We start from the raw sequence: 115,343 nt of genomic DNA, 5'->3' as shown, positions 1-115,343 counted from the left end.
ATCTGGACCCGAACAACATCGAAAACATCAGCGTGTTGAAAGGGCTGGCAGCCACCGTTACCTACGGCGATCAGGGGCGAAACGGGGTGATTCTGGTAACGACCAAAAACGGCAGCAGAAAAGCGCGGGCAACCGAAGTGAGCCTGACGCAGTCGTTCTTTACCAATACCGCTCACCTTCCCGATTATCAGAATAGTTACGTCGGCGGTTTTCAGCAGAACCTGGGCTACTTCTTCAGCAACTGGGGACCCACCCTGGCCGAAGCCGCCATTTATCCATCGCAGAACACCAACACGGCCCTGACCCAGCACCCCTACGCTTTTCTGAGTGTGGCGGCCACGCGGGCGGCTCTGGCTCCGTATGTTGCGTCGGTGAGCCCGTATGCCATGCAGGTCTATCCGAACAACGTGAAGGACTTTTTCCGCACCGGCAAAATATCCAACACGTCCCTGAATGTGTCGGGCGGGGGCGAAAAAGTGAGCTTCAACCTCTCGGCCGGTTACAACAAGGAAGAAGGTTACATCCCGGAAAACGGGCTGACCAAACTCAACCTGGGGTTAGGCCTGAATGCGCAGTTGAGCAAAAAAGTGAACATCATTTCGTCGTTCAACTTTGCCCGCACCGATCAGTATTCGCCCCCCCTGAACGCCGGAACCGGAAACAACTCGCTGGGTGGATATCCGTCGGTACTGGCCAACGTGATGTATACACCGCGTCAGGTGGACTTGATGGGCTGGCCTTATGAGAATCCGGTCGATGCCAGTTCCGTTTATTTTCGGAGTGGCAATGACATTCCCAACCCCCGTTGGATTTTAAAAAACTACAAGACAACCGGCGTTGTGAACCGGCTTTTTGCTACCACCTCTATTAACTATGATATTGCGAAAGACCTGATCCTTGTCTACAAAGTCGGGTTGGATACCTACACTGAAAAGCAGGAATACAAGTTCAACAAGGGGGGCGTTGATTTTGTAAACGGTTTTTATAATACGTATGATATCCAGAATACGATCTGGGATAACAGCATGATCTTGTCCTACAACAAATCGATCAACGACGGGGTCGTTTTGTCGGGACGGATTGGCGGTAACATGCGGAATGACGTCACGAACGGCCTTTTCGTGACGAGCCAGAATCAGTTGGCCCGGAATCTGTTCCGACACAACAACTTCATCGACAACGTTGCCGCGGATGGCATGACCGAACAAACCCGGATTGGGATCTTTGGTGAGATAACCGCCGACATCAACGACTTTTTGTTTCTGAACCTGGCCGGCCGGAACGACTGGACCTCGACCGTGGAAACACCGAACCGCCGGATTTTTTATCCCTCCGCCAGTGTCTCGTTCGTGCCGACATCGGCTTTTAAAGGCTTGCAGTCCAGCAACCTGATCAACTTCCTGAAGGTTCGGGCGGGTGTTGGAACTTCCGCCGGTTTCCCCAATCCCTACAGCACCCGCAACGTGCTGAATCAGAACGCCAGAGCGTGGCTGACCTCGTCCGGGGCAACGGTACAAACCCACTCGGTCGACAACGGACTCGGCAACGCCAACCTGAAACCCGAGTTGCACACCGAAGTGGAGCTGGGCATCGAAGGGCGGCTTTTCAACAACGCCCTCAACTTTGACGTCACGGCGTATCAGCGCAACACCCGGAATTTGATCACCAGTACACCCCTGGATGCATCGACGGGCTATACCGCCACGACGATCAACATCGGGAAAATCCGGAACGAAGGCATCGAAATCAGCCTGTCGGCAACGCCCGTCAAAGTGGGCGATTTCTCCTGGGGCGTAACGGGCGTCTTCTCACGCAACCGGCCTAAAGTACTCGACCTGGGTGGTACGTTACAGGAAGTTCAGGTGGCCGGTTTTGGCGGAACGCTGGGTAATTATGCCGTTGTGGGTCAGCCCTTTAACGTTATCAAAGGCACCGGTTTCCGTCGGAACGGGCAGGGGCAGTATCTGATCGATGCCGGTGGGTATTTGCTGGCGACCACCTCGCCGATTGTCCTGGGCGATCCCAACCCGGCGTTTACGAGCAGCCTCATCAACGAATTTAGTTTCAAAGGCTTATCGCTCAACGTGATGATGTCGTACCGGCACGGCGGAGCCATGTATGCCTCCACGGCGGGTGCCTTGCTGGGTCGGGGCATGACCACCGACATTGGTCTGGAAACCGGGTTCGACCGGGCGCAAACGCTCGTGATTCCCGGCGTCAAACTGGCCGATGGAACCCCGAACGACATTCAGATCACGGCTTCGGATTTCTATTTTAACAACTACTATTTCTTCGGGGATGAAGGCCGGATTTACGACGGTTCTACCATCCGTTTGCAGGAAGTATCGCTGTCGTACCAGTTACCCAAGAAACTGCTGGGCAAGACCTTTTTCAAAGGCATTTCCGTTTCGTTGACGGGTAATAACCTCTGGTACAGAGCGATCCACATTCCGAAGGGGCTCAACTTCGATACCGATAACCTGGGTCTGGGGGTCGGCAATGGCATGGGCTTCGAGTTTCTGACGGGGCCGAGTTCCAAACGGCTTGGCGGAACGTTGCGGCTGACTTTCTAATCCAAAAACCGGCTAAAGACGCTGAATGACGCACGTTAAGTGCTTCATCATTCATTCAAAAAATAAATCAATCAACCGATGATCAAGAAAATAAGCACAACCTTGTTGGTTTTGTGTCTGGTCGTACTGAATTCCTGCAAGCTGGATTTATTGGATAATCCGAATGCGGTAACGACCAGTAATACCGACATCAACTACCTGCTCAATCAAATCGAGCTGAGCTACGCCGGTCACTTTAACTCGCTGAGTGATCCGGGTATGCGACTGACCCGGATGCTCAACCAGGGTTCGGCCATTTATGACAATGCGGTTTCGCCGGGCAACTTCGACGGTGCCTGGACTACGGCCTACGCGGCCATTCTGACGGACGTGAAAACCCTCATTCCCCTGGCCGAAAAGGCGGAATTGTTCGTTCATGCCGGTATTGCCCGGACGTTGCGGGCCTCCGTTCTGATCAATCTGGTGGATGCGTTTGGGGATGTCCCGTACACGGAAGCGATCGACCCGACCAACTTTAACCCGGGTGTCGATGCGGGCGCTACGATCTACAAATCGGCGCTGACGGAACTGGACGAAGCCATCAAGAACTTTGCCGCTACCTCCAAAGCCGGAGCTACCAACGACTTGTTGTATGCCGGGAATGCCGATAGCTGGACGCGGTTTGCCAACACGCTGAAATTGAAAGTCTACCTCAATATGCGGTTGACCGACGCTGCGGGTTCAACCACCGCCATCAATTCGCTGATTGCCGGGGGGAAACTGATTTCGACGGCGACGCAGAACTTTGCCTTCAAATTCGGTACCAACCTGACCAATCCGGATACCCGCCATCCCCGCTACGGAGGGCAGTATTCGTCGACCGGGGGCGGTGATTACCAGTCGAATTCGTACATGGGAACGCTGTATTCATCCAAAGGTTTTCCGGACCCGCGCATTCGGTATTACTTCTACCGCCAGACGATCAAAAATCCGACGGATGTCAATGCCTTGCGGTGTGTGAACAACTCAAAACCCGCGCATTATTCAGACTCGGATGTGTTCTGCCTGCCGTCGACGGTGGGCTACTGGGGCCGCGATCACCTGAGCAACGAAGGGATTCCACCCGATGGGTTGTTGCGGACGGCCTGGGGTGTTTATCCGGCGGGTGGTTCCTTCGACAACGATGCGGGTGTCCCGGTTTCGCTGGGTGCCGGTGGGGGCGGAGCGGGCATTCATCCCATCATGATGCGGTCTTTTGTGGACTTCATGCTGGCCGAGTCAGCCCTGACTTTAGGCACAACCGGCGTGGCGAAAGACCTGCTGAAATCGGCAATTGAAAAATCGATGGCGGATGTGCGAACCCTGGCGCTGGGCACCAACGAAGCCGGCAAAATCGCCACCTTCGAAGCCGCAAGTGGCACGGTCTGGGCTACCGAAGTGACGAAGTACGTCACCAAAGTCCTGGCCGACTACGATGCCGCCACGACTAATTCCCAGAAACTGAACATCATCGGAACGGAATACTGGCTGGCCTTGCACGGAAACGGCATCGAAAGCTACAACCTGTATCGCCGAACGGGCAAGCCATCCAACCAGCAACCGGCGCTCGACCCCAGTCCGGGCGGTTTTCCCCGCTCATACTATTACCCGGCTTCCTACATCACCCGGAATGCCAAAGCGGTGCAGAAAGCCAATGTAACGACCTCGGTTTTCTGGGACAACAACCCGGCCGGGATGCTGAAATAACCCGGTTTCGAGGTTATGAAAGAACTTTGATCATTTATTAAAAACATAATTAGATGAAAAACCAGATGATCTTTCTGTTTTTAGGATTGTTCGCAATGGCCTGTAAAACAGACATAATTGATCGGATTGATGAATCCAGCATGGAGCAGGGCGGGTATGTCCGGACGGTGACGCCCTATCCTGTGACCAATGCAACGTTTAGTGCCAGCAAAGCCAATATGAGCGGTACGAAAATGGAGATTGTGGCGGAAGCGGTCACCCCGAACCAGGGCGCTTTGTTTGCTTCCTACGATTTGTCCATTGCCTTTGTAGACGCGACTCCGGCCAACGGAACCAAAACCACAACGGCAGTCGCCCTGAAGTCCATTGCCGCTTCGGCCTTTGCGAAAGATGCCAAAACGGGGTATCCGCGAGCCACCATTTCCGTAACGGGAGCCGAAGCATTGGCCGCAACAAAACTGGCCTTAACGGACATCTCAGCCGGTGATCGGTTTGACATAACCGCCGTGATGAAATTAACGAATGGGAAATCGTATACGGCCAGCAATACCGGTGTCAATATTACCGGCGGAGCCTTTTATAGTTCACCCTTTGCGTATCGATTGAATGTGGTAAATTAACGGTTTTGTATTTTTAAAAAGGGCGGATCACCTCAGGGAGATTCGCCCTTTTTTCTTTTTAATAGACATTTGTACAAAACAGGATTCTATGAATACATATATATGTAAAAAATAAAGCTTAAACCCAGAAAGTTTAAGCTTTAAACATATCATTAACCTAAAAAAATATAGGGAATATAATGAAATATTTCCACTAAAAATTGAAGCATAAAATATATAATAAAAAGTGGTTGGAATTTTATAAAATATGATTTAAATTTTTATAAAATAGGAACGTAAGCGGTTTAATTATTTTCATCATTCCAGGCGGTACCTCTTCGTCAATCGGCCTTGCGTTAGTCTTTTCTCGAAAGCTTGGATCAGGATTAGGCGAAAGGGCGGTGAAAAAATCGGCCATTGAAGTAGTAAATTCTGAGAGCCAGCGGCTTTGGTCAGGAGTGAATACCCGTATGGATGGCCCATGAAGTGCTCTTTTTCCAATGGATTTTCCTTGCCGATGCTGAGTATCCTGCTTTTTGTTATGGCCTCCTGTGGCCGAAATCAGGACGCGGAGCAGAAGCGGGAAAAGAGAATCTCGGAATCAATCGCCGTTTTGGGGGCTTTGCCGAAATCGGTGATCGATCCACCGGACAACCCCACGAATGCAAAAAAAGTTGAGTTGGGGCGGTTTCTGTTTTATGACCCGATTTTGTCCGGCAACCGGGATGTCGCCTGCGCTACCTGCCACCAGCCGGAATTTAACTACGCTGAATTTCTGGAAACCTCCATTGGCGTCAACGGAACCGGCAGCGACAGCAAACGGCAGTTCCGGCTTCCGAACACCATTCCATTCGTCAAACGAAACTCTCAGTCCGTTCTGAATACGGCTTTTAACGGCATCCAAAACCACGGGGAGTATGATCCCCGGCTGGCTCCTATGTTCTGGGATATGCGCGCCAAAAGTCTGGAAGAACAGGCCTTACTGCCCATCACAACGCTGGAAGAAATGCGCGGCCATTCGTTCGCGGAAGAAGCGGTTCTCGACGAAATTATCGACCGAATTCGAAAAATTCCCGAATACCAGACACTGTTTTCCGAAGCATTTTCGGGTGAAACAAACCCGGTTCACGCCAAAAACATGGCGAAAGCAATTGCTGCCTACGAACGAACGCTGGTGGCCAACAACGCCCGCTTCGATCAGTATATGCGGGGCGACAGCAACGCACTGTCACTGAGTGAAAAAGAGGGGCTGAATCTGTTTCTGAGAACCGGCTGTGCCAAATGCCACAACGGCCCCATGCTGTCCGACTTTAAACTGCACACCCTGGGCGTTCCCGACACGCAAAACCGGAAAGAATCGGATGCCGGTATTAACAATGACTACGCTTTTCGGACGCCGACCCTGCGCAATCTTCGCTACACGGCTCCCTATATGCACAGCGGGAAATTCGTCACGCTGGAACACGTCCTGCAGTTTTACGAAGACATTTCGGGCGGCAAACTCCCCAATCCGCACGTTTCGGCCCGCCAGATGGACCCGTTGGCCACGCAGATGAACGTGAATTTCCGCGACATTTCCGGCATCGTTGAATTCCTGAACACGCTCAATGACGACACCTTCGACAAAACCGTGCCGACCCGCGTCCCCAGCGGTCTGAAAGTCAAAGGCAATGTGGACTGAACGGGTTTACTTCAACGTCTCCTGCAGCCACGAAAAAAACTCCCGCTGCCACACCAGTGCGTTCTGCGCACTTAGCACCCAGTGGTTTTCGTCGGGCAGATAGAGCAATTTGCTCTTGATGCCCCGCAATTGGGCGGCCTGGAAGGCCTGCAAACCCTGCTCGATCGGAACACGGTAGTCGCGGCCCCCCTGAATGATGAAAATCGGCGTGTCCCAGCGGTCTACGAAGTTGCTTGGCGACTGGCTGTAAGTCCGCTGGGCTGCTGCGTTCTTTTTGTCCCAATACGATCCGCCAAAGTCCCAGTTGACAAAAAACAGCTCTTCGGTGGTGCCGTACATGCTCTTGAAATCAAAGACGCCGTCGTGCGAAATGAAGGATTTAAACCGCTTGTTGTGAACCCCCGCCAGTGCAAAAACTGAATAACCGCCAAAACTCGGACCGACGCAGCCCAGACGGTTTTTGTCCACATACGGTTCTTTGGAAACGGCATCGATGGCGCTCAGATAATCCCGGATCACCTGCCCGCCCCAGTCTTTGCTCACCTGCTCGTTCCACTGGGTGCCGTGGCCCGGCATCCCCCGGCGGTTCGGTGCCACCACGATGTAACCCTGCGACGCCATCAACTGGAAATTCCAGCGGTACGAATACATCTGGGTTAGCGCCGACTGCGGACCACCCTGGCAGTACAACAAGGTGGGGTATTTTTTGGACGCGTCGAAACCGGGCGGATAAATGACCCACACCAGCATCTTTTTGTTGTCGGTTGTCGTCACAAAACGGCGTTCGGTTTTGCAGATTCCGGTGGTTTTCAGCACGGCATCGTTCACGTGGGTGAGCTGCGTCATGGCGCCGTTGGCCAGATCGACCGTGAACAGTTCGGTGGGGTGGTTCATGTCGGTGCGGGAAACGACGAGTGTATTCGCCGATTGCCCGACGATGCCGGTGACATCGAAATCGCCTTTGGTAAGCTGCGTAATGATCGGCATCATTTTCGTGAGGCCCGGATACGTCACCCTGAACAACTGAATCGTGCCGTCGATGGGCGCCGTGAAGAAAAGCGACGAACCGTCCTGGCTCCACTTAAACCCCTGAACGTGAAGGTCGTCCCGTTGTCCGGTCAGGTTCATTTTGGTGACGCCGTTCCAGACGATCAAATCCTGTTTGTCGGCTTCGTACCCGTCGCGTTTCATTTGCAGCCAGGCCAGTTGCCCTTTGGCATTGTAGTCGGGATTGACGTCGTAGCCTTTGTTTTCTTCGGTCAGATTCCGGGTCGTTCCCGTCGTAATGTCGTATTCGTACAGGTCGGTGTTGGTGCTAACCGCGTAGGCCGTACCGGTTTTCTTCTTGGTCACATACACGATGTGTTTGCCGTCGGGATTCCAGATAAAATCTTCGTCGCCACCGAAGGGTTTTTGCGGACAGTCGAACTTTTCGCCCGGCATAATGTCTTTCCCTGCTCCCGGCTTTCCGTTCACCAGCGGAGCCACGAAAACGTGATCGTATTTGCCGTCTTCCCACGTATCCCAGTGGCGGTAATTCAGTGAGGTGTAGACATACGCATTCGATTTTTTCAGATCGGGATATTTGTCGGTGCTGGCAATGTCTTCCAGTTTTACGGCTTCGCTGCTGATGATAAACTTGCCATCGGACGAAATCTTGGTGTTGACCAGCAAGCTGTCGGCGTTCGAAATTTCGGTCGCCGGCCCCCCGGTTAGCGGTATTGTGTAGGTTTTGCGCGCACTTTTGTTTTCCTCCGCATTGGGGGTACTGACGGAATAGAGTACCGCGTTTTTGTTTTTGGAAATGCCCAGCCCCGACACCCGGCCCCATTGCCAGAGTTGTTCGGGCGTGAGCGGATTTTGCGCCTGCGTGGCCAGTGAGAGCAGCAAGAAGCCGCCCAGCCATCCTGTTTTTTTCATGGGAAATCAGAAGAAGTCTTTCGGCTTCAAACATACGGATAATCCGGCATTTTTAGACGGCGCACGCCCTGGTCCGTTTCCAGTGTGTGGAATCGCCCGGTGGAACTGATAAAAAGTAGATTGTTACTTGGAAAAACTATTGTCATTTTTTGTACAGGCAACCAAAAACTTGCCTTATGTTTACGGCCAGTTTTAGGGGAAAAACGGGCCGGATTTTGTATTTTTGAAAACTGAACCAGGTTTGTCCGGCTCTCTTGAACCCGGTTTTGTGTTCTTTAATTTTCACCGGATGAAGCGGTTTTTAGGCGTTTTTTACTTCCTGTTGGCGGGGATACAAGGCTCATTCGGCCAGGGCTATCAGCAGATGAAAGGCCAGGTTGTGGACCAAGCGACGGGAAAGCCGGTCGAATTTGCCTACGTCGGCGTCAGTGGCAAAGCCTGGGGGACGCTGGCGAATCGGGAAGGGCGGTTTTTGCTGAACTACCCTAAAATCGATTCGCAGAAGGATGGCGTCATTTCGGCGGCAGGCTATCAGAATACCGTTCTGCCCCTCCGAAACCTGAAACCGGTCGATTCCGTTGTCATTAGGCTGGAACCCGTGGTCAGCCCCCCACTGGCGGTTTCGTTCCGGAAGCAAACCGACGGGCGGTTGCTGGTTTTTTCGGCCCTGAAAGCCATCCGTACCAATTTTCAGGCGACACCAACTGTGTTGACCGGTTTTTACCGCGAGATGCTATCGACCGATACCGCTTGCTGGAACGTACGGGAAGCCATTCTGAAAGTGGAAAAGCTGCCCAGCGTGCAAACCGAATTGCCGGAAAAAGTAAAACTGGTGAAAGGGCGGCAGGCTGTACGGAATTCGCTGCCGAAAGCGTTGGAAGGATACGCGTTTCCGAACGGAGCCGCTATTGTGACGCGCAGCATGGAGCTGGGGCCACCGGAGTATTGGGACGGCGACAACCTGAACGATTACGAATTCCGGCTGGATTCGGTTCTGACCGGCTGCGACAACCGCCCGGCTTACCGGCTGGTCTTTGCGCCGGTGGTGGGTCGGCGGGTTCGGGCAGCCCGGAAAGGCGAAGTGTTGATCGATACCGCCAGCCGGGCCATTGTCCGGATTGCGTATGAATTTACGCCCGAAGCCGCGGGAGAGGTGTTGAAGACCAACCTGAAAGCGGTTTTTGAGAACCTGACCGGTCGGTCGAAGAAGGACGTAAAGCGGATTTATAGCCACAGCCAGTATCGACAGTTGAACGGCAAATGGTTTTTGCAGGACGCGCGGCTGGTGCTGGAAACGCAGTTTTCGGTAGCCACGAATTCGCCGATGATGGCGGTCATTGCCCTGCATTTTGGCACTGGTGAATACGCCAGATCCAACGGGCAGACCGTTCAGGAAACGGAGGTGCTGACAACCACCGAAAACCTGCCGAAGCAGACCGGAAAGTTGGACGACCGCTTTTGGGGGAATTTCAACACCATTCTGCTGACGAATGCCGAACGATTGATTTTGCCCCCGCCCCCTAAAGGGGAGAGGGCGCGGAACCATCCGGAGTAAGCAGCGTCCTCTCCCCTTTAGGGGGCGGGGGCAGTAGATAACAAAACCAATGAACGAAACAGAAACACTGAATCCCGTTGATTTTCTGAAGCAATATTACGGTTACGACCGGTTCCGGCCCATGCAGGAAACCGTCGTCCGGACCTTGCTGGACGGCCGCGATTCGCTCGTGCTGATGCCGACGGGCGGAGGAAAGTCGGTGTGCTTTCAGATTCCGGCGCTGATGAAACCAGGCGTTTGCGTGGTGGTGTCGCCCCTGATTGCGCTGATGAAAGACCAGGTCGAGGCCCTGTTGCTGAACGGGATTCCGGCGGCTTTTCTGAACAGCACGCAGGGTAGCCGCGAGCAGCGGGAAATTGAGCAGGATTGCCAGGCGGGCAAGCTGAAACTCCTCTACGTTTCGCCCGAAAAAATGCTGTCGGAGTCGTTTTTCGTGTTTCTGAAAACCTTGCAAATCAGCTTGTTTGCAGTCGACGAAGCGCACTGTATTTCGTCGTGGGGGCACGATTTCCGCCCGGAATACACGCAGTTGGCGATGTTGAAAAAGCAATTTCCTGACGTGCCGGTGGCTGCGCTGACCGCCACCGCCGATAAACTGACCCGCCAGGACATCATCAACCAGCTTCACCTGAACGACCCGGCGGTTTTTGTAGCATCTTTCAACCGCCCGAACCTGAGCCTGAAGGTATTACCCGGACTGAAACGCATTCAGCAGATCGAGCGGTTTCTGGCCCTGCAACCCGACAATTCCGGCATTATCTATTGCCAGAGCCGGAAATCGACGGAAAGCCTGGCGGCCAAACTGCAGGAAAAGGGCTACCGGGCCGGGTATTACCACGCCGGGATGAGTGCCGAAAGCCGTTCGCAGGCGCAGGAAGAGTTTGTTCGGGACGATATTCGCATCATCTGCGCCACCATTGCCTTTGGCATGGGCATCGACAAGTCCAACGTGCGCTGGGTGATTCATTATAACATGCCCAAAAACCTGGAAAGCTTTTACCAGGAAATCGGCCGGGCCGGGCGCGACGGTTCTGCCGCCGATACGGTTCTGTTCTACAGCTTTGCCGACGTGGCAAGCTGGAAGGAAATGCTGTCCGAAAATGCCCCGGCCAATCTGGGGTTGCAAATGGCGAAGCTGGAGCGGATTCAGCAGTATGCCGAAGCGCATTCGTGCCGGCGTCAGGTTTTGCTGAGTTACTTTTCGGAAGAACTCACCGAACCCTGCGGCAACTGCGACGTCTGCCAGAACCCACGGGTGATGTTCGACGGCACCGTGCTGGCCCAGAAAGCCCTCTCGGCGATTGTTCGGCTGAAGGAACAGGTGCCGGTCAACACGCTGATCGACGTCCTGCGCGGTTCGCGGAACCAGACGGTGATGCAAAATAATTACCACCTGATTAAAACCTACGGCGCGGGCAGTGATCTGAAATTTGACGAGTGGCGGAGTTACATCCAGCAACTGATCAACATCGGGGTTATTGAAATTGCTTACGACGACCACTATTCGTTGCGACGCGGGATTCTGGCGGATGCGGTTTTGTTTCAGGATCGGAAAATTCAACTGATCAAACCGGAAGATGCGGCCCAGCTCAAATCCGAACAAAAACCGAAGACCAAAACCGAAACGGTTCGCGACGATCTCTTCGAGCGGTTGCGGGTGTTGCGGAAACAACTGGCCGACGAACAGAACGTGCCGCCGTATGTGGTTTTCACGGATTCGTCGCTGGAAGAAATGAGCCGCCTGCGCCCCACCACGCCCGAAGCCTTCCGAAACGTGAGCGGGGTGGGAGACCGGAAGCTGCAATTGTTCGGGAAACGGTTCATGGAAGTCATTGCCGGGTTTCTCACCGGACAGGCGCGCGAAGGCACGACCTTGAAAGGATCAACGCATTTGCTGACCTTCGAACTCTACCAGCAGGGTAAAACCGTTGACGAAATTGCGGAGGAGCGGAAGCTGTCTTCGTCGACCATCGCGATGCATTTAATCTACCTCGCCGGCAACGGATATGAGGTTGATCTGGCCGGTTTGGTCGACACCGCCGACCGCCTTGAGATTGAGCGGGCCATTGCCCGGGTGGGCGTGGAAAACAACGCGTTAAAGCCCGTGTATGACGCGTTGCAGGGGCGCTACGATTACACCAAAATCCGGATTGTGGCCGCCCTGCTCGGCCGTATTCTCTGAGTATTCTATGGCGTTAGTAGGATTGCCGTTTAGTAATTTATACAGACCTGAATTTGGTAAAGTCCAGAAAATCAACTAGCTTCGTATGAATGACTTTTTATTAAACCGTGACCGTCGTGTTGACGTAAACAACAACTAAGTCTGTTTTGATAAAAGAAGCAAGTATTATTCTGATGCTGTCGACGCTTAAAACCATCGGTTTGTCGGCACCTTTGGACGTACATTCAAGAGAGTTTACGTCCCATTCCAATGGCACCGTTAGTGTAAGGTTGCCGGGAACCGAAACGATCCAAAGTTTACAACCCGTACAATTTTGCGGGGAGTTTGTTCCCCTTCGGCAATCCAACGTTACCAGACGTTGGGTAACGGTTTTGCTCAAACAATCCCGTCATCGGGATTATCTGCTCCGGCTTCGGAAACGAGCGGTAAAGTTTTTTCCGGTTATCGAACCCATTCTGGCCAAGTACAACATTCCCAAAGACTTTAAGTACTTGCCATTGGTTGAAAGCGACTTGTCGGGCACCAGCACATCCCCCAAGGGCGCTGGTGGATACTGGCAGCTGATGCCCCAAACCGCCCGCGACAATGGTCTGATTGTCAGACATGGACTCGACGAACGGAGGGATCTTTATAAGTCGACCGTGGCCGCCTGCCGGTACCTGCGTGAGTTGCACCGCGAATTGGGTTCCTGGACGCTGGTGGCTGCCGCTTACAACAGTGGCGTTACCCACGTTCAAAACCGTATCGACCAGCAGGGCATCCGGAGTTATTACAACCTGCGGCTCCACCGCGAAACCAGTACGTATCTGTATCGTGTGTTGGCCTATAAAGAGTTGCTGACCCGCCCCAGGATGTACAGCGATATGCTGAGCCCCGCCGTGCTGGCCGACCTGACCCGGCCTTTACCGGGCGAGCGTTTCCAGCCGGGTGTTGAACCCATTATCCATGCCTCCGGCGAACCGGGTCTCGAACCCGAGCCTACCTGGGGGCCACGCAGCCGGAATCTGCTGGAAGAAGCCCTCGCGCAAATCATCGGTGAATCGGAAGACACCAGCGGTGCTTCGGATGCCGGTTCCACGTCGATGACGGCTTCTGCCGCCCAAACCCCGACGGCGATGGCCGGATTGCTGGGTCTGCGGGTGTTGCGGTTCCGCCGGACGCGGCTGTGGCAGGTTTTCCTGGCCGCCAAACGCAAAATGCAACCCCTTTTCGATTGGGACTGGGTATAGTAACCGAAATGTTTTACCAACGAAAAAAGGGACGCTCGCGTCCCTTTTTTCGTTGGTAAAACCCCAACCTTTAAGGTTTTATACAGAGAATGCGCAAAAGCATAGAATTCAGCCCTATTAGGGGCTTAACAGCGAAGCGTCGGTAGATCGATCAGGCGATTGTATCTTCAAGGTGCCGTCAGGTACCTAACAACAGGCAGAGACAGGGCTGTTGCGTACCTGATGGCACGCAAAAAAATCGGGTCATTCTCTTTAGCTACCGACGCTTCGCTGTTAAGCCCCTGGCGGGGCCATTCTTATGAGCGATTGGGAGCAGGATTAGACACCTGTCGGTAAGAAAATCCGGAAAACCGCCCCCTGGCCTTCCCGGCTTTCTGCCAGGATGGCTCCAAAGTGGTTTTCGACCACTTTTTTTACAATCGCCAATCCCAGGCCCGTTCCGGCATACTGGCTGTTCTGGCTGTGCAAACGTTGGAATGCTTTAAATATCTGGTGGCGGTATTCAGTTTTAAAACCAATCCCGTTGTCCTGAACGCTGATTTCATAAAACCGGATCGACTTTTGAAGCGGTTTCAGTGCGACGGGCAAAATAGGAAAGGTCAAACCCGCTGGTAAGTCACCCAGTCGCACTTCCCGAAACGAAATTTGAACGTGTGGGGGGGTGTTCGGGAACGAGAATTTCAGGGCGTTGATGAGCAGGTTCTGAAACAGTTGCCGCAACTGGCTAACACTTCCCCGGATGGTCGGCAGGGGGGCGACTTCAACGACGGCGTTTTTATCCTGAATCATCAGTTCCAGATCCGACAGCACGTCGTTGATCAACGGATTGAGTGATACCGCAACCGGAGCGGGTTTCTGAGTAGATAGCCGGGAATACGTCAGCAAATCCTGAATCAGCCCTGACATCCGGCTGGCGGCTGACTGCATCCGCTGCAAAACCGTGGTGCCATCGCCTAACTGGCTGCCATACTGATCGAGAAGCAGATCGCCGAACGCCTGAATTTTTCGTAAAGGTTCCTGCAAATCGTGGCTGGCCCCGTAGGCAAACTGCTCGAGCAATTCGTTGGATCGCACCAAATCCTCGTTGGACTTTTTCAACCGCAGTTCCTGCAATTTGCTCTCCGTAATGTTCATAAACGTGATCACAATCTGGTCGGTGCTCTGCCGGACGGCGGCCACCGTGAACCAGGCTTCCAACCCGTTTGCGTCGATGTAATACTGCGTCGTTTGATCGGTTTGGCCCGTTTCAGCCACCCGTTGATAGAATCCGAACAGACCGGATTCGATGTTGCCGGGGAATACCTCCAGCAGCCGGTGTCCGGCAATTTTCTCGGGCGGCAAAAATAGATCCCGCTCGACAGCCCGGTTGGCGGTTTGCATCAGAAAGTCGATGATCTGCCCGGATTCGTCCCGGATCGCCCGCATGGCGATGGTACTATTCAACGATGCGTCCAGCGTTGCCTGCAAGAGCTCAGCCTGTTCCTGCTGGGCCACTCTCGCCCGCTTCTGGTCGGTAATATCCACGAATGAAAGCACGATGCCTTCCTGCAATGGGGTCGCGGTGATGAGGAAACAACCGTCACAAGCCTGGTTTCCATACGGGAATTCAACAATTCTAGGCTCTTTCGTTTCAATTGCGTCGACATACTGTTGAAATAAGCCCAGTTCCTTTGCGTTCGGAAACCAGTGCATCAAGGGCTTTTCCACGATCTGGCTCCGTTCGATACCCAACAACTGAGCGAGACGCTGGTTGGCAATCCGATACGAAAAATCAACGATTTGGGCTTCTTCGTTGCGCATGGGGACGCAATACGCCATAACATTTTGTGAGGCATCCAGGATGGCCTGCATCAGGACAAGCTGTTCCTCCGCAGACGGACTATTCCAGTAGTTGGTTGGTGTAGAACTCATAGCGTGTGGATCGGTGCGACTTCCTTCCGAATTAAACCAATGGAAACCGTATTTTGTGTCGTCCGGTGGCTAAAAAAGTAGCGAAGAAGAGGAGCGATTGTCGTTCCCTATGCCTTTCCACGAAAAAACCGTACCTTAGCACGCCTATAAAAACGGGTGAAAATCCGTTCATTCCCTACTCCTCAACTCAGGCAATGAAACGAAACGCATTGATCGGTATAATGATATTCCTGGCGGTCGGGGTGGCCGTGGCTCAAAAATCGGTTCCGGTAAAGAGTACCTGGACGAATGTGCCAACTGCCACCGGAGCAACCGCCGACAGTACGTCGCGTGCGGAAGTTTTTCTGGAAAACGCGAAAGTCCACGTGGTGGCCGTGAACAATGCCGATAAATTGTTCCTGACATTCCAGTTGGATAACGACCAGGATCAGTTTAAATCCCTGCTGTTCGGCAGCACCATCTGGCTCGATCAGAAAGGCAAGAAAAAAACCTGGCGCGGCATTCAGTTTCCACTACCCGAAGAAATGGACCCCGCAACCGGGCGCCCCGTGGCGTTGGGAGCCAAAGCCGGCCCCACGGATCGGTCGACGATGACGAAACAACTCATTGACCGGAAAATCGAGATGAAACTCATTCACCTCGTCGCCGAAGACGAAATGCTGGTGTCGGCCACCGGCGATCCGTCCGGCATTACGGGGCGACTGGAGGATAAAGCCGGTCGGCTGGTTTATCACCTCACCATTCCACTGGCATTGCTCAATGCCAAACCCGGTTCGGGAACACCCCTCGCCATCGGTTTTGAATCCGGCGTTCCGGAACGGCCGAAGCAGAGTTCGTCCAATTCGAGCAACATGGGCATGGGCGGCATGGGTGGTGGCATGTACGGTGGCGGCATGTATGGCCGACGCGGCATGTACGGTGGGGGCGGAGGAGGTGGTTTTAGTGGCCCCACGATGGCTCCAACCCGGTTTGCATTAACGGTGGAACTGGCGGCTCAGTGAGGCTGCTGGCCACCAAACCGTAAAATTGAATTTTGAAAATTTTCGTATGAAGTAGCAAGATTCCAAGGATATAGTATATTTGAGTAAATTTTACCGAATAAAGATTTGTGAAACGGTTTATCTCCTTCGGTTTATTCGTTGTTTTGCTTTACCACATGCTGGGGCATCTGCTGGTGCTCGTCAGTGTGCAGTGGCAGGAACAGCATGAATTGTCGGAACGGGTTACGGTTTTTTCGTCGGTCGACCATATTGTCGAGTTTCAAATACCACTTCAAAAACACCCCAACGAGGCCATTCTGACGCAGAGCAAACCGGAAGGGTTCAAATACCGGGGGAGTTTCTACGAAATTGTCAACCTGGATGTCTCGGGAGATACGCTCCACATTTCCGGCTACGTCAACCAGGCCAAATCCTTTTTTCAGCGCGATCTGCTATCCTTTGTGAAGGAGCAGTTTGCCACCGGCACGTCCGAATCGGCTAAAAAAGCCACTAACCTGCTTAAATTATTTTTAAAGGAATATTCGCCCATCAACCGCGCCCGTACCTGGTTTTTTCTGTACGACTGGAACGAGAAGCTGGTGCGAATTCCTTCGTTTACCTCCCATTTGTCGACCCGCAGTCTGCCGGTTTATTCTCCCCCTCCCGAGTTGTTGTCCTGATGAATTCGTTGATTCGCCGGTTCCCTGCGACCTCAGGTCGTGGCTGAATCGCGCGTGTTCGTCCCCGTAACCCACCAAGCACGTGCTGTTTATCCTTCGTGGCCCCGAAATGGGTTCGACGGTATATTCCGTACGCTGCCGGGTATTCATCACCGGTTTCTTATCCATCCGTTGGGAGGTTGGTGGGCCTTTTGGCCGCACCCGCAATCCACGTTATGACCATCTCAGACAACTCGAAGCAATGAAATTGTTTTACCGATTTTCTATGGCCTTTTTGTGCCTGTCCATTCTGTATACCCAGGCGTCGGCACAGGGCTGCGTAGCCGTCCGGCACATGGGCTGCGCCGTTCCGGGCAATGCCACCTCGGCCGATTTTTTCAAACAACGCACCGGCCAGTGGCAGGTGAACATGGGCTACCGGTATTTCCGGTCGTTCCGGCACTTCAAAGGCGACGTTGAGCAGAAAGAACGCCTGGAGCAACATACGGAGGTGATCAACCTGTCGCACGCCCTCGATCTGGGCATCACCTACCTGGCAACCCCCCGCTTATCTTTTTCCGTGAACCTGCCGATTCAGTACAATGACCGCTCCTCGCTGTATGAACATTACGGTAATTCACTGACTGCCAACCCCGAACAAAAGCGTTTCCATACCTATTCGCAGGGCATCGGTGATGTACGGATTTCGGGAAGCTACTGGCTGGTGAATCCGGCGAAACTGTCGAAAGCCAACCTGGCACTGGGTGTGGGGGTTAAACTCCCGACCGGCAATCCGGGCGTAACCGGCGATTTTCACAAACTGGACAAGGAAAAACGAGACTATATCGTCAACAAACCGGTCGATCAGTCGATCCAGTTGGGCGATGGGGGTGTGGGCTTCAGTGTGGAAGGTCAGGGCTATGCCCAGCTTACCGGCGGACTGACGGCGTATTTTTCCGGGTATTACCTCTTCAATCCCCGCGAAACGAACAACGTGCTCCGCAGCCCCGAAGCGACGACCATCGATCTGGTGACGGGCTATTTCTCGGTGGCGGATCAATTTGCCGCCCGGGTGGGACTGAGCCAGTCTATTTCCGTGATTCCGGGTCTGGCCGTGATGCTCGGCGGTCGGGTAGAAGGCATTCCGTCGTCTGATGTTTTTGGGGGAAGCAAAGGATTCCGTCGACCCGGTTACATCGTGGCCGTCGAACCCGGCCTGGCCTACATGCGCGGCAAATTCTCGGCTACGGCAACCGTCCCGGTAGCACTCTACCGCAACCGGATCAAGAGTTATTCCGACAAACTCGATCCGCTCGGCGTTCGTCACGGTGATGCGGCTTTTGCCGATTATTCCGTATCCGTTTCGCTGAGCCGCTGGTTCTAGACATTTCTTATCGGTCTTTCCGACACGTATCCACCTTTTAATACCATGAGAAATTTTATCAAATTGCTGGTAATCACCGCGGTGTTCGCAGTAGGCGAGGTGAAGGCGCAAATGCCGCATGATGCCATTTATATGTCCAAAGGGTCGGTTTGTGTGGCCGCGATGTATGGCAAAAGCACCTGGACCGACTACTGGGAAAACTCGCTCAAACGCTCCAATTCCAACATTGGCACGCACACGACCCAAAACGTGATGCTGATGCCTGCCATTGGAATTACCAACCGGTTGAACGTCATATTGAGCCTGCCGTATGTCTGGACCGAAACCAGTGCCGGTAACCTGCTGGGCCAGAAAGGTCTTCAGGATCTGTCGGGCTGGTTGAAATACCGGATTCTGTCGACGCACGGTTTTTCGCTGCATGCCGTAGCGGGAGCCTCGCTGCCGGTGGGCAATTACGTCCCGGATTTTCTGCCGATGTCGATTGGGTTGCAGTGCCGGACGGTTTCGGGGCGGCTGATTGCCAATTACAAACACCCGAAAACCGGTCTGTACCTCAACGCGCACGGCACCTACCTCTGGCGGAGTAACATCAACGTGGACCGCGATGCCTACCAGGCCGACGACCGGGTGTACAACACCAACGAAGTAAGCGTTCCGAACGCCTACGACGCGGGCCTGCGGCTGGGTATTCTGCGGAAAAAATGGCAGACCGAACTCTGGGCCGAACGCAGTTCCTGCACCCACGGCGACTACATCCGGCGACACGACATGCCGTTCCCGACCAACAACATGCAGGCAACGACGGTGGGCTGGTACGGGAAAGTGCAGCCCAAAAACATCGGTGTCAACGCCCGGGTGGGCTACGTTACCGACGGCCGGAATGTCGGACAGAGCACGAGTTTCATGGTGGGCGTGCTGTATCTGTTTAAGTTGTAAAAAGGATGGGGAATGGCGCTCGGTTCATTGCCCCTGATTAATCAAGAAAAAGTATGAAAACCTATATTAACAGGCTGAAAGGAGCGATCGGCGTTTTTGCCACGGTGGCTGTTTTGATGTCTTGTGACAAAACCATTGAAGAACCCCAGCGGGTGGGGTATGCCCCCGCGTCGGTCGATGAAAAAGCGGGTTCCTGGAAAACGTACCAGCTAACCTCGGCCACTGAAATAGCGGTGCCAGCCCCCAAAGCGGTTTCTTCCCCCGAATACGTGGCCGAACTGGCCAGTTTGAAGCAGAAATCCGCGAGCCTGACGAAGGAACAGCAGGAAGCCGTTGTTTACTGGGGTGCCGGGGCCGTTTACCGCTGGAATGAGATTGCCCGCGAACTGGCGGCCCGGTATAACATTCCGCCGGCCTACAACGCCGAGGGGAAATATCCGGTGCCCGACGCGGCCAATCCGCTGGCTGATCCGAAGTTTCCGTTTGCCAATCCGCCGTATGCTTCCCGCGCCCTGGCTTACCTGAGTGTGGCCCAGTATGACGCCCTGGTGGCGGCCTGGAACTACAAATACCAGTTCAAACGGGCCGCACCGTCGAAAACCGATGCCACGATTCGGGTGGCCCTGCCGGTTTCCAGCATTCCGACCTATCCCTCGGAAGATGCCGTCGTCGCTGCCGCTTCGGTGACGATTCTGAAGGCCATGTTTCCGGGCGAGGTGCCCTATCTGGAAGCCCGCCTGAAGGAACACCGTGAAAGCCGTTTGTGGGCCGGTATGAATGTGGAAAGTGATCTGGTTGCCGGTGTTGACCTCGGAAATGCCGTGGCAGCCAGGGTGATGGGTCGCGCCCGAACCGATGGGATGGCTGCTGCGAACAATCAGACGTTGACAGCGGGCATGATCGAAAAAGCCAAAGAACGGGGTCTTCGTGAAGTCTGGGTGAGCCAGGAATTGCCGCTTCGTCCGCCCATGCTGCCGAATTACGGGGCCGTTCTGCCGTGGAATTTCGCCAAGGCGGATCTGGAAAAACTGCGCGCCGTGCCTCCCCCGGCACTGGACAGTCCGGCTTTTCAAAAAGACCTGGAGGAATTGCAGAACATTCAGAAAAACCAGACCCGCGAACAGGCGCGAATTGCCAATTACTGGGCCGACGGAGCCGGAAGCTACACGCCCCCCGGCCACTGGCACCGTACGGCGGCCAATGTGAGCCACGAAGCCCGGCACAGCGAAGTCCGGATGGCACGCACGCTGGCCCTGCTGGGAACGGCCGAAATGGATGCGGCCATCACGTGCTGGGACTCGAAATACTATTACTATTATCCCCGTCCGCAGCAGTTTAAAGTGAAGACGTCCGTAGGACTGCCCAATTTTCCGTCGTATACCTCCGGTCACTCGACGTTCTCGGGGGCGGCCGCCACGGTATTGGGCTACTTATTCCCTGATCAGGCAGAAATCTTTACGAAACAGGCGCAGGAAGCCTCCGTGTCGCGCATTTACGGATTGATTCACTATCGCTTTGATTGTGAGGCTGGTTTGAAGGCCGGAAACGAAGTTGGAAATTACGCCATCGCCCGGGCAAAAGCCGACGGGTCCGGACTTTAAACCGCTACTGCATGGACTCTTGGAAGAAGAATGTGGGTATTCTGGGGACCAGTATGGGCTTGATAATCAGTCTGATGGTTACCGGTTTCGCCCAGTCATTAGCTCCAGAACCCGTAGCCGACACCCTGCGTAGCCAAACCTTGAAGGAGGTAAACGTAACCGGTATTCGGGAGGGGTTCACACAATCCCTGCCCGATGTGCAGGGGACGTATCTGCTGGGTGGGAAGCGGACGGAGGTGGTGCGGTTGGGGGAAATCGACGCGAACATTGCCGAGAAAAACGCCCGGCAGGTGTTTGCGAGGCTTCCGGGTTTGTTTGTTTATGACATGGACGGAACCGGCAACCAGATGAACGTTGCGACGCGGGGACTCGACCCGCACCGGTCCTGGGAATACAATAGTCGCCAGAACGGGGTTTTGACCAATTCGGACATGTACGGTTATCCGGCCAGCCACTTTTCGCCCCCGATGGAAAGCATCGAACGGGTTGAACTGGTGCGCGGAACGGCTTCCCTGCAATACGGTGCGCAGTTTGGCGGAATGCTCAATTACGTGACTAAATCGGGCGACACCACCCGTCGGTTTGGGTTTGAAACCATCAATTCGGTGGGTTCCTACGGCTTGCGGAGTACCTATAATGCCATTGGCGGGCGAATTGGGAAGCTGACCTATTACGGTTATGATTACCGGCGGCATTCGGACGGGTATCGGCAAAATGCTACCTCGGACGCCCAGGCCCAGTTTATGAGTTTGCAGTATCAGGCCACCAAGCGGCTTCGGATCAGTGCGGAATTGGGTCGCTCAGAATACGTTTACCGCATTCCGGGTCCATTGACGGAAGCACAATTTGCGCAAAATCCGCAGCAGTCCACCCGTAGCCGTAACTATTTCAATCCCGACATCTGGGTGCCGTCGTTGCGGCTCGACTGGCAGATGACGGACCGAACCCGGCTGATGTGGCTGACGTCGGCGGTATTGGGCCAGCGAAATAGTGTCCTGTTCGACGCGCTGGCCAACGTGCCGGATACGCTCATCAAGGCAACCGGACAGCCGCGAAACCGGCAGGTCGACATCGATAATTTTCACAGTTATACGTCCGAATTGCGCTTGCTGCACGCGTATCAGCTTGGAAATGTAACCGCGACCGGCGTGGTGGGTATTCAGGTCATGAACAACGACCTAAACCGGCGGCAGCAGGGGAAAGGCACGACAGGCTCCGATTTTGATCTGTCGATTACCGGGCCATTCGGACGCGATCTGCACTTTTACACCAGCAATGTAGCGGTTTTTGCGGAAAGCCAGTTTCACCTGACGCCGAAGCTGACGGTTTCGCCCGGGATTCGGGTGGAAAGCGGCTTGACCCGGCTGCGGGGAACCATCAGCTATTACGACCCGCTGAAGCTGCCAAACGACATCGACCACCGGTTTGCCCTGCTCGGCATCAATGCCCAGTACCGGTTTCGCCCGGAACTGAAAGTGTACGGTGGCTGGTCGCAGGCCTATCGCCCGGTGATTTTCAAGGACATCATTCCCACCTCCGTTTACGAACAGGTCGATAAGAACCTGAAAGATGCGACGGGGTATAACGCGGAAATCGGTCTGGAAGGCTACTGGCCGGGACTGCACGTCAACGTCAGTGCATTTTATCTGCCCTACCGAAACCGCCTGGGGAGTCTGGTGCTGACCAACCCGGCGGGCGAAAGTTACGTGTTCCGTACCAACGTCGGCGACAGTCGAACCAAAGGCGTCGAAGCCCTGGTTGAAGCGCAGTTTTACCGAACCAACCAGTTTGCGCTGACCGGTTTTACTTCGACGGCCTTTGTAGATGCCCGGTACCACAACGCCCGCGTTTCGACGGGAGCCGATAACCAAACCATCGATGGCAACCGGGTGGAATCGGCACCGCGCTGGACCAGCCGCAACGGACTGACGGCCCGCTACCGCACGTTTAGTCTGACCGCCCAGTTTAGCTACGTCAGTGAGACGTTTTCGGATGCGTTGAACACCCCGGAACCGACGGCCAATGGCGCCCGAGGCCCCGTTCCGGCCTACGGCATCTGGGATTTGAACACCACCTGGCGGATCGGACGGCGTTTTACGCTGAGGGGAAGTATCAATAACCTGCTCAATACGGCGTATTTCACCAAGCGTCCCACCTTCTATCCGGGGCCGGGAATCTGGCCCTCCGACGGTCGGACGGGCGTGTTGACGCTGGGAATCAGGTTGTAAACCGGAAGCGGAAGTTTTCGGTACGATTCATTCACATTTTTGACTGTACGCTAATGCCCCATATACCACTTCCTGAGCATTTACCGGGGATCACCGGTTTGCTCGAATACCGTCTCGATACGGCTTTACCCATCCGGGAATTGACCCAAATCCTGTTGCGGGGCGAGTCGACTTTAACGCCGGGCGAGCGCGAACTGATTGCCACCCTGGTGTCGGCCCGGAACGAGACCCGGTTCTGTACAGCCGCTCACACGAAAGCGGCCGACTTGCTGCTGGGCGAAAACGAAACTGCCTGGAAGGTAAAGCAGGATTATGAAACCGCTCCGGTCAGCGAAAAAATGAAAGCCCTGCTGGCCATTGCGGCCCGGGCCCAGCGCAGCGGGAAGGACGTGACGCCCGAAGCCGTCGAGCGGGCCAAACAGGCGGGCGCCACCGATCGGGAGATCCACGACACGGTATTGATCACGGCCTTGTTCTGTCTGTACAACAAGTACGTCGACGGGCTGGCCAGCGTAACACCGACCGATCCGGCGTATTACCAGCGGCTCGGCGAACGCATTGTTCAGGGGTATAAACGGCCACCCGGCGGTTTTCCGGTTCCACCCAAAACATAGCCATTTTTCAGGGTTTAAATGACCCGTCTTTGACAGAAGTACGCCCTAAAAGCCCGAAACCGTTCGGACGTACGCAGCCCTCACCGATAAAATACCAGAACTCATGAAGCACAAATGGCTTTCATTCCTATATAGTCTCCTCTTTGTTTTGTTGCTGAGCGGCACATCGTTTGCCCAGCAAACCCGGCTGTCGGGAACCCTCACCGACGCCGATACCAAGGCCCCGCTGGCGGGGGCCAGTATTCAGATCAAGGACCAGTTAACCGGCACTACCGCCGACGCTTTGGGCCAGTTCACGCTGACCACCAACCGGCGCGGGCCTTGGACGCTGGTCGTCACGATGGTGGGGTATGAACGCCAACTGGTTCCGGTAACCAATGCCGGCCAACCCGTCACCGTATCGCTGAAAGTCAGCACGCAGGTGTTGCAGGATGTGGTGGTGGCCGCTTCGCGGGTGGAAGAAAACATCTTGAAAGCCCCCGTCAGCATCGAGAAAATGGACAGCCGGGCCATTCGCGAAACGCCCTCGGCGACGTTTTACGAGGGCATCAACAACCTCAAGGGCGTCGATATGGTCACCAGCGGGTTGACCTACAAACAGATCAATACGCGCGGTTTTGCCAGCACCGGCAACACCCGGTTTTTGCAACTGATCGACGGGATCGACAACCAGCCCGCCGGTTTCGGTTTTTCGGTCGGTAACATGTTTGGACTCTCGGATCTCGATGTCGAAAGCGTCGAACTGGTGCCGGGATCGGCCTCGGCCTTGTACGGCCCGACGGCTTTCAACGGGGCCTTGCTGATGCATTCGAAAGATCCCTTTCAGTTTCAGGGACTGAGTGCGCAGGCCAAAGTGGGCGTCAACCACGTCAACGACCCGAATACCGGTGCCGCCCTGTACCACGATTATGCCCTGCGGTATGCGAAGGCGTTTAACAACAAGCTGGCTTTCAAGCTAAATGTTGCGTACATGAAGGGTCTGGACTGGTTTGCCACGGATTATACCGACGTCGATGCCACCACACCTGCCGAACAAAAGGGACACAACAACCCGGCTTACAACGGCCTGAATGTGTATGGCGACGAGGTAAACCGCACCCTCACCGGCATCGGCAAAGTGGCCCGCACCGGCTACGAAGAACGGTATTTGACGGATTATAACGTCTACAGTCTGAAATTGAACGGGGCCTTGCATTACCGGATCACGCCCAATCTGGAAGCGATTTATTCCTACAGTTATTCCAAAGGAACGGCTAATTACACGGGCAGCAACCGGTTTTCGGTCAACGGTTTTTCGTTGCTCCAGCACCGCATCGAACTGCGGGGTGCCAATTTCTTTGTCCGGGGCTACACCAATCAGGAAGATTCACACGATTCGTTCAATTCCCGGTCGCTGGGTCAGCAGGTTGGCCGGACGTGGGTGCGCGACCTGAATGGCACGGTGGTTCCGGCCAATCAGGCGGACGAAATGTGGTTTACACGCTATACAGCGGCTTTTCAGGGCAAGGTGCAGGGCGTCACGACGGCCGATCACACAGCCGCCCGGCGCTTTGCCGATCAGGGGCGGTATCTGCCCGGTTCGGCAGAATTTGATCGCGAAAAGGCGCGGCTGAAAACGATTCAGGGATTGAACGGCGCCGGTATACTGAGCCAGACGAAAATGTACCATGCCGATGCCCAGTACAATTTCTCTTCGGCCCTGGAAGCCGCCGGTTTGTCGAAAACTGAAGTGCTGGCCGGCGGCAATTTCCGCCAGTTCAGTCTGTTTACAAACGGAACGCTGTTCGACGATAAAGGGGGGCGCATTCTGTACAATGAGTTCGGAGCCTTTGTCCAGGCCAGCCAGCGGCTTTTGGCCGACAAACTGAAACTGACGGTGTCGGGGCGGTACGATAAAAACCAGAATTTTGCCGGGTATTTCACGCCCAGAGCGTCGCTGGTTTTTTCCCCGACCGAAGCGCATAACTTCCGGGCTTCGTTTCAAACCGGTTTTCGCAACCCGACGCCGAGCGACCAGTTTATCAAGCTGAATGTCGGCCCGATTACGATTCTGGGGGGCGCTCCCGCCAACAGCGCGGGCATGAATGTCTACGAAAATTCGATCAATTCACCCTCTGTCGGCGGTTTTGTCAATGGTTTTCTGGCCGATGTGCAGTCCGGAAAGACACCCCAGCAGGCGGTGATGAACAACAAGGACAAACTGCAAAAATCGAATGTAGCCTACATCAAACCCGAAAAGGTACAGAGCTTTGAGGTCGGTTACCGCGGGCTGATCAACAACCGGCTGGCCGTCGATGCCAATTATTACTTCGGTGAATACCAGAATTTTATCCTGAACCAGGTGGTCATCCGGCCCGACAATCCGGTTTTGGGCAGCGACGGCACCATAAATCCCGCAGCCGCGCAGGACATCCTGAACACCAAATACCAGGTTTTTCAATTGTATACCAATGCGGCCGACCGCGTAACGGCGCAGGGAGCCACGCTGGGCCTGACGTACTATGTGCCGGGCGGTTTTACGATTGGCGGCAACGGAACCTGGTCGGCCTTTAACCTGAAAGGCGCTAATCCAAACAACATTCCGGCTTTCAATACGCCGAAATACAAAACGAATGTGACGGTTGGAAACCGCAACCTGGCCAAAAACCTTGGATTCAACGTGGCCTGGCACTGGCAGGATTCATTCGACTGGGTGGGGTCGTTCAACGATCTTCGTCCGGGCCGGATTCAGGCCTATCACTTGCTCGATGCGCAGGTTACCTACCGGGTTCCGTCGGTGAAAACCGCCCTGAAAGTGGGAGCCAGCAACCTGACCAACCAGTACGTCGTGCAGGCTTACGGGTCTCCGGCGGTGGGCGGTCTGTATTACATTTCGTTAACCTTTAACCAGGGAATGCGCTAAGATGGAAACCATTCAACGCACGGCCGCTCCCACGACATCGGCCTACCGCAGCCGGGTGTTTGCGCTCTGTATGCTGGTGTATATTTTCAGCGGCACGGTTTCCACCTTAATGTCAACCTACCTGCCGGTGGTCGTTCGCGACCTGCTCGGCCAGGCCGACAAAACCGAACTCGACCGGGTCAGTGCCTACGTCGGGGCCACGTTTCTGTATGGCTGGATGCTGGGCGGCATGAGTTTCGGCTATTTCGGGGATCGGCTGGGCCGCGTTACGTCGCTGGTCGGGGCGGTGTGTTTGTATGGCGGCAGTACCCTGCTGACGGCTTTTGCTCCCAACTGGCTCATGGTGGTTGGATTACGGTTTGCCACTGGTTTCGGTATCGGAGGTGTTCTGGTGCTGACTACGGTAATCGTGGCCGAAATCTGGCCGGAGCGCAACCGGCCCGTTGCAATGGGCATTCTGGCGGTGGCATTTCCGGTCGGGATTCTGCTGTCCGGGTGGGTCAATAACTTGATCTCCGACTGGCGGCAGGCGTTCTGGATCGGCGGTATTCCGCTGGTTGTTGGCGTTTTGATTGCGGGCCTGGTACAGGAACCGGCAGGATGGAAACGGGTTCATCAGCAATCTGCCGATGCCCATGTCAGCCTCTTCGATCCGCAATACCGCCGGTCATTATGGCTGGGTTCGCTGGCATTCGGGGCGATGCTGGTGGGGTTGTGGGCGGTTTTTTCGTGGGTGCCGACCTGGGTGCAGAGCCTGGTGGTGGGTGATGCGCGGAAAGCGCGCGGTTTATCGATGATGCTGATGGGCAGCGGGGGGGTGCTGGGCGGAATCCTGTCGGGTTTCATTGTCAAACTGATCGGGCACCGGCGAACCATGCTGTTTGTTTTTGCGGCCTGTTTCGTCATGGCCGCGGTGCTTTTCAAAACGAACACCACCCTTTCCCTCATTGTGTATACCGAAATGGCAACGCTGGCACTGCTTTTCGGCATCAGCCAGGGCACCATGTCGGCTTATTTGCCCGAACTTTTTCCTACCCCGTTGCGGGGCCGGGCCACCGGTTTTTGTTTCAACATCGGTCGGCTGGTGACGGCAACGGCGGTTTTTTTTATCGGCACGCTGGTTGCGGTGTTGGGCGGGTATGGGTCGGCGATTTTTGCCTTTTCCGGTACGTTCGTCATTGGCTTTATTGCCATCTGGCGTACAAAACCCAGACAGCAATCAGCCCTGACAGCGGTCGAAGACCCTGTCAGCGGCTGATTGGTATTATTTACGGCTTATTCTAAAGCCGCTGACAGGGTTTCCAACCGCTGTCAGGGCAAAAAATCATCAAAAAAATGGCACACATTCAAGTTCCTGAAGGCATTCCCGGTATTCGCAGTCTGGTCATGTACCGACCCGATACCGGTCAGCATCTGTACGCGCTGGCACAGGCGTTGTTGCGAAACGAATCGCCCCTGAGCGAAGCCGAACGCGAGTTGATCGCAACCTTCGTATCGTCGCTTAATGATTGCAATTTTTGCGCTGGAAGCCACGCGGCAGCGGCCCGGTTTCTTTTGGGAAAAGACAAAGAACGGGTCGATCAGGTGATCGCGGATTACCAAACCGCTCCGGTTTCCGACAAGCTGAAAGCCTTGCTGACGATTGCCAAACACGTTCAGCAGGATGCCCGCACGGTTTCGGAGGAACTGGTGGCCGACGCCCGCCAGCAGGGGGCCACCGACCGTGACATTCACGATACGGTATTAATTGCTGCCACGTTTTGCCTGTTTAACCGGTATGTCGACGGACTGGCAAGCCTGACCCCGACCGACCCGGCGGCTTACGAAGCCATGGGCGAGCGCATGGGAACCCTGGGGTATGTGATGCCAAAACCGGTGGAATAGAAGCTTAGGGTTTATGGTGCAGCGTTTATGGTTACCAATCCGGACGAACACCCTGCCGCAGCCTGGACTACAAAAGCAATGCGTTCATAATAGGTTAGTGTGATATTCCCTGGCTGCGCTGCGGTCAGGGATATATACGCCGGTTTCGATCCATTTTTACTTATTTTTTTTATCCGATATGCCTCATATTCAATTACCTGAAGGGTTGCCCGGGATTCGCGGGCCGATGGCGTTTAGCCCCGAAACGGCGAAGCCACTTAATGAATTAGCCAACGCGCTGCTTCGAACCGACGACGGTCTGAGCCGGGCCGAACGCGAGCTGATTGCCACCTATGTTTCCTCCGAAAACGACTGCTTTTTTTGCCAGACCATCCACGGTGCCGTGGCCAGTTATTACTGGGGCGACGAGAATGGCGAGTTTGTCAAAGCCGTTAAGGAAAACTACGGACAAACCTTGCTTTCGTCCAAACTGAAAGCCCTGCTGGCCATTGCCGGCAGTGTGCAGAAAGGCGGGAAACAGGTGACGCCTGAGCAGGTTCACGAAGCCCGGCAGCAAGGCGCGACCGATAAAGATATTCACGATACGGTTCTGATTGCGGCTGCGTTCTGTATGTTTAATCGATACGTCGACGGGCTGGCGACCTGGGCGCCTGACAACCCGGAATTGTACAAGTTCCGGGCGACTAAAATCGCGGAGTACGGTTATACGGCGGATGATCATTATATGCCCCGATGAGTGCACTGTAACCCATTTTTCTATGAAAACCATGCTTCTTTTTATCCTCGGTATTCTGTTGCTGACGGCCACTGAAATTTCAAAAGTCTACTTCATCATGCCGATGCCGGGCAGTCAGGAAGCCGATACGATTGATTTTGCCTACTGGATTCATCAGAATAGCTGGATCATCCGGATTGTGGGCTGGTTGCTCATCGCGTATCCGACATACCACTTGCTGGCGGCACCGAAACGGAGAGGACGCAAAGCTGCCGTGCTGGCGCTGCTGGCCGTTTATGGCGTGGTTTTTTACCTCTTCAATTTCCGGTTTCTGGCCGAAAAAATGTTTTACCAGCCCAAAGAAACCGTGATGCTGGATTTGAAAGCCAGTACAATCCCGGCCGACAAGCTGGTGTTGGGTTTGGTCGTAAACGGACAGGCGCGGGCTTATCCGATCCAGTTTATTGGCTATCACCACCAGGTTCGGGACACGGTGGGTGGGGAACCGGTTATGATTACGTACTGCACGGTTTGCCGAACGGGCCGCGTGTTTCGGCCGCTGGTGGGCGGCAAGATTGAAGAATTCCGGCTGGTGGGCATGGATCATTTCAATGCGATGTTTGAAGACAAAACGACCGGGAGCTGGTGGCGGCAGGTCAACGGCGAAGCCATCGCCGGGCCGTTGAAAGGCCAGTATTTGCCCGGTTTTCAGGCCGAACAAATGACGTTGCAGGCCTGGACCGAACTGCATCCCGAAACGCTGGTTCTCCAGCCGGATTCGACCTTCAAAGAGCAGTATGCGAGCATGGAACCGTACGAAAAAGGAAAAGTTAAACGGAAACTGACGGGGCGCGACAGCCTGTCGTGGAAGCCGAAATCGTGGGTGGTGGGCGTGGAGCGCAACCAGGCGGCCCGCGCTTACGACTGGAGTCAGTTACTCAAACAAAAAGTTACGAACGACAGTCTGGCGGGAACACCGCTGCTGCTCATGGTGGCGTCCGACAGTGCGACCTTCCATGTCTGGAACCGGAACGTAAACGGCCAGATCCTGCATTTTACGGCGGATTCGGCGGATTCATTTCGGGACCGGGAAACCGGGTCGGTCTGGAACCGGCACGGCGCCTGCACGGAGGGTTTGCTGAAAGGCAAGAAACTGGCCCGGATTCCGGCCTCGCAGGAATACCTGCATTCGTGGGAAACGTTTCATCCGGCCACGACCCGGTATTTGTGAGGGAAGACAAGAGAGGAAAAACGTGAGAAATGCGACTTTTTAGGTCTTTTTCCGCCGTACTCCGCTCTTTTGTCTATCCCATTATTTTAGGTGAAAAGTCGTAAAGGATGGGAGCGGTTTGCTTCTATCCTTTATTTTCTGGTTCGAAACCGGACGCTTGGTAGAAATTGCCGTGGACGTGTGTTTTTTTAGTATATTTTCGAACTTTAAACGGATCATTCTGGCCCGGTCGTCAAACACTCTGCAGGGAAATCTGGTTATGTTTTTTGAAAATTAAATGCCCTTTTCCACCACACGATTTGAAAAATTGCACGATCGATGAGCCTGACTTCCTCCCAAAAACCTACCCAGCCACTTCCTTCTTTCCCCAAAGCCCTGACCGGTATTATTGGTCTGGATGAAATCACAGGCGGAGGATTACCAAAAGACCGGCCCACGCTGATTTGCGGGGGAACAGGTTGCGGAAAAACCTTATTCTCCATCGAATTCATTGTTCACGGGGCTGTGATGTATGACGAACCGGGAGTTTTTATGTCGTTCGAAGAGAAAGCCGAAGAACTGGTTTTAAACGTGGCTTCGCTTGGCTACGACCTGAACCAACTTCAGCAGGATAAGCTGATCAGACTCGATCATGTGCGGATTGAACGGAGCGAAATTGAGGAAACCGGCGAATACGACCTGGACGGTCTTTTCATCCGGCTGGGACACGCCATCGACAGCATTGGGGCGAAACGCGTGGTGCTGGACACCATTGAAAACCTGTTTTCGGGTCTGCTCGATCAGGGCATTTTGCGGGCTGAACTCCGGCGGCTGTTTGAATGGCTGAAAGTCAAAAAAGTGACAACCATCATCACCGGTGAAAGAGGAGGGGGCACACTGACCCGCCACGGGCTGGAAGAATACATTTCTGACTGCGTGATTCTGCTCGATCACCGGGTTACCAACCAGATCTCCACCCGGCTTTTGCGCATCGTCAAATACCGGGGGTCGGTGCATGGGACCAACGAATATCCTTTTTTGATCGACCGGAGCGGTATCTCGGTATTGCCGGTTACGTCGCTCACCCTGACGCACGATGTAACGTCGGAACGGATTTCGTCCGGGATTCCGTCGCTGGACAAAATGCTGGAGGGAAAAGGGTTTTTCAGGGGTAGCAGCATTCTGGTTTCGGGAACCGCCGGTACGGGAAAAACGAGCATTGCCGCCAGTTTTGCCCACGAAGCCTGCAATCGGAAAGAGCGTTGTATTTATTTTGCGTTTGAGGAGTCACCGCAGCAGATCATCCGGAACATGCGCTCGATCGGGTTCGATCTCCAGCAGCACATCGATGCCGGCCTGTTGAAATTTCACGCTTCACGGCCCACGCTCAACGGTTTGGAAATGCACCTGGTCTCGATTCATAAGCTGATCGAAGATTTTGATCCTCACCTGGTTGTGCTGGACCCTATAACCAATCTGATTACGGTGGGTACGGTCAGCGAAGTGAAGTCGATGCTGATCCGGCTGATCGATTTTCTGCAATCAAGACAAATAACCGTGATGTTTACGGCGCTATCGCTGAACACCATTGTGAGTGAGCAAACAGACGAGGGCGTTTCGTCGTTGGTGGATGCCTGGTTGCTGGTGCGGGATATTGAGTCGAACGGTGAGCGGAACCGGGGTATGTACGTCATGAAGTCGCGCGGCATGAAGCATTCCAATCAGGTCCGCGAGTTTGTAATTACGGACGGAGGTCTGCATCTGGTGGATGTCTTTTTAAGCCCCGAGGGGGTGCTGACGGGTTCCGCGCGGGAAGCCCAGCAATTGCAGGAGGTGACCGGCAAGGCGTTGCGCGATTATGCCCTCAACCGCAAGGATCGGGAAATCGAACGCAAACGCCTGGTGCTGGAGTCGAAGATTGCGAGTTTAAAAGAAGAGTTCGAATCCGTACAGGATGAATTGAATAAAGCCTACGTGGAAGAGGAATTGCGAAAGGATGTGCTGGAGAAAAACCGGGAACAACTAATCAAAAACCGTCATAATGAGCAATAGCCACCGAAACGGAATGGAAACAAAAGAGGAAATTTGGGAGTTAAGACTCTATGTTGCCGGCAAAACGGCGAAATCCGTGACGGCGCTGGCTAATCTGAAGCGGTATTGTGAGGAGCATCTAAAAGGCAAGTACGTCATCGAAGTCATTGACTTGCTGGTTCAGCCGCAACTGGCTGAAGGAGACCAGATTCTGGCCATTCCGACCCTGGTCAAAAAGGTGCCCGAACCCATCCGGAAGATTATTGGCGATTTGTCGAACGAAGAAAAAGTGTTGGTTGGATTGAACATTCGTCCGGCAAAAAAATAGCATGATTGAGCAAGTAATAACTCCGGATACAGATTCTGATGGCGACGGGCAGAAGTATGAATTGCGCCTGTTTGTAACCGGGGCTTCGATTAATTCAATCCGTGCCATTGCCAATCTGAAACACATTTGTGAAACGTATCTTGCGGGAAACTATACCCTGGAAATTATTGATGTTTACCAGCAACGCATGCTTGCCGAAAGCGAGCAAATTATTGCTTTACCTTTATTGATAAAAAAAATGCCCTTGCCGCAACGTAGGCTAATCGGCGATATGTCGGACACCGAAAAGGTGCTCAAAGGCCTGGGCATTGCTCATACCAGTTAATGAAACCGGTTAAAACCTACGAACAACTCGTCCAGGAAAACGAAGCCTTGCTGATCCAGTTGGAAGAGGCCACCGAGACCATTCATGCCATACGAACGGGTCAGGTCGACGCGTTGGTGGTACAGGGAAAGGACGGACACGAACTCTACAGCCTCAAAACCGCCGATCAGACGTACCGGGTGTTTATCGAAACGATGAACGAAGGGGCGGTGACGCTGAATGAATCAGGATTGATTCTCTACTGCAATTCAAAATTTGCGTCGATGGTGGGTATGCCGCTGTCGAACGTGATTGCCCTGTCGTTCGATACCTTTATTCCGGCGGACTACAAAGACCGCTACAACAGCCTGTTCAATGATGGGTGGACAGAAGACCGCAAAGTGGAAATCTGCATCCTGGGTACGGACAGGGAGGTGCCCTGCCAGCTTTCCGTAACAACGCTGGAACTGGATGGCGGCACTTCGATGAGCGTCATCGTAACCGATCTCACGGTTCAGAAGGCCACCCAGCGCCTGCTCAAGTCCAACAACGATCGGCTGGAAGAAATGAACACGGCGCTGGAAGTCAGCAACCACGACCTGCAGCAGTTTGCGTCGGTGGCCTCCCACGATTTGCAGGAGCCGTTGCGCAAAATCCAGATGTTTTCGGAATTGTTGAAAGACAAACACATCGATGAACTGCCGGTCGACAGCGTGCGGTATCTGGAAAAAATTATTGACTCTTCCAACCGGATGCGCACCATGATCATCGACATCCTGAGTTATTCCCGGCTATCGACGCATTCGGATACATACGTTCTGACCGATCTCAACAAGCTGCTCAATGAGGTATTGAAAGATTTTGAACTCCGGATTCAGGAGAAAAAAGCCCGGGTGCAGATCGACTCATTACCCGAAGTGGAAGTGAATCAGGGGCAGATCCGGCAGGTTTTCCAAAACCTGATCAGCAACGCGCTGAAGTTTTCCAAAGCCGATCAGCCGCCCGTAATCGAAATCAAGGCGACTGACCCCGCCGAATCCGAAACGAAGGAGGAAGAACCGATGTGTTCCATTTCGATTACCGACAATGGGATTGGGTTCGATGAACAGTATGTTGAGAAAATTTTTTCGCTGTTTCAGCGATTGAATACCAAGGATATTTACGAAGGATCGGGCATCGGACTGGCGGTTACCAAACGAATCATCGACAAACATAATGGCCGGATCAGGGCACAAAGTAAGGAAGGAATGGGTTCTACATTCATTATTAGCTTACCTTTGAGGCAACATAAACCGGCTTGAAATGGCTTTTGACCTATCCAGAAAGAAAATCTTACTGGCTGAAGATGATGGGGATGACCGTGCGTTTTTTATCGATTTTTTAGGGAATCGCACCGATATTGAACTGCTGCCCGGCGTTACATCGGGGGTAGAATTGCTCGACTACCTGCATCGAATCACGTCGCCCGATGAACTGCCGGATATTGTCATTCTGGATCAGAATATGCCCAAGCTAACGGGGAAAGAAACGCTGACAGCCATCAAAGCTACGGATTGGCTGTCGCGGATTGCCGTCGTTATTTATTCTACCTACGTCGGGCGAGAACTGATTGATGAGTGTCTGAAACTGGGGGCGGTTTCGGTGAAATCCAAGCCCGTTTCGAAGGACGGTTACAACGAGATGATGAACGAAATTCTGGCGGCATGCCATCGCGTGTCCGTTGGCTAAACGATTGACAATCAGGTTGACTATGGCCACCCGTAATAAAACTTCCCGTTCTGCCGCTGCGGCATATAAATTAGCAAATCTACCTTCCGATGGTCAGATTCGTGTCATGATCGAACGGGTTTCGCCCGAACTCGATGGGGGACGTTTTCCGATCAAGGCCGTCCCCGGGGATCGCATTGCCGTTGAAGCGGATATTTTTCTGGACGGTCACGACAAACTGGCGGCCCGGCTGCTTTATAAACATCCGGATGAGTCGGCCTGGACTGAAGTGCCGATGGTTCTTATCAACAATGACCGCTGGGGCGCATCGTTTACCGTCGAAAAACCGGGACTGTATGCCTACACCATCGAAGGCTGGGTGGATCACATCGCTTCCTGGAAACACGAAGTCGAATTGAAAGTAGCGGCTGGTCAACGGCTGACGAGCGAACTCAAGGCCGGGGCGGTTTACGTCGAAGGCATGGCGCAACGGGCTGAAGGTGACGATAAACCGACGCTGGAGTGGCTGGCCGGTTTGCTGGAAAGCGGGTCGGATGAATACAACGATGCGGCTTACCAGGAGTCTATTCAGTTTGTGGAAAGTAGTCTGTTTACGGACCTCATCCAGCAGTATCCCGAGCGGAAACACCCGGCCCGGTATGCCCGTGAACTGATCGTCGACGTCGATCGGCCCAAAGCCGGTTTCAGTACGTGGTATTGCCTCTTTCCGCGATCTGCTTCACCGGAACCGGGTCGACACGGCACGTTCCGGGATGTGGAAAAGTTGTTGCCGCGCATCGAAGCGATGGGCTTCGACGTGCTCTACCTGCCGCCGATTCACCCCATTGGACAGTCGTTTCGGAAAGGGAAAAATAATAATGTGGTTTCGCAGCCCGGCGAACCCGGTGTTCCGTATGGCATCGGTTCGGAACTGGGCGGTCACACGGCCATTCACCCCGAGTTGGGAACCCTCGACGACTTCAAACACCTGATTGCCATTGCCCGAAATCACGGCATGGAGGTGGCGATGGACCTGGCCATTCAGGTGTCACCCGATCACCCCTGGGCCAAAGATCACCCGGAATGGTTTAAAAAACGACCCGACGGCACCATTCAATACGCTGAAAATCCGCCGAAAAAATACCAGGATATTTACCCGGTTTATTTTGAAACCGACGACTGGCAGAGCCTCTGGATTGAAATGAAAGAGACGATGCTGACGTGGGCGTCGTGGGGTGTCCGGATCATCCGGGTCGACAACCCCCATACCAAGCCGTTTCAGTTCTGGGAATGGCTGATTACGGAAGTCAGGAAGATCTATCCCGATCTGTTATTTCTGGCCGAAGCCTTCACCAAACCGAAGGTGATGCAGCAACTGGCGAAGCGCGGTTTTGCCCAGTCGTACACCTATTTCACCTGGCGTAACAACAAACAGGAGCTGGAAGAATACCTGACGGAACTGACGCAGGGCGAAATGAAGCGCTACTACCGCCCGAATTTCTGGCCGACCACCCACGACATCAACCCCTACATCCTGCAATCGGGCCACGAACCGCAGTTTCTGATCCGGTTTTTGCTGGCGGCTACGCTGTCGTCCAACTACGGTATCTATGGGCCGTCGTTCGAGTTGATGGAACACCTGCCGTTTCCGGGCAAAGAAGAATACATCGATTCCGAAAAATACGAGATCCGGCACTGGGACTGGCACCGCACCAACCGGCTGACGTACCTGATCGGGCTGGTCAACCGCATCCGGCGGGAAAACCCGGCCTTGCAAACCACCAACAATTTGACGTTCTGCCGCATCGACGACGACGCGCTGATGGCCTATCTGAAAGTGACGGGCCACAACCGGCTGCTCATGGTGATCAATACCGACGCCTACAACCGGCGGGCGGGCATGGTGCAGGTGCCGATCTGGCAGTTGGGAATCGCCGATGGCCAGGAATACGTGGTGCACGATTTGCTGACCGGAGCGCAATATACCTGGAAAGGGCAGTGGAACTACGTTGAACTCGATCCGTATTTGTTGCCCATGCACTTGCTGAAAATCGAAGTCTGACCGTTTTGGCGGCTGATGGGACCTTGAAAAGAAGTGCCGTTGCCTAAGAAATGCAGCTACAATTGTCCTGAATGCGGTTACTTTATAAAACATGCAAGCATAGCATTTTATTGGTAAACAACATGATTCAGGAAGCGATTCAATACCCTGCGTTGATCAAATACCTGAAAGGGTTCAGCAATTATACGTGGGTGCATTACGGCGACGGGCGCAAGGTTTTGTTGGCAAAATCCCTGGTTTTTTTTGAAAAGAAACTCTCCGGTTTTCTTCGGGTTCATAAAACGGCCCTGGTTAATCCCCATTACATTGCTGATTTTCAGGCTCCTCCGGGACACAAAATGGCGGGGTCGGTTAGCCTGCGGGACGGTGAAACGCTGCCCGTCAGCCGCCGGCGCTGGAGTCTGATCATCGATCCGCTTCTGGTTAAGATGCTGCCGCCTTCATTGTCGGCAAATGGGGAGCCGGTCAGTTCTCCGTTGGTGGCTCTGGCTGGGCTCGAAAAAAAACATTCGTCTTTGGCTTCCCGGCGGATGTGGCTGGTGATGGCCGATGAGCTAAAAAGCGGTTTGGTGCAGCAACTGATGGGTGAAAAATGGTCGCAATGGGGGCTGAAGCTATTCGACACCGGCAACGGCCTTCAGAAAGTGATTGCTGGCACTGGAGAGGCCGATATGCCCGCCGTGATTGTGTTGGACGGGAGCCAGCCGGGCAGTTTGCTCACGTTGCAAACGCTCAAAAACAGTTCCCGCTTCCGGTTTATTCCCACCATTCTGCTGTCATCGGCCGGCAATTACGACCAGGCTCAACAGGGGTACGCATCGGGGGCCAATTCGGTCATTGTTTATCCCACCGATCTGCCCCGGTTCATTCAGGTACTGGAAAAAATATTTCGGTATTGGCTGTCGGTTGCATCTGCGCCACAGGCGGGGAACGTCCGCTCCACCCCGGTCTAGCTGAACTACCCGGTTTCGGGGCGGAACCTTTCTTACATCGAATGGGTGTTGGGTAACGATACGGTTTCCCACCAGTATTCTTTCAGGGTCTGAAAGTAATCGGTCCACTCTGTAAAGTTCATGGGCTTGACAACGTAGGAAGCCACTCCACGGTCGTACGATTCCACGATGTCTTCGGAATCACTTGAATTACTGAATACCACGACCGGGATTTGCCCGACCTCCGGATTTAGGTTTTTAACTTTTTTCAGAAAAGCCCAGCCATTCTCCCGCTCCGGCAGATACAGATCCAGCAGGATCAACTGAGGAAGCCGCAGTCCGGTCTGCATGCATTCTTCGAGGTAATGGATGGCGGTATGCTCATCCGCCATGATCACCGTATCAATATCCATAAAACTTTGCTGGAGCGCATTTTTTATCAGCAGCCGATGATCCGCACTGTCTTCAATAACCAGGAGTCGGGCTTTTCGGAGCCGATTCGGGCTTTTTTTATTTCTGGAGTCATTCATGTTTTCAACGTTGCGTTTCCTGGAAACTATAAATTACAGGGTATTACATTCACAACGCTTCCCCATTTTGATGTGTTCAGGAAGATGGAACATTTTTTTCTTTTTTTGTTTGCCCGATCCGGCGGGTTGGGATTGCGGCCAAGTTTCTGCCGGGAGGTATATACGTTTACGGGAATTGCAGTTTGAAAACCGTTCCTCCTTCGGGTGGCGTTTCCACCGTCAGGATACCCCGCAACAACTCGCACAGGTTTTTGACGATCGACAGACCAATTCCCTAATCACCCGCCTGATCGGGAACCGTTTCTGATCCCGAATTGACTTCTGGGCAATCCGGCGTATGAGAATGGGGTCGCTCGTCACCAACAGCGAAGATTTACCCCGGGTTTGAACCCACAAATTCCGCTGGTCGGCCAGCGGTTTCATACTTTGGCCCAGATCGAGCAACCGTTCAGCGACCTCGAACCGGGTGAATTCAACCTTCTCCTGGCCCGCTTACGTTCAGACGGGTGACGACGAGCCCGCCATCGTATTTGATGATCGACGAGCCCCACCAGCGATCCGTGTCAGGAATTGAATTCTGTTGTTCTTCATACACGGGTTCGCCGGTTTCAACGACCTGTTTGAATCGATCGAACATGCCTGCCGACCACTGGTTCGGAAACAATTGGCTGGCCTGTCGGCCCTGCATCTGGCTGACAGGCTGGTTGTTCAAGGTCGCAAAATTCTGATTGCAGACCACGAGCGTAAAGTCCGTGATATCGTTCGATTCGGGGATGGCTTTGAAATAGGCGATGGACGCCGGTGAACTGTTCAGCACGGCCTGTAAGCTTTCGGCGGTTTTCTGTACTTCTCGTGTCCGCTCCTGAACGCGCAAATCCAGTTCCTGGGTCAGGGTCTTCTGCAGGTGAACGTCGGTGCAGGTGCCCAGATAGCCATTGAATGTGCCGTCCGGTTTGAAAAGAGGGCTGGCTTTTTCCTGCATCCAGCGGTATTCGCCGTCATTTCGGCGCAACCGGTATTCGAAGGAAAAGGGGAGCCGTTCTTCAAAGCTTTTCCGGTAAATGGCCAGGTAGGCTTCCCTATCGTCGGAATGAATATCGGCCGTCCAGCCGTGCAGCCGTTCCTCTTTCGGGGGATGACCGGCGTAGGCTGTCCAGGCCGTGTTGAGATACTTGTAACGGGCGTCGGGGCCAGCCACCCAGATGAGCGTCGGCGCACTGTCGACAATGGTGTGAAACCACGCTTCCTGTTCCGACAGCATTCGTTGCACCTGCCGGTGTTCGGTAATGTCCTCAATGGCCACCAGAATGGCTTCCTGACTGTGTTGCCGAACCACCTTTCGCGCGTTGAGGTACATCACTTTTTCGCCGATTTCCGGAAAGTTATGGGCTACTTCAAATCCCTGAAACTGGGCATCTTCCTGCACCACCGCATCGAGCATGTTCCGGAGTTGGGGAATGTCCCACTGGCGGTTTCCAAGTTCGTAGAGCAAACGCCCCTCGGTGGCTTCGGGCCGAACCCGGAAAATGGTGTAAAAAGCCTGGTTGGCACTCATCACCCGCAGGTCGCTGTTCAGAACGAGGGTGGCTTCCCGAATGGTGGAGAAAATGTCTTCGGCAAACGCATAAGCCTCCGTCAACTGGTCGTTGCGTTGCTGCAACTCCTGGTTGATGGTTTGCAGTTCTTCGTTCGCTGATTCGATTTCTTCTTTGCTCGTTTCCAGTTCCTCATTGATGCTCTGGAGTTCTTCGTTGCTGCTGATAATTTCCTCGTTGGCCGACTGCAATTCTTCGTTATTGGCTTCCTGCTCCTCAATAATGGAATGCAGATCTTCCCGCAGGGTGGCGAGTTCTTCTTCCAGTTGTTTGATTCGGCGGACGCGAACCCCCGTTTTTCCACTCTCTTGCAGGGCCGGGGTGGTGACTTCTTCAAAAATGATCAGAAAGAGCCGTTCCTCCGTTGCGGTTTTGAGCGGAACCGCTTCAATGGCTACCTGGTGTGTTTTGCTTTTCACCTTGATTTCCAGACCGGTTTTCCGGATCGGCTCCCCTGATTTATGGGCCTTGTGGACGGTGTTGCGCAGTTCGAAAAGCAGGGACGGGCGGGCCATCTTGAGCAGATTGAGACTGGCTTTTCCCGGCAAAGGCTCCAGAAACAGACCCGTAGAGCCCCGAAACTGAAGAATGTCGAGGTCCTGATTCACCACCACGCTGGCCGGGACATACTGACTTAGCAACAGTGTGTCGACGACGGTATCCAGATCCCTGGAGGCAGGGTCGGCCTTGGGATTTTTGGGGGTTCGATTGGGCTCTTCCATAGGGTCTGCTTCCGGCATCCGGGGATTCATTTCAAAGGTAGGACGGCTGGTAACATCATTTTTTCGTACGTAGATTTTGTAATTCTTTTCCAACTGGGCAAAAAACGGCGCGGAAGAGCCGATGGTTTCAGACTTTCCAAGTAGCAGATAGCCGGTTGGATTGAGAGCATAATGGAAGGTCGCGATGGCTTTTTTCTGCAACACCTGGTCCAGGTAAATCAGCAGGTTGCGGCAACTGATGAGGTCTAGCCGGGAAAGGGCGGGTCTTTGAAAATGTTATGGGGGGCAAAAACGCACAGATCACGAATGGTTCGGCTGATGCGGTAATGATCATCCACCTTCGTGAAAAACCGCAGCAGCCGCTGGGGCGAAATGTCCATCACCTCACTGCGGGAGTAGTTGCCCTGTCGGGCTTTGGCAATGGCGGCTTCGCTCAGATCTGTCGCAAAAATATGGATGGGCAGACTGGGAACGCGGTCCTCAACAACTTCCAGAATCAGCATGGCCAGTGAGTAGGCTTCCTGACCCGTCGAGCAGGCCGGAATCCAGATTCGCAGGGGGTCGCGGGGCAGTTTGTTTTTAATGATCTGAGGCAGCAGAATTTTCTTCAGGTAATCCATCGTTTCCTCGTCCCGAAAAAAATGCGTCACGTTGATCAACAGGTCACTGTACAGGGCGTCGACCTCATGGGTGTGCTGCTTCATATACCGGATGTAGTCCTGCAATTTTTCCAGTTTATACAGCAGCATTCGTCGGATGATGCGACGCCGGATGGTGGATATTTTGTAATGGGTGAAATCGACTCCGGTGGCTTTTTTGATGAACAGAATAACCGCTTTCAGGTCTTCATCCGGTGTTTCCACGTCGCCCGGCCCTTCCACAAGTGTGTTCAACCGGAAAAGGTAGCTTTGGTGGCTCAACCGCTCCACTTCTTTCGCAATTTCCTTCGGAGGAAGCACCAGGTCGACCACGCCCTCGCGAATGGCCGTTTGGGGCATGCTCTGAAATTGAGCCGTTTCATCCTGCGCCATCGTGATACCGCCTTCCGCTTTGATGGCTTTCAGACCCAGAGTGCCGTCGGAAGCGGCCCCCGATAGCAAAATCGCAATGGCTCCTTCCTTCTGCTGATTGGCCAACGAAATAAAGAACTGGTCGATGGGCATGTGAAGGTAGGGCCGGGGCTGCCGGGCGGAAAGTCGCAGCGTTCCGTCAATGATTTCAATATCCTTGTCGGGCGGAATGATGTAGACCGAATCGGGTTCGATCCGCATTCCCTGCCCGGCCTCCCGAACCGGCATGGGCGTCACCCGGCCCATCAGAGCGGAAAGGTGGCTTTCCTGCTCGGGGTCGAGGTGTTGAATGTATACAAACGCAAAACCGGTTGTCGAAGACAAATTGGCCAGCAAAAGCGACAGGGCCTCCAGACCGCCCGCCGATGCGCCAATGGCAACAACCGGAACTGGTCTCAGCGGAGGTCGATGGGTAGAAGCTGTTTTTTTTGCCATACCATTTTCAAGAACTATCGTACAAGTTAACTGTTTACTTTGGGAGACGAAGGTACCGGAAGCAAGTTAGGACTATTTGCCAGACTCTTCAAACTTAGATTACGCCTTCTCTTCTGGAGAAGGAGCGAACGTGTTTATCCTAAAATTCATAGTTATATCGTGTATGGCAAAGCGCAATCTGGTAGTTATAGGCTCTTCGGCCGGCGGAATAACGGCCCTGAAAGAATTGGTATCGACTCTTTCCGCGGATTTTGGGGCTTCTATTTTTATCGTGCAGCATCTTTCACCCCACTCACCCAGTTTTTTGCCTGATATTCTGACCCACGCGGGACCCCTGAAGGCCGTTCATCCCCGGGATGGAGAAAGCATTCGACCAGGCCAGATTTATGTCGCTCTGCCCGACCATCACCTGCTGGTCGAACATGACCGGATGATTGTCAAAAAAGGTCCGAAAGAAAACCGGTTTCGCCCTTCCATCGACGCCCTGTTTCGGTCTGCGGCATATACCTACGGCCCCCGGGTGATTGGGGTTGTTCTAACGGGAATGCTCAACGACGGCACCTCAGGCATGTGGTCCATCAAACGGCTCGGCGGGCTAACCATTATTCAGGAACCGGACGAAGCCCTGTATCCCAGCATGCCGGATAGTGTGCGGGAATACGTCGATGTCGACTACAGTGTTCCGATGGCCGAAATGGCGCAGTTGCTGAACCGGTTAACCCAGGAGGAGGTGTCCGAAAAACCTACGCTTTCGGCCGAGGAAAAGACCCGGATGGAGGCCGAAATCAACATTGCCGCTGAAGAAAACGCCTTCGAAATGGGCATCATTGATCTGGGTGAACTCACGCCCTTAACCTGCCCCGAGTGCCACGGTAGCCTGGTCAGTATCAAAGAAGGCAAACTGATCCGGTATCGTTGCCATACGGGTCATGCGTATACGGCAGGTTCTCTGCTGGCCGAAGTGACCAAAACCGTTGACGAAGCGCTGTGGCAGGGCGTTCGGGGGTTTGAGGAGACGATTCTGTTGCTCGATCAGTCGGCGAAACAATTTGCCGAGGCCGGTAACCAAAAAGCTGCGCAGGAGTTTACCGAAAAATCCCGGCAGACCCGTGAAAAATCCCGCAGGCTCCACGAATTTATCTATCAGCAGAAGCAGAAAACGGAGCCTGAACCGTGAGAAAAGCGGCATTCGGGCGTTGTGATTTTCCACGGACCTTGGGACTTATTCGGCCTTTTCAGGTTGAAGAAACCAAATTTCTTTTGCCGGACCCTGGCTTATTTTCAATAACAATGCGGTGCGTATGCGGTTAACACCATAGAAGGCCGTCGTCACCGGTTTGGCTTTTCAACCAATCCAAACCGCACGAATGCACTGTATGATGAACCTTGTGGACGGGAAAACGTCTCGTAAATCAACTCAACGATGAAAAAAGGAATCTTAATGGCCGCTGTATTGACAGGATTGATTTTCACCCGGCCAACCCAGGCTCAGACGACCAGTTCGGAAGGCAATGCTGCCAATTCGGCTCAGAGCAAGAACGGGAATGTGAAAGAACAGAAAACGGAGCCCGGCAAAACCCGGGCGGGCATTAGCCGGAACGTTACCGGTGTTCGCCCGGATAGCAACAGCACATCCAATAAATTTGGCCGTTCGGGTCAGCAGGCGAATCGGGAAGCACGGTCGCCGTCAACCGCTGATGGCAAAGTGTCCGAAAAGAACCGGTCCAGATCGTATCCGAAAGCCAAAAATGACCGCAGCAACGGCCGTACGTTCGGCAACACCGGTACGGACACCACCCGTAAAAAGCCCAACCCCCGTCAATAAAGGCTTTTAGCATCCTGCTTAGCGTAAACAACCCATTCCGCTCAACCGGCCGGAATGGGTTTTTAATACACAGCGTGTAGACCCTTCAATCCAAAACGTATGAAAACCAGTAACATCGGAGAGGCCATTCAACAGGGCATTGATCTTTTAAAAGGCGACGACTCGGTTGACAAGACGTATTGTAGCCAGAAGCATTATCCAGACGCTCAGACTACTTTGCAGGCATTTGCCCAAGCCAGAGAGAAAGTTTTTGCCGTAAACCGCTGGTCTGAAGTCTCCAGCATGACAGCCGATTTTGTTTTACACGATCCCTCAGGGCTTGCGAAGTCAACCGGTCGGCCGGTGGTTGGTGATTTAATTCGCCTGGAACTCCCCGGCCCGACGCCCGTAAACTGGGTTAAGGTGACCCAGGTTGTCGATGAGGAAACGAAAGCCGGTTTTACGGCGCGTCCCTGTGCTGACCCGCACGAAAACGAAAACCGGACCGAACACTTTTTTACCGATGAATCGAGCAGCACGTTTCGTGTGGAATGGGTGGGAAATACCTTAACGGCCTGTCAGATTGGCGAAAATGAACGAATCAACAACCAGAATCCGGAAGCCGGAGGCCGTGCGGTGGTCAATACCGTTATTGCCACCACCGGCTGGCTTTTCTACCAGAAAATCCAGTGGAAAACTCTGATGGATTATCTGGTAGAATAAACGCCGGGTTTGCAATTTATCCCCAACAAATAGGCTTATTTACGGAATCACTTTGTATTATTACGGGCAGAATCGCTTCGCCTGTAGCTCCGATTTGTCTCCATGTTCGACTCAACCGCAACCAACCTGAGTAGCCCCTATGCCTGGAATAATCTAATCCGGGATCAGGATGCCATCCGGTTTCTGGAAACGGCGATTCTGCCTCCCTATGTGAACTCGTGCCGGTGGTTTGCCGGTAAAGCCCGCCAGCAGGCCGGCTTTCGCATTCGGGTTGTTCACGAAATTGCGTTTCTTTCCGGTAATCAACCCGACGATAAGGCATTCCTGTTTATCGTGGAAGCCGCGTATGCCGACGGGGAAACCGAACGGTATTTACTTCCCTTGTCGTTTGTTGAAGCTGATCATCCCGGGGCCTCTTCAATTGCCCCGAAAGGGGTGCTGACGCGTGCGAAATTCGACCAGAAAAGCGGTTTGGTGGTCGATGCCATTTACGACGAGCGGTTCCAGCAAGCCCTGTATCATCACCTGGCCCATCAGCAAACCCTGGATCAAACAAACGGAAAACTGACCTTCCACCGGGGAAAAGGGTTGGCTATTGAAGATGCCAGTGGACTGATTACCAGTCGTGTATTACCGGTTGATTCAAGTAATTCTGCACTGGTTTTTGGCGTTCCGGCTCAGGGAGAGAAGTATTTCCTGAAACTTTACCGCAAGCTTTTTCAGGAAACCAACCCGGAAGTGGATCTCGTCAGTTTTCTGACCGAAAAAAGCAATTTTAGCCATATCCCGGCCTACGCCGGCAGTGTGATCTGGGAGCAGGAGGGTGTGCCGGACATTACACTCGGGATGATGCAGCGCATGGTTGAAAATCAGCAGGATAGCTGGAACCAGACGGGCGATTACCTCAACGATTTTCTGTATGCGGTTCCACACCGCTTGTTTACGATCCGGGAAGACGTGTTCGACCGGGTGGAACTGCTGGGCCGACGAACGGGTCAAATGCACCTGGCGCTGTATGACCCGGACTCGGGCGATCCGGCATTTGCCGCCGAACCGTTCACCGACGACTACCGGGAGTTTATCATCCGGCGGTTTGAAAGTTTGCTCGAACGGCGGTATAACCTGCTCATCGACAATTACACGAAACTCGATCCGCTGGCGCAGCGTCTGGCGTGGGTGTTTATGGAAGCCAAGGAGATGATCGATGAGTTTGTTGACGATTTCCGCACCCGCCCGCTCGACTCGCTGCGCATCCGGATTCACGGTGATTACCACCTGGGACAGGTTCTTGCAACAGGTAACGACTTCGTTATCATCGATTTTGAAGGCGAACCGGAGAGCAGCATCAGCGAGCGAAAGATCAAACATTCGCCCCTGAAAGACGTCGCCGGCATGATCCGGTCGTATCATTACGCGGTTTCGGCCAAGCTCTTTGGCAGCACAGAAACCGCCGGCATTGAACCCGATCACCTGCAGCGCGTTTCCGAACGTTGGTTCAAACTGATTCGCGACACGTACATGGATGCCTACCTGGAAACGGTTGGCAGCCCACATCCGCTGTTCAAGAACAGCAACGAGGTTAACTTTTTGCTGCTGGTGTATCTGCTCGAAAAAGCCGTGTATGAACTGGGCTACGAAATCAGCTACCGACCGGCCTGGGTCAAGATTCCGTTGAAAGGAATTATGGATGTGATCCGGGAAATTGAAAAAATACGGATTGCCGACCCAACCCGGAATTCGGAACTCCCGCTGCTGCAAATGGGATTGTTGCAGACGAAAAAAGAGTAAGTTTGTGCTAAACGCGCATTTCTATGGAAATAACCAGTTTGGATCAGTTGGATTTAACCCGGCAATATACATATGCCGACTACCTGACGTGGCGGGTTCAGGAGCGGCTTGAATTGATACGCGGCTACATCTGGAAAATGTTGCCCGCACTCGGTTGCCGTCACCAGCCGTTGGTTGGTAAGTTCTATTTGCCGTTTGGTAATTATATGAAGGGCAAGCCCTGTCAGGTCTTCATGGCCCCGTTCGATGTGCGACTGCCCCGCAAGAATAAACCAACGAATGAAACGATCACCACCGTGGTTCAGCCGGATTTGTGCATCGTTTGCGATCCGGCCAAACTGGATGATGCGGGTTGCATTGGTGCACCGGATCTGGTGATTGAAGTGTTGTCGAAAGGCAATACGAAGAAAGAAATGAAGGAGAAATTCGATGCGTATCAGGAAGCCGGTGTCCGGGAATACTGGATTGTTCAGCCCGAATACGATAACGTCCCGGTCTATACGCTCAACGAACAGGGGCAGTTTATCGGGCAACCCCCGTACGACGAGAGTGATACCCTGTCTCCGCTGATCTTTCCGAACCTCCAGATTGAACTCCACGAAGTTTTTGAAGAATAAAACCCAGTGAATCGGTTGGATTCATCGGTGAAAATTTGTCTATATTTCACGAGCTAAACGATATAGCTTTCTTATGGCGAAACGTACGACCAAACAAAGTCCTGTTACCACTGACCCAAAACCGGAAACGGAGACTGTCGATCAGGCACCCGAATTGCCGACACCTTCGAGCGGTTCCGGGGATTACAGTCGATTAACCGAATTTGATATTTATCTTTTCCGGGCCGGAAAACACACCCGTCTGTACGAAAAGCTGGGTTCACACGTCGTCGAGGTCGACGGCGTGGTCGGTACGTATTTTGCCGTCTGGGCACCGTCGGCCCGATATGTCGCCGTTATCGGCAATTTTAATGGCTGGAACAAAGGAAGCCATCCGCTGAAAGTTCGCTGGGACAGTTCGGGGATCTGGGAAGCTTTTGTGCCCCACATTGGCCGGGGTGAGATTTATAAGTATGCTATTACGCACGATAGCGGTCGTGAACTTGAAAAAGGAGATCCCTTTGCGCTCTGGTGGGAAACACCGCCCAAAACCGGTTCGGTTGTCTGGGACAACTGGTACGAATGGAAAGATGATTACTGGATGCGGAACCGGGGGAAATTCAATGCCCTCAACAAACCCCTTTCCGTCTATGAACTTCACCTGAATTCGTGGCGTCGTGACCCGTCGGAGCCCACCCGGCAATTGTCGTACAGTGAAGTGGCCGATGCGCTGGTGCCCTATATCAAGGAACTGGGCTTTACACACGTCGAGTTTATGCCCGTCATGGAGCATCCGTATGACCCGTCGTGGGGCTATCAGATCACCGGGTATTTTGCGCCGACCAGCCGGTTCGGAACTCCGCAGGATTTCATGAATATGATCGAACGGCTGCACCAGGAGAACATCGGCGTGTACCTCGACTGGGTGCCTTCACATTTTCCGGGTGATGCCCACGGTTTGTACGAGTTCGACGGTTCGCACCTGTATGAGCATCCCGATATGCGGAAGGGCTATCATCCCGACTGGAAAAGCTACATTTTTAATTACGGTCGCAACGAGGTGCGGGCGTTTCTGCTCAGCAATGCCCTGTTCTGGCTGGACCGCTTTCATGCCGACGGATTGCGGGTCGATGCCGTCGCGTCGATGCTCTACCTCGATTATTCCCGCAACCACGGCGAATGGGAACCCAACGTATTCGGTGGCCGGGAAAACCTGGAAGCCATTTCGCTCTTCAAAGAACTGAACGAAGCGGTTTATAAGGATTTTCCGGAAGTCCAGATGATTGCCGAGGAGTCGACGGCCTTCCCGGGCGTGACCCGACCTACCTATACGGGCGGTTTGGGTTTCGGCATGAAGTGGATGATGGGCTGGATGAACGACACCCTGCGGTATTTTCAGCGCGATTCGTATTACCGTCGCTGGCACCAGGATGAGCTGACGTTCAGCACGGTGTATGCGTTTTCGGAAAACTTCATGCTGCCGTTTTCGCACGATGAGGTGGTCTACGGCAAAAAGGCGCTGATCAGTAAAATGCCGGGTGACGAGTGGCAGCGGTTTGCCAACCTGCGGCTGTTGTTTACGTATATGTTTACGCATCCCGGCACCAAACTGCTGTTTATGGGCTGTGAATTTGGGCAAACCTCGGAGTGGAAATTCGACGGTAGTCTCGACTGGCACCTCCTCGACTATGCACCCCATCAGGGTATGAAAGAGTGCATGAAAGCTTTAAACCGGCTGTATCGCAGCGAACCGGCGCTGTATGAGCAGAGCTTTGTGGCCGAAGGCTTCGAGTGGATCGACACGACGGACCGCGAAAACAGCATGATTGTCTACGCCCGGAAAGGAACCCGCACCAAAGAGCAGGTTGTGATTGTGTTGAACATGACGCCCATTCCCCGCACCGACTACCGCATTGGTGTTCCGGCGGCAGGCACCTGGGTCGAGTTGTTCAACAGCGATGATCGTGCGTTTTTTGGGAGCGGCCTGCTGAATAGCCAGCCGCTTGTCTCGGCACCGCAGGAGTGGCAAGGGCGTCAGGCTTCCATTGTGCTCACCGTGCCGCCGTTGGGAGCGGTGGTGCTGAAGTATCAGAATAATGAAGCATAAGATTCAGGTATGCCCCCGCGAGGGGCATATTTTTTGTAATAAATTTTGTTTGGGCAATCATAAACTGCATGATTTTGACACCGGATTTCTACACGTGTCAAAGCAGGATGCTTGAATCGTCTGTCGTGACCCTTATACGTAAGTTTTCTAAACCATTTACTTGCCTGAATGTTACCGGATTGGCCCTAAAATCAACTTCTGGCAAAAAAAATGATGCTGTCGGCGTAAAACAAAATCACCAGCTTTCAGTTAATCCCATTAACTTTGCTTTACAAAGTAAGTTTCCTATATGAGAAAAATAGTAACATTAGTACTGATCTTTACCTCTGCCATCGCCTTCTCACAAACGCCTACCGCCAGCCGCATCAGCAGCGGGGTGGATGTGGGTACCGCTTTTAAAAAGGATTATCTGGCTCCGTCCTTTACCTACTATGAACTGCTAAACCTGGATGCCAACAAGATTTTTTCGATTGGCTGGACGATCAAAGGGGGGAATTTTTACGGAGATAACCTGAATTATACGACGGCTCCCGCCCGGCTCACCCGTGAAAAAACCGGCTTTGGAGCCATTGGCGCTCCTGAGGTAGCCGCCAATATCGATACCATGCGATTCGATTGGGTGACGGTTTCAACCGTCAATTTCGGTTTACGGGCGCAGGTCCGGTTGGGACCGGTGGAAGTGGGGGCTGGTGCTGATCTGATCGGTCTGGGCTTTGGTAGGAGCCGGGAGGGACGCTACCGGTCGACAACCGGTCGGTTTGAGCACACCAATGCCGATTCAGAAATAGATACCGTGAGTTTTCGGGTTTCCCCCTTGCAATATGCTCAGCCCCAGCGGTTGAATGTACGGTTGCTGGGCGACAATGATTTGGGATCACTCTCCAGCGAAGTCTATGTAAGGCTGAAAGTTTTGCGACGGATGGGTGTGAAAGTCGGTTACCACTGGATTACCACCGAAATGCGGGCCAGTAATCTGAACATTGACGATGACAACCGACGGTTTCGCAACCGGGCCGCCATGGGTTACGTTGCCCTGACGTTTCCATTTTACAAATAACAATACCTCAACGGCTTGAAAGGACTTTTGCCTGCACGGGAAGTTTTTCAAGCCGTTGAGCGTTCATCAGGCTTCGACCGGTTTCAGGCTGAAATACGTTTCGTAAACGGCTTTGGCGGCTTCGTTGGTACGAATCTGAAAACGATCCAGGTATTGGTGCAGGCCGGTTTTGAAAAGCTCGGATGTTTCGGTAAACTCAATCTCCGACCGGAGCTTGCTCAAAGCCTTTTCGGCATCGTTCTTAAAACCGTTGGTGATCAGATTACCCGATATTTCGTAGAGCGACAGTTCGGCCTGGCGGATGCAGTGGGCAACCGAACGGGGGAAAAGCTTATCCAGAATCAGGAATTCAACAATGGTCGACGAGCTAATCATTTTGTATTGCTGCCGGTACATGTTGTAGGCACTGCCCGATTTCAGAACGGCCGTCCAGATCATCAGGTCAAGCGTTGAACCCACGGCATCGGCGTCGGGCAGAAGCGTAAAGTACTTCACATCCAGAAACCGGGAGGTTTTGTCGGCCCGCTCCAGAAACCGGCCCACCCGCCCGAAATGCCAGGCTTCGTTGCGGGTAATGGTGCAGTCGATGACGCCGTAAAAATGCTGGCAGCCGTTTTTGACGTTATTTAGAAATTCCTGCAACCGGTTCAGGTTCGATTCCCCTTTCGTTGTCGTGTCCCGAACGCGCAGATACAGGTCGTTGATGTTTTCCCACATTTCCTTCGAAATGCTCTCCCGGATCGTCCGGGCATTTTCCCGGGCATTGTTCAGGCAGCTCACGATGGAGTTGGGATTCCGCTTGTCGAAGGTCATAAAATCGATGACATTCTCGCGGGTTGGCTCCTGGTAGTAATTGTAAAACAGGTAATTATCAGCAGTGGCAATTAATAGTGGTTCCCATTGTTCGTCGACATTGGGCGGTAAATCCAACGCCAGATTAAAATTAACACTCATAAAACGGGAATAATTGTCGGCCCGTTCGATGTAGCGGTTCATCCAATAGATAGAGTTTGCAACGCGACTCAGCATAAAATCAAAATTTTATAGGGATTTTTGATTTGTAAAGATAGTTTTTTATCTGAAAAAAGTGCCTTTATCGAAATTATGATTAATCAATTAATCCTGTCGGTTCTCTCTCTATTTTTGTACCTCAACTAACAGCCGCGTACCAATGAGAAATTTCCTATTAACCTGTAGCCTTGTTGTAACTGCATTAAGTATTTCGGTAGCTAATTCGGACCCGAAAGCCACTAAACCGGCCGATCCCTCACGCTTGTATGAAGTTCGGATTTATTACCCGACCCCCGGTAATTACGAGAACATTATCGACCGTTTCCGGAAATACACGACCAAAATTTTTGAAAAGCACGGAATGACCAATGTCGGTTACTGGATTCCGACCGACGCTTCACAGGAGAGACTGATTTACATCCTGTCGTATCCGAACCGTGAAGCCCGCGATGCGTCGTGGAAAGCCTTTAGCAGCGACCCGGAATGGAAGGAAGTCGTAGCAAAAACGGAAGCTAACGGCAAAATTGTCGCCAAAGTCGACCAGATTTTCATGACCGAAGCCGAAATTTCGCCCAAAATTAAAGCGTCGAAAAAACCGGAACGCGTATTTGAACTCCGTACTTATTCACCGGCTCCCGGCAAACTGAACGACCTGCTGGCCCGGTTTAAAAACCACACCCTCAAGCTGTTCAAACAACACGGCATGACCCACATCGGCTACTGGCTGACGACCCAGCCCGACGAAAGCGGCCAATCGAAACTGGTGTACATTCTGGCGCACCCGAGTGAAGCGGAAGGCAAAAAGCATTTCGATGAGTTCCGGGTCGATCCGAAATGGGTAAAAGCCAAAGCCGAATCCGAGAAAAACGGCTCCCTGACCACCAAAGTCGAGTCGGTTTACATGAAAGCAACGGACTATTCACCGATCCAATGATTTTTTATTGAGTGAATTGTGATTGAGCGATTGAGTGAACGCCATGCCGGTTTTTCACTCAATCGCTCAATCACAATTCATTCATTGTCACTGTCCAATCCTTCAGCAAGGTGTTTGCGGACGGCCTGGTGGGGGCGCAGGCCATTGACCGGACGTTGGTTGGCATAGGTTGTTTTGTCGGCTGGCAAGCGTTCCTGATCCGACGAGGAGCGGGCTTTGGTTGCCAGATTGGAAACGGAGAAAAAACCGTTCCGATATTGATTAAATTCTTCTTCGGTCATGGCCTGACGGGCCGCCTGACCTTTCTCGTATCCATCATTGAAAGAGGCAATCCGGCTGTCGGTTCGGGCCAGTTTGCGGTCGTCTATCAACTGGTCGATCTCATTCGTCAGTTGTTGCTTGCGTTGCCGTAGTTCGTCCAGCGAGGCCAGAATCGCCAGCTCATGATCCATGATGTTCTTCTGCGTCAGGTGTTTAGCCACCTCCTGCTGAACGGCCTGGTACTGTTTTTCCAGCTTCCGGCGACGGCGACGCAGCCGCCACAGCCGCGGGTCGACCTGGAGCCAGCGGAACCAGAACTTCTGCAAAACCGGCAAACCGATTCCCAGACAGACCGCCCCGGCCAAAGCAAACAGAACGCCACTCAACACAAACGACAGCAGCGCCCACGGACTGTTGACCAACTGGAGATTCAACTCGTCGGACTGCTGAAGTTGTCGCTCAATTTTCTGCAAAACCCGCTGATCGGCCACCGGGTTGGGGTTAGCCGGGTCCAGGGGCGTCGCGTTTAACTGAATGTTTTTGATGCTTTTGTTGATGGCTTCTTTCAGTTTATCGGTCCGGTAGGCGTCATACCGAAACCAGCCCAGAATCACCAGTGTGACAATCGACAGAATGGCCAGCCCCATTTTGAACCAGCCGTATCGGCGGGATGCTTCGGGGGAGGAGTTGGTGAGGTACGGTTCCTCGATAAGCCGGTCGTAGGCCGGTTTCAGCAGAATGGAAACCATCGCCAGGCCTACTGCAAACATCCAGGCTTCCACATTATTGCGGATGTTGAGCGCATACGCCACAATTTCGTGGGAGATGATCAAATCACCGGCAACGAACGAAATACCGGCAGCTACAAAGATCAGCCCGGCCAGCAGTGAATATTCCGACGCCGTGTTTTGCCGGCGTTCTTTCAGTTGCTCGCGCTCGTCCTCCACGGTTTTGATTTCGGCTTCCAGATGCTCGGCTCCTTTGCCAGCCAGCGTCGTCTGCATGATGTGGTCCTGAAGCCGGTCGAAGGCAGCCCGTCGCTGGGCCGTTGTATCCGCTAGTTTCTGGTCGATTTGCCGGATTTCGTCGCGCTTGCTCTCCACACGCTCCTCAATCCACTCGTCGCTGACCTGACTCGATAAATAGCCTTCGTAATTCTGGCGGTCGGTTCCTTCGACTCCGCTCGTATACCCATGCTGAAAATCCTGGCTATCTTTTGGCTGCTGCTCGTTCATATCGTTTTCCGTTTAGAAGTTGTGGGCGTCAGAAATGCCGACAACTCGTTAACTCGCCACAATGGCCCGTATCTGTTGCTCCGAAAGCCGGTCGCGCAGGCTGCGGGCCAGGTTAAATTCGTTTTCAAACAACTGGATCAACAGATCCCGTCGGGTATTGCTGTGAAATAGTTCCGACTCAACCCGATTCAGGGAGGGCAATAGCTGCCACTTCTGTACACGGATCGCATCGACACTGATTGTTAATGCATTAATCTCATTTTCCCAGTCTACTGTTTTCAATTTTCGCTCATTTTTCAGATTTTTATCCTGATCTCGATACCGAAAATCGGTCTGCAAAGCCGTTAAAAGTCCGGGAATTAGCATCCCGATGGATCGAAACAGAAAGAAAAGAAACAGAAAAAGGCCCAGTGCCAGGAGAGCCGGTTGAGATTGAAAAGCGTAGATGAAGACGAAAAAAGAAGCCGCAAAAGGCAAACCAGCGTCGGCCAAAAGTTGCCGTGCGGAAAAGGGCGTCTTGGTTTCGGCAGTATTGGTTGTGCGGTGATACAAACCCAAAAAACCGGCTAAAAATACGCCCAGGGAAATCAAGCGGCTTTCTGCAAAATGCGGTTTCAGAGTTTCCAGAAGTAGAAAATAAGTTCCGATCAGCACACCCAGGCAAGCGATTAAGCCCGTGGCAGTTTTGAGAAAATGCGGTTCACCATCGGGTTGGGCTGTTTCAAGGCGCGTGATTTTCTGCCGCAGCTCTTCAATGCGGTTGGTCTTTTGTTCGATCCCTAAATTCAACTCGCCGATTTTTTCGCCCAATTCTTCCCGCTCGCGTTCTAAGTGAATCGTCAGGTGTTTAAAATACAGACGGATCAGGCTTGTTTTTTCTTCCAGCGGAGCATGGGATAAGCCCAGAAGAGCGGCTTCGTCGCGCAGCAGATTGTCATCGCTCAGCCAGTCCGGCAGGGGCTCTGGCGAATACGTTGGGAAATCCGGTACGGTTGGGTTGTTGTTTAGCTGCTCTTCGAACGTCATATCAAAACGTTAACTACCGGGCAAAAGGTGTTGTATAAAAACCGGCCTGACCGACATAATATTGTCTAACAACCGGTTTTTCTGAAAGGTTCGGGAAGTTTTGTGTTCGACAAGAGAAGATAGATTAGAGAAAAAAGAAAATAACCTCAATAAATGACGGACTGGATCTTTTTTCTCTTGTCTATCTTCTCTTATTTTTTTCCCTAACTCACTACCGCGAATCCGGCAATCGAATGCCAATAACCCGGAACAGCGCCAGCGAAACCGCCAGCAATCCGGCAAAAATCACACTCAGCCAAACGTTGTAATACACGATGGCAACCAGACAGACGCAGGATAGCAGAAGCGCAATAGCCGGAATGTAGGGATAAAAAGGCGCGATAAAAGGGCGTTCCAGGTCCGGTTCTTTCTGGCGGAGTTTGAACAGGCTCACCATGCTGCTGATGTACATAACCACTGCGCCGAGGGCCGACAGGATGATGATGTCACCGGTGGTACCGGAAAACAGGGCGATAAAGCCGATAATACCGCCCCAGATCAATGCCCAGTGGGGCGTCTGGAACCGCCGGTTGACCTTCGCCAGAAAACCGGGCAGATAACCGCTCCGGGCGAGGGCAAAAATCTGGCGGGAATAGCCGATGGTGTTGCAGTGAAACGATGCAATGAGTCCAAACAGCCCCAGACTGGCGAAGACTTTCGACCACGGGCTGTTGCGACCCCAGACCATCGCCAGGGTTTCGGGCAGCGGGTAGTCGATCTGGCTCAACAGGCGCCAGTCGCCAACGCCCGCCGTGAGAATCATGGTGCCGAGGGCCAGGAAAACCAGCGTGCCGATGCTGAGCAGGTAACCGCGCGGAATCGTTTTCTTTGGATTTTTCACTTCTTCGGCCACCATTGCCACGCCTTCAATCGCGAGGTAGAACCAGATGGCAAACGGGAGGGCCGCAAACACCCCGCCAGCACCATAGGGCTCGTTGTGAGCCACGAAGTTCCGGGTTTGGTAGGAGGGAGCCACCAGGGCCATGAAAACCAGCAATTCCACCACCGCCAGTACGGTAATGATCATCGAAAAATTGGCGGATTCCTTGATCCCCAGAATGTTAATGGTGATAAAGACGACGTAAGTGGCCATAGCCACGCCCAGAACGGGCAGTTCCGGGTGCAGGAAATTGGCGTAAGCTCCCAAAGCCGCAGCAATGGCGGGGGGCGCCATCAGAAAGTCGACGAGCGTGGCAAAACCGGCAATGAAAGCCGCCGTTGAACCGAAGGCCCGATTGGCGTAAGTAAATGGCCCGCCCGCGTCCGGGATGGAAGTCGTGAGTTCGGTGTAACTAAAAATGAAGGCGAGGTACATGACCGTGACCACGAGGGTGGCCACCAGAAAACCGATGGTTCCGGCCACGGCCCAGCCGTAATTCCAGCCGAAGTATTCGCCGGAAATGACCATGCCCACGGCAATCGACCACAATTGGGCGGTGGTGATTACTTTTCGTAATCCGGGCTGGCTCGTTGATTCGTCGGCATGCGTCGACGCGGAATCGGTAGAGGATTCGACCATCTGATCTATCAAAAAAAAACGGGAAAAGTACAAGACGGTGCCCCGAATCAGCGAAATGCGGGACCACAATCTAAATAAAAGTCATTTTCAGGATTAATCCAAAAATACTTTTTTCAGTACTTCCCACAATTTTCGTTTCAATTTGGAGTCGGCTTCGATGGCCGAAAGCGGGTCGGCCAGCAGGAATGTGATGCCGAAAATCCGGATGGGCTGGTACCGATCCATCTGAATGTTCAAATGAATGGTTTTGAAAGGGACGCCGAAGGAGATAAAATGGTGCAGGGTTTTGTTCTCCAAAACCGCGTGAAAATCGACCAGTCCGGAGCCAGCCAGGTTCAGTATATCGATGTCGCTGAGGCTCAGATGGATGGCTTTCAGGATGTTTTCCAGGAAAATCAGCTCGCCGGGCGTTAGCTCTTCATCGAACAGGAGCAACACTTTGGGCTTTTGAGCCGCAGGCAGTGGCACCGGCGATTCGATGATGGGGACAGGAGCAGGAACCGGTTCCGGTTCAATCGAAGCCACCAGCGGCATTTCCGGTTCAACCAGTTGTACCGACTGAATGATTTCCGGTTGAACAGGTTTGGGTTCTAAGTGAACGACGGTTTTCAGTTCCGCAACGGCTTGTTCAACTATGATTTCGGGTTGAGCAACCGGCGGTTCGGGCCGCACTTGCGCCCGCACAATCGGCTCCGGTTCGTCGACCTGATACAACGTGTCCTGCCCAAAAAGATAGTGATAAGCGTTTTTTTTCATGTTGCAAACTTACAATTTATACCACTGTACCGCCGGCATCGGTTTCCGGCGACCATCGAACGCTTTTTGTTCCGGGCCGTAATATTTTACCAGATAATCCAGCACCACCGGCTCCGTTTCGCCCAGGTCCCAGAGTTTCTGCGTGCGTTGCATCCACCGGATTTTCTCCTTCCAGCCATCGCGGGTGAAGCGGTTTTGCAAAATCAGTTTGCTCGAATGGCAGGCCGTGCATTGGGCCACCACCAACGTTAGTCGTTCATCCACCACCAGACCGGTCGTTGGGTCGTGTTTGACCGAATCGGTTGCGACCGCAGCCGTTGGCAGAGAAGTCGCGGGTCGTAAAGCCGATAACGTCAGCCAACCCGCCAGCACCACCGCCAGTCCCGTAATGATCGTCACGTTTTTCATAGGTACATTAGATGTTGAATGTTTGATTCGAGTCGTCCCTCGGGAAACCTCAGCCAAGTAAACGGTTCTTAGCCCCTACGGGGCTTAACAGCGCAGCATCGGTAGAAAAAGAAGCCCTACCCTAACCCCTTCGTGCCGTCAGGTACGAAACATATCCAAGCCACCTTTCGCGTACCTGACGGCACGAAGGGCGCTCGAGAGAACCTCCACGTCTACCGACGCTACGCTGTTAAATCCCTACGGGATAACAAAACGTAGGGTCGTTTGGGTACTAAAATCGATTCGAAACCCTCCTTAATCAATTGAAAGGCCAAATAAAACCGAAACTTAACTTTTCTGCCCACCGATCAGCAACAATGCCCAACCCGCCAGCATGAGCAGTCCGCCGATGGGGGCAATGGCCCCGAATTTGGTGATCCCGGTGAAACAAATGGCATACAACGAGCCACTGAAAATAAGAACGCCAAACAGAAAGGCGTAGCCTGCCCACGCATAATATTTTGCCGAAACTGCCGTTATCGCCGGTAGTTGCAACAAGATTCCGATGGCAACCAGCGCCAGCGCGTGGTAGAACTGGTATTTCACGGCGGTTTCGAAGGTGTCGCTGCGCTTCGAAAGCTCAAGCATGGCCCGGAAGGCGTGGGCTCCGAAGGCCCCCAGGGCGACGCTCAGAAAACCCAGAATGGCACCGGATTGCAGAAAGATTTTATGCATGATAAGGGGTTGTGTCAGTTTCGTGTTCCAAATATCGCACTTCCAACCCGTACCATTGTGCTGCCTTCTTCAATTGCGATCAAATAATCGCTGCTCATGCCCATCGAAAGCTCCTGAAAAGCCACATTTGGTTTCTGAAGGGTGCTGAGCCGGTCGAAGAGCCGCTTGAGCGTTCGAAATTCCTGCCGGATTTGGGCTTCGTCGTCGGTGTTGGTCGCCATGCCCATCAGTCCCACAATCCGGACATTCGCCAGTTGGTCGAGTTCCGGGGAATTCAGCAGGGCGACGGCTTCCGCTTCGTCAAAACCAAATTTGGTTTCTTCCTGCGCAATGTGAATCTGGAGCAGGCAGTCGATGACGCGGGCGTGCCGGGCGGCCTGTTTGTTGATTTCTTCAAGCACTTTCAGGCTATCGACCGAATGGATCAGGCTCACAAACGGTGCCATGTATTTCACCTTGTTGGTTTGCAGGTGGCCGATGAGGTGCCACTGGATGTCGGCGGGCAACTGCGGTTGTTTCTCGACCATTTCCTGGACCTTATTCTCGCCAAAACGCCGGCAACCCGCATCGTAGGCTTCCTGAAGCAGAGCGACTGGTTTGGTTTTGGTAACGGCGATCAGCTTGGTCTGTTCGGGCAGTTGCTGTTCAATCTGCTGGATGTTTGTGGCGATGGTCATTGTCTGATTACTCAATTTTGGGCAAAGATAACGGATGCAACTTGAATCCTACCGAAGGTAATTTAAGGGACAGTTGCCGGAAAATAATGGGCGGTTTTATTGAAAAAAGTACAGGAAAGCCTTACTTTACGCCAAATAACACGAAACAAATCAAGTAATACTCATCGATGGAGTCGTATAACCAGGACCGACGCAATAACCGTAAAAATTACCTATTAGTGGCTTTGGGGATTCTGGCCGCCCTGAATTTGCTGCTCCTTTATTTCTATTACCAGGAGAGACAAACCAATAAAAGCCAGCAAACTACCCTGACTGATAAAACCCAGGAAATGCTGGTGACCAAGGCCCGTCTGGATTCCATTTCGACGCAGTTGGATGCAAAAATTTCCGAAATTCAGTCGCTCGGTGGGCGGGTCGATTCGCTGTTGAAAGTGAAAGAACAACTGGAGGCTGACAAACGGAATCTGCGGAATGTTGCAGCTTTCGACATCAAAAAATACGAGGGAAAAATCAAAGAATACCTGGCTATTCTGGATGAAAAAGACAAGGAAATTGGCCAGCTCAAGGAAGAAAACAGCATCCTGACGTCGCAGAACCAGACCCTGACGGAAGAGAACACCAGTTTGAAAAACGAACGGCAGGCCCTGAACGATACGGTGACAACAATTGCCGAGAAAAACCGGGAACTGGCCGAAAAAGTAACCCTGGCATCGGCCCTGAAAGCGGAGAACCTGGTGGTGAATGCCATCAACCGACGGGGTAAAGAGAGTGACGGGGGGGAATACCGCGCCCGGCGCATCGAAAAAATAAAGATTTCGTTCCGGCTTTCGACCAACCCATTGGCGCAGGAAAACGAAAAAGAGATTTTTCTCCGGATTCTGGACCCCAGCGGGTCGGTTATTGCGGACATGGCCACCGGTTCCGGGCAGTTTATTTTCAGCGGGCAGGAGATGGTCTATACGGCCAAACAAACCATTGTCTATGATAATACCGGACAGCAGGTCGCGTTCATTTATGGCCGGGGCAACATCCCGTTTAAAGAAGGTACGCACCAGATTGAACTCTATTCGGAAGGTTTCAAAATTGGTCAGGGCGAGTTTACGGTGAAATAACGATCGGACTGACAAACAGCCGGAAAAGAGAAAGGGACGCGGGATAAAAAAAACCGTTCGTCCCTTTCTCTTTTCCGGCATTCTTACTACCTTTGCGTCCTCATTTTGAAATCATTATCCATTTAACACAATTGTCATGCAGTTCACCAAGAACTATGAGACGGTGTTCATTTTAACTCCCGTTTTATCTGAAGTTCAGATAAAGGACACTGTCGACAAGTTCCGCAAGATTTTAACCGATAACGGTGCGGAAATTGTTAACGAAGAGAGTATGGGCCTGCGCAAACTGGCGTACCCGATCCAACACAAGAATACAGGTTATTATTTCCTGTTTGAGTTTTCGGCTGAAACGAAGGTTCCCGAAGCACTGGACATCGAATTCCGTCGGGATGAGCGCATCATTCGCAACCTGACCACGGTGCTCGATAAGCACGCACTGGCGTACAACGAACGTCGTCGCAAAGGACAACTGGGTAAAAGCAAACAACAAACCGAAAAAGCAGGAGAGGAGGCCAAATAATCATGAGTCTGCAGAACGAACCCGTTAGCAAAAACGAAAACCGGAAGAAATACTGTCGTTTCAAAAAGTCCGGCATCAAATACATCGATTACAAGGATCCCAACTTCCTGTTGAAGTTGTTGAACGAGCAAGGCAAAATTCTGCCCCGCCGGATCACCGGAACGAGCCTGAAATACCAACGCAAAGTGGGTCAGGCCGTTAAACGCGCTCGTCACCTTGCCTTATTACCTTACGTAGGCGATTCACTGAAATAAGTTTAAGGTGTTCGGTTTACGGTATACAGTTTACGGAGTTCTGCTTGTCTGAAAACCGTAAACCGTTTACTGAAAACCGTATTCCATAAACTGAAAACTCATTCATATTATGCAAATCATACTGAAAACCGACATCGCCGGACTGGGTTTTAAGAACGACACTGTTGAAGTTAAACCCGGCTATGGCCGTAATTACCTGATTCCGCAGGGATATGCCGTGATGGCAACGGATTCGAATAAAAAAGTGGTGGCCGAAAACATTCGTCAGGCCGCTCACAAAGCCGAGAAAACCAAAAACGATGCGTTGGCCATTGCCGAAGCAATCGGACAACTGGAATTGAAGATTCTGGCAAAAGCGGGCGAAAGTGGTAAAATCTTCGGTCGGGTTACCAATACCCAGGTAGCGGATGCCCTGAAAGAAAAAGGGTATGACATCGACCGGAAGAAAATCATGATTGATGAAGCCAAAGTACTGGGTTCATACAACGCGGTCGTCAACCTGCACAAAGACGTAAAACAAACGATTAAGTTTGACGTTATTGCGGCTGAATAATCGATGATAATCAGCACGTTATCGTGTGAATTTTTTAAGGCGGTTCGGAGCTTTTCGAACCGCTTTTTTGTTAGTATGGTATGGACTTTCGTACTGAACTATCGCCGGAAAAACTACCGGTTTTGATCCGGCCCGATGCCCGGGTGGTGACCATTGGCTCCTGCTTTGCCGACGTGCTGGGCCGCCAGTTGACCGATAACAAAGTGGCCGTGCGGAGCAATCCGTTCGGAACCTTGTTCAACCCGGTTTCCATTGCCAAACTCCTGCTGGCTTCCCTGCAACATGCCGGACCCGATCCGGATCTGTATGTGGAACGCGACGGCCTGTGGTTTCATTACGACTTTCATTCCACCTTTTGGGGCCGCAGCCGCGACGAACTGCACGCACGGCTTACGGAATTGCTAACCCAAACCGCTGAAGCCCTTCGAACTGCCGACTGGCTTGTGCTGACGCTGGGAACGGCTACCGTGTACCGGCATCTCGAAACCGGCAAGGTGGTGGCCAACTGCCAGAAAATGCCCGGTTTTCTGTTTGAAAAATACCTCTATGCTTACGAACACGTTCAGCAAACGCTGACCGAGCTGGTGAAAAAGCTGAAGCGGGCCAATCCGGGTTTGCAGATACTGCTAACCGTTAGCCCGGTGCGGCATACAAAAGATACCTTGCCACTCAACCAGGCCAGTAAATCCATTCTGAGGGCCGTTAGCCACGAATTGACGGTCTGGAACGATCAAGTTCATTATTTCCCGGCTTACGAGATTATGCTGGATGATTTGCGCGATTACCGGTTTTACGAAGCCGATCTGATTCATCCCAATGCCGTGGCCGAAACCTATATTTTTGAAAAGTTTGCCGAATGCGCATTTGATGACGAACTTCGCAGCTTTATAACCGAATGGCAAACCCTGCGGAAGTCGATGGCGCACCGGCCTTTCCACGAAGGAACGGAATCGCACCGGCGGTTTCTGGAAAAGCTGCTGCAACAACTGGATGCGGTTTCCAAAAAAGCCGATGTTACCCGGGAGAAACAGGAAATAGAAAGCCGGTTGCGGGCGTTCAAAACGATTGACCCGGGCGCGAACCAGGCCGCCTGATTCGCTGTTTACCCAACAGACCTCTACTTATGTCAACGTATAAACTTACCAAAGAAAGTGTTTTAAATGCCTTAGGGCACGTCGAAGAACCGGATTTGAAGCGTGATTTGGTTACGCTCAATATGGTGAAAGACATTGAGTTAGGTATTGATCAGGTGCGTTTTACGGTGGTGCTCACCACCCCGGCCTGCCCCCTGAAAGAACTGATTCGCAAACGGTGTGTCGATGCCATTCATACCTACATTGGACCCGACATTGAAGTGATTGTCAACCTCACGGCGGATGTGAGTTCAACGCGTTTCAACGCACCGGTTTTGCCGGGTGTGAAGAATATTATCGCGATTGCGTCGGGGAAAGGCGGAGTTGGCAAATCAACCGTAACGGCCAATCTGGCGGTGGCTTTGTACAAATCCGGCGCGAAAGTTGGAATCATCGACGCCGATATTTTCGGCCCTTCGATTCCGGTCATGTTCGGGGCGGAGGAACTGCAACCAGCCGTGGGGCAGGTAGACGGCAAGAACATGCTGCAACCGATTCAGCAATTTGGCGTTAAACTGATGTCGATCGGTTTTCTGACGCCGAAGGACAACGCCATCGTTTGGCGGGGACCGATGGCAAGCCAGGCGCTGCGGCAGTTTTTTGCCGATACCAATTGGGGTGAACTCGATTACCTGCTGATCGATTTGCCGCCCGGTACGAGCGATATTCACCTGACGCTGGTGCAAACCGTTCCTGTAACCGGTGCGGTTATTGTAACGACTCCCCAGAAAGTGGCGCTGGCCGATGCGACGAAGGGGCTGGCGATGTTCCGGCAACCGCAGATTAACGTGCCGGTTTTGGGCGTTATCGAAAACATGGCCTATTTTACCCCCGCCGAACTGCCTGACTCGAAATACTACATTTTTGGAAAAGGCGGTGGGCAGTTGCTGGCCGATAAGTTTGATGTGCCGTTGCTGGGACAGATTCCGCTGGTGCAGAGCATCCGGGAAGCGGGTGATGACGGCAAACCGGTTGTGACTGAAAATGATCCGGTAACCTCGGGGGCTTTCCGGTCGGCGGCTGAAGCCTTGGCGCAGCAGATTTCGGTGCGGAATGCCACGCTTGACAAAACCCGTCCGGTTGAAATTGTTCGCCAATAAGCCGTTTTGATTGGATTTAAGAGGGAAAAAACGTATTTTTACCATCAGTCATTTGACCACCTTTTGTTTATTGTTCGCATGGAAACCGTACTGGATAACGAAATATTGATCGATCGTATCGAAAAAGCGCTGAATGGCATCCGGCCCTATCTGGAAGCAGATGGCGGCAACGTAAAGGTGTTGGAAGTGACGAGCGATAAAGTGGTCCGGCTGGAACTGGTCGGCGCGTGTGGCTCCTGCCCCATGTCTACCATGACCTTCAAAGCCGGGTTGGAAGAAGCCATTCTGAAAGCCGTTCCGGAAATTACGCGGGTCGAAGCCGTCAACCTGACGCCGGCGTTTTAAACCATACTGATTACCATTGATCTCTTTTAAGACTTTTGGCCGTTCTTCCATCGGAAGAGCGGCCTTTTTTGTTATTTTGCACCCCGTGCCTACAGGCATTCGTTCGTAGCTATATACAATGAAAATAGGAATCTTCTTCGGTGGCCCGTCGCGTGAGCGGGAAGTCTCGTTTGCAGGTGGTCGGACTGCTCTGGCCCATATCGACAAATCGCTGTTTCACCCCGTCATGGTTTTTGTGGATGGACTGGGTAATTTTATCTTGATTCGGGAAGAATTTCTCAGCAAGGGTTCGATCCGGGCGTTTTATCCGCAGCAAACCGATCCCACGTTCAGCGTTTACATCGAATCGTTAGCCGGTTTATCCAGTGAAGAACGGGAACAGCAAATAAGCGCGATCGGTCAGCGCATCCAGCCGCAGGAATTCAGTCAGCACTTTGATCTGGCCTTTCTGGCCATGCACGGCCCCGACTGCGAAGACGGCGGTATTCAGGGCTTGCTTGAGTGGTACAAAATCCCGTATACCGGGCCGGGCCTGATGGGTTCGGCGGTGGGAATCAACAAGATTCTGCAAAATGAATTGATTGCGCTTGTCAATGGGCAGCAGAAAAAAACATCGGTCATCAGCCGACCCGACTGGGATCAGGCGGATAAAGCCGGGGTGTTTGAGTCCCTGCAAGGCTTGCTGGGTTTGCCCATCGTGGTGAAAGCTCCGCATCAGGGCTCGTCGATCGGGGTGGTGATCGTTCGGGAAAATGACCTGGGCCAGTTCATCAAAGCGGTCGATCAGTGTTTCTTTCGGCAGGAAATTGACCTGGAAAGCTGGAAGCAGTTTTCGGAAGACGAAAAAAACGCTTTTGTGCAGGAGGTGACCGAACTGGATTCCGGCATTGGTTATCCGGTTGTGATCGAAGAAACCGGCGAGTTTATTTACCATCCCAAAGACCTGCTCGAAAAAGCGGATGCCTGGGCGGCTTCGGGGTATCAAACGTTGGTTATCGGGTCGGCGAACTCCGAAGACGATGTGCTGTTTGAAGAGTTTGTCACCGGTCAGGAGTTTTCGTGTGGGGTCATTCAGGACGACGACGGAACGGCGGTTGCCCTCCCCCCGACCGAGATTTACAATGTTACCAGCTTCGACTTTAAATCAAAATACCAGTCCAATACGACCAAAAAGCGAATTCCGGTCGACACCAGTCTGGAACACAACCGGGCGATTCAGTTGAGTGTCGCCGATGTCTTTACACGTCTGGGCATGAACGTCTGCGCCCGGATCGACGGTTTTTTGACGCCCGATCAGGCCAATGAACCGGGGCGGGTGCTGCTCCACGATCCGAACACCATTCCCGGCATGTCGCCGACTTCGCTCATTTTTAAGCAAATGGCTGAAATCGGGCTAAACGTCACGCAGGCCATTACCTATTTCATCCGCCAGTCGCTGCGTGAACGCATTCGGTCGGGCAAGGATACCATTCGCCTGCGCCAGCAACTGGCCGAGCTGGATGGTCGGATGGCAGACCGCAAAAACCTGCACCTGCCCACGGAGGAGTTTCTGGTGGATACCACCGCCGAGGCCGTTGATGCGGCCTGGCTGGAAGCGAAAGCCTGGTATGGCTATCATGGTGCACAGGGGCAAACAAAGCCGGTGGTGGTGCTAAAAACCGCTCAGGATCGGCACGCATTGCCGGTCAATCTGTTGTTCAAGGACACGGTTTCCGAAGCGGTGGAAGCATTGGCCAAACCGGTACATCCGTTGATTGCCGAAACCCGGGAGCGGGCCAGGACGATTACGGAGCGGTATTCTTAAAAACAGCGGATGTGGGATTGGGAATTGAGCGGGAAAACCGCCCTGGTAGCGGGTTCTACGGCTACGCTCTTTCCTCCCACACCTGGCACAAATTCACAATCACCTCGACGGCTTTCTCCATATCCTGAACCGACACCCACTCCAGACGCGAGTGAAATGCGTGTTCGCCGGCGAAGATATTGGGGCAGGGGAGTCCCATGAACGACAGCCGCGAACCGTCTGTGCCGCCCCGAATGCTTCGCTGTTCGGGCGAGAGTTCACTCCGGCGGATGGCTTCAAGAGCATTTTCGACAACCGCCGGGTGCTGATCCAATACCTCTTTCATGTTCCGGTATTGTTCCCGCACCTCAAAGGTGGCGCTGGAGTTGGGGTAATGCGCCAGAACAGCATTGAGAAGATGTTGAAGATGCTGTTCCTTTTCGTGCAAACCGCTCACGCTAAAATCCCGGATGATGAACTCGACCACCGCCTGATCCTGATTGCCTTCTAAATGACCCGGATGAATGAAACCCTCGTGGCCTTCGGTGGTTTCGGGCGAGAGCGAATCTTTGGGCAACGCAGCCAGCAAATCGGCGGCAATTTTCAGCGCATTTTCGAGCTTCCCTTTCGCAAAACCGGGATGCGTACTCACACCCTGAATCACGATTTTGACCGCATCGGCCGAAAACGTTTCGTCTTCCAGCGTGCCGAGCTGTTCGCCATCAATGGTATAGCCAAAGTCCGCACCGAGCTTTTCCATGTCCACTTTTTCCGTTCCGCGCCCTACTTCTTCGTCGGGGGTAAACAGCAAGCGAATGGTTCCGTGTTTGATAACCGGCTGATTGATAATCAACTCCGCAGCCGCCATGATTTCGGCGACACCGGCTTTGTTGTCCGCGCCGAGCAGGGTCGTTCCGCTGGCGGTGATGATGTCGTTGCCAATCTGATCGTGTAAATCCGGGTGGTCGGCCAGGTGGATGATCTGCGTCGGGTCGTCGGGCAGCACGATGTCGGAGCCGTCCCAGCCGTGGTGCGTCAGCGGTTTCACGCCCTCGCCCGTTACATCGGGCGACGTATCCATGTGGGCGCAAAGACACAAAACCGGCACGTTGGTTTTCTCCGTATGGGCCGGAATGGTTGCATAAACGTAGCCATACTCGTCCAGTTCGGCATCTGCAATACCGATTTCGTGCAGTTCTTCAACCAGAATCCGGCCCAGATCTTTCTGTTTTTCGGTCGACGGATTGGTCGTTGACCGTGGATCGGACTGGGTATCGATTTGGACGTAACGAAGAAACCGACTGGTAACGGATGTATTTTGGAACATGGGTTAAATGCTAAAGGCGAAAATTGAGTGCGGAGAACGTTAGGCTTCCACCGCCGTCTTAAATTCCGAGGTAAAGTGAAACTTGATGTCGGGGTTGTTTTGCATGTTCATCCGCAGAATCCAGTCCGATTCGGCCAGGAAAACCGGGTTGGTGTCTTTGTCGTAGGCAATGGCCAGTCCTTTCAGCCGAATAAATTCGTCCAGTTTCTTCTTGTCGTCCGATGTCAGCCAGCAGGCTTTGGAAACCGGCATGGTTGTCCAGCGGCATTTGGCCCCGTATTCGTGCTCAAGCCGGTACTGAATCACGTCGAACTGAAGCTCCCCAACGGTTCCGACTATTTTCCGGTTTCCGCTCATCATTGTAAACAACTGGGCCACTCCCTCGTCGGTCAACTGCTGAATCCCTTTTTCCAGTTGCTTGGATTTCATCGGGTCCGAATTGATCAACTCCTTGAAAATCTCGGGTGAAAAACTTGGAATGCCGACGTAGCGCATATCTTCTCCCTCGGTCAGCGTGTCCCCGATTTTGAACGAACCGGTGTCATACAGACCAACGACATCGCCCGGAAAGCCTTCATCCACAATGCTTTTGCTGTCGGCCATGAAACTGAAGGGGCTCGAAAACCGCACATCTTTGTCGAGTCGGGTATGGTGATAGAATTTCCCCCGTTCAAAAACCCCCGAGCAAATGCGCAGAAACGCGATCCGGTCGCGGTGGCGCGGGTCGAGGTTGGCGTGAATTTTAAAGACAAAACCGGTGAATTTCGGTTCGTCGGGAAACACAACGCGTTTGTCGGTGGCACGGGCGATGGGTTCGGGCGAAATGCTGCAGAACGTGTCGAGCAACTCCTTCACCCCAAAATTATTGACCGCCGATCCGAAAAATACCGGAGCCACTTTGCCCTCCAGATAGGTTTGCCGGTCGAATGGATCGTAAATGCCTTCGATCAGTTCGGCGTCTTCGCGCAGTTGTTCGGCATCACGATCGCCCACTTTTTGTTCCAGAACCGGCGTATTGATGTCGATTTCGAGAATGTCTTCTTCCACTTTTGTTTTGTTGACGCGGAAAAAATTCATCGTTTTATCGTACAGGCTGTAAACACCTTTAAAATCCGATCCCATGTTGACCGGCCACGTCAGCGGGCGGACGCGAAGGTTAAGTTTGGACTCCAGTTCGTCCAGCAAATCGAACGGATCCTGGCCTTCGCGGTCGAGCTTATTGATGAAAATGATCACCGGCGTATCGCGCATCCGGCACACTTCCATCAGCCGCTCGGTTTGTTCTTCCACGCCTTTCACACAGTCGATGACGAGGATAACACTGTCGACCGCTGTCAGGGTGCGGTAGGTATCTTCCGCGAAATCTTTGTGGCCCGGCGTGTCGAGAATGTTGATTTTGAGGTCTTTATACTCAAACGTCATCACCGACGTGGCGACCGAAATACCGCGTTGCTTTTCAATCTCCATAAAGTCGGAGGTGGCCGACTTCTTGATTTTATTCGATTTAACGGCGCCGGCGGTTTGGATGGCTCCCCCGAAAAGCAGCAGTTTTTCGGTCAATGTCGTCTTTCCGGCATCCGGGTGACTGATAATCGCAAACGTTCGGCGACGGCTGATTTCCTGTGTCGTACTCATTATGGATCGGAATGGCCGCAGCAGCGAGCCATGTAGTATGCTTTTTGGCGTTAAAACACAAAGATACGAATTTTTCAGGGGCGGGTTAAGCAACAATCCAAAGACTCGGCGAGTTGACTGATTGTCTTTTCGACAGAATTAGTAGTTTTGGAAAAAAACGACTTTGCTTAACCTAAGCACATGAAGAAAACCTTATACCTCGTCCGGCACGCCAAAGCGGAAGATCGGGCGAGTTTTCAGCGTGACCACGACCGCGATCTGGTTCCGGAAGGCATAATGGCAGCCGCCCGCGTCGGACATCATCTTGCCGGGCAGGGCATCAAACCGGACTGTCTGATCAGCAGCACGGCCAACCGCGCCCGGGATACCGGGAAAGTGATGGCCGAGCAATTCCACATTGATCCGGATCGAATGGTATTGGAACCAAAACTGTTCGATGGTGGCCCGAAAGCGTATATTGCTGCCATTAACGGCGTGGATAATAATTGCCAATCCGTGATGCTGTTCGGTCATAACCCCGACATTTCTTATTTTGCGGAGTATCTGACACATGCGGATGTGGGTTCAATGAGCAAGGGAGCCGTTGCCATTATCGAGTTCGAGAACCTGGACTGGGCAGCCATATCCGGTCGGACGGGGCATCTGGTAGACCTGGTTTCGCCCAAAAAATTGAAAGAATCATGAATAAAAACCGGCGCATCCTGTTTATCGCGGCCCTCATCTTTACCCTCATTGTTATTTTTGTCGCCGTCGACATGGGACGACGAACAACCGCGCCCTGGAACAAAAAACGCCAGCTCGAACGCGCGCTGCCCACCGAGCCCGACGGAACGGCCCTGGATTCGGCCGCGCTGGATGTGGCCGATACGCTGTTTGTTGAGGACAGCACGAGTCGTTGAAGTGTGCTGATTAGACTGAATCCTGCCTTTTTTTTGCCGAACCCATCCCAAACCGTATGCAAGCCCTCACTTCATTTTTCAAACGTAAAATACTCCGTATCGATCGCGACCGCTGGAATTATCAGTATGACAAAGGCTTGTGGGATGGGTTGAAGGGACTCGACGAACTGGCCCGGTTTAGTGTCATTGTGGGCTACATTAAATTTCTGAAACCCGGTCAGCCGGAGATTCTGGAAATCGGGTGTGGGGAAGGCTTCTTGCAACAGCGGCTGCAAACCCAGAATTACGGCCGGTTTGTGGCTTTCGATATTTCCGATAGCGCCATCAAAAACGCGCAGGCCCAGGCCGATGAAAAGTGTACGTATCTGGTGGCCGATATGGATAAATATGTGCCGACCGGTCAGTTTGACATGATTGTTTTCAACGAGTCGATTTATTATAGCAAACACCCGCTCAAAACCCTCCAGCGATTTGCTACCTGCCTCAAAGCGAACGGTTTACTCATCGTTACCATCAACGACCACAAACACAGCGACGCACTTTGGCAGAGCATCAAAGACAGTTTTGAACTGATGGACGAAGCCACTACCGTCACGACAAAATCCACCTGCGTCTGCAAAGTGTTGCTACCGAAGAGGAGTGATGAATGATGAATCAGGGCGGAGCGATCACGATCTGCAGCACATCGGTCTTTTTTAATTCATCGTTCATCATTCATCACTCATCATTTTTTTGGTACACCGTTTGTGTATGGCCATACAAAAAAGACTTTCTATGGATATTATTTTAGGAATTGGGTCGCGGGTCCAACACGCCGAATTTGGCGTCGGTGTGATAATTAATGTAAAATCGAACGGGTACGTTGTGACTTTTGTCGAATCCGGCGTCAAAATAGTAAAGCTGACCACCCCACTGGAGATCATCGAGCTGGTGGAACTGGATAGCGATCTGGTGAGCCTATTCGATGTGGAGCAGTCCCTTTCCCGGATCCTGCAAAAATGGGCGGATGTTTCGGAAGTTGTGCCGCTGGGCGATAAATGGAAAGGGGGAAAGATGATTTTAAAACCGGGTCGAACGGATCTGGCGTCGAAGGAAATACCGATTGATGTGTTCTTTCACAAAATCGTGATGATGCGCGACCGGTTGCGCGTGTTGGAACAACGCATCAACGCCAGCTCGATCGATGATGAAGAAAAGGTCAACATACAACAATACATTACCCGCATTTACGGCAGTATGACGTCATTTAACGTATTATTCAAACAACCTGAACATAATTTTTCCGGTGAAAAAACCGCCGGAGAATCTTCTTAACTATTAAAAGCAAATGTGATTTGGGTTAGGGTTAACCGACGAGATTAGTACCCGCTATTTTTGATGGCGGGTACTTTTGTTTTCCAGGCTTTGGAATTTTCTAGGATCGGGGGTGAAAATCCGTAATGATCTGCTTTAAATAATCACGGTCGAGGTGGGTATAAATCTCGGTGGTCGTGATGGATTCGTGGCCGAGCATCTGTTGCACCGCCCGCAAATCAGCCCCGCCTTCGATCAAATGCGTTGCGAACGAATGCCGGAACGTGTGCGGACTGATCTCCTTTTGAATACCGGCCGCAATGGCCAGTTTTTTGATGGTTTTGAATACCGACACCCGCGACAGCGAACTCCCCCGCAGGTTCAGGAAAACCGTATCTTCGGCCCCCTTTTGAATCTCCAGTTGACTCCGAACGTGGTCGACGTAAAGCGTGGTGTGCTTGATGGCGTCTTTTCCAATCGGCACCAGCCGCATCTTGTTGCCTTTCCCGCTGATGCGGATAAAACCAACTTCGAAGTAACAACTGGTCAGCCGCAAATCCAGGAGTTCGGAAACCCGCAGCCCGGAACTGTACAGCACTTCGATCATGGCGCGGTCTCGGGTGCCTGCGGGTGTAGACAGGTCGATGGCACTCAGAATGGCTTCGATTTCGGGGAAACTCAGGGTGTCGGGAAGTTTTCGGCTCAGTTTGGGGCCGTCGATGAGTTGCGTCGGGTCGGTTTGAATCTCGTTTTCCAGCAGCAGGAATTTATAGAACGCTTTCAAACCGGAAAGAATCCGGGCCTGCGACTGGGCCGACAAGCCAAGATCGGTCAGATACGCCAGAAAATCGAAAATCAGGTCTTCCGTGACCTGCGTCGGGGCCACCGGATCACCGGTTAACGCCAGAAATTCGCTTAACTTGCTGGTATCATGCAAATATGCTTCAACGGAATTTTCGGCCAGCGAACGTTCCAGTTTCAGGTAGTTTTTGAAAGCGTTAATGTAACTTTGCCACACAGTATCATCGACGGAGTACAGATTGCGAATTACGGTTTAATTCCCGGAACCGCAATCATCGGCGTCCGTAATTCGTCAGGGATCGCCCGGCGGCTCAACTTTTTTACCCATGAAACAGATTCTGATTCTAAACGGCCCTAACCTCAACCTGCTGGGGAAACGCGAACCCGAAATTTACGGAAGCCGCACCTTTGTGGATTACCTGGAAACCATTGAACAGGCGTTTCCCGACGTGCAAATCCGGTATTTCCAATCCAACCACGAGGGCGAACTGATCGATAAAATTCACGAACTGGGCTTTACCATCGACGGCATCGTCATCAATGCCGGGGCGTATACGCACACTTCCATCGCCCTGGCCGATGCACTGTCGGCGGTTCCGGCCCCGGCAGTCGAAGTACACATTTCCAATGTCCACGCCCGCGAATCGTTCCGGCACCACAGCTATTTGTCAGCGAAATGCAAGGGTGTTATTCTTGGACTGGGATTATTGGGGTACGACCTGGCGGTGCGGTATTTGCTGAGTTTGGAAAAATAACGATCTGTCATTCAGTATAGTAGCAATGATTACCTTTTATCCCGGTCCGTCCAAAGTGTATCCGCAGGTGGCCGACTACGCGCAGGAGGCCATTCGGTCGGGTGTCGTGAGTCTGAATCACCGGTCTGCCGGTTTTATGGACATTGTGAAGGAAACGCTTCGGTTGCTGCACGAAAAACTGGCCATCCCGGCGGACTATCACATTGCGTTCGTCTCCTCGGCCACGGAGTGCTGGGAAATCGTTGCCCAATCACTGACAGTGACCACGAGCCTGCATCCATACGGGGGCGCTTTCGGGAAGAAATGGATGGAATATGCCCACCGGATCAAACCGATGATTGTGCCGGGCGAAGCGGATGTGTTGTGTGTGGTGCAGAACGAAACGTCCAACGGCACGCAGGTGCGGATGGACACTTTGGCGCAGTTTCGGCGGGAATTCAGCGGTTTGATTGCCGTCGATGCGGTTTCGTCGCTGGGCGGTCTGGTGTTCGACTGGTCACTGGCCGATGTCTGGTTTGCTTCAGTACAGAAGTGCCTGGGTTTACCGGCGGGTTTGGCAGTATTAATTTACTCGCCCGATGCGCTCAGACAAGCGGAGATCATCGCCGACCGGCAGTATTACAACAGCCTGTTGTTCATTCACGAAAATATCACGAAATACCAGACGCCATTTACGCCGAATGGGTTGGGAATTTATCTGTTAATGAAGGTATTGCAACAGGTTTTGCCCATTTCGGAAATCGACGCGCTGGTGCGCAGCCGGGCGGCAGACTGGTACGAATTTATCGAAAAGGAAACCGCCTGGGAATTGCTGATCGCAAATCCGGAACTGCGTTCGGACACCGTGATTGCCGTTCAGGGGCGTGAAGAAGCCATTCGGGCCGTGAAAACCGCTGCACAAAATGCCGGGATTACGCTCGGTAACGGGTATGGCGAGTGGAAATCGAACACCTTCCGGATTGCCAATTTTCCGGCCATTGAGGAAGCAGAAATGGATACATTGAAACGGTTTTTGCGTGGATACCTATGCTGAATTTCAAAGAAATCATTTCCGTCACACTCATTCTGTTTTCGGTCATCGATGTGGTCGGTTCGTTGCCGGTCATCATCGACCTTCGCAAGAAAACCGGCAAGATTGAGTCGGAGAAGGCAACGCTGGCGTCGGCTTTGCTGATGGTGGCGTTCCTGTTTGTGGGGGAGTCCATCCTGAAGCTGTTCGGGGTCGATGTGTCGTCATTTGCCGTGGCGGGTGCGCTGATCATCTTTTTGCTGGGGCTGGAAATGATTCTGGGCCGGAACATTTTCAAAGCCGATGATCACGGGGCCGGGGCTACCCACATCGTCCCGATTGCCTTTCCGCTCATTGCCGGGGCCGGAACCATGACGACGATTCTGTCGCTGAAAGCGGAATATGCAACCGCCAATATTCTGGTTGGTATTCTGATCAATCTCGTACTGATTTACGCCGTCCTGAAGTCATCGGCCTGGATTGAAAACCGGCTGGGGCCGGGCGGAATCAATATTCTGCGAAAGGTTTTCGGCATTATTTTGCTGGCTATTTCGATCAAACTAATCAAGAATAATTTTTAATCACTGTCATCCAGGTCAATGCAAACGCCCGATTCATTAAACGCTGTTGCCGAATTTCACCGGACTTTTCACCACCCGGTTTTAGAAACCCCCCAGATTCCGTCCGAAACCCGCTGTCAGCTTCGGGTTGCGCTGCTGGCCGAGGAATTGAAAGAACTGGAAGTCGCCATTCTGGAAAAAGACCTGGTGGAAGTGGCCGATGCGCTGTGCGATTTGCAGTATGTGCTGGCTGGTGCCATTCTGGAGTTCGGTTTGGGCGAAAAATTCAAAGCCTTGTTCGACGAAGTACAGCGTTCGAACCTCAGCAAAGCCTGTCTGACGGTGGCCGAGGCCGAAGCAACCGTTCAGCATTACCAGGCAAAAGGCGTAGACTGCCACTACGTGGAGTCGGACGGCAAATACCTGGTGTATCGCACAGCCGACAACAAAACACTGAAAAACGTCAATTATTCGCCTGCCTCACTGGAAGGGTTTCTGAAATAGGTAAAAAAGTCAGGCCGGTCAATCGACCGGCCTGAACCTGAAATAACCTAAATAAATTACAGATAATTGAGGGTTACCCAAACTCGTGTTCTTTTTTGGGTTTGCGAATCGAACTGGGCGAATGATAATCGATGCGGATAGGCTTATGCGGTTTGGTCCGAATCCACAGGATGAAAAGCGTGGCTCCGACCAGCGTGGCGCCAATACTGCCGACATACGCCAGCGTTGGAACAGCCGCATCGATGGCCTGTAAATCGGAAACATACAGAGCCGACACGTTGCTGGTTAGCTTCAGGAAAAATGTGGGCCAGATGCCGATCGTCAGAATAAAAAGGCTTGCCAGCAACGGGGAAACCAGCAGGTCATCGGGTACTTCTTTGGCGTGTGCTGCAGAATCGGAGTGAGGAGCCCCCAGAAATACCGTTTCAAAGACTTTCTTGAAACCCATTACCGTGAAGCCGCTGATCAGCAGGATAAGTCCTGTAAAGACTGCCCAGAGCGCCAGATTCAGCACGCCAGTATGCAGGGTAAGGCCCTTGATAAGCCCCCAATAAATCAAAAATCCGGACACAAAACCGTTGAAGGGCGGCAAGCTGCAGAGCGCCAGCATACCGAGGAGGAATAGGAACGACGTTTTCGGCATGGTCCGGATCAAACCGCCTAACTGGTCGATATTCCGGGTGTGCGTAGCCCGGTAAATGGAACCGACGCCAAAAAACAGCAGCGACTTGGACAAGGCATGATTGGCGATATGTAAAATACCCCCCGTAAAGCCCAGTGCGGCCAGGGCGGGAATGTTAAATGCAATGCCCAATAATCCGATACCGATTCCGATTCCGATGATTCCGGTATTGGCGATACTGTTATAGGCCAGCAATTTCTTACCATCGTGTTGGAGAAAGGCGTTCCGGGTGCCAACCAGACCCGACAGGAGCGAAAAACCCAGGAGGAAGAAGGCAATGGGAGCCAGGTCACTATGGATATACGTTAGCACCCGCAGAATGCCGTAAAGGCCCATCTGGGTCAGTACGCCGGATAGGATAGCCGAAACGTGGGATGGTGCCGTTAACTGCGTTTGAGGGAGCCAGCTATGCATGGGAACGAACCCCGCATAACTGCCAAATCCGATAAAAAATAACAGAAAAACCGGTAATGGCTTGTGGGTCATGAAATAAGCACCGAGGCTATCGAAACCGAACGAAGGCGCCTGCGAACCGGCGATCAGCAGGGCCATGAGTATGAACACAAACCCCATTTGAATCTGAAGCAGGTAAGCATAACCGGTTTTTAAAATATCTTTCCGTTCGCCCTCGAAAACCACCAACCCAAATGCGGCCACGGCCATCAGCTCCCAGGAAATCAGAAAAGCGGTTCCGCCACGCAGGGTGCAAACCAGAATCATAGACAGATGGAGCCACAGGAGTGCCAGGTGATGAAACGACAGTTGGCGGTCCGATTGGATTTGCCGGTACAGTTTCAAATAGCCGTTGGCATACAGCACGCCCATCAGTAGGGTCAGGCTGATGACACCCAGGAAAAAAGCCGACAGACTATCGATGTTGACGGGTAAAAGAAAACCGGCCCGTTCCAGCAGATTGAACTGCATCAGCCCACCGGCCGACAGCGCGCGGAAAGCCCAGGAAGAAGCCGTAACAATGAGGAGAATATGGAGAAAAAGGCTGAAGTAATACTTCGTCTGCCCCCGGAACAAAAAGACGCCCAGGCTACTTGCAGCAGTAAGGATGAAAACAGCAGACTCCATGTACAAGTGGCTTGTAACTCTGAAGTCAAAGGTGACGAAACGCTGTTAAAAGTGAATTAAGGTCAAGTTAAAAACGGGTTAAATTGGTCCGTTGTGCTTATTCTTCGAGTTCAAAGGCTACCGGTTTTTCGGTTGTAACGATCTTTCGAACCGGTACGGTTACTTCCACGGAGGTGCCTTTTCCGATCTCCGATTCCACCCGGATCTGGCCTTTGTGGATGGTAATGATGCGGTGGGTGAGGGCCAGCCCGATGCCGTGTCCGATGATGCCGGAGGTGGTTTCGGAACGGAAGAAGGGCTCGAACAAATGGGGAATGTCTTCGGGCGGAATGCCGTATCCGTGGTCGGTAAACGTCAGTCTGATGTCGTCTTCGCCCGCGTTTAGGGTCACCACCATGTGTCGGTCTTTCGAATACTTACAGCCGTTTTCGATCAGGTTCTGAAAAGCCATTTGCAGGAGCGATTCTTCGCCCATCACAATCAGTTCTTCCTCGTTGCCGGGTAGTTTTTCGTATTCGATATCGATTCGGTATTCTTCATTCTTTTGCAGCAACCGGCTACGCCCTTGCCAAAGCACCTCGTCGATCCGCACCGGTTTGAACGACAGCGTGGCTGCGTCGGCATTCACCCGCGCCAGTTCGAGCAGTCCGTTGACAAGGCTGTTCATTTTTTTGCCTTCTTCCAGCACACTTTCCAGGGCCTGTTTGTATTCGTATTCTTTGCGGGGCTGCATCAGGGCCACATCGACCTGACCCATCATCACCGTCAGCGGGGTGAGCAGTTCATGGGAGGCATGGGAAACGAAGTTTTTCTGAAGAATAAACGCCTGCTCCAGCCGGTCAAGCATTTCATTGAATGTAGCGGCCAGTTTGGCCAACTCGTCTTTGGGACTTCCGATGCGCAGCCGGGCATAGATGTTGGTGGCTGAAATATCGTTGACCTGATCAATGATGTCGGAAACCGGTTTGAGTGCATCGCCGGCAAAAAACCACCCCGCCAGCAGCACGATGCCCATGCTGACGATCCAGCTGATGACCAGAATATCCCGCAGCCACTCAATTTTAGTAAAACCGTAGCGGTCGATGGCCGTTGCCACCACCACCAGAATGCGGTTATGACGGTCGGTAAACCGGACGCCCAGGGTTTCTACCATGCCGTTGCGTCTGAAAATCTCTTTGCCATTCCGAACCTGTTCCAGAAACTGGAGCGAAACCACCTCCCGTTTGGAATCGGTCGAGTGCAGAATCCGGTTATCGGGTAAAAAGATGGTTACGTGTCCTTTGTAGAGCGACATGTAATTCAGTTCGATCTGCTGCAGCATTTTGTCCGTAATGCCCCTTACCTCTACATTTTCCAACAACTGGGCGGTTGCAAACGCATTCTGTCGGAGACGGTCATAGAACTCCCGTTCGCGGTACTGATCGAATAAATAATAAATGGTGAGAGAAAACAGCAGGATGATGGAGCCAACCAGCAGCGCAAAAAGGACAGTTAGCCGGGTTCTGATGTTCATGGCAGTTGGGCGAAAGGAGATTGCGGGTCGCTATTCCTCTTTTAACATGTATCCCATCCCGATGACGGTATGAATTAATTTGACCGGGAAGTCTTTATCAACTTTTTTGCGCAGGAAATTGACATACACATCGATGACGTTCGTGCCGGTGTCAAAGTGGATGTCCCACACTTTCTCGGCAATGTCGATTCGGGATACAACCCGGCTCCGGTTGCGCATCAGGTATTCCAGCAACGCAAATTCTTTGGCGGTGAGTTCAATTCGCTTGCCGCCCCGCCGGGCAATTTTTTCGTTCAGATCCAGTTCCAGATCGGCAACTTTCAGGAGGTTCGACTGCTGGCTCGTGTCGATCGTTCGTTTGCTTAAGGCACGCAGCCGGGCCAGCAATTCACGGAACTCGAAGGGTTTAACCAGATAATCGTCGGCTCCCGCTTCAAAACCGGCCACTTTATTATCGAGCGAACCCATTGCCGTCAGCATCAGAATGGGCGTTTTGATGTTTTCGGAGCGCAACGATTTTGCCAGGTCGTAGCCGTTTATTTTCGGAACATTCACATCCAGGACAATCACATCGTAATTGTTGCTCAGGGCCATCGTTCGTCCAATTTGCCCATCAAATGCCACATCAACCTCAAACGATTGTTCTTCCAGGCCCTTTTTTACGAACGAAGCGAGTTTAGGCTCGTCTTCTACTACCAGAATTTTCATACTTGCTGAGACTAGCTTACCCCGAAGTGAATTAATCAAAGTCGAAATACCATATATAACGCAATAAAACAAAAAAGCTACCCGAAATATATGTTCAGGCAGCTTTTTTCATCCTATCCACACCATTCAAAGCTAATTCGCACCAGCTTTGAAGTTCAACCTCCCTGTTGTAAGAAACTAGCTGACTTACAGCGGAAATTTGATGGTCAAAAGTAGAGGGGGTAGATTAAACCGAAGTTAAAGACAGGTTAAAATCAGGTGAAAAGCCGGACGGATATACAACAAAAAAGCTATCCGAGACTGCCCGAATAGCTTTCCGACTATATCCACACCATTTAAAAACAGCCGCCCGTTCAGGCTTAGGCTGTCTTTAGTTGCGACCCGATCAACAACCGGGTCTATTTCTTTAATATGTTGTTTCTACAATTAGTATGCAAATATAATAGTTGTTTACAGCATAGACATTAAAATTTCTCCAAAAAATCAAAGAAAACTACTTAGTTATTTTCTGGCTTCCCCGGAAACCAGTTTGATTTTGTTGGAAAACCGCGATTCTGCTGGTAGAAATGCGGTTTTTTAGTGATTTACCAAAATCTGCCTGTGAATTGACAACCACAAGTTGCAGATAAATTGAGTAACAAAAAAGCGAAACGTCAGGATTACCGACGTTTCGCTCTATTTCATAGCGTTGAGTAAATCAAATGAGTGGGATGGAAGCCCTGGTTTGAGCCTGTGGGCGATAGTCCGCTTAGTCGACTTTGAGCGACTGCTTGGCAGAATCTACACCACTGTGGGCCTTATTGGCCAGGTTGTCGACGTTGTCGTTGAATTTCTCTTTTTTGGTTTCGCTTTCATCCTGCAGTTTCCCGGTCCACTGGTTCACCTGTGATTTAACCTGCTCAACCTGGGTTTTAACCTGCTCGACGCCCTTGTTCCACTGATCCTGAAGATCTTTCGTACGTTTATCAGCTTCATCCTGAATCCACTGCCGACTTTCCTGACCGCTCTTGGGGGCCGTCAAAATGCCTGCTACTACGCCTGTGATGAACCCTAACAGAAAATCTCTTGAACTTTTCATGGTGTTTCCTAATTTATGTTTGCGACGTATGAAGGTAGCAAATTAAGTAATTAATGTTTAGAATTGCGTTCAACCCGTTCAACTGCGCCTTTTGTCCGCGAAGCAACCGTATCGACAGCATCGTTATATTTCGATGACAGGTTGTCCCGGGCATCATCATACTGATTGCGAATGCTGTTGAATCCATTCGCAATGGTGTCCTGCAAATCTTTCAGAAACTTATCAGAATCATTTGTAATTTTCTTGCGGGTATCTTTCCCACTGCGCGGTGCCAATAAAAGACCCAAGGCTGCACCTGTCAATATCGCAACGACCAGTCCACTGAAGTTCGGTTTCATAACCTTTCAAACGGTTTAAGTGAAAAACTACCGCTCACGGCGGATAACATTGCCTTTATAGAAAAATTCGTACCACACTGCATCGCCAGCTCTAAAATAATGAGTTAAGCAATTGATTACCAGTATAATTTAAATTTATTTTCGAGTTTATTCAAAATAGTTCATTTTCGGGATATTGAGGAATATTTTCTACAAACTGTAGAAACCAATTGCTGCCTGACCCCGAACGTTTCCGGATGCTGGTCAATTTGGCCCGGCAGGTGACGGATTAAATTCGGCATGGAGCGGGAGGTCGGAAATGGAAATAACAAAAAATCCCTGCACTCAAATCTGATGCAGGGATTCCGTACCCACCGTAACTTGTACTTAACCTAAAATGAAACCACCTAAACCTAAACGTGTCGCTTTCCGTACTTCTTAAAGCGATTGTATCGATGTTTAATTGGCCCAAAGACCAACGGCGTTTTTAAATGATGTGAGAATATCAGACTCCTCTGCCGCGGATGACGCGAAGAAGGATCGCAACGATTGCTATTACGAGTAAGATGTGGATTAGATTATTGCCTGCAATGCCGGCACCGAGTATGCCAAAAAAACCCAAAGCCCAGATAATGATCAATATTACTGCGACTGTGTAAAGTAAGTTTCCCATAGCGTTCGGTTCAAAGTCAAAATGTTAAGTATGTTAAGTAATCGATGCTTCTGCTTGCTTTGTATGAAAATCTTATGCCAAATGATTCGTTCGAAATATACTATCATCAAAAAATGCAAAAATTGATTGATTTGTAGGAACTTTCCCTGAAAAATGATTGCCTGTTGATTCGTATAGATCAGAGCCGAAAAAGATCGGTTGTAGAGAAAAATCTACAGGTGTAGAAATTAGTGTAGAAAAAAACCATCTGATTGCAAAACCGGAAAATATTTATTCAGGCGTTTCGGGGGAATGGTTGGCTATTTTTTAATTACCTAAGCATTAATTTTGTGTTAAATTGGACTACTGAGCGGGATTTGATAAGATGTGTAAATTTTAGGCACATTATTATCTATAGGTTAATGCGACGTAATAGTAGAAATATGGAAAACGGGACAAAACTGTGGAGAGCATGAGGGGCTGGCAAACCGGGAGTCAATATAAGCCGGTATTAACAAATATGACGAATACAAAACGAGTACTTATCGTCGACGACGAAGCGGATATTTGTCTATTGCTTTCCGGTTTATTAAAGCGAATGGGTTATCAGCCGACCTGCGCGAACTTTCTGGAAGAGGGTCGTCAACGATTGGCCCAACAGGCTTACGATGCTGTATTTTTGGATTTGAGTTTGCCCGATGGCGTTGGTTTCGAATTGTTGTCTCACATTCGAACGAGCACAACCAACACGAAAGTAATCATGATCAGCGCTTTTGATGGAATTGCGGAACGCAAACGTGCTTCGCAGGAGGGAGCCGATTATTTTATCGGGAAACCTTTTAATCGTAAGACCATCGAACAAGCTTTACAATATATCCAAGTTTAGTTAACTTTATCCCCTCATTAAGTAACTGGGCGCTGTAACTGTCCCTCTATGGAAAGAATCTTAATCGTTGACGATAATACGGATATATGCCTGCTTTTAGAACGATTTTTGTCAAAACAAGGATATAAGACGGCTTCTGTTCAACGAGGAGATGACGCCTTGACTCTGCTGCGAAAAGACCCGTTCGAACTGGTTATCTGCGATTTCAAGCTTCCCGATGTCGACGGTCTTGAAATGTTACGCCGGATAAAAATCCTCGACCCTACCACGGCGGTTATCATCATCACCGGATACTCCGACGTTCGAATGGCGGTGCAAACGGTGAAGCACGGTGCATATGACTATGTTACCAAACCGCTTTTTCCGGACGAAATCCTGTATACCATCAAAAGTGCCCTGGACCGGCGTAGCCAAAAGACTGATGCCCGGTCGATCGGCGGTACTTCTTCCGACGATGGGGACGATGCGCCCGAAACCAGTCCGGTAAAACCGCCCGCCCGGGCCGCCAAAACCGCCACCCTCGTCAGTGGTGGCAAGCGGTTCATCTTCGGGAAAAGCCGGTCGGCCGAAATGCTTCAAAAACACATCGACCTCATTGCGCCCACCAACATGTCGGTGATTATCACCGGCGAAACCGGAACGGGCAAGGAGTTTGTCGCCAATGCCATCCACCAAAAAAGCAAGCGGGCTGGCAAACCGTTTGTCGCCATCGACTGTGGAGCCCTGTCCAAAGAACTGGCGGGGAGCGAACTGTTTGGCCATACCAAAGGTGCTTTTACGGGCGCGATGTCTGATAAGATGGGCAGCTTCGAGTATGCCAACGGCGGTACGCTGTTTTTGGATGAGATTGGTAACCTCTCGTATGAGAATCAGATCAAACTCCTGCGCGTTTTGCAGGAGCGAAAAATACGTCGGATTGGTAGCAATACCGACATTGTCGTCGATGTCCGCATTCTGGTTGCTACCAACGAAGACCTTCGCGAAGCGGTTCGGCAGGGCCGTTTCCGGGAAGATATTTTCCACCGCCTGGACGAATTCCGCATCGAGCTGGCGCCCCTGCGTGAACGCAAGGCCGACATTCTGCTCTTTGCCGACCACTTTCTGGAAATCGCCAACGAACAGTTGGAGAAAAATGTCCTGGGCTTCGACGATGAGGTGAAAGATAAACTAAAAGAATATTACTGGCACGGTAATTTGCGTGAAATTCAGAACGTTGTGAAGCGGGCCGTTCTGCTGTCACAGGGCGATTTCATTACGCTGGATTGTCTGCCCTATGAGATTATCTCTCCTACCTATGTGATGGAAGAGAACGGTTCGGCAGTTTCGACCGTTGCTCCCGCCAACAATCTCAAATCCGTATCGGAAAATGCCGAACGGGCGGCCATTATCAAAGTTCTTGAGAAAACCGGCTACAACAAAACCAAAGCCGCCGAAGTGCTGAACATTGACCGTAAGACCCTTTATAACAAGCTAAAAGCGTACGATATTCACCTGTGATAAGCTCGTTTTGCCCCTGCATCCATCAACGGATGCAGGGGCAACCGGGATCTTAGAACGCAAATCCCAGCGAAACCTGGCCTACGGCGTTTTTAGCTTTTCCCATGAGCAAACGGGCCGCACCATCTTTTGCCACTGGCTGCAGACCCTGTCCGTAGCGCAATCCCAGCAGGGCTTTTCCAAAGTAAATATTCAAACCACCGGCGATGCCATAATCCAGGGTGTTGAAATTATCACGGTTGATGTTGCGGTAATCAGAACCGAAGTCACCGTCTGTCGTTACTTTCGAACTTACCAGATAGGACGCATACGGTCCGGCCTGCAGATCGACGGAATTACCCAGTTTAAACGTGGCCAGAACCGGCAGTTCCACGTAATTCAAATTAAAATTGTTCTTGCCGGTATTTCCCAGCAGGTTATAATTGGCCGAAACACCCTTGGTGGTGTATTGAATTTCGGGCTGAATGGCGAAGAAAGAGGTTACCGGGATCTGCGTAAAAAGACCGACGTGAAAACCAATTCGTTCATTGCGATCATCGACGTTGTCCAGATAGAGTGTGCTGGCATTCAAGCCGCCTTTAATTCCGGTCCGGGGTGTTGTCTGGGCCGAGATTTTTAAAACCGATAGGCTGCTAACCAGAACAGAGGCAACTAACATCCTAACAATCGAGTTTTTCATGGCATATAATAGGTTTGTTATACGCATCAGGTGCTGACAATTCTATGCCAAAGCATAGCGTGATGAAAGGTTCGGTGGTAATGTGCTGAAAATCAGATACATTTAGTGTATTGTTGAATTGGGTCGCAACCCGTTTGCACGTTGGCGGGAAGCGGTTTCTGTGGAAGATCCTACTCAAAGTGTAGAAGACAGGAAGTAAGATTTGCCCGTTTCGAAAAACACCAGACATAGAAACTTATTTCTTTATACGAGGAAAGTAGGTACACTTTTGCCTTTATTGGGACAAAGACCCTGTGATCTCACTCGATATCCACTCAAATGACGAATAAATCTTTGCATACCAGCATACTGATTGCTGACGACGATGCCGATGACCGCCTTCTGATCGAACAGGCGTTTCGGGAATGTAACCTGACATCGGAATTACACTTTGTGGAAGATGGAGAAGAACTCATGGATTTCCTGTATCAGCGGGAGCCGTATGCATCAGCCCTGCGCCCCAGCCTGATTCTGCTCGATTTGAACATGCCCCGAAAAAACGGAATTCAGGCACTGCGTGAAATTAAGGCCAACGAGCAATTCCGGCAAATCCCGGTCGTTGTATTAACAACCTCGACGGCCGAAGAAGATATTCTGCGAACCTACGATTTGGGGGTCAGTTCCTACATCTCCAAACCGTTTGATTTTAGTACGTTACTCGACATCACAACCACCATAAAAAAATACTGGATTGACACCGTTTCCCTACCTGATGACTCAACCCGATGAACTCTCTGAAAAACCCATCCGGGTGCTATTGGTTGAGGATGATGAAGACGATTTTGTACTGACGAAATCCCTGGTTTCTACCCGCGACAATGCCAACATCCACCTCGATTGGGTCAGTGATTTTAACTCGGCACTTGAGCATATTTACCAAAATGCCTACGATGTGTATCTGGTCGATTACCGCCTGGGCGAACGAACCGGTATCGAACTGATTCACGAAGCGTTTAAGGCCGGATGTCAGACACCGATGATATTGCTGACGGGGCAGGATGATCTGGAAGTGGATTATTCGGCCCTCAAACTGGGTGCAGCCGATTATCTCGTGAAAGGCCGGATCGACGCCCAACTGCTCGGCCGAAGCATTCGCTATGCCTTGCGGCAGGCCAATGTGGTGGGCGAACTGGCCGAAAAGGAAAATAAATACCGTTCGCTGTTCGAACGATCGATCGATGCCATTTTTGTTACCGACCGCAACTTTGAATTTCAGGAAATCAACCCTTCCCTGGAAAAACTGACGGGGTATTCGGACGAGGAGCTGCGAAAAATGAACGTTAGTGAGCTATTTGATAAAGCGGAGGTGTATGAGCAGTTGCGTCGGCAAATTGATGAGTCGGAGCAGGTGAAAGATACCGAGATTGTGCTGGTCAGCAAAGACCGCAAACGGATCGACTGCCTGCTTTCGGTGGTTGCCATACCCGACAAAGGGGGCGTTACCAACTGGTATCAGGCCATTGTGCGGGATGTTACCCAACAAAAGAAAGCCCAGCGCGACCTGTTGATTGCCGAAAAATTGAGCATGACCGGCCAGATTGCCCGCAGCATTGCCCACGAGGTGCGGAATCCACTGACCAACCTGCACCTGGCCCTCGAGCAATTGAAAGAAGATTTACCCCCCGAAGACCCAGGCTTATCACTCTACATCAACATTATCCGCCGAAATGCCGAGCGCATCGGTCAGTTGATCACCGAAATGCTCAACTCGTCGAAACCGCGCGATCTGGAGTTGACGTCCCATAACCTCAACGATGCTGTGCGGGATACCCTGGTTCTGGTTCATGACCGCCTGCAATTGAAAGGCATGAAACTCGTGACCGATTATACCACGGAAGACTGTGCGGTTCCAATTGATAAAGAACAGTTTAAAACCGCCTTGCTCAACATTCTGATCAATGCCGTGGAAGCGATGAAGGAAATGACGGGGGTGTTGACCGTAAAAACCATTCCCATCAATGAACGGGCCATCATGGTTTGTGTGGAAGACAACGGTTCGGGGATTTCCGAAGCCAATCGCCAACGGCTTTTCGATCCCTTTTTCACCGGGAAACAGGGCGGTATGGGACTGGGTTTAACGACCACGCAAAACATCATCAACAGCCACCGGGGTTCGATTGAGGTCGAAAGTCAGGAAGGGCAGGGGACAACGTTCCGACTCATTTTCCCCAAGTGATCCAGTTGTAAACCGACAACGCAAAGTACCCGTGGCCTCTGAGAAATTCGGAGGCCATTTTTTATGGATTTAGCTGTGGAGTTTCATACACAGTGAGGAATTCATTTTCTACAAACCGCGGGAAGTGGCACGGAGGAATTTTGTGTTTTATTGAGAGTGTGTTCTTAAATATGCTTGATAGACAGAAGGATACAATTAGGTAAATTGATCGTCTGATGGGGAATTCAAACTGGCATAATTATCTCAATACACCTGGCATCAACAAGCGATAAAGAACATGGTCTGGAATCAAACCCATTTCCCCGCAGCAATGCGTTCGCTACCGCCCAGCGTTCGCGCCAAGGCGATTGAGATTGCCAACTCGCTTCTCGAACAGGAAGTGCCTGACAAGAAAGAAGCGATTTCGACCAGTATCTACGAAGCCCGCGCCTGGGCACGCCAACGGTTTATGGAATCCCGTCAGGTGGCTTAAGGCAAAAGCAATTCGTACTCCACACCATTATTTTTAATCACAGTTCATTTTGTAGAAGGCGTTTAACCCAGGAAAATTGAAGCGTTATGATCTGGAAGAAAAACATTTACGACACGTTGGTAGGCTGCGCGACGGCTTGCGATGAATACGCCACGGAATTGTCGCGTCAGCAGGACATTGAGGAGTTGTATCGCTGTATTTTCCTGAGTCTGGATTGCTCGGATCTCTGTCGTCAGGTGGCCGTTTTGTACGTCCGGGGTTCCGAAAACACGCGGCTTCTGGCCCGAACCTGCATCGAGGTATGCGAAAAGTGCGCCGAAGAATGTGAACGGATGAGTGCCGAACGCGCCTGCCAGATCGCCACAACCTGCCGTCAGTGCATCCGCGTGTGCATGACCATTCTGGAGATGACCCTCCGGCCCGATACTGAAACCGAGACGTCACGCACGCTGTTTGTTGCGCTCGGCCGTCAGGAAATGCTCTATAACTAGTTGGTCAGGGAACTGGCACAACTGGTAATAAAAACGGTGCTGGTATTTCAACCAGCCGGGCCATCGGCCATCGGGAAATTCTGTCGGTAAACGGGTCGTTGTGAGCAGTATGGAAGTGGCGAAAGAGACAACATACTTTCAGGTGGGAAACGATAGTGGACGCGTTAAAACGGATTGTGAATCCCCGGTGCAGAAAACACCTAGAAACTGGCTATACGAAAGCTGCGCCAGCCCTTCTAAAACGTTTATTCCGATGAAGACCCTGAACTGGTCATCAACACCGTTATAGATATTCAAAAGTGATGGGCCGGTTGTTTTAGCGAAAGCTAAATCACAACCGGCTTTTATTCTTAAATCAACAACAGTATGGAAACTATAGAAGAACGGAGTGTGGGAATGGAGAAGGTTAGCAAGCTGATCAACGACATTCGGATTGGCATGTTGACCACCCAGGACGAAAGCGGGAAGCTGGTGAGCCGTCCGATGGCTGTGATGCAGGTCGATGAAAACGGTGATTTGTGGTTTCTAACGAAAGACAACTCCCCAAAAACCGATCAGATCGACCAGAACTACCAGGTGAATGTCGCTTTTGCCAACGTGTCGGATGCCTCGTATGTATCCGTGAGCGGCACGGCACAGGAATTGCAGGATCGGGCAAAAATTGAAGAATTGTGGTCGCCTATGGCCAAACCGTGGTTTCCTGAAGGCAAAGATGACCCGTCATTGTCCCTGCTGAAAGTGCATACCGAAACGGCTGAGTACTGGGATTCCAGTGCAAGCCGGATGGTGCGGCTTTTTGAAATGGCCCGGGCAGCTTTGACCGGTGACACCTATCAGGAAGGTGAAAACAAACTGGTTGAAAACCGGTAGTCTATGAGTCTATAAAAAAGCGGAATGCCGGTCTGAAAAGACCGGCATTTTTTGCTTATCCCTTTGAAAACAAACCCGATATGATTGTTAAAAACACTGATTTGGGCTGGGAATTGATTCACCAGCAGGCGCATGGGTTGCTGGCGGTCAAGATTGCGATGCACTGGAACCCGGCCAAAAGACCGGAACGCTGGGTGGAAACGCTCGTAGCCCTGACCGAACACGACGATGGGCAGGAACCCTGGGAAGGTCGGAATCACCTCACGGCAGCAGGCGCGCCGATGGATTTTCGGATCGAAGAATACGCTGTGGGTCAGGCCCGGCGAATGGTCGAAATCGCGCTGGAAAAAAGCCGCTGGAATGCCCTGATGGTGTCGAGACATGCCATCTTTCTCTATGAGTCCCTAACTGACCAAAACGCTGAGCTGAACGCGTTTCTGGAACAGCAGAAACAGAACCAGAAGACGTGGCTGCGGCAGATGAAACTTTCTAAAAAGGAGGTTGATTATGCGTATGCCTTCATTCAGTGGTGCGATGCCCTGTCGCTCATTCTTTGTCAGGGTCTGATTCCGGAGTACGGCCGTCGGCTGGAAATCAGTCCCGGTCCGGATGGTGTTATCTACTACATTTTTCAGCGTCCTGACAAAACCGTATGCGTTGATCCCTGGCCCTTCGAGATTCCCGGATTTTCACTGCAAATCGAAGCCCACCAGTTGCAACAACTCAGTTACAAAGATGACGCCGAGTTGTACAACTGCATTCAGAAAGCCCCGATTGAAGAGAAGGAATGGCGTTTTAAAAACGAATGATGGGTGATGGATGATGAACGATGAATAGTCGCCGGCAAAGCCCATTCATCGTTCATCACCCATCATTTATCACTCATTACTCTTTCAGCTTCAGAAACACCACCGAACGGCCCTGAATTTCGAAGGGCTCGCGGGCGGAAACTTCCTGGGAAACTGGCGTATCGGTAGCCGTATTCACCAAGACCTGCCATTTGGATTTCCGGCCGGGTTTCGGTAATTGGAACGATAAGGGTTCCCAGAACGCGTTGAACAGAATCAACAGCCGGCCTTCGCCAATCGGATCGCCGTTTTCGTCCTGCTCATCCACTTTTGTTCCATCGATCAGCAAACCCAGACAGCGCGTAATACCATCGTTCCAGTTTTGGTCGGTCATCGGTTTTCCGTCGTTGCGGAGCCAGACTATCTCCTCCGTGCGGTAGAACTTCCGGCGACGCAGCAACGGCAGTTCCCGGCGCAAGGCCGTTAACTGGCAGGTAAAATCGAACAAGGCCTGTTGATCGGCCGTCCACTCCCAGTTGAACCAGCTAATTTCATTGTCCTGACAATAGGCGTTGTTGTTGCCCTGCTGCGTCCGGCCACATTCGTCGCCCATCACCAGCATTGGCGTTCCCTGGCTCAGAAGGAGGGTAGCTAAAAACGCACGTTTTTGCTGTTCACGCGCCCGCACAATGGTCTCGTCGTCGGTCGGGCCTTCCGCGCCCATGTTCCAGCTCAGGTTATCGTTAGCGCCGTCCCTGTTATCCTCTCCATTGGCTTCATTGTGCTTGTCGTTGTAGCTCACCAGGTCATTGAGCGTATAACCGTCGTGAGCCGTAATCAGGTTGATGCTATTGGCAGGCTGGCGACCATCGTTGTAGAGGTCGGGGCTTCCCAGAACCCGTGCGGCCAGTTCGCCGGCCAGTCCGGTATCGCCCTTCCAGAACCCGCGAACGCAATCCCGGTATTTTCCATTCCACTCCGACCAGTTGACCGGAAAATTGCCGACGTGATACGACTGCACATCCCAGGGTTCGGCAATCAGTTTAACTTGCGACAGAACCGGGTCCTGCTGAATGGTTTCGAGAAAGGACGACAACTGACCGGCGGCCGTCAGGCTGTGGGCCAGGGCCGTGGCCAGATCGAACCGGAAACCGTCGACGTGCATTTCGTTTACCCAATAGCGCAGGCTATCCATCACGAGTTGCAGCGTACGCGGGTGGTTCATATTCAGCGTGTTGCCCGTGCCGGTATAATCCATGTAGTAGGTTTCATTGCCTTCTACGAGCCAGTAGTAAGCCGGGTTATCGATGCCCCGGAACGACAGTGTCGGCCCGTGCTGGTTGCCTTCGGCGGTGTGGTTATAGACCACGTCCAGAACGACTTCGATACCGGCCTTGTGCAAGGCCTTCACCATTTCCTTGAACTCATTGACGGCGTGGCCGATTTTATCTTTCGAGGCATATTCGCTGTGGGGGGCAAAATATCCGATCGAGTTATAGCCCCAGTAACTTTCGCCCGTAAACTGGTGAACCGGCATCAGCTCTACCGTCGTGATTCCCAGCGATTTTAGATACTCTGTGACCTCAGGACGGCCCAGACCGGCGTAAGTCCCGCGGATTTTCTCCGGCAATTCAGGGTGCAGTTTTGTAAACCCTTTCACGTGTAATTCGTAAATCACGGAGCGGTTGAGTGGAATGTCCGGGCGTTGGTCGTCTTCCCAATCGAAGGTGGAGTCGATCACCACCGACTTCGGCACGAAAGGGGCGCTGTCATCTTCCTGCGGTTTCGAAAACCGATCTTCATCCTGGTTGTTTGGATCGAAGCCCAGTTGAGCTTGGTTGCTTTCAATAGGCCCACTGATGGCTTTGGCATACGGATCCAGCAACAGTTTGTTCGGATTGAACACGAAACCCTGGGTGGGTTCAAACGGTCCTTCCACGCGGTAACCATACAATTGGCCGGGCTGGATGGCATCCAGGTAAATGTGCCAGATTTGTTCGGTGCATTCCGTCAGCGGAATCCGCCGGGTTTCTTTGGTAGGGTCTTCCGCGTCGAACAGACACAAAATAACGCCGGTTGCATGTTCACTAAACAGGGCGAAGTTAACGCCTTCGCCGTCCCATGTGGCGCCCAGTGGATAGGGCTTTCCCGGTCTGGAATGAATCTCATCCGGGTTTTCTACAGTATTGGTGGTTTCCATAGTAATAATTCAGTTTCCGGGGCCATTGAATCAGGTTCCGCTGCGGTTTTTAAAATGCTTGTGCGGTTTTTAAGTCAATCCTGGCAAGGGCTGGCCGGGCTATTGATCAACAATTCGTGGATTTAGATTGTTTTTGGATACAAAAAAAAGTCCCGAATCCGCCGGATCCGGGACTTTTTACCTTTCACCTGGAAAGGTTATACAACATTTGCCAGACGGGCCATCGACGCATGGGCCGATTCGATCCGTTCTTTCTGACGCAGCAGCAGTTCACGGGTGCTGGCTGCCAGGCTGGTGCTTTGCAGAATTTCCTGGTAATCTTCTAGGGCCTGTCCGTCTCCGCGTTTGCATTCTTCCACCACGGCTTTGTCGTCATTGCCGGTAAAAGTGGTTTTGATGTTGATCCAGGCGCGGTGCAGATCGGCGGTGAGGCTCGTGCTATTTTCCGGATCTCCGCCCAGGGTGCGGATTTCGCGGTCGATCTCCGTGGCGTATTCGTTGCGCTGCCGCGACTGTGTCAGGAACAAACTCTTCAGTTCAGCATCTTTTACATTCTCAGCGGCTTCCTGATAGCCTCGTTCTCCGTCACGTGTACGCGTCAATAACGTGTTCAACCGGTCTAGAATTTCGCTGTGTGTGTTTCCTACTTCCATAACGTTTAAAAAGAAAAGTGATTTGCCTACGCCCGATCCCTGACGGACCGGGCGTGTAGGTTTAACTGTTTATATTTCCAATTGTTCCGCGTTCGGCGGCTTTTCTTAGCTTATCGTTTGCATAGATGGCTACCTCGACCCGACGGTTTTGCTGACGGCCCGAAACGCTGCCATTGTCGGCCAGCGGCTGGCTTTCACCATAGCCTTTCTCCGTCAAACGGTTGGCTTTGATGCCTTCCGACTGCAGCAGTTTGGCCACGGTTTTGGCCCGGCGTTCCGACAGTTTCAGGTTGTGTTGATCGGAGCCGGTATTGTCGGCATGGCCTTCAATCAGGACTTCCGTATCACTGTATTTCTTCAGAGTCTCGGCCAGTTTGGCCATGTTTTCCCGATTCGCAGACTTCAGGTTGTACCGGTCAACGTCGAACAGGAAATCGGAATCAAAGGTGATTTTGATCCCCTCGCCCACGCGTTCGATGCGGGCGTTTTCGAGTCGCCGGCGAAGTTCTTCTGCCTGCTTATCCATTTGACGACCGATCAATGCACCCCCTGCGCCACCCACCGTAGCGCCCAGAATCGCACCCACGGCGGTATTGCCTGATTTCCGGCCAATAAGGCCACCCGCTACAGCACCCGCACCGGCTCCAATGATGGCACCGCGCTGGGTATTATTCGTGTTTTTTCGAATTGATTTACATCCTGTCATTGTACCAGCCGCAAGCATGCTCCCGGCTACTACCAGTGCCACCGCTCTCATTGTACGCAATTGTAAAGAATGGCTGTGTGTGATCATGGTAAATTAAAACATTGGTTCGTGGTACCAAAGCCAAAAGCCGTACCACTTGTAAAAACAGGGTCAGTGTCGAACTTGTAGGGTATTTAATCTGCTGATAGTGAGGTGTTTGTTGTTATAATTGGTGTGCAGCTCAACCGCACAGCCGGTCGTCTGTTTGTGGGGAATCAGGGCAACATAAGCCGGTTGCTGGGGAAGTCTTTCTACAATACACAGTATACAAATAACAATATAATCATATTTTTATAGAAAGAATAATTACTCAGTACATCATAAAAAAATGTTATTTTTTGGTAGATTACCGACTCGATTATTTCATTAATATTGCCTTATTTTACTAAACGGTTACAAAAGGAAAATAATTGGCCTGATTTGTGCAAGTAGACAACCCATAGTGTACTGTTTACTCTACGTGTATGTATTCTCGAGATTCAACAATTACGTTACGGTTACGGCGGAGCGTGGCTTTTCCGCGCCTTGCTGAGATGTTGAAAGAAGCACGGCAATCAGAATTTAAGACATTGATGCAGGCAATTGATTGCGCGAATAATCGCTATGTAAAGGGAAGTGACCACTGGATTTTGCGCGGAGATAACGGGGTTTATTGGGTTGTTCGGCCACGGGTGGCCGAATATCTGGTAAACGCCGGGTATGAATTGGCTTTCGGAAGATAAGACCTTACAAAAGGCAGAAGGGGTGAAAGTGGAAAAAGAGCAAAACTTTTTCTACTTTCACCCCTTCTGCTTTAGACCGATATCGAGATGAAACTACCTCAGGGATTGTGGGTGAGCTTAGTGAGTAGTTGGCTCCTGACGGGATGTATGGCGTCCCATTGCCCGATCAAAAGTTGCCATGTCAGAATGGAACACCAGCACGGCGGGCGCGTGTACAGAGGGACGGTTTTGGGCACCATGCACAGCCCGACCTGGTGGTTCTCCAACCGCAAAGGAGCCGGAGTGTCCTCCACAATGGCGAGTGACCGCAAAGGACTGAAAAAGGATAAAAGCAACGGCAAGCAAAAGAAAGTCAAAAAGCAATTCCGCTGGGAGAGGGTGTGAACGAATGATGGATGATGAACGATGAATGGGCTTCGCTGGCTACCATTCATCGTTCATCATCCATCATTCATTTAATAAACCCGTACCGTGTGGCTACCACGGGCGACGCTGATTTTGCCCGGCATTTTCTCCAGCGACGGTTTGTCGCCTTTGGTCACTTTCCAGAACTCGATACCGCCGGAACGGTCGCCGTAGTCGAGGTATTCGGAAACCGCCACGGCAATGGCACTGCCACTCTTGTCGAACTCGACGCTCTGGGGCATGATGCCTTCGAAAGGATATTCATTCGCCAGGGTCAGCTTTCCTTCCTTGTCGAGTCCATACACCGACAGGGAGCTTTTTCCGGCCCCTGCATGGCCGAACGGCTGGTAGGACTGCCCGGAATTGGCCACAATCACCATAGAGCCATCGGGGCTGATGGTCAGGGCTTCGGCACTTTCGCCCGAAGCCGTTTGAGAAACCACTTTGTGTTCACCCGGCGTATCCTCAGTGCTGAACTGTACCACAAACAGCTCACCTTTGCCAGCTCCCTGCGCGTTGGCTCCCTTCTTGATGTCGGAAACCAGGAAGAATTTACCATCCGGTGAGAATTTGCCGGTGGCTGGCAAACCACCTACTTTAATGGGTTTGCCGTGGGGAACGATATTCGGTTTTTTGGCCGCATCGAGTGAATATTTCATCAAGCCGACTTCCTGCGTATCTTCAATCACGTAGGCAAGGAAGTCACCGGCCGGGCTCCAGACCAGATCCGTAATGCGTGCTCCCGGAACCGGGGAAGGGGCCGTGATCACCCGCTTGGGCGTACCGGTATTGTCGATTTCAATCAACCGCATTTCTTTACCGGCATCACCCGAAGCCACGGCGAGGGTATTGCCCTGCGGGTTGATGGTGATGGCTGTTGGCAGGTTGCCGACGCTAACCACTTTCGCGGTCGGTTTGGCCGGTGCGAGGTCAACAATAAACATCCGGGCTGCGGCCGGCATCTCTTTCACACCGCCTTTCAGCGTGGAGACGCTGTCACCCAGTTGACCGCGTCCTTCCAGCACATATGCGAAGCGTCCGTTGGGGGTCACAACAGCGGCTTTGTCATACAGCGCCGAGGAGTTGGAAATGGGGGCGGTGGTAATGTTCTGCCCATTTCGGTCGAGGGGAAATTTAACGATCGTCAGTGCGTCACGGCTGGTTTTGCTTTTGTACAAGTTACCGTCGGCCAGGGCGGAAGCCGCCATATCGGCATCGGACAGAACAACAATTCCTTTGGCGGTAAACTGAATGGGTTCCTGCTGGGCGAAGACCCCCGTTGTCAATAAAGAGGCAAGGGCAACCAAACTCTGTTTTTTCATGCTGCAAATAGAAGGGTTATAGCTTTGGATATTACACAAATATAGCCGAAAGCCGCCATTTTAATACCTGGTCGGAAATTAAAAACGAAGCATTTGGGGTTGTTGTGACCAATCCCGGCCCATCACAAAAACCAGATCTTTCAGGAGCTTCTGGTAGTCGGAGGGCTTGGTCAGGAAGTACGATGCGCCCAGCAGGTGGGTTTCTTTGATGTCCTCCGGTGCGGAGGAGGTCGTATAAATAATCACCGGAATATCTCTCAGGTTGGGATCTTTCTTCAGCTCAGCCAAGCAGTGTTTGCCGTCCAGGCGGGGCATGTTCAAATCCAGAAAAATGAAGTCAGGACGTTTTTGGAGTCCATTGCGAAGTTTCACCAGGGCATCTTCGCCGTTTTCGGCCGTGTAAAAATTCAATGTGTCATCAATTTCCCGTACCGCTTCCCGAAAAAAATCACAATCGTCAGCATCATCGTCTACAAGCAGGAAGGTCAGGATACGGTTCATTTCATGGTGATCGGTGGTCGTGGTAAGCAAGGTAAACAACTTCGGCGGTAGATGTACGATAATGACAAACTAAATACAAATCCGCACGGTATTGTAAACCTTTTCCGTACCTTTAGCTACCCCCTGAAAAACAATGTCATCCGACAAAAGAAAGGAAGTCCCGCCCGTTGCTACCCCGCAGGACTTTCCGGTGGTCGGCATTGGTGCGTCTGCGGGCGGGCTGGATGCGTTCCGGCGACTGCTCAAGGCCATTCCGGACAATTCGGGCATGGCGTTCGTGCTGGTGCAGCATTTGGACCCTTTGCACGAAAGTATCTTGCCCGAAATCCTGTCCCGCATAACGGCCATTCCGGTTTCGGAGATTACGGACGATATTCACCTGACGCCCAATCACATTTACGTTATTCCCGCCAACAAAATCCTGACGGCCTTCGATGGGGTGCTGAAACTGACGCCCCGGGATAAAATAAAAACCAATCTGGCCATCGATGTTTTTTTTACCTCTCTGGCTGACGTTCACAAAGAACTGGCGATTGGGATTGTGTTGTCCGGTAAAGGCGACGATGGCACGGTGGGTTTGAAAGCCATTAAAGAGCATGGAGGGGTTTCCTTTGCACAGGATCAGGAAACGGCGGCTTATGGCGATATGCCGCAAAGTGCCGTGAACGCCGGGGTAGTGGATTTTGTTTTGACGCCCGAAGAAATGCCGGAAAAGCTCCGGGAAATTGTGCGGGATTACCAGAAGAGTACCATCGGTAATACGCAGGAGGAGATACCTAAAGAAGATGAAACCGCTTTCAAATCCATGATCATCCTGCTTCAGGAGCGGAGCGGGGTTGATTTTACGTATTACAAACAGAACACGATTCGCCGGCGGATTGCCCGGCGAATGGCGATTGGGAAAGTGGGCAAGCTGGCCGATTACCTGAACATCCTTATGGGGGATAAAACCGAGCAGCAGGCATTGTTTCAGGATCTGCTCATTCCGGTGACCTCTTTTTTTCGCGATCCGAACACGTTTGAAGCCCTGCGTGAAACGGTTTTTCCGGCTTTGTTCAAAAACAAAGCGGCCGAAGAACCTGTCCGAATCTGAATTGCCGGCTGCTCCACCGGCGAAGAAGCGTTTTCGATGGCCATTTGCCTGCACGAGTTTCTGGGTGACCAGTCGACCGCCCGGCAGATTCAGATTTTTGCGTCTGATATCTCCGAAATTGCCATCAAAAAAGCGCGGGCGGGCATTTATACCAAAGCCGAAGTGCAAACGCTTTCGGATGAGCAGCTCAGCCTGTATTTTACGAAAACCAGCGGCAACTACCAGGTGGTAAAAACCATCCGGGATCTGTGCGTTTTTGCGGTTCAGAATTTTTTGAAAGATCCGCCGTTTTCTAAGATCGATTTGGTCAGTTGCCGCAATGTGCTGATTTACATGGACAGTTTTTTGCAGAAAAAAGCCCTGTCGACCTTTCATTACGCCCTTCGGAAAAACGGTTTTCTGTTGCTCGGCAAATCCGAAACGACCAGCGTGGTGTCCGATTTGTTTGCTTCCTTTATCCGCACCGAAAAGATTTATACCCGCAAGTCGGTTCCGGGGCGGTTTCTGCCCGTTGCCGCCGGACGACGGGAGGACGCCTTCGTAAAAAAAGACAAAAAAACGGCCAAACCTGATACCCTGCAAACTGACTTCCGTAAAACAGCGGAGGCCATTCTGCTTGCCAAATACACCCCGGCCAGTGTCATTGTGAATGATCTGATGGATGTGGTTCACATTCATGGTGCCATTGCGCCGTTTCTGGAACCACCGCCCGGCAAACCAACCTTCAACCTGTTCAAAATGGCGCGCGAGGGCCTGGGGTTCGAACTGCGAAACGCCCTGCACAAAGCCAAAACCAGCCCGGGCGCGGTGATCAAAACCGGCATTCCGGTTCGGATCCACGGCGTGCAACACTTGGTGACCATCGAAATTTTGTTGCTCACCAGCAGCGTCGAGCCCCATTTTATGGTTCTGTTTACCAAAAAAGAAACCGAAACCGCTCTGGCTTTAACGGGTGACCTGACTACCGTGATTACGAACGAATCTCATTTGCGGATTCAACAGTTGGAAAATGAGCTGGCCCAAACCCGCGAGGACATGCGCAGCATCATCGAAGACCAGGAAGTGGCCAACGAAGAACTCCAAAGCACGAGCGAAGAACTGGAGAGCAGCAGCGAAGAAATGCAGAGCCTGAATGAAGAACTGGAAACGTCGAAAGAAGAACTGCAGTCGAGCAACGAGGAACTGGTGATTCTGAATCAGGAACTGCTCGACAAACAGGAGCAACTCAACGGTGCCCGCCTGTATTCCGAATCCATCGTTACCTCCATCCGCGAACCGCTGGTGATTCTTGATAAGGCCTTGCGCATTAAAACCGCCAACCTGGCTTTCTACAAAAAATTCAATTTTACGGAGCTGGAAACGGAAGATAAGCTGTTTTATGAATTGCAAAACCACCAGTGGGATGATCCGGGGTTGCAGGGACAGCTCGAAAAAATCATCCCGCAGCGAGTCAAACTGGAGAATTTTGAGATTACCCTGCCCTTTCCGGTTCTCGGTGAACGGACCATGCTGCTGAATGCCCGGCAGGTGGCCAACGAACATGCCGTGGAACCCTTGATACTGCTCGCCATTGAAGACATTACCGAACGTAAAATGGCGGAACAAAAATTAAAGACGTTTTCGGAAGCCCTCGAAATCAAAGTCAAGGAACGAACGGCTGATCTGCAGCTAACGAATGAAAAACTACAGCAGTTTGCCCATGCCGCCAGCCACGATTTGCAGGAACCGCTGCGCAAAATCGTTACGTTCTCGAACCGGTTGCAGGAAAAACACGAAGACGAGTTTTCTATGGAAGCCAAAACCTACCTGAGCAAAATTGCCGGGGCGTCGGTGCGGATGAGCAAACTGATCCAGGATCTACTCAATTATTCCCAACTTCTCAACCACGAAAAACTATTTGCCCCAACGGATTTGGGCGAAACGCTCGAAAATGTGCTGAGTGATTTTGAACTGCTGATTGAGCAGAAAAAAGCTTTCATCACGAGCGGGTTGCTGCCCACTATTGAAGCGATTCCGTTGCAGATGAATCAGCTTTTTTACAACCTGATCAGCAATGCCCTCAAATTTTCCAGGGAAGGAACCCCGCCGACTCTGGCTATTTCGTCGCACCTTCTGACCCCGGAAACCATCAGCCAATATCCGACTTTGAACCCGTCGATGACCTACTGCGAGCTGATTTTTAAAGACAATGGCATCGGTTTCGAGCAAAAATACGGGCAGCAGGTTTTCGTACTTTTTCAGCGGCTCAACCAACCCGGACAGTACCAGGGTACCGGGATCGGTTTATCGCTCAGCAAGAAAATTGTCGAGATCCACCACGGCGAAATTTTTGTCGAGGCAACCGAAACGCAGGGAGCTGCCTTTCACATTATTCTTCCCTTCAGGCAGTTTAATCCGGTCCGGATTCCCTAAGCGGTTTTCTCAGCCCGGCAGCAACAGCCGAAATCCGATGCCGTGGAGATTTTCGATGCGAATCGAGGAGTCGGCTCCCAGCCGTTTCCGCAGTCGGGAGATGAACACGTCCAGACTGCGGCCCATAAAATAATCGTTATCGCCCCAGATGGCTTTCAGAATCTCGTCCCGCCGGATCAGCGTGTTCGGTCGTGCCATCAGGTAGTGCAACACTTCGGCTTCGCGGTGGGTCAGCGTTTGCAAGTGGCCGTCTATTTCCAGCGTCAGATTCTGAAAATTAAACTGATACGATCCGATGTATTGTACCGATCCGGTAGGCGCAGAAACCGGGGGCTTACTCCGGCGCAGGAACACGTTGATTTTCAGAATCAGTTCTTCAATGCTGAACGGTTTGGTGATGTAGTCGTCGGCCCCCAGCCGAAGCCCCTGTAGCCGGTCGTCCTTGTCGGCCCGCGCACTCAGAAACAGCAGGGGAATCTTGTCGTCGATCTGCCGGATTTGCCGGGCCAGCGTGAAACCGTCGGTCAGCGGCAGCATCACGTCCAGAATACACAGGTCGAACGGCTGCTGTTCGAAACAACGCCAGGCTTCGGGGCCGGTGGTGCAGTGAACCACCCGAAACTGCGCCAGTTCCAGATTGTCTTTGGTAACAAAACCCAGGTTTACGTCATCTTCGACGTACAGCAAAAGCGGTTTCATCGCACAGTCGGCAGTTTAGGAGCCAGGGCGGTTGGCTTCGTCGTTCGCGCCTTTACCGTAAAGATACTCCCGGAACCGGGTATACTTTGCAGGGAAATTTGCCAGCGGTGGGCTTTGATGACCTTGCAGACGTAATACAACCCCAATCCGAATCCTTTCACGTTGTGAACATTCCCGGTCGGGACGCGGTAAAACTGGTTGAAAATGAACGGCTGGTGTTCCGGGGCAATGCCAATGCCGTTGTCCTGTACCGACCACACCAGCCGGTCTCCGTCATTACGGGTCTCCAATATAATGTGTGGCGTAGCGGTATTGTATTTCAAGGCATTGTCGATCAGGTTGTTGATGACGTTTTCGAGGTGATACCGGTCGCCCCGGATCAGGGCGTTTTCGGCCCAGAGTTCCAGGCTGACGTGTGGTCGAAACACCTCGGCGGCTTCCGTCAGCAGTTGATGCAGGTTGATCTCCGTAGGATTGATGGTAAACTGCATTTGTTCCGAGCGCGCGAGTTGCAGAACGCTGCTCACCTGTTTCTGGAGCCGCAGACTCTCTTCCTGCACCACCCGCACGTACTGGCGATGGCGTTCGGGCTGGTCGAGGATGGCGTCGGATTGCAGCACGTCGGCGGCAATGCGGAGGGTCGCTACCGGCGTTTGTAGTTCGTGGGTGATGTTGTTGATAAAATCCCGCTGCACTTCGGTGAGTTTTCGCTGCCGCAACACCACCACCAGCGTATAGCCGAAAAACAGAACCACCAGCAAAACCGCAGCCGACGAGGCAATCCAGCCGTCGAGGTGACCGGCGATGAAACTGGACTGACTCGGAAAGTGAATGCCGAAATAGTAGGGACTCCGCGAGAACTTGGGCAGATTCCGGCTGGCCTGAACGGTTTGGGGATTGGCGTTCAGGCTGACAAACGCGCCGTAGATCATCCGGTCGCTTTCGCAGTTGTAAATACCGTATTCAAAGTCTGTAATCAGGTTGTGGTTGCGCAGCGAGTTCTGGATATAATGTTCAAGGATGCCCGGATCGACCGGCGAATCGGTGTTCACAATAAAATAATCGGGCGAAAGCTGGGTGACCGCCGTGCAGCTTTGCGTAATCCCATTGAGCAGGCCCACCTGGTCGGCCACATCCTGCAAGGCAATGAAAGCCGTTTGCCGAAACTGGCGTTCCCGCAGGGCGTAGGCTTTGCGCACCCAGACGATCTGGACGGTAATGATGCCGATGATCGAAATGACCGATAAAATAATCAGGATGCGGAAAACGCGTCTGGACATGATCGCTCGTGGTTTCCTGGGAAAAGGATGAATCGAAAGCCAAAAGTCGGCTACCGGCGGCTAAAAATCAACTCATTAACATCTCGTTAACAACTGTTCGCTACCCGTTAACAGCCTGCTGTCTTTCAGGAAGATACTTTTGTGCCGTTGGGTTCTCCAACGCTTCACCATTAAACACAAACCTCATGAAACGCATCCTGATGATCGCATCCTGCCTGTGGCTGGTTGCCGCCAGTGTTCTGATTGCCCACTCGCTGTCGGCGGTTTTTAAGTGGGACGAAACGACCCACGATTTCGGTAAAATTCAGCGGAGCAAACCCGTCGTGGCCGAATTTGCCTTTACCAACAACGGCGGTGTTCCGCTGGTGATCAGCAACGCCCGTGGTTCCTGCGGCTGCACGGGTGTCGAGTATCCGAAAGAAGCCATTCTGCCCGGAAAAGCCGGCAAGATCAAAGCGACGTTCAATGCCGCTGCCGTCGGGACATTCAACAAAACCGTCACCGTGGAATCCAACGCTGAGGGCGGCACGAAAGTGCTGTCGATTCGGGGCGAAGTGATTCAGTAGATGGGAACGCGGATTGGGCGGATTGAACGGATTTTCACGGATAAATTGGATAAAAAAATCCGTTTTAATCCGTTCAATCCGTCCAATCTGTGTTCCCATCCGTTAATATTTCATTACCCCCAGTTCTTTTTCCACCGCCGACCGGCCGTCTTTCATCCAGGCGGGTTCGGGGGCGTCTTTCAGGTAGTGGTCGAAAAACTGGTACATCCGGATGCTGAGGTCTTTGGCGTTGTGACGCTGGGTGAGGTTGTGGTCTTCGCCGTTGTAGACCAGCAGCCAGGCCGGTTTGCTCAGTCGCCGGAGTGCCGAATAAAACTCGATGCTCTGATACCAGGGCACCGCGCCGTCCTGATCATTCGCCATCAACAGCAGGGGCGTCTGGATGCGGTTGGCGTAGAAGAGGGGCGAGCTTTCGAGGTAGTTCATCGGTTTGTCCCAGAGCGTTCCACCGATGCGGCTTTGTGTTTTTTCATACTGAAACATCCGGCTCATGCCCGTTCCCCAGCGGATGCCGCCGTAGGCGCTGGTCATGTTGACCACCGGTGCCCCGGCCATGGCGGCTTTGAACAGATTCGTCCGCGTCACCAGGAACGCGGTCTGATAACCGCCCCAGCTCTGGCCCTGCAACCCGATGCGGTCACGATCCACGAACCCTTTTTCAATCAGGTTCAGCACGCCCGGCACGATGCAGTCGTAGGCATTCTGGCCCGGCATGCCGGTGGTATACAGAATGTCAGGAACAAAAACCAGGTACCCGTTCGACACACAATACGCCATGTTGATGGTCGAGCGGCTGGGTGCCGGGGCTTTGTAGTCGTTCAGCGTTTCGGCGTTGCGTTCGTAATAATACACCAGCATCGGGTATTTTTTCTTCGGGTCGAAATCGTCCGGTTTGTAGAGCAGCCCTTCCAGCCGGACGCCGTTGTTACCCACCCAGTTCACCAACTCGACGTTTCCCCAACGGACGCTATCCTGTTGGGGATTGATCCGGGTCAATGGCAGCGGTTCGGCAAAGGTCGTGTCGGTCAGATACAGGTTGTTCGACTCCCGGAAATTGCCTTTCAGAAACGTCAGTGCCGGGCCGTTTTTGGCTTTTGATAAACCCGAAAACCGGTAATCGCCTTTTGCCAGCACCACGGGTTCAGCCGCTGGCTTTTCCATCGGTTTTCGCAATATTCCGGTGGCTTTATTGCTTTCCCAGAAACCCGTGAGCCAGAGGTCGCCCGTCAGCGGAACGACTTTTTCGTCAGGATTGAGGTTGGCGCGTCGCAGCCGGATGCGGTTTTTACGGCCGTAACCTGCTGTCAGGTTCACCGGTTTTTCCTGCCCCGTCGGGTCGATGCGCCAGAGGTCGAAGCGGTCATAGATCAGCACATAGCGGTCGTCGCGGCTCCAGCCAGCGGCTCCGTAACTGCCGGGCAAATCGGGCGTGTCGTGTTCTTCATCGAAAAACCGGGCCGGAATCCCCCGCGTCAGGTCGATCCGTTTTCCCTCCGCAATCGACCACGCCCGCCAGAGCGAATCGCGCTCGTCGTACCACCAGGCGTATTTGCCGCCCGGCGACAACTGGGCGTACGAAACCCGCGCTTCGCTGGCGATCTGTTTTTTCTGTCCGGTTTTGGCATCGATCAGATACAGGTCCGTCTGGCCGGGGTCCCACATGCTGCTGATCTGGTAGGGCAAATTGCTCAGTCCCAGCCAATACGGCTGATCGGCTTTGGGATCAATCTGAACGTTCGGCATGTCCCGGTTTCCCAGTTGCGTAATGCTGCCGGTGGTCAAATCGCAAACCGCCAGAAAACCGCGTTCTTTCTCCTGCTTCAACTGCTTGAGTTGCATGGGCTGAATGGTGGGGTCGTTCCAGCTCCAGACGTCTACTTTGACGCGCTCTTCATCCAGCACCGTCGAATCCTTGATGGGTTTGGGGGGAAGAATGGAGGTGGCGAAATACAGTCGTTTACCATCTTCCGAGAACGAGGGCGTGCGGTATTCGTTCACATTCCAGCCTTTGGGATAGGCTTTGGTGAGCGTATCGGCCAGCACCACCGTGTTCATCGCCGTTCGTTCGGAGAAGGAAAGGGCTGCGTTTTTCTTTTTCCGGGATGAGGTGGCCGGGGGGGAGGCCAGGCGTTTGTAATACAGCGCATACGCCCGGACATCGGCTTCGGCGCTGTCGGCGGTGGCCATCCAGGCCAGTTGCGTGCCGGTTTTATCGATGGTCAGCCCTTTGTAAAGCCGGTGTTTTGAACTGGTATCGATCAGCATCTCGTTCTGTTTTTTTGTATCGAAGGCAAACACCCCGGCTTTTTTCAGCGTATCGTTGACGGCATCTTTGGTATAAAAAATGGTATTTCCATTGTCCGAAACCGTTACATAGGTCACGTAACGAAACGACTGTGTAGCGCCGGTTTCCAGATTCAGCAGAATCAAATCATCGCCTTTCGGTTTTTTTGCCGAAGCGGATGCTCGACCCCGGCTGGCCGGTTTGGTGGTAGTTGAATCCTTTTTCGCTCCTTTCACCTCCTGATGTTCCTGCAAAACTGCCACCCACGAACCGCGCTCTTTGGGCAAGGTGAATGACTTTACATTGGCAAACCCGATGCGGCTGCCGGTTTCGAGGTTGAACACCAGCAAACTGTCTTTCGGAAGCTGGTCGGCCTTCACTTTTTTCTTTTTGGCCTCCCGCATGAGTTTGAAAGGTGCTTTTAACCGCATCACCAGAAACCGGCTGTCGGGTGTAAACTGTGCCAGATAGCCCCGGGCAAAGGTGTATTTTTTGGAAGCCAGCGGGTTGTTAGCCGCCGTCTGACGCTCTGTGGGAACGTTTGGCCCGGATTTGGCCTCTACGTTCTCGGTACTTTTTTCAGAAGCCTGCGTAGGTGCATTCCCGCCGATTTTGATCAATTCCAGCACCCCGTCGCCCTCCTGAGGATCAATCTGATAACTCAGCCATTGGCCATTGTTGGCGTGCTTTTCGGAGCGAACGGTTTGCCAGCGGTCGTAGTCGGCGTGGGTAAGCGGTCGTTTGGTCGATTGCGCAAACAGGAACGTTTGAAAATGAAGTATATAAAAAACGAAAAGAAAAGTGCAGCGACGCATGGTTCGAGTGGGTTAACAGCGTACTAAATTAAGCAAAAACCGGTCAAAACAAGCGAAAACCCACCCTGTTCCTTTAATGCAACACAGGACGCAGTGCTCCAGAAAAGCCCGTTGGGCTTTTTTGGACGGGGTTAGAAGCCGGGCATTTGGACTCCTGTTTAGACCCGTATAAAAAAATACCAATCCATTTTTAAATAAAAGAACGTTCGTTTATTTTTGTGTCCATTATGCGGTTACGAGACGAAACGAAAGAGCGGACCATTCGCGAGAAAGCCATCGAGATGATTGTGCGGGAGGGATTCGACGGCCTGAGTATGCAGAAACTGGCAAAGGCTGCGGGGGTGTCACCGGCCACAATCTACATCTATTTTCAAGATCGGGAAGACCTGATCCGGCAAATTTATTACGAGGAAATGCTGGCCATGAGCGCCGAAACGCTCGCCGGTTTTGATCCCGGGATGCATTTCGAGGAGGGCATGCGCGTGCAGTGGATGAACCGCGCCCGGTACTGCTTGAAATACCCCATGCGGATGCATTTTATGGAGCAGATGCGCCATTCACCGTTCCACGAAAAATTTCAGGGCGACGCCCGGAATCCATTTTCGGTAGCCATGAAAACGTTTGTGCTGAATGCCATCGAGCGAAAGGAGCTGATCCAACTACCACTTGAAGTCTATTGGTCGGTTGCTTATGCGCCTTTGTATCAACTGATTAAATTCCATCAATCCAAAACCGGTATGCCGGGCTGGGGAAAGTTTGTGCTTGATGAAAAAACGCTGGAAAAAACACTGGAACTGGTTCTGAAAGCCCTGAAGCCCTGATTGCTTACACTACCGAAATGAAGGGAAAACCGCAACCGGATTTAATCCTGAATTAACCTCAGAAGACTACATTACCCTCGAAATCAAACGATATGACTACGGCCCAACCAACAACGCCTTTTACGACCTACGAAAAAGCCATCATTGCGATGCTGGCCTTCATCCAGTTTACGGTGATTCTCGATTTTATGGTGCTCTCGCCCCTGGGCGCCCAACTGATGATGGAATTGAACATAACGACGGCCCAGTTCGGTTGGGTGGTGTCGGCCTACGCCTTCAGTGCCGGAATTGCCGGTTTGCTGACCGCCGGGTTTGCCGACCGCTACGACCGGAAAAAACTGCTGCTCTTCTTTTACACCGGGTTTGTTTTGGGTACGCTCCTGTGTGGAATTGCCCCGGACTATCATTTTCTGCTCATGGCCCGCATCGTCACCGGGATTTTCGGGGGCGTCATCGGATCGATTGGATTTGCGATCATCACCGACCTGTTTTCCTTTCAGATGCGGGGCCGGGTGATGGGCGTCGTGCAATCAGCGTTTGCGGCCAGTCAGGTGCTGGGCATTCCGGTGGGCTTGTATCTGGCCAATACGCTGGGCTGGCATTCGCCTTTCCTGCTGATTGTGGGCGTTAGTGTGGTGGCCGGGCTGGCGATTGTCGTTTACATGAAACCAATCACCGCCCATCTGGCGATAAAATCGGAGCGGAATCCGTTCCAGCATCTCCAGCACACGGTTTCCCGTTCGAGCTACCTGCGCGGTTTTGCCAGCACGGCGCTTCTGGCCACGGGTGGTTTTATGCTCATGCCGTTCGGGAGTGCCTTCGCCATTCATAACCTGGGCATTCCGCAAACCGACCTGCCGCTGATCTACATGGTCACCGGCATTTCGGCCATGATCATCGGCCCTTTTGCGGGACGGCTGAGCGACAAAATCGGCAAATTTCCCCTGTTTACGTACGCGTCAATCTGGGGAATGGTGGTCGTCATCGTCTATTGCAACCTGGGCATAACACCCCTCTGGCAGATCATGGTCATCAACGTGCTGCTGTTTGCCGGGATTTCGGCCCGGATGGTTTCGTCCTCGGCCCTGGTTTCAGGCATTCCCGACCCGCAGGATCGCGGGGCTTACATGGGCATCAACGCATCGGTGCAGCAAATTTCGGGCGGTATTGCGTCTCTGATTGCCGGACTGATTGTGGTGCAGGGCAAGGATGGTTCGCTGGAGCGGTACGATATGCTGGGTTATATTGTAGCCGTAACGATGGCGATAACAATTGTGATGATGTATTTCATCAACCAGTATGTCGTAAGGAAACAAGCGGCTGAAGCAGCAAAAGGCTCGTCCGTAGTGGGCGGGCAACCGGTGCCAACCCGCTAATCCGTGACCAGTTCCGCCACCCCCACGCAATAATCGGCTGCGCCGTAATACACCAGAATCCGGCCGTCGGGCATCTGGACCCAGCCGTTGGTGAACACGACATTCGGGAAAAAACCGGTTTTTTCCCACTCCAGTTCGGGAACCATCAAGGGTTGGGTTGAGCGGTCGAGAACGCGGGTAGGGTCATTGCGGTCGAGAAGGGCCAGGGAGAGGGAATAGGCGTGGTCGACGCTGGCACCGTGGTAGCAAACCAGCCAGCCTTCGTCAGTGAGCAGCGGTTCGGGCCCGGCGCCGATTTTGAGGTGTTCCCAGGGCGTTCCGGCGGCTCCGAACAAAAACCGGTGGTCGCCCCAATGGACGCCGTCCGGCGACTGCGCCAGCCAGACCGACGGTTTTCCGATATCCGAAACCATCGGTCGGTGCAGCATGTAATATAAACCGTTGATTTTCTGCGGAAACAGACAGGCGTCCTTGTTCGGTGGCGGGATAATCATGCCTTTCCGTTCAAACGTCACGAAATCTTTCGTCAGAATCAGGCCCACACCGGGACCGTTTTCCGAAACCGCCGTGTAGGTAATCCAATACTGGCCGTCCAGAAACGTAATCCGGGCGTCTTCCACGCCGAACGATTCGTCGGTCTGTTCCGGGAAAATAAACGGTTTCTCATCCACCGTAAAGTGAATGCCGTCTTTACTCCGGGCCAGTCGCAAATGACTCAACGAGGTCAGATAGGCCTGATCGTCAATTTGAACGACGCGCGGATCGTAATCGCCCTCGGGTTCAGGAAAGGTTTTGATCACCAATTGAAAAAGGCCCGCCTGTTGCTGAACCACCGGCACCTGAATGAAACCCGGTTTGGGATCTACGGCTTCGGCCACGCGCAGCAGCAGCAGGATTTCATCGCCAAACCGACAGGCTGCCGGATTGAAGGCGCCCATCACCTGAAACTGCGGATGTGACGGTTTGACATCGGCGGCCGTCAGAATGGGTTGGTCCGACAACCGGCGGAGTTGATAGTTTTTCATCTCAGGGGTTGGCGGTCATGTATTCTTTCGGCTGATCTTTCGCCGGTTTGATCGAATGGGCGTAGGTCGTCAGAATATTGACAATAATCTCCGTCATATACTCCCGCTTGTTGAACACGATGTCATGGCGGTTTTCCGGCAGCAGAAATTCTTTGGACGGAGCGTTGACGAGGTGGGAACGCCCAAACGAGACATTCGTCGGATACACCAGATCGTCGCGCTGGCCGTGCAGAAACGTCACTCCGGCTTTGATTTTCGACCAGTCGGGCAGGATTTCGGTCAATGCTTTGCGGTGGGCCAGTTTTTCGTCGTTGGCCAGCAGCAGGAGCGGAGGAATGAGCCAGCGCAAAGGCGGTTTGTCGATGAAATGGCTAATGGGATAGGTGCGTTCCAGACCCGGCCCCAGGGCGGAGGATACAAACACTACCTGATCGACTAAATCAGGGTTGTTCATCGCCAGCCGTGCGGCCACCGAACCGCCGTAAGACGATCCGACCAGCATTAAAAAAGACGATTTCCGGTACCGGTCGATCAGGGGCTGAAGCAGTTGGGCCTGTTTGACAATCGACGTTTCGACGCGGCCAAAATCGGAATATCCGTAGCCCGGCCGGTCGACCGCTACCAGGTGGGCGCGGTTAAGCAGGGTCGTATCTTTGAAAAATTTCTTAAAAAAAGACAGCGAACTCGGTGCCCCATGCACAAAAAGAACAACGGGTAGGGTGTCCTGACCAGCCTCGTCAGTTTCCAGATAGCGGATGGTTCGGTCTTTGATTTTGTACCGATGCACCGCGGTCTGAACGGGGTTATTGCGGAATGCTTCGGCCAGTTCTTCGTCACTGTCCCGCGATTCGACCCAATGGGCTGCGGTTAATAAGCCGGCACATAATATAACAATGATGAGTAAAGTCCAACGGAGGACGCGCAAAAATAACTTCATACATATATAACGAATGCCGACGCGCTGAGGTTTTATGAAGCACGGTTTTTACGCAACGATTCGTTACAAAACGGGCTTGAGAGGACAGAAAATGCACTGCCGGGGAAAAACACGCAAACATTCCGGGCGGGGGAGGGTTACTTCCTGAACAATCACCACAATCTGACCCCATGAACAATCAGGATTCTGCACTGCCGAAAACCGACGAAGAAATCCACCGGGATGCCATTGGCCTGGAAATGAAACCCGAGTTGATGAACCCCGCCGATTCGCCCCAGGAAGACGAGACCGATTCGCTCGAACCCGACGATGACGATACGGAACCCGGAACCGGCGTGTCGATTGGACAGGCCGGTTCCAAGGCCTCACCGGTGTAAAAGCACCCGTCCGCTCACCGTTTTCTGATCGGTTTTGAGGTGAATAAAATGCATGCCGACCGCGTTCTGACTGAGGTCGACGGTTTCTTCCTGCGGTCGCCCGGTTCCCAACACATCCTGCTGGTGCAGCGTTCGGCCGTATAAGTCCGTCACACGCAGCCGGGCTTTTTCATTTTCGGCCAACTGGAAGCGGGCCGTTACCCGTCCGGTGGTAGGGTTTGGCGTCAGGAATAGTCCCGAAATCGATTCGTTGTCGGCTCCCGCTCCAATCCGTTGGCCGGGAGCGCAGTTGATGGTTTTGGGCGACCAGATCAGAATGTAACTTCCGCCCTGGACCCGACCCCAGACGGTGCGGGTCTGGTTGTTTTTCAGGTTCTGCGGTACGGTAAATGCGTAGCCGTGAATGCCGTTTCCCTTCCCGGCATTTTTTAAATCCTGCCGGAAAATATCGGCCGAAACCGTTCCGGCCACCTGCGCCGTTGCGAGTGTGCTGCCTTCCAGAAACTCAATCGTGACGACGGCATTGGGTCGGTCCCGGTTCCAGATCCAGCCGGAGAACGTCGAGCAGTTGACCACATCCAGATACCCTTCGAAGTTGCCGGTAACCGGAACCGGATTGACGGTTAACGTCACAGTCAGATTGGTTTTGGCATTTTTGTTATCCGTCGCCGAGTAGGTCAGCGTGTGGGTGCCGGTGGCATTGGGAGTACCACTCAGGACGCGGGTACCGGGATTGAAACCGAGCCAGGCCGGCAAACCCGTCACAGCGTAGGACAACGACCCATTCTCGGGATCGGAGAAAGCCGCCAGCGTCGTCGTGAAAGCCTGCCCAATTGTGGCCGTTAGGGGGGCTATTGAAGGCGCAACCGGAGCACGATTGGCTGGCGCTGCATTGCTAACCGTCATCCGAACCGTCATTGGAACGGTTGCGGTGCCATCATTGGCCGAATAGGTCAGACTGAAAGAACCAGCCTGCGTTGGCGTTCCGTTCAGGATGCGGGTCGAGGCATTGAACGTAAGGCCGGGAATCGTTCCGGCAACACTGTAGGTCAGCGGGTTGTTGTCGGCATCGGTAAAGGGAGCCAGCGTGGTGGTGAACCCTTGCCCCACGGTGGCCGCCAGCGTCGCGATGGAAGGTGCGACGGGGGGCTGGTTGGTGGTGGTGGGGGGCGTGGTGGTGCTTTCACAGGTCAACGACTTGGGTGACAGCCGCAACACATAAGCCGAACCTTCCACCCGCGCCCAGATTTTGTGGGCCTGATTGTCTTTCAGACTTTGAGGAACCATGAAGACATACCCGTGATTCCCGTTTCCTTTTCCGGCATTTTTTAAATCCTGCCGAAAGATTTCCGCAACCATTTTGTCAACGAACCGGGCGGTTTCGAGCGTCGGACCGTCCAGAAACTCGACCGTAAGTGGCAGATTCGGTCTATCCCGGTGCCATACCCAACCTGAAAAAATATCGCAGTTGACCGTCGATAGATACCCGTCGTAGCCCGCCAGACTCAACGCAGGAGCGGTCGCCGTATTCGAAACCGTCACTGTCACCTCGACTTGTTCATCCAGATTTTGGGCGTCCGTTGCGGTATAGGTCAGGCTAAACGTCCCGGCGGTGGTGGGCGTACCGCTCAAAACCCGGGTAGAGGCATTGAATCCCAAACCGGGTACGGTTCCCGACAGGGCATACGTCAATGCGTCATTTTCAGGGTCTGTAAACGGGGCCAGCGTGGTGGTGTAGAGTTGCCCGATTGTGGCCGAAACCGAAATGGGCGATGGGGCTACCGGCGGCTGATTCACGACTGGCGGACTGGCGACAACCACGTTGACCGTTGTCGCGACCGATGCGGTTCCGTCGTTGGCGGCATACGTTAAACTGAACGTTCCGCTGGTGGTTGGCGTGCCACTCAACACGCGGGTGGCCGTATTGAATCCCAGACCCGGTATCGAACCCGTCAGGCTGTAGGTCAGCGGGTCGCTATCGGCGTCGGTAAAAGGAGCCAGCGTGGTTGAAAACGATTGCCCGTTGGTCAGTTCCAGTGAAGCGATCGAAGGGGCAACCGGCGGCATATTGGCAGGCGGGGGTGTTCCTGTGCTTTCGCAGGTCAGGGTTTTGGGCGACCATTTCAGGGTATAAATGCCCTCGGCCCGGCCCCAGATCGTGTGTGTCTGGTTATCTTTCAAACTCTCCGGAACCTTGAACCGGTACCCGTGTGCGCCATTCCCTTTCCCCGCATTTTTCAAATCCTGCCGGAAAACATCAGCTACCACCGTCCCTACAAGACTGGCGGTTTCCACCGTCGGCCCTTCCAGAAACTCAATCGTTACGGCATAATTGGGCCGGTCCCGGTTCCAGGCCCAGCCCGTAATGCTGTCGCAGCGGACTTTATCCAGATAACCGTCGTAGACATTCAGGTTGTTGTGAATCACGATCGACAACGTGGCCGTGGTAGAAGCTCCTTCCGTATCGGTCGCTTCGACAACCAGGGGATACGTACCGGCCGTCGTGGGCGTTCCACTCAGGAGCCGTGTCGTGGGGTTGAAGTTCAGACCGGCAATGGTGCCGCTGAGGGCGTGGGTCACCGTGCCGCCTTCAGGATCGGTAAACGCCGGAACCGTGTAGGTATATGATTTGCTGACGACGCCGGAAGGCGGGCTAAAGCCGGGTGCCACGGGTGGCCGGTTTTCATAATTGCCGGGGGCCGACAGGAAATCATACGAGCCGGAGCCCACCTGAAACAGGGCGCGACCGTCTTCCATTCGCAGGAACGTAACCCCCGTTGCGTTTTCGGCTGGCTGGTTGCCCTCCCGAACCGACGCCAGATTGTCGGCGGGAATTGAAACCAGGGCCGTTGTGTTGCCGGGTACGGTTATTTTCCAGCGGAATTGCTGGTTCGTAACCGTCCAGTCACTGGCAATGGTGCCGTAAGCGGAAGCGAAGGTTGAATTGACCCGGCTTAGATCGCCCGATGGAACAGGGCGCATCACGATGGATTTGAAACCGGCTTCCCCGGATTTGATGCCCGCCAGATTCTCGTATAGCCAAATGGGTAAATCGCCCAGCAGCATAACGTGGTTGCCCGAATTCATGAAGGCCGGTGCTTTGTTGCCGTTCCACAATTCCCAGGTCGTTGTGGCACCGTTCTGCACCATATACCCCCAGCTTGGATAGGCGGTATTGGTCGCCAGCCGCATCGCCAGATCCGGGCGTCCGTTGGCCGTCAGGGTTCGCATCAGCCATTGGGTTCCAACGACGCCGGTGCTGATGTGTCCGTTGAATCGCCCTTCAATGACCGCCGTAATCTGGTTGAAAACCGCTGATCGCAGCTCGTCGGGAACCAGCCCGCAGGCCAGCGCCACGAGGTTGGCCGTCACAGTATTGTTGTCGTATTGATTCGTAAGGGGATTTAGGAATTTCTGGTTGAAAGCCGTCCGAACCAATGCCGCCCGGCTGCTGAAGGCCGCGCGGTCGGCTTCGTTGCCGGTCATCACCGCAAACCGCTCCATCTGTTTCAGTACGTAAAAATAATAGGCGGTATTCATCAAGGTCCCGTCCGTTCTGCGGGTGGGGTCTTCCGTTTTGGTCAGATACATCGACTCCGGTGGCAAGGCCCAGTCGCCGTATTCATCCGCCTGCTGAATGTAATTGGTGCTGTATTTTTCGAGATACGTCACCCAGCGTTTCATGGAGGCATAGTGCTTCCGAATCGGTTCGTCGTCGCCGAACTGCTCATACAACATGTTGGCGACCAGTACGTAAGCCGAAGGCCAGGTCACGCTGGGCGTTGCGTATTTCCAGTAGCTGGGCACAATGTCCGGAATACCGCCGTCCGGTTTCTGCGCACTTTCGATGTCGTCCAGCCATTTGGCATACAGACTCTGGTTGCCATACATGAAACTTTCGCCGGTCGAAACCGTTGTCCGGTCACCGAGCCAGCCCTGCCGTTCGTCGCGCTGCGGACAGTCGGTCGGGATGCCCCGGTAATTGCCCCGAACCGACCAGAGGGCATTGCTGTAAATCCGGTTCAGCAGGTCGTTCGAGGTGGTCAGGGTGCCCGTCTGCGGCAGGTCGTCGTGTACCACCCGGCCCTCCAGCGATTGCGTCGTTGGCGTGCCGGGGAAGCCACTCACTTCAACGTAGCGAAAACCGTGGTATGTAAACCGGGGCTCCCAGGTTTCTTCGCCCCCGCCTTTCAGCGTATAAATATCCTTCGCTTCGGCTGTCCGCAGGTTGTCGACCATCAGGGTGCCATCGCTTTTGATGTTTTCGGCAAACCGCAGCGTTACCTGCGTTCCGCGGGCGCCCTGCACCTTCAGCCGGGCCCAGCCCACCATGTTCTGCCCCAGGTCGAAAACGTATTTTCCCGGTTCGGGTTGCTGAACCGCAACCGGCGTCAGGGTTTGAATCACGCGGATGGGCGGGTTGGTCTGCGATTCGAGCCGACTGGCCGGAGCGTTGACGGTTGCCGCCGTGAGCCAGTTGTCGGCATTGTAACCCGTCTGGTCCCAGCCGCTTAGTTCACGGGTGGCGTCGTATTCTTCACCGTCAAATTCGTTGTTGGCCCGGATGGGGCCATCGGCGGTCACTTTCCAGGTGTTATCGCTCACGATTGTTTCGGTTGTTCCGTCGGTATACGTCACCTCGATCTGCAGCCGCAGCTTCGGATAACCGTAGTGGGTCGTAGCCGGTACCTTGGGTTGACCGACCCGCATGGCAAAATAGCGGCCGTTGCCAAGCGTGACGCCGAAGGCATTATCACCCGATTGCAGGTAGGTCGTGACGTCCAGGGTGTTATACAAAACCCGTTTGTCGTATTCCGTCGGCCCCGGTGCCAGCACGGCATCGCCCACTTTTCGACCGTTCAGCGAGAGTTCGTACAGCCCCACGCCACTGATGTAGGCCGTGGCCTGTTTGATGGGTTTGGAAAGCGTCGCCTGTTTTCGGAAATACCGCGCCGACAGCCGGGTGTTGACGGCTTTGGGCGCATCCCACTCAAAAGCCTGCTCCAGGCCAATCCACTGCGCGGTCCAGTCGGCGGTTTGCAGCAGGCCCATCGACCACCGCGCCGGAGAACTCCAGTTGGATTCGACGCCGTCTTTGCTCCGGATTTTGACCTTCCAGAAACAGTTCTGGCGACTGGTCAGCGTCTGGCCTGCATAGGCAACCCACTGCGAACGGTCGCTGGTTACCAGGCCGGAATTCCACAAATCACCCTCATTCCGGTTGAGTTTTTCCAGCGTCGACGCGACCAGAATCTGGTATTTGTCCTGCTTCAGATTCCGTTGATTGCTGGTCAGAATCCAGCTCAGGCGGGGAGAAGACGCGGTAATGCCTTCGGGATTGGTCAGGTTTTCGGTGTGTAGATCGGAGATTGTAATGCTCCGCTGCGCCAGAGCGGGAAATGACAGGCAGAGTACGAGTCCGTAAAGAATCCAATTCATAGACTTCCGTTTAAATTCGTAAGATGGTGATGCATTCGGTTCGTACAACTTTTCCAGGGTGGAACCCGGTACGCAAAAAGAGCCGGATACTGAAATGATAACCAGACAAATACTTATTGTTTATTCTTTATTTGTATGAGTTACATCAATAGTTATTCCAAAAATTACCAGACAAATGGATTTGCCTGAATTTCACAGGGCTATCCATTTGAATCGGGTTCTATAGCTTGAAAAGTAGTATTTTTTAGAGAAAATAAGGGGATTAATTCAGGCAATAATACGTTAAATGAACGAATAAACGTTTCTTCGGGTGACTAAATTATCAGACGGTAAAAATCCAGACTTTTCGGGCGTTTGGGTGCTTATTTTGAATACAGACAGTTATTACTTACCTTCCAATCGATAGAAGCGGTTTTGCCGACGGGGACAATTCGTTCAGACCGGGGCACTTGCCGGGTCGCTGCGGGTTGCCCAATCGCTTCTCGCTACGCATTTGTAACCACCGAGATGGATACCTTGCTTTTTTGTTTTGCCAACGACCGGGATCATCCGTTGCCGTCTCTGCGGGATGAAGACGACGGCATCGACCGGCTGCTGGATTTGCGGAGTAGCAAAGGCCACTTTCAAAAAGTGCGGGAGTCGTTTGCGACCACCACTTCGGTGGCCGATAAACTGGTCACCTATCAGAACACGCTGAGTCTGTTTCATTTCAGCGGTCATGCCGGCAGCACGGTTTTGCAACTTGAAGATACTGTGGCGCGGGGCGTGGGCATTGCCCAGTTGCTCGGTCGCTGCCCGAACCTCAGGCTGGTTTTCCTGAACGGCTGTTCCACACTCCAGCACATCCGGTTGCTGGCGGCCCAGAACGTAAAAGCGGCCATCATTGCCACCAGCACCCCGATTGAAGACAAAGCCGCATCGGCTTTTGCCCTCACCTTCTACCGTGCGCTGGCCAACCAGCATTCGGTCGAAGAAGCGCTGGACAGGGCCCGACTGACCTTGCAGGTCAGCGAAGCGACGACCATTCAGGTGGTTGACCGCGCGATGATTGACCTGTCGGAAGAAGAGGTCACGCGGAACCTCTGGTATTTTCACCGCCCGTCCGACGAAGCCGCCCGCTGGGAGTTGCCCACGGCGGCCGAACAAACCGCTGTCGAATACAAGCCGAATACTGTACTGCGCAACGCCCTGTTCAATGCCCTGAACAAATACGAACCGGGCTTGCGGGACAAGTTCATGCAGGTCAGCAAGCAGTCGCCGGAGTCGCAGATTCTCTGGATCAACGACGCCATTCTGAGTCG

At 52.6% G+C, this 115,343-nt stretch carries 99 protein-coding genes and 1 pseudogene (2 of these 100 cut by a window edge); 66 read left to right on the top strand and 34 right to left on the bottom strand.

The window, feature by feature from the left end:
• The 4 genes from FH871_RS16190 to FH871_RS16175 form a co-directional block, all read left to right on the top strand.
• On the top strand, positions 1 to 2,573 hold the 3' portion of the coding sequence (locus FH871_RS16190) for a SusC/RagA family TonB-linked outer membrane protein (RefSeq protein ID WP_306439239.1). Its footprint begins 637 nt before the window's first position; 2,573 of the gene's 3,210 nt are visible here — the last part of the coding sequence; its start codon lies beyond the left edge, outside the window; its stop codon occupies positions 2,571 to 2,573.
• A 78-nt stretch (positions 2,574 to 2,651) separates the two neighbouring features.
• On the top strand, positions 2,652 to 4,298 hold the full coding sequence (locus tag FH871_RS16185) for a SusD/RagB family nutrient-binding outer membrane lipoprotein (protein WP_138992441.1): 1,647 nt from the start codon (positions 2,652 to 2,654) through the stop codon (positions 4,296 to 4,298).
• Between the two features lie 53 nt (positions 4,299 to 4,351).
• A complete protein-coding gene (locus FH871_RS16180) occupies positions 4,352 to 4,918 on the top strand; it encodes a hypothetical protein (RefSeq protein ID WP_138992440.1) in 567 nt (188 codons plus the stop codon).
• A gap of 460 nt (positions 4,919 to 5,378) precedes the next feature.
• On the top strand, positions 5,379 to 6,578 hold the full coding sequence (locus tag FH871_RS16175) for a cytochrome-c peroxidase (RefSeq protein WP_138992439.1): 1,200 nt from the start codon (positions 5,379 to 5,381) through the stop codon (positions 6,576 to 6,578).
• Positions 6,579 to 6,584: 6 nt separating this feature from the next.
• On the opposite strand, the gene FH871_RS16170 is transcribed toward FH871_RS16175, so the two are convergent.
• A complete protein-coding gene (locus FH871_RS16170; protein ID WP_138992438.1) occupies positions 6,585 to 8,498 on the bottom strand; it encodes a S9 family peptidase in 1,914 nt (637 codons plus the stop codon).
• A gap of 289 nt (positions 8,499 to 8,787) precedes the next feature.
• On the opposite strand from FH871_RS16170, the gene FH871_RS16165 reads away from it, so the two are divergent.
• The 3 genes from FH871_RS16165 (at position 8,788) to FH871_RS16155 (ending at position 13,464) form a co-directional block, all read left to right on the top strand.
• Positions 8,788 to 10,053 carry a carboxypeptidase-like regulatory domain-containing protein gene (locus FH871_RS16165; RefSeq protein ID WP_138992437.1) on the top strand — a complete coding sequence of 422 codons (1,266 nt, stop codon included), beginning with the start codon at positions 8,788 to 8,790 and terminating at the stop codon, positions 10,051 to 10,053.
• Positions 10,054 to 10,102: 49 nt separating this feature from the next.
• Entirely contained in the window at positions 10,103 to 12,235 is a 2,133-nt protein-coding gene (recQ, locus tag FH871_RS16160; RefSeq protein ID WP_138992436.1) for a DNA helicase RecQ, read from the top strand.
• 146 nt (positions 12,236 to 12,381) lie between these two features.
• Positions 12,382 to 13,464: a lytic transglycosylase domain-containing protein gene (locus FH871_RS16155; RefSeq protein WP_133299773.1), complete on the top strand. Its 1,083-nt coding sequence runs from the start codon at positions 12,382 to 12,384 to the stop codon at positions 13,462 to 13,464.
• 318 nt (positions 13,465 to 13,782) lie between these two features.
• Here the strand turns inward: FH871_RS16155 and FH871_RS16150 are convergent, their stop codons facing one another.
• Complete coding sequence (locus FH871_RS16150; RefSeq protein WP_138992435.1) at positions 13,783 to 15,375, bottom strand: ATP-binding protein; 1,593 nt, start codon at positions 15,373 to 15,375, stop codon at positions 13,783 to 13,785.
• 194 nt (positions 15,376 to 15,569) lie between these two features.
• Here FH871_RS16150 and FH871_RS33485 point away from each other — a divergent pair, with 194 nt between their 5' ends.
• The 19 genes from FH871_RS33485 to FH871_RS16055 all read left to right on the top strand — a co-directional run bounded on the left by FH871_RS33485 (position 15,570) and on the right by FH871_RS16055 (position 37,873).
• Positions 15,570 to 16,376, top strand: coding sequence for a hypothetical protein (locus FH871_RS33485; protein ID WP_212768233.1), 807 nt, complete (start codon positions 15,570 to 15,572; stop codon positions 16,374 to 16,376).
• Positions 16,377 to 16,483: 107 nt separating this feature from the next.
• Positions 16,484 to 17,035 (top strand): hypothetical protein, encoded by a 552-nt coding sequence (locus FH871_RS16140; protein WP_138992434.1) that lies wholly within the window; start codon positions 16,484 to 16,486, stop codon positions 17,033 to 17,035.
• 265 nt (positions 17,036 to 17,300) lie between these two features.
• Positions 17,301 to 18,398 carry a hypothetical protein gene (locus tag FH871_RS16135; protein WP_229317325.1) on the top strand — a complete coding sequence of 366 codons (1,098 nt, stop codon included), beginning with the start codon at positions 17,301 to 17,303 and terminating at the stop codon, positions 18,396 to 18,398.
• Between the two features lie 45 nt (positions 18,399 to 18,443).
• Positions 18,444 to 19,334 (top strand): hypothetical protein, encoded by an 891-nt coding sequence (locus FH871_RS16130; RefSeq protein ID WP_138992432.1) that lies wholly within the window; start codon positions 18,444 to 18,446, stop codon positions 19,332 to 19,334.
• A gap of 53 nt (positions 19,335 to 19,387) precedes the next feature.
• Entirely contained in the window at positions 19,388 to 20,935 is a 1,548-nt protein-coding gene (locus tag FH871_RS16125) for a phosphatase PAP2 family protein (RefSeq protein ID WP_138992431.1), read from the top strand.
• Positions 20,936 to 20,946: 11 nt separating this feature from the next.
• Positions 20,947 to 23,163, top strand: a complete 2,217-nt coding sequence (locus tag FH871_RS16120; RefSeq protein WP_138992430.1) for a TonB-dependent receptor — start codon at positions 20,947 to 20,949, stop codon at positions 23,161 to 23,163.
• A 53-nt stretch (positions 23,164 to 23,216) separates the two neighbouring features.
• Positions 23,217 to 23,777: a carboxymuconolactone decarboxylase family protein gene (locus FH871_RS16115; protein WP_138992429.1), complete on the top strand. Its 561-nt coding sequence runs from the start codon at positions 23,217 to 23,219 to the stop codon at positions 23,775 to 23,777.
• Between the two features lie 103 nt (positions 23,778 to 23,880).
• A complete protein-coding gene (locus tag FH871_RS16110) occupies positions 23,881 to 26,679 on the top strand; it encodes a TonB-dependent receptor (protein WP_138992428.1) in 2,799 nt (932 codons plus the stop codon).
• A 1-nt stretch (position 26,680) separates the two neighbouring features.
• Positions 26,681 to 27,937 carry an MFS transporter gene (locus tag FH871_RS16105; protein ID WP_138992427.1) on the top strand — a complete coding sequence of 419 codons (1,257 nt, stop codon included), beginning with the start codon at positions 26,681 to 26,683 and terminating at the stop codon, positions 27,935 to 27,937.
• Positions 27,938 to 28,014: 77 nt separating this feature from the next.
• A complete protein-coding gene (locus FH871_RS16100; RefSeq protein ID WP_138992426.1) occupies positions 28,015 to 28,563 on the top strand; it encodes a carboxymuconolactone decarboxylase family protein in 549 nt (182 codons plus the stop codon).
• A 178-nt stretch (positions 28,564 to 28,741) separates the two neighbouring features.
• On the top strand, positions 28,742 to 29,299 hold the full coding sequence (locus FH871_RS16095) for a carboxymuconolactone decarboxylase family protein (protein WP_138992425.1): 558 nt from the start codon (positions 28,742 to 28,744) through the stop codon (positions 29,297 to 29,299).
• 22 nt (positions 29,300 to 29,321) lie between these two features.
• Complete coding sequence (locus tag FH871_RS16090; protein WP_138992424.1) at positions 29,322 to 30,509, top strand: DUF3179 domain-containing (seleno)protein; 1,188 nt, start codon at positions 29,322 to 29,324, stop codon at positions 30,507 to 30,509.
• 318 nt (positions 30,510 to 30,827) lie between these two features.
• Positions 30,828 to 32,540: a circadian clock protein KaiC gene (gene kaiC, locus FH871_RS16085; protein ID WP_138992423.1), complete on the top strand. Its 1,713-nt coding sequence runs from the start codon at positions 30,828 to 30,830 to the stop codon at positions 32,538 to 32,540.
• 13 nt (positions 32,541 to 32,553) lie between these two features.
• Complete coding sequence (locus FH871_RS16080; RefSeq protein ID WP_138992422.1) at positions 32,554 to 32,847, top strand: circadian clock KaiB family protein; 294 nt, start codon at positions 32,554 to 32,556, stop codon at positions 32,845 to 32,847.
• Between the two features lies 1 nt (position 32,848).
• Positions 32,849 to 33,172 carry a circadian clock KaiB family protein gene (locus tag FH871_RS16075; RefSeq protein WP_138992421.1) on the top strand — a complete coding sequence of 108 codons (324 nt, stop codon included), beginning with the start codon at positions 32,849 to 32,851 and terminating at the stop codon, positions 33,170 to 33,172.
• A complete protein-coding gene (locus FH871_RS16070; RefSeq protein WP_138992420.1) occupies positions 33,172 to 34,452 on the top strand; it encodes an ATP-binding protein in 1,281 nt (426 codons plus the stop codon). Before FH871_RS16075 ends, FH871_RS16070 begins: the two co-directional genes overlap by 1 nt.
• A 1-nt stretch (position 34,453) precedes the next feature.
• A complete protein-coding gene (locus tag FH871_RS16065) occupies positions 34,454 to 34,879 on the top strand; it encodes a response regulator (protein ID WP_138992419.1) in 426 nt (141 codons plus the stop codon).
• A 22-nt stretch (positions 34,880 to 34,901) separates the two neighbouring features.
• The gene (locus FH871_RS16060) at positions 34,902 to 36,920 is read left to right on the top strand and encodes an alpha-1,4-glucan--maltose-1-phosphate maltosyltransferase (RefSeq protein ID WP_138992418.1); all 2,019 of its coding nucleotides are present in this window, start codon (positions 34,902 to 34,904) and stop codon (positions 36,918 to 36,920) included.
• A 122-nt stretch (positions 36,921 to 37,042) separates the two neighbouring features.
• Positions 37,043 to 37,873, top strand: coding sequence for a response regulator transcription factor (locus tag FH871_RS16055; RefSeq protein WP_171062858.1), 831 nt, complete (start codon positions 37,043 to 37,045; stop codon positions 37,871 to 37,873).
• Positions 37,874 to 37,905: 32 nt separating this feature from the next.
• Here FH871_RS16055 and FH871_RS16050 read toward each other — a convergent pair whose 3' ends face one another.
• The 3 genes and pseudogenes from FH871_RS16050 to FH871_RS34170 all read right to left on the bottom strand — a co-directional run.
• Positions 37,906 to 38,382 carry a response regulator gene (locus FH871_RS16050; protein ID WP_138992416.1) on the bottom strand — a complete coding sequence of 159 codons (477 nt, stop codon included), beginning with the start codon at positions 38,380 to 38,382 and terminating at the stop codon, positions 37,906 to 37,908.
• A gap of 472 nt (positions 38,383 to 38,854) precedes the next feature.
• Positions 38,855 to 40,792: a PAS domain-containing protein gene (locus FH871_RS34175; protein ID WP_369008801.1), complete on the bottom strand. Its 1,938-nt coding sequence runs from the start codon at positions 40,790 to 40,792 to the stop codon at positions 38,855 to 38,857.
• Positions 40,793 to 40,843: 51 nt separating this feature from the next.
• A pseudogene (locus FH871_RS34170) lies at positions 40,844 to 42,204 on the bottom strand (chemotaxis protein CheB); the annotation flags it as partial.
• A 163-nt stretch (positions 42,205 to 42,367) separates the two neighbouring features.
• On the opposite strand from FH871_RS34170, the gene FH871_RS16040 reads away from it, so the two are divergent.
• From FH871_RS16040 to FH871_RS16010, 7 genes are all read left to right on the top strand, one after another.
• Positions 42,368 to 43,381 (top strand): chemotaxis protein CheB, encoded by a 1,014-nt coding sequence (locus FH871_RS16040; RefSeq protein ID WP_138992415.1) that lies wholly within the window; start codon positions 42,368 to 42,370, stop codon positions 43,379 to 43,381.
• A 246-nt stretch (positions 43,382 to 43,627) separates the two neighbouring features.
• Positions 43,628 to 44,029 (top strand): hypothetical protein, encoded by a 402-nt coding sequence (locus FH871_RS16035; RefSeq protein ID WP_138992414.1) that lies wholly within the window; start codon positions 43,628 to 43,630, stop codon positions 44,027 to 44,029.
• Between the two features lie 99 nt (positions 44,030 to 44,128).
• On the top strand, positions 44,129 to 44,731 hold the full coding sequence (locus FH871_RS16030; protein ID WP_138992413.1) for a hypothetical protein: 603 nt from the start codon (positions 44,129 to 44,131) through the stop codon (positions 44,729 to 44,731).
• Between the two features lie 102 nt (positions 44,732 to 44,833).
• Positions 44,834 to 46,519, top strand: a complete 1,686-nt coding sequence (locus FH871_RS16025; protein WP_138992412.1) for a putative maltokinase — start codon at positions 44,834 to 44,836, stop codon at positions 46,517 to 46,519.
• A gap of 23 nt (positions 46,520 to 46,542) precedes the next feature.
• Entirely contained in the window at positions 46,543 to 47,136 is a 594-nt protein-coding gene (locus tag FH871_RS16020; protein WP_138992411.1) for a Uma2 family endonuclease, read from the top strand.
• Positions 47,137 to 47,209: 73 nt separating this feature from the next.
• A complete protein-coding gene (gene glgB, locus FH871_RS16015) occupies positions 47,210 to 49,222 on the top strand; it encodes a 1,4-alpha-glucan branching protein GlgB (protein WP_138992410.1) in 2,013 nt (670 codons plus the stop codon).
• 289 nt (positions 49,223 to 49,511) lie between these two features.
• Complete coding sequence (locus tag FH871_RS16010; RefSeq protein ID WP_138992409.1) at positions 49,512 to 50,279, top strand: hypothetical protein; 768 nt, start codon at positions 49,512 to 49,514, stop codon at positions 50,277 to 50,279.
• 66 nt (positions 50,280 to 50,345) lie between these two features.
• Here FH871_RS16010 and FH871_RS16005 read toward each other — a convergent pair whose 3' ends face one another.
• Positions 50,346 to 51,308, bottom strand: coding sequence for an alpha-E domain-containing protein (locus FH871_RS16005; RefSeq protein ID WP_138992408.1), 963 nt, complete (start codon positions 51,306 to 51,308; stop codon positions 50,346 to 50,348).
• Between the two features lie 142 nt (positions 51,309 to 51,450).
• Here FH871_RS16005 and FH871_RS16000 point away from each other — a divergent pair, with 142 nt between their 5' ends.
• Complete coding sequence (locus FH871_RS16000) at positions 51,451 to 52,224, top strand: NIPSNAP family protein (protein WP_138992407.1); 774 nt, start codon at positions 51,451 to 51,453, stop codon at positions 52,222 to 52,224.
• A 77-nt stretch (positions 52,225 to 52,301) separates the two neighbouring features.
• On the opposite strand, the gene FH871_RS15995 is transcribed toward FH871_RS16000, so the two are convergent.
• The 7 genes from FH871_RS15995 to FH871_RS15965 all read right to left on the bottom strand — a co-directional run bounded on the left by FH871_RS15995 (position 52,302) and on the right by FH871_RS15965 (position 58,859).
• The gene (locus FH871_RS15995) at positions 52,302 to 53,720 is read right to left on the bottom strand and encodes a hypothetical protein (RefSeq protein WP_138992406.1); all 1,419 of its coding nucleotides are present in this window, start codon (positions 53,718 to 53,720) and stop codon (positions 52,302 to 52,304) included.
• A 48-nt stretch (positions 53,721 to 53,768) separates the two neighbouring features.
• The gene (locus FH871_RS15990) at positions 53,769 to 54,746 is read right to left on the bottom strand and encodes a hypothetical protein (RefSeq protein WP_138992405.1); all 978 of its coding nucleotides are present in this window, start codon (positions 54,744 to 54,746) and stop codon (positions 53,769 to 53,771) included.
• 211 nt (positions 54,747 to 54,957) lie between these two features.
• Positions 54,958 to 56,304: an ethanolamine permease gene (eat, locus tag FH871_RS15985; protein WP_138992404.1), complete on the bottom strand. Its 1,347-nt coding sequence runs from the start codon at positions 56,302 to 56,304 to the stop codon at positions 54,958 to 54,960.
• A gap of 93 nt (positions 56,305 to 56,397) precedes the next feature.
• Entirely contained in the window at positions 56,398 to 57,060 is a 663-nt protein-coding gene (locus FH871_RS15980; RefSeq protein WP_138992403.1) for a hypothetical protein, read from the bottom strand.
• Positions 57,061 to 57,069: 9 nt separating this feature from the next.
• On the bottom strand, positions 57,070 to 57,468 hold the full coding sequence (locus FH871_RS15975) for a hypothetical protein (protein WP_138992402.1): 399 nt from the start codon (positions 57,466 to 57,468) through the stop codon (positions 57,070 to 57,072).
• 327 nt (positions 57,469 to 57,795) lie between these two features.
• Entirely contained in the window at positions 57,796 to 58,182 is a 387-nt protein-coding gene (locus FH871_RS15970) for a DUF423 domain-containing protein (RefSeq protein ID WP_138992401.1), read from the bottom strand.
• Between the two features lie 14 nt (positions 58,183 to 58,196).
• Entirely contained in the window at positions 58,197 to 58,859 is a 663-nt protein-coding gene (locus tag FH871_RS15965) for a YggS family pyridoxal phosphate-dependent enzyme (RefSeq protein WP_138992400.1), read from the bottom strand.
• A 167-nt stretch (positions 58,860 to 59,026) separates the two neighbouring features.
• Here FH871_RS15965 and FH871_RS15960 point away from each other — a divergent pair, with 167 nt between their 5' ends.
• From FH871_RS15960 to FH871_RS15925, 8 genes are all read left to right on the top strand, one after another.
• A complete protein-coding gene (locus FH871_RS15960; protein WP_138992399.1) occupies positions 59,027 to 59,971 on the top strand; it encodes a hypothetical protein in 945 nt (314 codons plus the stop codon).
• 136 nt (positions 59,972 to 60,107) lie between these two features.
• Positions 60,108 to 60,491: a 30S ribosomal protein S6 gene (rpsF, locus tag FH871_RS15955; RefSeq protein WP_114405045.1), complete on the top strand. Its 384-nt coding sequence runs from the start codon at positions 60,108 to 60,110 to the stop codon at positions 60,489 to 60,491.
• A 2-nt stretch (positions 60,492 to 60,493) separates the two neighbouring features.
• The gene (gene rpsR / locus FH871_RS15950) at positions 60,494 to 60,745 is read left to right on the top strand and encodes a 30S ribosomal protein S18 (protein WP_038117645.1); all 252 of its coding nucleotides are present in this window, start codon (positions 60,494 to 60,496) and stop codon (positions 60,743 to 60,745) included.
• 109 nt (positions 60,746 to 60,854) lie between these two features.
• Positions 60,855 to 61,298 (top strand): 50S ribosomal protein L9, encoded by a 444-nt coding sequence (gene rplI, locus FH871_RS15945; RefSeq protein WP_138992398.1) that lies wholly within the window; start codon positions 60,855 to 60,857, stop codon positions 61,296 to 61,298.
• An 80-nt stretch (positions 61,299 to 61,378) separates the two neighbouring features.
• The gene (locus tag FH871_RS15940) at positions 61,379 to 62,392 is read left to right on the top strand and encodes a GSCFA domain-containing protein (protein ID WP_138992397.1); all 1,014 of its coding nucleotides are present in this window, start codon (positions 61,379 to 61,381) and stop codon (positions 62,390 to 62,392) included.
• 29 nt (positions 62,393 to 62,421) lie between these two features.
• Positions 62,422 to 63,531 (top strand): Mrp/NBP35 family ATP-binding protein, encoded by a 1,110-nt coding sequence (locus FH871_RS15935; protein WP_138992396.1) that lies wholly within the window; start codon positions 62,422 to 62,424, stop codon positions 63,529 to 63,531.
• Between the two features lie 78 nt (positions 63,532 to 63,609).
• Positions 63,610 to 63,876, top strand: a complete 267-nt coding sequence (locus tag FH871_RS15930) for a NifU family protein (protein WP_138992395.1) — start codon at positions 63,610 to 63,612, stop codon at positions 63,874 to 63,876.
• A 118-nt stretch (positions 63,877 to 63,994) separates the two neighbouring features.
• A complete protein-coding gene (locus tag FH871_RS15925) occupies positions 63,995 to 65,680 on the top strand; it encodes a D-alanine--D-alanine ligase (protein ID WP_138992394.1) in 1,686 nt (561 codons plus the stop codon).
• Between the two features lie 61 nt (positions 65,681 to 65,741).
• On the opposite strand, the gene pepT is transcribed toward FH871_RS15925, so the two are convergent.
• Complete coding sequence (gene pepT / locus FH871_RS15920) at positions 65,742 to 66,986, bottom strand: peptidase T (RefSeq protein ID WP_138992393.1); 1,245 nt, start codon at positions 66,984 to 66,986, stop codon at positions 65,742 to 65,744.
• Positions 66,987 to 67,025: 39 nt separating this feature from the next.
• A complete protein-coding gene (locus FH871_RS15915; protein ID WP_138992392.1) occupies positions 67,026 to 68,621 on the bottom strand; it encodes a peptide chain release factor 3 in 1,596 nt (531 codons plus the stop codon).
• Between the two features lie 180 nt (positions 68,622 to 68,801).
• On the opposite strand from FH871_RS15915, the gene FH871_RS15910 reads away from it, so the two are divergent.
• The 4 genes from FH871_RS15910 (at position 68,802) to FH871_RS15895 (ending at position 70,834) form a co-directional block, all read left to right on the top strand.
• The gene (locus FH871_RS15910) at positions 68,802 to 69,305 is read left to right on the top strand and encodes a histidine phosphatase family protein (protein ID WP_138992391.1); all 504 of its coding nucleotides are present in this window, start codon (positions 68,802 to 68,804) and stop codon (positions 69,303 to 69,305) included.
• Positions 69,302 to 69,520, top strand: coding sequence for a hypothetical protein (locus FH871_RS15905; protein ID WP_138992390.1), 219 nt, complete (start codon positions 69,302 to 69,304; stop codon positions 69,518 to 69,520). The genes FH871_RS15910 and FH871_RS15905 overlap by 4 nt, the downstream gene beginning before the upstream one ends.
• 56 nt (positions 69,521 to 69,576) lie before the next feature.
• The gene (locus FH871_RS15900; RefSeq protein WP_138992389.1) at positions 69,577 to 70,170 is read left to right on the top strand and encodes a trans-aconitate 2-methyltransferase; all 594 of its coding nucleotides are present in this window, start codon (positions 69,577 to 69,579) and stop codon (positions 70,168 to 70,170) included.
• A gap of 124 nt (positions 70,171 to 70,294) precedes the next feature.
• Complete coding sequence (locus FH871_RS15895) at positions 70,295 to 70,834, top strand: hypothetical protein (RefSeq protein ID WP_138992388.1); 540 nt, start codon at positions 70,295 to 70,297, stop codon at positions 70,832 to 70,834.
• A 100-nt stretch (positions 70,835 to 70,934) separates the two neighbouring features.
• On the opposite strand, the gene xerD is transcribed toward FH871_RS15895, so the two are convergent.
• Positions 70,935 to 71,831, bottom strand: coding sequence for a site-specific tyrosine recombinase XerD (gene xerD, locus FH871_RS15890; protein WP_138992387.1), 897 nt, complete (start codon positions 71,829 to 71,831; stop codon positions 70,935 to 70,937).
• A gap of 109 nt (positions 71,832 to 71,940) precedes the next feature.
• Here xerD and aroQ point away from each other — a divergent pair, with 109 nt between their 5' ends.
• From aroQ to FH871_RS15870, 4 genes are read left to right on the top strand one after another with little or no spacing between them, the layout of a single operon-like run.
• Positions 71,941 to 72,369, top strand: coding sequence for a type II 3-dehydroquinate dehydratase (gene aroQ, locus FH871_RS15885; RefSeq protein ID WP_114405031.1), 429 nt, complete (start codon positions 71,941 to 71,943; stop codon positions 72,367 to 72,369).
• A gap of 25 nt (positions 72,370 to 72,394) precedes the next feature.
• Positions 72,395 to 73,402 carry an aminotransferase class V-fold PLP-dependent enzyme gene (locus FH871_RS15880; RefSeq protein WP_138992386.1) on the top strand — a complete coding sequence of 336 codons (1,008 nt, stop codon included), beginning with the start codon at positions 72,395 to 72,397 and terminating at the stop codon, positions 73,400 to 73,402.
• Entirely contained in the window at positions 73,396 to 73,959 is a 564-nt protein-coding gene (locus FH871_RS15875; protein ID WP_138992385.1) for a MarC family protein, read from the top strand. Before FH871_RS15880 ends, FH871_RS15875 begins: the two co-directional genes overlap by 7 nt.
• Before the next feature lie 18 nt (positions 73,960 to 73,977).
• Positions 73,978 to 74,442: a nucleoside triphosphate pyrophosphohydrolase family protein gene (locus tag FH871_RS15870; protein WP_138992384.1), complete on the top strand. Its 465-nt coding sequence runs from the start codon at positions 73,978 to 73,980 to the stop codon at positions 74,440 to 74,442.
• Between the two features lie 73 nt (positions 74,443 to 74,515).
• On the opposite strand, the gene FH871_RS15865 is transcribed toward FH871_RS15870, so the two are convergent.
• The 6 genes from FH871_RS15865 to FH871_RS15840 all read right to left on the bottom strand — a co-directional run bounded on the left by FH871_RS15865 (position 74,516) and on the right by FH871_RS15840 (position 80,493).
• Positions 74,516 to 76,204, bottom strand: coding sequence for a proton-conducting transporter membrane subunit (locus FH871_RS15865; protein ID WP_138992383.1), 1,689 nt, complete (start codon positions 76,202 to 76,204; stop codon positions 74,516 to 74,518).
• Positions 76,205 to 76,301: 97 nt separating this feature from the next.
• The gene (locus FH871_RS15860) at positions 76,302 to 77,717 is read right to left on the bottom strand and encodes an ATP-binding protein (protein WP_138992382.1); all 1,416 of its coding nucleotides are present in this window, start codon (positions 77,715 to 77,717) and stop codon (positions 76,302 to 76,304) included.
• A gap of 30 nt (positions 77,718 to 77,747) precedes the next feature.
• Positions 77,748 to 78,425 (bottom strand): response regulator transcription factor, encoded by a 678-nt coding sequence (locus tag FH871_RS15855; RefSeq protein ID WP_114405025.1) that lies wholly within the window; start codon positions 78,423 to 78,425, stop codon positions 77,748 to 77,750.
• Positions 78,426 to 79,173: 748 nt separating this feature from the next.
• Positions 79,174 to 79,503 carry a YtxH domain-containing protein gene (locus tag FH871_RS15850; protein ID WP_138992381.1) on the bottom strand — a complete coding sequence of 110 codons (330 nt, stop codon included), beginning with the start codon at positions 79,501 to 79,503 and terminating at the stop codon, positions 79,174 to 79,176.
• A gap of 50 nt (positions 79,504 to 79,553) precedes the next feature.
• Entirely contained in the window at positions 79,554 to 79,841 is a 288-nt protein-coding gene (locus FH871_RS15845) for a YtxH domain-containing protein (RefSeq protein ID WP_114405023.1), read from the bottom strand.
• 484 nt (positions 79,842 to 80,325) lie between these two features.
• Complete coding sequence (locus FH871_RS15840) at positions 80,326 to 80,493, bottom strand: lmo0937 family membrane protein (RefSeq protein WP_138992380.1); 168 nt, start codon at positions 80,491 to 80,493, stop codon at positions 80,326 to 80,328.
• A gap of 499 nt (positions 80,494 to 80,992) precedes the next feature.
• Between FH871_RS15840 and FH871_RS15835 the strand changes: the two genes are divergently transcribed.
• On the top strand, positions 80,993 to 81,358 hold the full coding sequence (locus tag FH871_RS15835) for a response regulator (protein WP_114405021.1): 366 nt from the start codon (positions 80,993 to 80,995) through the stop codon (positions 81,356 to 81,358).
• Positions 81,359 to 81,406: 48 nt separating this feature from the next.
• Entirely contained in the window at positions 81,407 to 82,855 is a 1,449-nt protein-coding gene (locus FH871_RS15830; protein ID WP_138992379.1) for a sigma-54 dependent transcriptional regulator, read from the top strand.
• A gap of 52 nt (positions 82,856 to 82,907) precedes the next feature.
• Here the strand turns inward: FH871_RS15830 and FH871_RS15825 are convergent, their stop codons facing one another.
• Positions 82,908 to 83,534: a porin family protein gene (locus FH871_RS15825; protein ID WP_138992378.1), complete on the bottom strand. Its 627-nt coding sequence runs from the start codon at positions 83,532 to 83,534 to the stop codon at positions 82,908 to 82,910.
• Positions 83,535 to 83,852: 318 nt separating this feature from the next.
• On the opposite strand from FH871_RS15825, the gene FH871_RS15820 reads away from it, so the two are divergent.
• The 6 genes from FH871_RS15820 to FH871_RS15795 all read left to right on the top strand — a co-directional run bounded on the left by FH871_RS15820 (position 83,853) and on the right by FH871_RS15795 (position 88,391).
• Positions 83,853 to 84,302, top strand: coding sequence for a response regulator (locus tag FH871_RS15820; protein WP_138992377.1), 450 nt, complete (start codon positions 83,853 to 83,855; stop codon positions 84,300 to 84,302).
• Positions 84,286 to 85,749: a hybrid sensor histidine kinase/response regulator gene (locus tag FH871_RS15815; protein WP_138992376.1), complete on the top strand. Its 1,464-nt coding sequence runs from the start codon at positions 84,286 to 84,288 to the stop codon at positions 85,747 to 85,749. Before FH871_RS15820 ends, FH871_RS15815 begins: the two co-directional genes overlap by 17 nt.
• Before the next feature lie 310 nt (positions 85,750 to 86,059).
• On the top strand, positions 86,060 to 86,221 hold the full coding sequence (locus tag FH871_RS15810) for a hypothetical protein (protein WP_229312076.1): 162 nt from the start codon (positions 86,060 to 86,062) through the stop codon (positions 86,219 to 86,221).
• An 86-nt stretch (positions 86,222 to 86,307) separates the two neighbouring features.
• Positions 86,308 to 86,712 carry a four-helix bundle copper-binding protein gene (locus FH871_RS15805; protein WP_138992375.1) on the top strand — a complete coding sequence of 135 codons (405 nt, stop codon included), beginning with the start codon at positions 86,308 to 86,310 and terminating at the stop codon, positions 86,710 to 86,712.
• Between the two features lie 366 nt (positions 86,713 to 87,078).
• Positions 87,079 to 87,582 carry a pyridoxamine 5'-phosphate oxidase family protein gene (locus FH871_RS15800; protein WP_138992374.1) on the top strand — a complete coding sequence of 168 codons (504 nt, stop codon included), beginning with the start codon at positions 87,079 to 87,081 and terminating at the stop codon, positions 87,580 to 87,582.
• A gap of 80 nt (positions 87,583 to 87,662) precedes the next feature.
• Positions 87,663 to 88,391: a DUF3891 family protein gene (locus FH871_RS15795; RefSeq protein ID WP_138992373.1), complete on the top strand. Its 729-nt coding sequence runs from the start codon at positions 87,663 to 87,665 to the stop codon at positions 88,389 to 88,391.
• A gap of 76 nt (positions 88,392 to 88,467) precedes the next feature.
• On the opposite strand, the gene glgX is transcribed toward FH871_RS15795, so the two are convergent.
• The 3 genes from glgX to FH871_RS15780 all read right to left on the bottom strand — a co-directional run bounded on the left by glgX (position 88,468) and on the right by FH871_RS15780 (position 91,929).
• Positions 88,468 to 90,570, bottom strand: a complete 2,103-nt coding sequence (gene glgX, locus FH871_RS15790; RefSeq protein ID WP_138992372.1) for a glycogen debranching protein GlgX — start codon at positions 90,568 to 90,570, stop codon at positions 88,468 to 88,470.
• A gap of 197 nt (positions 90,571 to 90,767) precedes the next feature.
• Entirely contained in the window at positions 90,768 to 91,223 is a 456-nt protein-coding gene (locus tag FH871_RS15785; protein ID WP_114405012.1) for a PA2169 family four-helix-bundle protein, read from the bottom strand.
• A gap of 61 nt (positions 91,224 to 91,284) precedes the next feature.
• Entirely contained in the window at positions 91,285 to 91,929 is a 645-nt protein-coding gene (locus tag FH871_RS15780) for an OmpA family protein (RefSeq protein WP_229317323.1), read from the bottom strand.
• Positions 91,930 to 92,876: 947 nt separating this feature from the next.
• Here FH871_RS15780 and FH871_RS15775 point away from each other — a divergent pair.
• Complete coding sequence (locus FH871_RS15775; RefSeq protein WP_138992370.1) at positions 92,877 to 93,074, top strand: hypothetical protein; 198 nt, start codon at positions 92,877 to 92,879, stop codon at positions 93,072 to 93,074.
• A 71-nt stretch (positions 93,075 to 93,145) separates the two neighbouring features.
• Here the strand turns inward: FH871_RS15775 and FH871_RS15770 are convergent, their stop codons facing one another.
• Both FH871_RS15770 and FH871_RS15765 read right to left on the bottom strand, forming a co-directional pair.
• Positions 93,146 to 94,417 (bottom strand): beta-propeller fold lactonase family protein, encoded by a 1,272-nt coding sequence (locus tag FH871_RS15770; protein WP_138992369.1) that lies wholly within the window; start codon positions 94,415 to 94,417, stop codon positions 93,146 to 93,148.
• Positions 94,418 to 94,495: 78 nt separating this feature from the next.
• On the bottom strand, positions 94,496 to 94,918 hold the full coding sequence (locus FH871_RS15765) for a response regulator (RefSeq protein WP_138992368.1): 423 nt from the start codon (positions 94,916 to 94,918) through the stop codon (positions 94,496 to 94,498).
• A 133-nt stretch (positions 94,919 to 95,051) separates the two neighbouring features.
• Here FH871_RS15765 and FH871_RS15760 point away from each other — a divergent pair, with 133 nt between their 5' ends.
• Together FH871_RS15760 and FH871_RS15755 are read left to right on the top strand one after the other, a co-directional pair.
• The gene (locus FH871_RS15760) at positions 95,052 to 96,011 is read left to right on the top strand and encodes a chemotaxis protein CheB (RefSeq protein WP_138992367.1); all 960 of its coding nucleotides are present in this window, start codon (positions 95,052 to 95,054) and stop codon (positions 96,009 to 96,011) included.
• Entirely contained in the window at positions 96,012 to 98,423 is a 2,412-nt protein-coding gene (locus FH871_RS15755) for a CheR family methyltransferase (protein WP_255516918.1), read from the top strand. It abuts the gene before it with no gap.
• 9 nt (positions 98,424 to 98,432) lie between these two features.
• Here FH871_RS15755 and FH871_RS15750 read toward each other — a convergent pair whose 3' ends face one another.
• Both FH871_RS15750 and FH871_RS15745 read right to left on the bottom strand, forming a co-directional pair.
• Positions 98,433 to 99,122 carry a response regulator transcription factor gene (locus FH871_RS15750; protein WP_138992365.1) on the bottom strand — a complete coding sequence of 230 codons (690 nt, stop codon included), beginning with the start codon at positions 99,120 to 99,122 and terminating at the stop codon, positions 98,433 to 98,435.
• Positions 99,119 to 100,402, bottom strand: coding sequence for a cell wall metabolism sensor histidine kinase WalK (locus FH871_RS15745; RefSeq protein ID WP_138992364.1), 1,284 nt, complete (start codon positions 100,400 to 100,402; stop codon positions 99,119 to 99,121). The genes FH871_RS15750 and FH871_RS15745 overlap by 4 nt, the downstream gene beginning before the upstream one ends.
• A 185-nt stretch (positions 100,403 to 100,587) precedes the next feature.
• On the opposite strand from FH871_RS15745, the gene FH871_RS15740 reads away from it, so the two are divergent.
• Positions 100,588 to 100,968, top strand: coding sequence for a DUF1573 domain-containing protein (locus FH871_RS15740; RefSeq protein WP_138992363.1), 381 nt, complete (start codon positions 100,588 to 100,590; stop codon positions 100,966 to 100,968).
• 102 nt (positions 100,969 to 101,070) lie between these two features.
• On the opposite strand, the gene FH871_RS15735 is transcribed toward FH871_RS15740, so the two are convergent.
• On the bottom strand, positions 101,071 to 104,067 hold the full coding sequence (locus FH871_RS15735; RefSeq protein ID WP_138992362.1) for a prolyl oligopeptidase family serine peptidase: 2,997 nt from the start codon (positions 104,065 to 104,067) through the stop codon (positions 101,071 to 101,073).
• Positions 104,068 to 104,294: 227 nt separating this feature from the next.
• Between FH871_RS15735 and FH871_RS15730 the strand changes: the two genes are divergently transcribed.
• Together FH871_RS15730 and FH871_RS15725 are read left to right on the top strand one after the other, a co-directional pair.
• On the top strand, positions 104,295 to 104,888 hold the full coding sequence (locus FH871_RS15730; protein WP_138992361.1) for a TetR/AcrR family transcriptional regulator: 594 nt from the start codon (positions 104,295 to 104,297) through the stop codon (positions 104,886 to 104,888).
• A gap of 92 nt (positions 104,889 to 104,980) precedes the next feature.
• On the top strand, positions 104,981 to 106,264 hold the full coding sequence (locus FH871_RS15725; protein ID WP_138992360.1) for an MFS transporter: 1,284 nt from the start codon (positions 104,981 to 104,983) through the stop codon (positions 106,262 to 106,264).
• Here FH871_RS15725 and FH871_RS15720 read toward each other — a convergent pair.
• Positions 106,261 to 107,289, bottom strand: a complete 1,029-nt coding sequence (locus tag FH871_RS15720; RefSeq protein ID WP_138992359.1) for a glycoside hydrolase family 130 protein — start codon at positions 107,287 to 107,289, stop codon at positions 106,261 to 106,263. The genes FH871_RS15725 and FH871_RS15720 overlap by 4 nt on opposite strands.
• 1 nt (position 107,290) lies before the next feature.
• On the bottom strand, positions 107,291 to 108,226 hold the full coding sequence (locus FH871_RS15715; protein WP_138992358.1) for an alpha/beta fold hydrolase: 936 nt from the start codon (positions 108,224 to 108,226) through the stop codon (positions 107,291 to 107,293).
• A 170-nt stretch (positions 108,227 to 108,396) separates the two neighbouring features.
• On the opposite strand from FH871_RS15715, the gene FH871_RS15710 reads away from it, so the two are divergent.
• A complete protein-coding gene (locus FH871_RS15710) occupies positions 108,397 to 108,603 on the top strand; it encodes a hypothetical protein (protein ID WP_138992357.1) in 207 nt (68 codons plus the stop codon).
• Here FH871_RS15710 and FH871_RS15705 read toward each other — a convergent pair.
• A complete protein-coding gene (locus FH871_RS15705; RefSeq protein WP_138992356.1) occupies positions 108,592 to 114,042 on the bottom strand; it encodes a family 78 glycoside hydrolase catalytic domain in 5,451 nt (1,816 codons plus the stop codon). The two genes, FH871_RS15710 and FH871_RS15705, sit on opposite strands and share 12 nt — an antisense overlap.
• A gap of 507 nt (positions 114,043 to 114,549) precedes the next feature.
• On the opposite strand from FH871_RS15705, the gene FH871_RS15700 reads away from it, so the two are divergent.
• Positions 114,550 to 115,343, top strand: the 5' portion of a protein-coding gene (locus tag FH871_RS15700) for a CHAT domain-containing protein (RefSeq protein WP_138992355.1). It continues 1,069 nt past the right edge of the window; the window shows 794 of its 1,863 coding nt (coding positions 1-794); its start codon is at positions 114,550 to 114,552; the stop codon falls past the right edge of the window.

The sequence above is a fragment of the Larkinella sp. C7 genome (assembly GCF_006149005.1).
Classification (GTDB): Bacteria; Bacteroidota; Bacteroidia; order Cytophagales; family Spirosomataceae; genus Larkinella.
The sequence above is the reverse complement of the archived record's forward strand: the minus strand, read 5'-3'. Positions and strand labels throughout refer to the sequence as shown.

Coding starts and splice junctions, on each gene's coding strand:
- FH871_RS15870 (WP_138992384.1), top strand. CDS start 73,978: ATGCAAACGCCCGATTCATTAAACGCTGTTGCCGAATTTCACCGGACT.
- FH871_RS16150 (WP_138992435.1), bottom strand. CDS start 15,375: ATGAGTTCTACACCAACCAACTACTGGAATAGTCCGTCTGCGGAGGAA.
- FH871_RS16130 (WP_138992432.1), top strand. CDS start 18,444: ATGAGAAATTTTATCAAATTGCTGGTAATCACCGCGGTGTTCGCAGTA.
- FH871_RS16060 (WP_138992418.1), top strand. CDS start 34,902: ATGGCCACCCGTAATAAAACTTCCCGTTCTGCCGCTGCGGCATATAAA.
- FH871_RS15750 (WP_138992365.1), bottom strand. CDS start 99,122: ATGAAACCGCTTTTGCTGTACGTCGAAGATGACGTAAACCTGGGTTTT.
- FH871_RS15785 (WP_114405012.1), bottom strand. CDS start 91,223: ATGGAAGTAGGAAACACACACAGCGAAATTCTAGACCGGTTGAACACG.
- FH871_RS16095 (WP_138992425.1), top strand. CDS start 28,742: ATGCCTCATATTCAATTACCTGAAGGGTTGCCCGGGATTCGCGGGCCG.
- FH871_RS15875 (WP_138992385.1), top strand. CDS start 73,396: ATGCTGAATTTCAAAGAAATCATTTCCGTCACACTCATTCTGTTTTCG.
- FH871_RS15850 (WP_138992381.1), bottom strand. CDS start 79,503: ATGAAAAGTTCAAGAGATTTTCTGTTAGGGTTCATCACAGGCGTAGTA.
- FH871_RS16030 (WP_138992413.1), top strand. CDS start 44,129: ATGAAAACCAGTAACATCGGAGAGGCCATTCAACAGGGCATTGATCTT.
- FH871_RS15900 (WP_138992389.1), top strand. CDS start 69,577: ATGCAAGCCCTCACTTCATTTTTCAAACGTAAAATACTCCGTATCGAT.
- FH871_RS15895 (WP_138992388.1), top strand. CDS start 70,295: ATGGATATTATTTTAGGAATTGGGTCGCGGGTCCAACACGCCGAATTT.
- FH871_RS33485 (WP_212768233.1), top strand. CDS start 15,570: ATGAAACGAAACGCATTGATCGGTATAATGATATTCCTGGCGGTCGGG.
- rpsR (WP_038117645.1), top strand. CDS start 60,494: ATGAGTCTGCAGAACGAACCCGTTAGCAAAAACGAAAACCGGAAGAAA.
- FH871_RS16005 (WP_138992408.1), bottom strand. CDS start 51,308: ATGCTGAGTCGCGTTGCAAACTCTATCTATTGGATGAACCGCTACATC.
- FH871_RS15930 (WP_138992395.1), top strand. CDS start 63,610: ATGGAAACCGTACTGGATAACGAAATATTGATCGATCGTATCGAAAAA.
- FH871_RS16010 (WP_138992409.1), top strand. CDS start 49,512: ATGAGAAAAATAGTAACATTAGTACTGATCTTTACCTCTGCCATCGCC.
- glgX (WP_138992372.1), bottom strand. CDS start 90,570: ATGGAAACCACCAATACTGTAGAAAACCCGGATGAGATTCATTCCAGA.
- FH871_RS16115 (WP_138992429.1), top strand. CDS start 23,217: ATGCCCCATATACCACTTCCTGAGCATTTACCGGGGATCACCGGTTTG.
- FH871_RS16165 (WP_138992437.1), top strand. CDS start 8,788: ATGAAGCGGTTTTTAGGCGTTTTTTACTTCCTGTTGGCGGGGATACAA.
- FH871_RS16075 (WP_138992421.1), top strand. CDS start 32,849: ATGATTGAGCAAGTAATAACTCCGGATACAGATTCTGATGGCGACGGG.
- FH871_RS15960 (WP_138992399.1), top strand. CDS start 59,027: ATGGAGTCGTATAACCAGGACCGACGCAATAACCGTAAAAATTACCTA.
- FH871_RS15940 (WP_138992397.1), top strand. CDS start 61,379: ATGGACTTTCGTACTGAACTATCGCCGGAAAAACTACCGGTTTTGATC.
- FH871_RS15815 (WP_138992376.1), top strand. CDS start 84,286: ATGACTCAACCCGATGAACTCTCTGAAAAACCCATCCGGGTGCTATTG.
- FH871_RS15705 (WP_138992356.1), bottom strand. CDS start 114,042: ATGAATTGGATTCTTTACGGACTCGTACTCTGCCTGTCATTTCCCGCT.
- rpsF (WP_114405045.1), top strand. CDS start 60,108: ATGCAGTTCACCAAGAACTATGAGACGGTGTTCATTTTAACTCCCGTT.
- FH871_RS15835 (WP_114405021.1), top strand. CDS start 80,993: ATGACGAATACAAAACGAGTACTTATCGTCGACGACGAAGCGGATATT.
- FH871_RS16135 (WP_229317325.1), top strand. CDS start 17,301: ATGGCCTTTTTGTGCCTGTCCATTCTGTATACCCAGGCGTCGGCACAG.
- FH871_RS15905 (WP_138992390.1), top strand. CDS start 69,302: ATGAATAAAAACCGGCGCATCCTGTTTATCGCGGCCCTCATCTTTACC.
- FH871_RS15915 (WP_138992392.1), bottom strand. CDS start 68,621: ATGAGTACGACACAGGAAATCAGCCGTCGCCGAACGTTTGCGATTATC.
- FH871_RS16000 (WP_138992407.1), top strand. CDS start 51,451: ATGAGAAATTTCCTATTAACCTGTAGCCTTGTTGTAACTGCATTAAGT.
- FH871_RS15840 (WP_138992380.1), bottom strand. CDS start 80,493: ATGGGAAACTTACTTTACACAGTCGCAGTAATATTGATCATTATCTGG.
- FH871_RS16025 (WP_138992412.1), top strand. CDS start 44,834: ATGTTCGACTCAACCGCAACCAACCTGAGTAGCCCCTATGCCTGGAAT.
- FH871_RS16170 (WP_138992438.1), bottom strand. CDS start 8,498: ATGAAAAAAACAGGATGGCTGGGCGGCTTCTTGCTGCTCTCACTGGCC.
- FH871_RS15925 (WP_138992394.1), top strand. CDS start 63,995: ATGAAAATAGGAATCTTCTTCGGTGGCCCGTCGCGTGAGCGGGAAGTC.
- FH871_RS15780 (WP_229317323.1), bottom strand. CDS start 91,929: ATGACAGGATGTAAATCAATTCGAAAAAACACGAATAATACCCAGCGC.
- FH871_RS15860 (WP_138992382.1), bottom strand. CDS start 77,717: ATGAACATCAGAACCCGGCTAACTGTCCTTTTTGCGCTGCTGGTTGGC.
- FH871_RS15965 (WP_138992400.1), bottom strand. CDS start 58,859: ATGACCATCGCCACAAACATCCAGCAGATTGAACAGCAACTGCCCGAA.
- eat (WP_138992404.1), bottom strand. CDS start 56,304: ATGGTCGAATCCTCTACCGATTCCGCGTCGACGCATGCCGACGAATCA.
- FH871_RS15910 (WP_138992391.1), top strand. CDS start 68,802: ATGAAGAAAACCTTATACCTCGTCCGGCACGCCAAAGCGGAAGATCGG.
- FH871_RS15995 (WP_138992406.1), bottom strand. CDS start 53,720: ATGAACGAGCAGCAGCCAAAAGATAGCCAGGATTTTCAGCATGGGTAT.
- FH871_RS16120 (WP_138992430.1), top strand. CDS start 20,947: ATGGACTCTTGGAAGAAGAATGTGGGTATTCTGGGGACCAGTATGGGC.
- FH871_RS15825 (WP_138992378.1), bottom strand. CDS start 83,534: ATGAAAAACTCGATTGTTAGGATGTTAGTTGCCTCTGTTCTGGTTAGC.
- FH871_RS15820 (WP_138992377.1), top strand. CDS start 83,853: ATGACGAATAAATCTTTGCATACCAGCATACTGATTGCTGACGACGAT.
- glgB (WP_138992410.1), top strand. CDS start 47,210: ATGGCGAAACGTACGACCAAACAAAGTCCTGTTACCACTGACCCAAAA.
- FH871_RS15735 (WP_138992362.1), bottom strand. CDS start 104,067: ATGCGTCGCTGCACTTTTCTTTTCGTTTTTTATATACTTCATTTTCAA.
- FH871_RS16040 (WP_138992415.1), top strand. CDS start 42,368: ATGGCAAAGCGCAATCTGGTAGTTATAGGCTCTTCGGCCGGCGGAATA.
- FH871_RS16110 (WP_138992428.1), top strand. CDS start 23,881: ATGAAGCACAAATGGCTTTCATTCCTATATAGTCTCCTCTTTGTTTTG.
- FH871_RS15715 (WP_138992358.1), bottom strand. CDS start 108,226: ATGAAGTTATTTTTGCGCGTCCTCCGTTGGACTTTACTCATCATTGTT.
- FH871_RS15855 (WP_114405025.1), bottom strand. CDS start 78,425: ATGAAAATTCTGGTAGTAGAAGACGAGCCTAAACTCGCTTCGTTCGTA.
- FH871_RS15810 (WP_229312076.1), top strand. CDS start 86,060: ATGCGTTCGCTACCGCCCAGCGTTCGCGCCAAGGCGATTGAGATTGCC.
- FH871_RS16080 (WP_138992422.1), top strand. CDS start 32,554: ATGGAAACAAAAGAGGAAATTTGGGAGTTAAGACTCTATGTTGCCGGC.
- FH871_RS15740 (WP_138992363.1), top strand. CDS start 100,588: ATGAAACGCATCCTGATGATCGCATCCTGCCTGTGGCTGGTTGCCGCC.
- FH871_RS15745 (WP_138992364.1), bottom strand. CDS start 100,402: ATGTCCAGACGCGTTTTCCGCATCCTGATTATTTTATCGGTCATTTCG.
- FH871_RS16100 (WP_138992426.1), top strand. CDS start 28,015: ATGGCACACATTCAAGTTCCTGAAGGCATTCCCGGTATTCGCAGTCTG.
- FH871_RS16180 (WP_138992440.1), top strand. CDS start 4,352: ATGAAAAACCAGATGATCTTTCTGTTTTTAGGATTGTTCGCAATGGCC.
- FH871_RS15800 (WP_138992374.1), top strand. CDS start 87,079: ATGGAAACTATAGAAGAACGGAGTGTGGGAATGGAGAAGGTTAGCAAG.
- FH871_RS15770 (WP_138992369.1), bottom strand. CDS start 94,417: ATGAAAAAACAGAGTTTGGTTGCCCTTGCCTCTTTATTGACAACGGGG.
- FH871_RS16050 (WP_138992416.1), bottom strand. CDS start 38,382: ATGAATGACTCCAGAAATAAAAAAAGCCCGAATCGGCTCCGAAAAGCC.
- FH871_RS15710 (WP_138992357.1), top strand. CDS start 108,397: ATGAACAATCAGGATTCTGCACTGCCGAAAACCGACGAAGAAATCCAC.
- rplI (WP_138992398.1), top strand. CDS start 60,855: ATGCAAATCATACTGAAAACCGACATCGCCGGACTGGGTTTTAAGAAC.
- aroQ (WP_114405031.1), top strand. CDS start 71,941: ATGAAACAGATTCTGATTCTAAACGGCCCTAACCTCAACCTGCTGGGG.
- FH871_RS15720 (WP_138992359.1), bottom strand. CDS start 107,289: ATGAAAAACTATCAACTCCGCCGGTTGTCGGACCAACCCATTCTGACG.
- FH871_RS16175 (WP_138992439.1), top strand. CDS start 5,379: ATGAAGTGCTCTTTTTCCAATGGATTTTCCTTGCCGATGCTGAGTATC.
- FH871_RS15765 (WP_138992368.1), bottom strand. CDS start 94,918: ATGAACCGTATCCTGACCTTCCTGCTTGTAGACGATGATGCTGACGAT.
- FH871_RS16090 (WP_138992424.1), top strand. CDS start 29,322: ATGAAAACCATGCTTCTTTTTATCCTCGGTATTCTGTTGCTGACGGCC.
- FH871_RS16125 (WP_138992431.1), top strand. CDS start 19,388: ATGAAAACCTATATTAACAGGCTGAAAGGAGCGATCGGCGTTTTTGCC.
- FH871_RS16020 (WP_138992411.1), top strand. CDS start 46,543: ATGGAAATAACCAGTTTGGATCAGTTGGATTTAACCCGGCAATATACA.
- FH871_RS16055 (WP_171062858.1), top strand. CDS start 37,043: ATGATTCAGGAAGCGATTCAATACCCTGCGTTGATCAAATACCTGAAA.
- FH871_RS15805 (WP_138992375.1), top strand. CDS start 86,308: ATGATCTGGAAGAAAAACATTTACGACACGTTGGTAGGCTGCGCGACG.
- FH871_RS15990 (WP_138992405.1), bottom strand. CDS start 54,746: ATGACGTTCGAAGAGCAGCTAAACAACAACCCAACCGTACCGGATTTC.
- pepT (WP_138992393.1), bottom strand. CDS start 66,986: ATGTTCCAAAATACATCCGTTACCAGTCGGTTTCTTCGTTACGTCCAA.
- FH871_RS15980 (WP_138992403.1), bottom strand. CDS start 57,060: ATGAAAAAAAACGCTTATCACTATCTTTTTGGGCAGGACACGTTGTAT.
- FH871_RS15725 (WP_138992360.1), top strand. CDS start 104,981: ATGACTACGGCCCAACCAACAACGCCTTTTACGACCTACGAAAAAGCC.
- FH871_RS15935 (WP_138992396.1), top strand. CDS start 62,422: ATGTCAACGTATAAACTTACCAAAGAAAGTGTTTTAAATGCCTTAGGG.
- FH871_RS15760 (WP_138992367.1), top strand. CDS start 95,052: ATGTCATCCGACAAAAGAAAGGAAGTCCCGCCCGTTGCTACCCCGCAG.
- FH871_RS16035 (WP_138992414.1), top strand. CDS start 43,628: ATGAAAAAAGGAATCTTAATGGCCGCTGTATTGACAGGATTGATTTTC.
- FH871_RS15880 (WP_138992386.1), top strand. CDS start 72,395: ATGATTACCTTTTATCCCGGTCCGTCCAAAGTGTATCCGCAGGTGGCC.
- FH871_RS15730 (WP_138992361.1), top strand. CDS start 104,295: ATGCGGTTACGAGACGAAACGAAAGAGCGGACCATTCGCGAGAAAGCC.
- FH871_RS15845 (WP_114405023.1), bottom strand. CDS start 79,841: ATGAAACCGAACTTCAGTGGACTGGTCGTTGCGATATTGACAGGTGCA.
- FH871_RS16185 (WP_138992441.1), top strand. CDS start 2,652: ATGATCAAGAAAATAAGCACAACCTTGTTGGTTTTGTGTCTGGTCGTA.
- FH871_RS15970 (WP_138992401.1), bottom strand. CDS start 58,182: ATGCATAAAATCTTTCTGCAATCCGGTGCCATTCTGGGTTTTCTGAGC.
- kaiC (WP_138992423.1), top strand. CDS start 30,828: ATGAGCCTGACTTCCTCCCAAAAACCTACCCAGCCACTTCCTTCTTTC.
- FH871_RS16070 (WP_138992420.1), top strand. CDS start 33,172: ATGAAACCGGTTAAAACCTACGAACAACTCGTCCAGGAAAACGAAGCC.
- FH871_RS15975 (WP_138992402.1), bottom strand. CDS start 57,468: ATGAAAAACGTGACGATCATTACGGGACTGGCGGTGGTGCTGGCGGGT.
- FH871_RS16065 (WP_138992419.1), top strand. CDS start 34,454: ATGGCTTTTGACCTATCCAGAAAGAAAATCTTACTGGCTGAAGATGAT.
- FH871_RS15865 (WP_138992383.1), bottom strand. CDS start 76,204: ATGGAGTCTGCTGTTTTCATCCTTACTGCTGCAAGTAGCCTGGGCGTC.
- FH871_RS15775 (WP_138992370.1), top strand. CDS start 92,877: ATGGAACACCAGCACGGCGGGCGCGTGTACAGAGGGACGGTTTTGGGC.
- recQ (WP_138992436.1), top strand. CDS start 10,103: ATGAACGAAACAGAAACACTGAATCCCGTTGATTTTCTGAAGCAATAT.
- FH871_RS15830 (WP_138992379.1), top strand. CDS start 81,407: ATGGAAAGAATCTTAATCGTTGACGATAATACGGATATATGCCTGCTT.
- FH871_RS16105 (WP_138992427.1), top strand. CDS start 26,681: ATGGAAACCATTCAACGCACGGCCGCTCCCACGACATCGGCCTACCGC.
- FH871_RS15795 (WP_138992373.1), top strand. CDS start 87,663: ATGATTGTTAAAAACACTGATTTGGGCTGGGAATTGATTCACCAGCAG.